Origin of the sequence: Brevundimonas sp. Root1279, from assembly GCF_001425945.1 — a bacterium.
In the GTDB taxonomy this organism is placed as follows: Bacteria; Pseudomonadota; Alphaproteobacteria; order Caulobacterales; family Caulobacteraceae; genus Brevundimonas.
In genome coordinates, this window is the sequence record NZ_LMEB01000006.1 from 55,322 (window position 1) to 165,149 (window position 109,828).

At 69.2% G+C, this 109,828-nt stretch carries 111 protein-coding genes and 1 pseudogene (2 of these 112 cut by a window edge); 53 read left to right on the forward strand and 59 right to left on the reverse strand.

Features of this window, described 5'->3' with window-relative positions:
- Together ASC65_RS08270 and ASC65_RS08275 are read left to right on the forward strand one after the other, a co-directional pair.
- Positions 1-207, forward strand: partial view of a hypothetical protein gene (locus tag ASC65_RS08270; RefSeq protein WP_056451555.1) — the end only. The gene continues 627 nt to the left of window position 1, outside the view; only the last 207 of its 834 coding nucleotides appear in the window; its start codon lies off the left edge, out of view; it ends in the stop codon at positions 205-207.
- Positions 204-1,310 carry a DUF2336 domain-containing protein gene (locus ASC65_RS08275; RefSeq protein WP_056451556.1) on the forward strand — a complete coding sequence of 369 codons (1,107 nt, stop codon included), beginning with the start codon at positions 204-206 and terminating at the stop codon, positions 1,308-1,310. Before ASC65_RS08270 ends, ASC65_RS08275 begins: the two co-directional genes overlap by 4 nt.
- A gap of 104 nt (positions 1,311-1,414) precedes the next feature.
- On the opposite strand, the gene ASC65_RS08280 is transcribed toward ASC65_RS08275, so the two are convergent.
- The 6 genes from ASC65_RS08280 to cysK form a co-directional block, all read right to left on the reverse strand.
- Positions 1,415-1,846 (reverse strand): MucR family transcriptional regulator, encoded by a 432-nt coding sequence (locus tag ASC65_RS08280; RefSeq protein WP_056451558.1) that lies wholly within the window; start codon positions 1,844-1,846, stop codon positions 1,415-1,417.
- A gap of 147 nt (positions 1,847-1,993) precedes the next feature.
- The gene (locus tag ASC65_RS08285; RefSeq protein ID WP_056451560.1) at positions 1,994-3,211 is read right to left on the reverse strand and encodes a DUF2336 domain-containing protein; all 1,218 of its coding nucleotides are present in this window, start codon (positions 3,209-3,211) and stop codon (positions 1,994-1,996) included.
- A gap of 86 nt (positions 3,212-3,297) precedes the next feature.
- A complete protein-coding gene (locus ASC65_RS08290; protein WP_056451562.1) occupies positions 3,298-3,927 on the reverse strand; it encodes a TetR/AcrR family transcriptional regulator in 630 nt (209 codons plus the stop codon).
- Complete coding sequence (locus ASC65_RS08295) at positions 3,924-4,481, reverse strand: DUF4287 domain-containing protein (protein WP_056451568.1); 558 nt, start codon at positions 4,479-4,481, stop codon at positions 3,924-3,926. Before ASC65_RS08295 ends, ASC65_RS08290 begins: the two co-directional genes overlap by 4 nt.
- Before the next feature lie 86 nt (positions 4,482-4,567).
- Complete coding sequence (locus tag ASC65_RS08300) at positions 4,568-5,440, reverse strand: DUF1349 domain-containing protein (RefSeq protein ID WP_056451570.1); 873 nt, start codon at positions 5,438-5,440, stop codon at positions 4,568-4,570.
- A 131-nt stretch (positions 5,441-5,571) separates the two neighbouring features.
- Entirely contained in the window at positions 5,572-6,552 is a 981-nt protein-coding gene (gene cysK, locus ASC65_RS08305) for a cysteine synthase A (protein ID WP_056451573.1), read from the reverse strand.
- Positions 6,553-6,798: 246 nt separating this feature from the next.
- On the opposite strand from cysK, the gene ASC65_RS08310 reads away from it, so the two are divergent.
- The 3 genes from ASC65_RS08310 to ASC65_RS08320 all read left to right on the forward strand — a co-directional run bounded on the left by ASC65_RS08310 (position 6,799) and on the right by ASC65_RS08320 (position 12,560).
- Positions 6,799-8,226 carry a basic amino acid/polyamine antiporter gene (locus ASC65_RS08310; RefSeq protein WP_056451574.1) on the forward strand — a complete coding sequence of 476 codons (1,428 nt, stop codon included), beginning with the start codon at positions 6,799-6,801 and terminating at the stop codon, positions 8,224-8,226.
- A gap of 15 nt (positions 8,227-8,241) precedes the next feature.
- Complete coding sequence (arcA, locus tag ASC65_RS08315; RefSeq protein ID WP_056451575.1) at positions 8,242-9,483, forward strand: arginine deiminase; 1,242 nt, start codon at positions 8,242-8,244, stop codon at positions 9,481-9,483.
- Positions 9,484-9,569: 86 nt separating this feature from the next.
- Complete coding sequence (locus ASC65_RS08320) at positions 9,570-12,560, forward strand: PAS domain S-box protein (RefSeq protein ID WP_235561445.1); 2,991 nt, start codon at positions 9,570-9,572, stop codon at positions 12,558-12,560.
- Between the two features lie 14 nt (positions 12,561-12,574).
- Here ASC65_RS08320 and ASC65_RS08325 read toward each other — a convergent pair whose 3' ends face one another.
- Entirely contained in the window at positions 12,575-13,057 is a 483-nt protein-coding gene (locus ASC65_RS08325; RefSeq protein ID WP_082525992.1) for an Lrp/AsnC family transcriptional regulator, read from the reverse strand.
- Positions 13,058-13,141: 84 nt separating this feature from the next.
- On the opposite strand from ASC65_RS08325, the gene ASC65_RS08330 reads away from it, so the two are divergent.
- The 5 genes from ASC65_RS08330 to ASC65_RS08350 all read left to right on the forward strand — a co-directional run bounded on the left by ASC65_RS08330 (position 13,142) and on the right by ASC65_RS08350 (position 18,302).
- A complete protein-coding gene (locus ASC65_RS08330) occupies positions 13,142-14,065 on the forward strand; it encodes an EamA family transporter (protein ID WP_056451577.1) in 924 nt (307 codons plus the stop codon).
- 67 nt (positions 14,066-14,132) lie between these two features.
- Positions 14,133-15,389 carry a DUF418 domain-containing protein gene (locus ASC65_RS08335; protein WP_056451578.1) on the forward strand — a complete coding sequence of 419 codons (1,257 nt, stop codon included), beginning with the start codon at positions 14,133-14,135 and terminating at the stop codon, positions 15,387-15,389.
- A 70-nt stretch (positions 15,390-15,459) separates the two neighbouring features.
- Positions 15,460-16,803 carry a flagellar protein export ATPase FliI gene (gene fliI, locus ASC65_RS08340; protein ID WP_056452563.1) on the forward strand — a complete coding sequence of 448 codons (1,344 nt, stop codon included), beginning with the start codon at positions 15,460-15,462 and terminating at the stop codon, positions 16,801-16,803.
- A 13-nt stretch (positions 16,804-16,816) separates the two neighbouring features.
- Complete coding sequence (locus tag ASC65_RS08345) at positions 16,817-17,227, forward strand: hypothetical protein (RefSeq protein ID WP_056451580.1); 411 nt, start codon at positions 16,817-16,819, stop codon at positions 17,225-17,227.
- A complete protein-coding gene (locus ASC65_RS08350; RefSeq protein WP_200939814.1) occupies positions 17,217-18,302 on the forward strand; it encodes an endo-1,4-beta-xylanase in 1,086 nt (361 codons plus the stop codon). Before ASC65_RS08345 ends, ASC65_RS08350 begins: the two co-directional genes overlap by 11 nt.
- On the opposite strand, the gene ASC65_RS08355 is transcribed toward ASC65_RS08350, so the two are convergent.
- Positions 18,303-19,058, reverse strand: a complete 756-nt coding sequence (locus ASC65_RS08355; RefSeq protein WP_056451582.1) for a competence/damage-inducible protein A — start codon at positions 19,056-19,058, stop codon at positions 18,303-18,305. It lies immediately after the preceding gene.
- The gene (locus tag ASC65_RS08360) at positions 19,055-19,594 is read right to left on the reverse strand and encodes a hypothetical protein (RefSeq protein WP_056451583.1); all 540 of its coding nucleotides are present in this window, start codon (positions 19,592-19,594) and stop codon (positions 19,055-19,057) included. The genes ASC65_RS08355 and ASC65_RS08360 overlap by 4 nt, the downstream gene beginning before the upstream one ends.
- Before the next feature lie 204 nt (positions 19,595-19,798).
- On the opposite strand from ASC65_RS08360, the gene sfsA reads away from it, so the two are divergent.
- Together sfsA and map are read left to right on the forward strand one after the other, a co-directional pair.
- A complete protein-coding gene (sfsA, locus tag ASC65_RS08365) occupies positions 19,799-20,515 on the forward strand; it encodes a DNA/RNA nuclease SfsA (protein WP_056451585.1) in 717 nt (238 codons plus the stop codon).
- Positions 20,516-20,535: 20 nt separating this feature from the next.
- A complete protein-coding gene (gene map, locus ASC65_RS08370) occupies positions 20,536-21,357 on the forward strand; it encodes a type I methionyl aminopeptidase (protein ID WP_056451587.1) in 822 nt (273 codons plus the stop codon).
- Between the two features lie 11 nt (positions 21,358-21,368).
- On the opposite strand, the gene ASC65_RS08375 is transcribed toward map, so the two are convergent.
- On the reverse strand, positions 21,369-21,707 hold the full coding sequence (locus tag ASC65_RS08375; protein ID WP_056451588.1) for a hypothetical protein: 339 nt from the start codon (positions 21,705-21,707) through the stop codon (positions 21,369-21,371).
- 161 nt (positions 21,708-21,868) lie between these two features.
- On the opposite strand from ASC65_RS08375, the gene radC reads away from it, so the two are divergent.
- The 4 genes from radC (at position 21,869) to ASC65_RS08395 (ending at position 24,426) form a co-directional block, all read left to right on the forward strand.
- Positions 21,869-22,594, forward strand: coding sequence for a RadC family protein (radC, locus tag ASC65_RS08380; protein WP_056451589.1), 726 nt, complete (start codon positions 21,869-21,871; stop codon positions 22,592-22,594).
- A 27-nt stretch (positions 22,595-22,621) separates the two neighbouring features.
- Positions 22,622-23,140: a GNAT family N-acetyltransferase gene (locus tag ASC65_RS08385; protein WP_056451591.1), complete on the forward strand. Its 519-nt coding sequence runs from the start codon at positions 22,622-22,624 to the stop codon at positions 23,138-23,140.
- 122 nt (positions 23,141-23,262) lie between these two features.
- Positions 23,263-23,502, forward strand: coding sequence for a BolA/IbaG family iron-sulfur metabolism protein (locus ASC65_RS08390; RefSeq protein ID WP_056451593.1), 240 nt, complete (start codon positions 23,263-23,265; stop codon positions 23,500-23,502).
- A gap of 3 nt (positions 23,503-23,505) precedes the next feature.
- Positions 23,506-24,426 (forward strand): aldo/keto reductase, encoded by a 921-nt coding sequence (locus tag ASC65_RS08395; RefSeq protein WP_056451595.1) that lies wholly within the window; start codon positions 23,506-23,508, stop codon positions 24,424-24,426.
- A gap of 66 nt (positions 24,427-24,492) precedes the next feature.
- On the opposite strand, the gene ASC65_RS08400 is transcribed toward ASC65_RS08395, so the two are convergent.
- A complete protein-coding gene (locus ASC65_RS08400) occupies positions 24,493-25,569 on the reverse strand; it encodes a flavodoxin family protein (RefSeq protein ID WP_056451597.1) in 1,077 nt (358 codons plus the stop codon).
- Positions 25,570-25,741: 172 nt separating this feature from the next.
- On the opposite strand from ASC65_RS08400, the gene grxD reads away from it, so the two are divergent.
- The 4 genes from grxD (at position 25,742) to ASC65_RS17120 (ending at position 27,820) form a co-directional block, all read left to right on the forward strand.
- Positions 25,742-26,098: a Grx4 family monothiol glutaredoxin gene (grxD, locus tag ASC65_RS08405; protein ID WP_056451599.1), complete on the forward strand. Its 357-nt coding sequence runs from the start codon at positions 25,742-25,744 to the stop codon at positions 26,096-26,098.
- Positions 26,098-26,526, forward strand: a complete 429-nt coding sequence (locus tag ASC65_RS08410) for an acyl-CoA thioesterase (RefSeq protein ID WP_056451600.1) — start codon at positions 26,098-26,100, stop codon at positions 26,524-26,526. Before grxD ends, ASC65_RS08410 begins: the two co-directional genes overlap by 1 nt.
- Positions 26,527-26,648: 122 nt before the next feature.
- Complete coding sequence (locus tag ASC65_RS08415; RefSeq protein WP_056451601.1) at positions 26,649-27,335, forward strand: hypothetical protein; 687 nt, start codon at positions 26,649-26,651, stop codon at positions 27,333-27,335.
- 341 nt (positions 27,336-27,676) lie between these two features.
- A complete protein-coding gene (locus ASC65_RS17120) occupies positions 27,677-27,820 on the forward strand; it encodes a hypothetical protein (RefSeq protein ID WP_156459598.1) in 144 nt (47 codons plus the stop codon).
- Positions 27,821-27,831: 11 nt separating this feature from the next.
- On the opposite strand, the gene ASC65_RS08420 is transcribed toward ASC65_RS17120, so the two are convergent.
- The 13 genes from ASC65_RS08420 to ASC65_RS08480 all read right to left on the reverse strand — a co-directional run bounded on the left by ASC65_RS08420 (position 27,832) and on the right by ASC65_RS08480 (position 41,001).
- Positions 27,832-28,251 carry a hypothetical protein gene (locus ASC65_RS08420; protein WP_056451602.1) on the reverse strand — a complete coding sequence of 140 codons (420 nt, stop codon included), beginning with the start codon at positions 28,249-28,251 and terminating at the stop codon, positions 27,832-27,834.
- A gap of 196 nt (positions 28,252-28,447) precedes the next feature.
- Entirely contained in the window at positions 28,448-29,065 is a 618-nt protein-coding gene (rpsD, locus tag ASC65_RS08425; RefSeq protein ID WP_056451603.1) for a 30S ribosomal protein S4, read from the reverse strand.
- A 167-nt stretch (positions 29,066-29,232) separates the two neighbouring features.
- A complete protein-coding gene (locus ASC65_RS08430; protein WP_082525943.1) occupies positions 29,233-31,605 on the reverse strand; it encodes a bifunctional diguanylate cyclase/phosphodiesterase in 2,373 nt (790 codons plus the stop codon).
- Between the two features lie 177 nt (positions 31,606-31,782).
- On the reverse strand, positions 31,783-33,363 hold the full coding sequence (locus tag ASC65_RS08435; protein ID WP_235561446.1) for a GH39 family glycosyl hydrolase: 1,581 nt from the start codon (positions 33,361-33,363) through the stop codon (positions 31,783-31,785).
- A gap of 61 nt (positions 33,364-33,424) precedes the next feature.
- Complete coding sequence (locus tag ASC65_RS08440) at positions 33,425-34,936, reverse strand: alpha-N-arabinofuranosidase (RefSeq protein ID WP_056451608.1); 1,512 nt, start codon at positions 34,934-34,936, stop codon at positions 33,425-33,427.
- Between the two features lie 62 nt (positions 34,937-34,998).
- Entirely contained in the window at positions 34,999-35,943 is a 945-nt protein-coding gene (locus ASC65_RS08445; RefSeq protein WP_056451613.1) for an MBL fold metallo-hydrolase, read from the reverse strand.
- Between the two features lie 74 nt (positions 35,944-36,017).
- Positions 36,018-36,632, reverse strand: a complete 615-nt coding sequence (locus ASC65_RS08450; protein ID WP_056451615.1) for a superoxide dismutase — start codon at positions 36,630-36,632, stop codon at positions 36,018-36,020.
- Between the two features lie 120 nt (positions 36,633-36,752).
- A complete protein-coding gene (locus ASC65_RS08455; RefSeq protein WP_056451616.1) occupies positions 36,753-36,989 on the reverse strand; it encodes a hypothetical protein in 237 nt (78 codons plus the stop codon).
- 12 nt (positions 36,990-37,001) lie between these two features.
- Positions 37,002-37,967 carry a DUF4350 domain-containing protein gene (locus ASC65_RS08460; protein WP_056451617.1) on the reverse strand — a complete coding sequence of 322 codons (966 nt, stop codon included), beginning with the start codon at positions 37,965-37,967 and terminating at the stop codon, positions 37,002-37,004.
- Between the two features lie 40 nt (positions 37,968-38,007).
- Complete coding sequence (gene fghA / locus ASC65_RS08465; protein ID WP_056451618.1) at positions 38,008-38,862, reverse strand: S-formylglutathione hydrolase; 855 nt, start codon at positions 38,860-38,862, stop codon at positions 38,008-38,010.
- Positions 38,863-39,007: 145 nt separating this feature from the next.
- Positions 39,008-39,394: a VOC family protein gene (locus ASC65_RS08470; protein ID WP_056451621.1), complete on the reverse strand. Its 387-nt coding sequence runs from the start codon at positions 39,392-39,394 to the stop codon at positions 39,008-39,010.
- Positions 39,395-39,466: 72 nt separating this feature from the next.
- Positions 39,467-39,865 carry a VOC family protein gene (locus tag ASC65_RS08475; RefSeq protein ID WP_442854124.1) on the reverse strand — a complete coding sequence of 133 codons (399 nt, stop codon included), beginning with the start codon at positions 39,863-39,865 and terminating at the stop codon, positions 39,467-39,469.
- A gap of 29 nt (positions 39,866-39,894) precedes the next feature.
- A complete protein-coding gene (locus tag ASC65_RS08480; protein WP_056451623.1) occupies positions 39,895-41,001 on the reverse strand; it encodes an S-(hydroxymethyl)glutathione dehydrogenase/class III alcohol dehydrogenase in 1,107 nt (368 codons plus the stop codon).
- Between the two features lie 91 nt (positions 41,002-41,092).
- Between ASC65_RS08480 and ASC65_RS17575 the strand changes: the two are divergent.
- A pseudogene (locus tag ASC65_RS17575) lies at positions 41,093-41,164 on the forward strand (hypothetical protein); the annotation flags it as partial.
- On the opposite strand, the gene ASC65_RS08485 reads toward ASC65_RS17575, so the two are convergent.
- Entirely contained in the window at positions 41,161-42,318 is a 1,158-nt protein-coding gene (locus ASC65_RS08485) for an alpha-hydroxy acid oxidase (protein ID WP_056451624.1), read from the reverse strand. The pseudogene ASC65_RS17575 and the gene ASC65_RS08485 overlap by 4 nt on opposite strands.
- 59 nt (positions 42,319-42,377) lie before the next feature.
- On the opposite strand from ASC65_RS08485, the gene cobB reads away from it, so the two are divergent.
- Positions 42,378-43,097 (forward strand): Sir2 family NAD+-dependent deacetylase, encoded by a 720-nt coding sequence (gene cobB, locus ASC65_RS08490; RefSeq protein ID WP_056451626.1) that lies wholly within the window; start codon positions 42,378-42,380, stop codon positions 43,095-43,097.
- 189 nt (positions 43,098-43,286) lie between these two features.
- On the opposite strand, the gene ASC65_RS08495 is transcribed toward cobB, so the two are convergent.
- Positions 43,287-44,063, reverse strand: a complete 777-nt coding sequence (locus tag ASC65_RS08495) for an RNA methyltransferase (protein ID WP_056451628.1) — start codon at positions 44,061-44,063, stop codon at positions 43,287-43,289.
- Positions 44,064-44,215: 152 nt separating this feature from the next.
- Positions 44,216-45,244: a hypothetical protein gene (locus ASC65_RS08500; RefSeq protein WP_056451631.1), complete on the reverse strand. Its 1,029-nt coding sequence runs from the start codon at positions 45,242-45,244 to the stop codon at positions 44,216-44,218.
- Positions 45,245-45,380: 136 nt separating this feature from the next.
- On the opposite strand from ASC65_RS08500, the gene ASC65_RS08505 reads away from it, so the two are divergent.
- Positions 45,381-46,427: a M28 family metallopeptidase gene (locus ASC65_RS08505; RefSeq protein WP_235561447.1), complete on the forward strand. Its 1,047-nt coding sequence runs from the start codon at positions 45,381-45,383 to the stop codon at positions 46,425-46,427.
- Here ASC65_RS08505 and ASC65_RS08510 read toward each other — a convergent pair.
- Together ASC65_RS08510 and ASC65_RS08515 are read right to left on the reverse strand one after the other, a co-directional pair.
- Positions 46,424-46,936, reverse strand: a complete 513-nt coding sequence (locus ASC65_RS08510; protein ID WP_156459599.1) for a hypothetical protein — start codon at positions 46,934-46,936, stop codon at positions 46,424-46,426. The two genes, ASC65_RS08505 and ASC65_RS08510, sit on opposite strands and share 4 nt — an antisense overlap.
- 63 nt (positions 46,937-46,999) lie before the next feature.
- Positions 47,000-47,584, reverse strand: coding sequence for a glutathione S-transferase family protein (locus tag ASC65_RS08515; protein WP_056451636.1), 585 nt, complete (start codon positions 47,582-47,584; stop codon positions 47,000-47,002).
- A gap of 219 nt (positions 47,585-47,803) precedes the next feature.
- Here ASC65_RS08515 and ASC65_RS08520 point away from each other — a divergent pair, with 219 nt between their 5' ends.
- The 4 genes from ASC65_RS08520 (at position 47,804) to ASC65_RS08535 (ending at position 51,031) form a co-directional block, all read left to right on the forward strand.
- Positions 47,804-48,403 carry a 3D domain-containing protein gene (locus tag ASC65_RS08520; protein ID WP_056451638.1) on the forward strand — a complete coding sequence of 200 codons (600 nt, stop codon included), beginning with the start codon at positions 47,804-47,806 and terminating at the stop codon, positions 48,401-48,403.
- 102 nt (positions 48,404-48,505) lie between these two features.
- Positions 48,506-48,880: a BlaI/MecI/CopY family transcriptional regulator gene (locus ASC65_RS08525; RefSeq protein WP_056451640.1), complete on the forward strand. Its 375-nt coding sequence runs from the start codon at positions 48,506-48,508 to the stop codon at positions 48,878-48,880.
- Positions 48,877-50,550 carry a M56 family metallopeptidase gene (locus ASC65_RS08530; protein ID WP_056451642.1) on the forward strand — a complete coding sequence of 558 codons (1,674 nt, stop codon included), beginning with the start codon at positions 48,877-48,879 and terminating at the stop codon, positions 50,548-50,550. The genes ASC65_RS08525 and ASC65_RS08530 overlap by 4 nt, the downstream gene beginning before the upstream one ends.
- Before the next feature lie 124 nt (positions 50,551-50,674).
- Positions 50,675-51,031 carry a UrcA family protein gene (locus ASC65_RS08535; protein ID WP_056451644.1) on the forward strand — a complete coding sequence of 119 codons (357 nt, stop codon included), beginning with the start codon at positions 50,675-50,677 and terminating at the stop codon, positions 51,029-51,031.
- On the opposite strand, the gene ASC65_RS08540 is transcribed toward ASC65_RS08535, so the two are convergent.
- The gene (locus ASC65_RS08540) at positions 51,028-51,351 is read right to left on the reverse strand and encodes an Mpo1-like protein (RefSeq protein WP_056451645.1); all 324 of its coding nucleotides are present in this window, start codon (positions 51,349-51,351) and stop codon (positions 51,028-51,030) included. The genes ASC65_RS08535 and ASC65_RS08540 overlap by 4 nt on opposite strands.
- 110 nt (positions 51,352-51,461) lie before the next feature.
- On the opposite strand from ASC65_RS08540, the gene ASC65_RS08545 reads away from it, so the two are divergent.
- Positions 51,462-51,671, forward strand: a complete 210-nt coding sequence (locus ASC65_RS08545; protein WP_056451648.1) for a hypothetical protein — start codon at positions 51,462-51,464, stop codon at positions 51,669-51,671.
- Here the strand turns inward: ASC65_RS08545 and ASC65_RS08550 are convergent.
- On the reverse strand, positions 51,668-52,198 hold the full coding sequence (locus ASC65_RS08550; protein ID WP_056451650.1) for a hypothetical protein: 531 nt from the start codon (positions 52,196-52,198) through the stop codon (positions 51,668-51,670). The genes ASC65_RS08545 and ASC65_RS08550 overlap by 4 nt on opposite strands.
- Positions 52,199-52,395: 197 nt before the next feature.
- Here ASC65_RS08550 and ASC65_RS08555 point away from each other — a divergent pair, with 197 nt between their 5' ends.
- From ASC65_RS08555 to ASC65_RS08580, 6 genes are read left to right on the forward strand one after another with little or no spacing between them, the layout of a single operon-like run.
- On the forward strand, positions 52,396-52,878 hold the full coding sequence (locus ASC65_RS08555; protein ID WP_162245664.1) for a Csu type fimbrial protein: 483 nt from the start codon (positions 52,396-52,398) through the stop codon (positions 52,876-52,878).
- 12 nt (positions 52,879-52,890) lie between these two features.
- The gene (locus tag ASC65_RS08560) at positions 52,891-53,613 is read left to right on the forward strand and encodes a fimbrial biogenesis chaperone (RefSeq protein WP_056451654.1); all 723 of its coding nucleotides are present in this window, start codon (positions 52,891-52,893) and stop codon (positions 53,611-53,613) included.
- 31 nt (positions 53,614-53,644) lie between these two features.
- Entirely contained in the window at positions 53,645-55,972 is a 2,328-nt protein-coding gene (locus tag ASC65_RS08565; protein WP_056451656.1) for a fimbria/pilus outer membrane usher protein, read from the forward strand.
- Positions 55,960-56,430, forward strand: a complete 471-nt coding sequence (locus tag ASC65_RS08570; RefSeq protein WP_056451658.1) for a spore coat protein U domain-containing protein — start codon at positions 55,960-55,962, stop codon at positions 56,428-56,430. Before ASC65_RS08565 ends, ASC65_RS08570 begins: the two co-directional genes overlap by 13 nt.
- Before the next feature lie 9 nt (positions 56,431-56,439).
- Positions 56,440-56,640 (forward strand): hypothetical protein, encoded by a 201-nt coding sequence (locus ASC65_RS08575; RefSeq protein ID WP_056451660.1) that lies wholly within the window; start codon positions 56,440-56,442, stop codon positions 56,638-56,640.
- A 53-nt stretch (positions 56,641-56,693) separates the two neighbouring features.
- The gene (locus ASC65_RS08580; protein WP_056451663.1) at positions 56,694-57,539 is read left to right on the forward strand and encodes a glycoside hydrolase family 16 protein; all 846 of its coding nucleotides are present in this window, start codon (positions 56,694-56,696) and stop codon (positions 57,537-57,539) included.
- Positions 57,540-57,612: 73 nt separating this feature from the next.
- Here ASC65_RS08580 and rpoD read toward each other — a convergent pair whose 3' ends face one another.
- Positions 57,613-59,559 (reverse strand): RNA polymerase sigma factor RpoD, encoded by a 1,947-nt coding sequence (gene rpoD, locus ASC65_RS08585; protein WP_056451665.1) that lies wholly within the window; start codon positions 59,557-59,559, stop codon positions 57,613-57,615.
- A gap of 68 nt (positions 59,560-59,627) precedes the next feature.
- Positions 59,628-61,496, reverse strand: coding sequence for a DNA primase (gene dnaG, locus ASC65_RS08590; RefSeq protein WP_056451667.1), 1,869 nt, complete (start codon positions 61,494-61,496; stop codon positions 59,628-59,630).
- Positions 61,497-61,715: 219 nt separating this feature from the next.
- On the opposite strand from dnaG, the gene ASC65_RS08595 reads away from it, so the two are divergent.
- From ASC65_RS08595 to galE, 4 genes are all read left to right on the forward strand, one after another.
- Positions 61,716-61,931, forward strand: a complete 216-nt coding sequence (locus tag ASC65_RS08595) for a hypothetical protein (RefSeq protein WP_056451669.1) — start codon at positions 61,716-61,718, stop codon at positions 61,929-61,931.
- Positions 61,932-61,995: 64 nt separating this feature from the next.
- Positions 61,996-62,460: a nuclear transport factor 2 family protein gene (locus tag ASC65_RS08600; RefSeq protein WP_082525946.1), complete on the forward strand. Its 465-nt coding sequence runs from the start codon at positions 61,996-61,998 to the stop codon at positions 62,458-62,460.
- Between the two features lie 62 nt (positions 62,461-62,522).
- Entirely contained in the window at positions 62,523-63,371 is an 849-nt protein-coding gene (locus ASC65_RS08605; RefSeq protein WP_056451671.1) for an SIMPL domain-containing protein, read from the forward strand.
- 93 nt (positions 63,372-63,464) lie between these two features.
- A complete protein-coding gene (galE, locus tag ASC65_RS08610; RefSeq protein ID WP_082525947.1) occupies positions 63,465-64,556 on the forward strand; it encodes a UDP-glucose 4-epimerase GalE in 1,092 nt (363 codons plus the stop codon).
- Here the strand turns inward: galE and ASC65_RS08615 are convergent.
- From ASC65_RS08615 to ASC65_RS08635, 5 genes are read right to left on the reverse strand one after another with little or no spacing between them, the layout of a single operon-like run.
- On the reverse strand, positions 64,474-65,379 hold the full coding sequence (locus ASC65_RS08615; protein WP_056451672.1) for a hypothetical protein: 906 nt from the start codon (positions 65,377-65,379) through the stop codon (positions 64,474-64,476). The two genes, galE and ASC65_RS08615, sit on opposite strands and share 83 nt — an antisense overlap.
- Before the next feature lie 35 nt (positions 65,380-65,414).
- Positions 65,415-66,590 carry a glutamine-hydrolyzing carbamoyl-phosphate synthase small subunit gene (gene carA / locus ASC65_RS08620; RefSeq protein WP_056451674.1) on the reverse strand — a complete coding sequence of 392 codons (1,176 nt, stop codon included), beginning with the start codon at positions 66,588-66,590 and terminating at the stop codon, positions 65,415-65,417.
- A 46-nt stretch (positions 66,591-66,636) separates the two neighbouring features.
- Entirely contained in the window at positions 66,637-67,932 is a 1,296-nt protein-coding gene (locus tag ASC65_RS08625; RefSeq protein ID WP_056451676.1) for an amino acid permease, read from the reverse strand.
- On the reverse strand, positions 67,929-68,927 hold the full coding sequence (locus ASC65_RS08630) for an aromatic ring-hydroxylating oxygenase subunit alpha (RefSeq protein WP_056451678.1): 999 nt from the start codon (positions 68,925-68,927) through the stop codon (positions 67,929-67,931). The genes ASC65_RS08625 and ASC65_RS08630 overlap by 4 nt, the downstream gene beginning before the upstream one ends.
- Before the next feature lie 40 nt (positions 68,928-68,967).
- Positions 68,968-69,774: a hypothetical protein gene (locus ASC65_RS08635; RefSeq protein ID WP_056451680.1), complete on the reverse strand. Its 807-nt coding sequence runs from the start codon at positions 69,772-69,774 to the stop codon at positions 68,968-68,970.
- A gap of 158 nt (positions 69,775-69,932) precedes the next feature.
- Here ASC65_RS08635 and ASC65_RS08640 point away from each other — a divergent pair, with 158 nt between their 5' ends.
- Positions 69,933-70,634 carry an HAD family hydrolase gene (locus ASC65_RS08640; protein ID WP_056451682.1) on the forward strand — a complete coding sequence of 234 codons (702 nt, stop codon included), beginning with the start codon at positions 69,933-69,935 and terminating at the stop codon, positions 70,632-70,634.
- Here the strand turns inward: ASC65_RS08640 and ASC65_RS08645 are convergent.
- Both ASC65_RS08645 and ASC65_RS08650 read right to left on the reverse strand, forming a co-directional pair.
- Positions 70,625-71,416: a hypothetical protein gene (locus ASC65_RS08645; RefSeq protein WP_056451684.1), complete on the reverse strand. Its 792-nt coding sequence runs from the start codon at positions 71,414-71,416 to the stop codon at positions 70,625-70,627. The genes ASC65_RS08640 and ASC65_RS08645 overlap by 10 nt on opposite strands.
- A 95-nt stretch (positions 71,417-71,511) precedes the next feature.
- Positions 71,512-74,562: a TonB-dependent receptor domain-containing protein gene (locus tag ASC65_RS08650; RefSeq protein WP_156459601.1), complete on the reverse strand. Its 3,051-nt coding sequence runs from the start codon at positions 74,560-74,562 to the stop codon at positions 71,512-71,514.
- 354 nt (positions 74,563-74,916) lie between these two features.
- On the opposite strand from ASC65_RS08650, the gene ASC65_RS08655 reads away from it, so the two are divergent.
- The 4 genes from ASC65_RS08655 (at position 74,917) to ASC65_RS08670 (ending at position 80,085) form a co-directional block, all read left to right on the forward strand.
- Complete coding sequence (locus ASC65_RS08655) at positions 74,917-75,231, forward strand: hypothetical protein (protein ID WP_235561449.1); 315 nt, start codon at positions 74,917-74,919, stop codon at positions 75,229-75,231.
- 26 nt (positions 75,232-75,257) lie between these two features.
- On the forward strand, positions 75,258-78,557 hold the full coding sequence (carB, locus tag ASC65_RS08660) for a carbamoyl-phosphate synthase large subunit (RefSeq protein WP_056451688.1): 3,300 nt from the start codon (positions 75,258-75,260) through the stop codon (positions 78,555-78,557).
- 208 nt (positions 78,558-78,765) lie between these two features.
- Positions 78,766-79,797, forward strand: a complete 1,032-nt coding sequence (locus tag ASC65_RS08665; RefSeq protein WP_056451690.1) for a hypothetical protein — start codon at positions 78,766-78,768, stop codon at positions 79,795-79,797.
- A gap of 9 nt (positions 79,798-79,806) precedes the next feature.
- Complete coding sequence (locus ASC65_RS08670) at positions 79,807-80,085, forward strand: DUF1294 domain-containing protein (protein ID WP_056451694.1); 279 nt, start codon at positions 79,807-79,809, stop codon at positions 80,083-80,085.
- On the opposite strand, the gene ASC65_RS08675 is transcribed toward ASC65_RS08670, so the two are convergent.
- From ASC65_RS08675 to selD, 8 genes are all read right to left on the reverse strand, one after another.
- Positions 80,082-81,095 (reverse strand): DUF2891 domain-containing protein, encoded by a 1,014-nt coding sequence (locus ASC65_RS08675; RefSeq protein ID WP_056451696.1) that lies wholly within the window; start codon positions 81,093-81,095, stop codon positions 80,082-80,084. The genes ASC65_RS08670 and ASC65_RS08675 overlap by 4 nt on opposite strands.
- Positions 81,096-81,097: 2 nt before the next feature.
- Positions 81,098-82,063: a DUF979 domain-containing protein gene (locus tag ASC65_RS08680; protein ID WP_056451698.1), complete on the reverse strand. Its 966-nt coding sequence runs from the start codon at positions 82,061-82,063 to the stop codon at positions 81,098-81,100.
- The gene (locus tag ASC65_RS08685; protein WP_056451700.1) at positions 82,060-82,794 is read right to left on the reverse strand and encodes a DUF969 domain-containing protein; all 735 of its coding nucleotides are present in this window, start codon (positions 82,792-82,794) and stop codon (positions 82,060-82,062) included. The genes ASC65_RS08680 and ASC65_RS08685 overlap by 4 nt, the downstream gene beginning before the upstream one ends.
- Positions 82,795-82,837: 43 nt before the next feature.
- Positions 82,838-86,467 (reverse strand): hydantoinase B/oxoprolinase family protein, encoded by a 3,630-nt coding sequence (locus ASC65_RS08690; RefSeq protein WP_056451702.1) that lies wholly within the window; start codon positions 86,465-86,467, stop codon positions 82,838-82,840.
- Between the two features lie 97 nt (positions 86,468-86,564).
- Entirely contained in the window at positions 86,565-87,623 is a 1,059-nt protein-coding gene (locus ASC65_RS08695) for an SGNH/GDSL hydrolase family protein (RefSeq protein WP_056451705.1), read from the reverse strand.
- Positions 87,624-87,625: 2 nt separating this feature from the next.
- Entirely contained in the window at positions 87,626-88,921 is a 1,296-nt protein-coding gene (locus tag ASC65_RS08700) for a dicarboxylate/amino acid:cation symporter (RefSeq protein ID WP_056451707.1), read from the reverse strand.
- 9 nt (positions 88,922-88,930) lie between these two features.
- The gene (mnmH, locus tag ASC65_RS08705) at positions 88,931-89,995 is read right to left on the reverse strand and encodes a tRNA 2-selenouridine(34) synthase MnmH (protein ID WP_056451709.1); all 1,065 of its coding nucleotides are present in this window, start codon (positions 89,993-89,995) and stop codon (positions 88,931-88,933) included.
- A complete protein-coding gene (gene selD, locus ASC65_RS08710; protein WP_056451711.1) occupies positions 89,992-91,038 on the reverse strand; it encodes a selenide, water dikinase SelD in 1,047 nt (348 codons plus the stop codon). The genes mnmH and selD overlap by 4 nt, the downstream gene beginning before the upstream one ends.
- 65 nt (positions 91,039-91,103) lie before the next feature.
- On the opposite strand from selD, the gene ASC65_RS08715 reads away from it, so the two are divergent.
- The gene (locus ASC65_RS08715; protein WP_082525949.1) at positions 91,104-92,942 is read left to right on the forward strand and encodes a family 43 glycosylhydrolase; all 1,839 of its coding nucleotides are present in this window, start codon (positions 91,104-91,106) and stop codon (positions 92,940-92,942) included.
- 146 nt (positions 92,943-93,088) lie between these two features.
- Here ASC65_RS08715 and ASC65_RS08720 read toward each other — a convergent pair whose 3' ends face one another.
- On the reverse strand, positions 93,089-93,529 hold the full coding sequence (locus ASC65_RS08720) for a GIY-YIG nuclease family protein (protein ID WP_082525950.1): 441 nt from the start codon (positions 93,527-93,529) through the stop codon (positions 93,089-93,091).
- A gap of 215 nt (positions 93,530-93,744) precedes the next feature.
- On the opposite strand from ASC65_RS08720, the gene ASC65_RS16730 reads away from it, so the two are divergent.
- The 6 genes from ASC65_RS16730 to ASC65_RS08745 all read left to right on the forward strand — a co-directional run bounded on the left by ASC65_RS16730 (position 93,745) and on the right by ASC65_RS08745 (position 97,012).
- Complete coding sequence (locus ASC65_RS16730) at positions 93,745-93,948, forward strand: cysteine protease (RefSeq protein WP_082525951.1); 204 nt, start codon at positions 93,745-93,747, stop codon at positions 93,946-93,948.
- A gap of 68 nt (positions 93,949-94,016) precedes the next feature.
- Entirely contained in the window at positions 94,017-94,682 is a 666-nt protein-coding gene (locus ASC65_RS08725) for a glutathione S-transferase (RefSeq protein WP_056451713.1), read from the forward strand.
- Between the two features lie 89 nt (positions 94,683-94,771).
- The gene (locus ASC65_RS08730) at positions 94,772-94,972 is read left to right on the forward strand and encodes a hypothetical protein (RefSeq protein ID WP_056451715.1); all 201 of its coding nucleotides are present in this window, start codon (positions 94,772-94,774) and stop codon (positions 94,970-94,972) included.
- 141 nt (positions 94,973-95,113) lie between these two features.
- A complete protein-coding gene (greA, locus tag ASC65_RS08735; RefSeq protein ID WP_056451717.1) occupies positions 95,114-95,587 on the forward strand; it encodes a transcription elongation factor GreA in 474 nt (157 codons plus the stop codon).
- 4 nt (positions 95,588-95,591) lie between these two features.
- Positions 95,592-96,029: a VOC family protein gene (locus tag ASC65_RS08740; protein ID WP_056451719.1), complete on the forward strand. Its 438-nt coding sequence runs from the start codon at positions 95,592-95,594 to the stop codon at positions 96,027-96,029.
- Complete coding sequence (locus ASC65_RS08745; RefSeq protein ID WP_056451721.1) at positions 96,026-97,012, forward strand: mitochondrial fission ELM1 family protein; 987 nt, start codon at positions 96,026-96,028, stop codon at positions 97,010-97,012. Before ASC65_RS08740 ends, ASC65_RS08745 begins: the two co-directional genes overlap by 4 nt.
- On the opposite strand, the gene ASC65_RS08750 is transcribed toward ASC65_RS08745, so the two are convergent.
- Positions 97,009-97,281 (reverse strand): hypothetical protein, encoded by a 273-nt coding sequence (locus ASC65_RS08750; RefSeq protein WP_056451723.1) that lies wholly within the window; start codon positions 97,279-97,281, stop codon positions 97,009-97,011. The two genes, ASC65_RS08745 and ASC65_RS08750, sit on opposite strands and share 4 nt — an antisense overlap.
- 70 nt (positions 97,282-97,351) lie before the next feature.
- Between ASC65_RS08750 and trxB the strand changes: the two genes are divergently transcribed.
- Complete coding sequence (gene trxB, locus ASC65_RS08755) at positions 97,352-98,365, forward strand: thioredoxin-disulfide reductase (protein WP_056451725.1); 1,014 nt, start codon at positions 97,352-97,354, stop codon at positions 98,363-98,365.
- Positions 98,366-98,432: 67 nt separating this feature from the next.
- Here trxB and ASC65_RS08760 read toward each other — a convergent pair whose 3' ends face one another.
- The 4 genes from ASC65_RS08760 to ASC65_RS08775 form a co-directional block, all read right to left on the reverse strand.
- A complete protein-coding gene (locus ASC65_RS08760) occupies positions 98,433-98,840 on the reverse strand; it encodes a response regulator (RefSeq protein ID WP_056451727.1) in 408 nt (135 codons plus the stop codon).
- A 79-nt stretch (positions 98,841-98,919) separates the two neighbouring features.
- Positions 98,920-100,515 carry a sensor histidine kinase gene (locus ASC65_RS08765; RefSeq protein WP_082525952.1) on the reverse strand — a complete coding sequence of 532 codons (1,596 nt, stop codon included), beginning with the start codon at positions 100,513-100,515 and terminating at the stop codon, positions 98,920-98,922.
- Between the two features lie 99 nt (positions 100,516-100,614).
- Entirely contained in the window at positions 100,615-101,808 is a 1,194-nt protein-coding gene (locus ASC65_RS08770) for a cell wall hydrolase (protein WP_056451729.1), read from the reverse strand.
- A gap of 84 nt (positions 101,809-101,892) precedes the next feature.
- On the reverse strand, positions 101,893-102,372 hold the full coding sequence (locus ASC65_RS08775) for a Dps family protein (RefSeq protein ID WP_056451731.1): 480 nt from the start codon (positions 102,370-102,372) through the stop codon (positions 101,893-101,895).
- 164 nt (positions 102,373-102,536) lie between these two features.
- On the opposite strand from ASC65_RS08775, the gene ASC65_RS08780 reads away from it, so the two are divergent.
- The gene (locus ASC65_RS08780; protein ID WP_235561450.1) at positions 102,537-106,229 is read left to right on the forward strand and encodes a PAS domain S-box protein; all 3,693 of its coding nucleotides are present in this window, start codon (positions 102,537-102,539) and stop codon (positions 106,227-106,229) included.
- Here ASC65_RS08780 and ASC65_RS08785 read toward each other — a convergent pair.
- Positions 106,226-106,588: a DUF6481 family protein gene (locus tag ASC65_RS08785; protein WP_056451735.1), complete on the reverse strand. Its 363-nt coding sequence runs from the start codon at positions 106,586-106,588 to the stop codon at positions 106,226-106,228. The two genes, ASC65_RS08780 and ASC65_RS08785, sit on opposite strands and share 4 nt — an antisense overlap.
- 160 nt (positions 106,589-106,748) lie before the next feature.
- Complete coding sequence (locus ASC65_RS08790) at positions 106,749-106,934, reverse strand: hypothetical protein (protein WP_056451737.1); 186 nt, start codon at positions 106,932-106,934, stop codon at positions 106,749-106,751.
- 474 nt (positions 106,935-107,408) lie between these two features.
- On the opposite strand from ASC65_RS08790, the gene ASC65_RS08795 reads away from it, so the two are divergent.
- Entirely contained in the window at positions 107,409-108,470 is a 1,062-nt protein-coding gene (locus ASC65_RS08795) for a cell wall hydrolase (RefSeq protein WP_056451739.1), read from the forward strand.
- On the opposite strand, the gene ASC65_RS08800 is transcribed toward ASC65_RS08795, so the two are convergent.
- The 3 genes from ASC65_RS08800 to nadC all read right to left on the reverse strand — a co-directional run.
- On the reverse strand, positions 108,471-108,701 hold the full coding sequence (locus ASC65_RS08800) for a hypothetical protein (protein WP_056451741.1): 231 nt from the start codon (positions 108,699-108,701) through the stop codon (positions 108,471-108,473).
- A gap of 2 nt (positions 108,702-108,703) precedes the next feature.
- Positions 108,704-108,919 (reverse strand): hypothetical protein, encoded by a 216-nt coding sequence (locus ASC65_RS08805; RefSeq protein ID WP_056452585.1) that lies wholly within the window; start codon positions 108,917-108,919, stop codon positions 108,704-108,706.
- A 67-nt stretch (positions 108,920-108,986) separates the two neighbouring features.
- Positions 108,987-109,828: the 3' portion of a carboxylating nicotinate-nucleotide diphosphorylase gene (nadC, locus tag ASC65_RS08810; protein WP_056451743.1), read on the reverse strand. 10 nt of this gene lie beyond the right edge of the window; only the last 842 of its 852 coding nucleotides appear in the window; the start codon falls outside the window, past its right edge; the stop codon is at positions 108,987-108,989.

Here is a 109,828-nt window from a genome sequence, read left to right on the forward strand (position 1 = left end):
TACTATTCGGTCCACCGTCAGAACGGCCGCCAGCCGGACGCCCTGGTCATGCCGACCCCGACCTATGTCGACGCCCTCGCCGTGACCATGACCGAGACCCCGGCCTCGCAGGACCTGGCCCAGCCTGATCAGGGCCCGACCCTGATCCGCGACGGACAGGGCCGCGTCCGCGCCGCCCCCGCCGCTTCGGACGGAGACCACCAGTGAGCGAGACGGCCACCCTCTCTCGCCTGCCTGACCTGATCTCGCTCGCCGAGGAGGGGTCGAGCGAAAAGCGCCGCGCCCTGCTGCGCGAACTGACCGACCATTTCTTCGGCTCGCCCCAGCGCACCGAGACCGAGACGGCGCTGTACGACACCGTCCTGGACCGCCTCGCCGCGGACATGGAGACCGCCGTCCGGGCTGAGCTGTCGGCCCGGTTCTCGACTGCGCCGGACGCCCCGCACACCCTGATCCGCCGGCTGGCCAACGATGAAGCCGCCGTCGCCGGCGCTGTGCTCGCCGCCTCGCCGGTGCTCACCGACGACGACCTGCTCGGCGTCGTGCGTCGCCACGGCCAGGACCATCTGCGCGCCGTCTCGGCCCGCCCGACCGTCTCGGAGGCCGTCTCGGACGTCATCGTCGAGCGCGGCGACGACGAGACCCTCGGGACCCTGCTGCGCAACGACGGCGCCCGGCTGTCGCGCAAGGCCTCGGAAGCCGCCGTCGAGCGCGCCAAGAGCAACCCGGCCCTGCACGAGGCCACGGTGTCGCGCGCGACCCTGCCGCCCGACCTGCTCAACGACATGTATTTCGTGGTCGAAGCCCGCCTGCGCACCCGCATCCTGGAACAGAACGCCCGCCTCGATCCGGGTCTGCTGGAGAGCGCCCTGGCCGCCGGCCGCGCCCGCGTGGCCACGGACGACGGGGCCCTGCCGGCCGACTATTCGGAATGCCTCGCCTACGTCGAGGAGCTGAAGGCCGCCGGTCAGCTGAGCCCGCAGATGCTGGCGCGCTTCCTGCGTTCGGGCGCCAAGGGCGGGGGCCGCACGTCCTTCCTGATCGCCCTGGCCCAACTGGCCGACATCGACTTCCACACCGCCCGGCAGATCGTCGAGCGGCGCGAGCTCGACGCCCTGGCCGTGGTCTGCAAGGCCGCGGACCTGGATCGCGCCCTGTTCCTGACCTACGCGGTGGTGCTGCTCAACGACGACGGCGACGCCATGGCCAAGGCGCACTCCTACGCCCGGATGTACGCCGACCTGTCCAAAGAAGCGGCCCTGCGCACCCTGCGCTTCTGGCGCATGCGCCGCGGCGCGGTCGCCGCCTGAGCCTGCCCGCCTGAGGCGGCCCCAGCGCCTCACAGCCTGTCCCCACAAGCAAAAACGCCCGCCTTCAAGCAGAAGGCGGGCGCTTCGACTGACCTTGCGGTCGACTATTTCTTGGCGGCGCGTCCGGCGCGGGCCGGCTTACGGCCGCCCTGGCCGAGACCCATCTGCTTGGCCAGGTCCGAACGGGCCTTGGCGTAGTTCGGGGCGACCATCGGATAGTCCTTCGGCAGACCCCACTTGGCCCGGTACTCCTCGGGGCTCATGTTGTACTTGGTGCGCAGGTGACGCTTCAGCGACTTGAACTTGCGACCGTCTTCCAGGCAGACGAGGTAGTCCGGGGTGATCGACTTGCGGACCGGAACGGCCGGTTCCTTCGGCTCCGGCTCCGGCTCGACGGCGCCCGTCGAAACCTGCGACAGCGCGGCATGGATGCTGGAAATCAGGCCCGGGACCTCGGACGCCTGGACGCTATTGTTGCCGACATAGGCAGACACGATGTCAGCGGTCATTTCCAGCAGTTGGGAGTTGTCTTCCATACCAGCAGCCTCGTCTCTAAAAAGCAGGGTTTTTGACTAAACCAGTTACGTGCGGGTGCATAGATTTGTTTGTGCAGGAAAGCAATGGCGACTGACGATTCGTGACTGCCAAGCAGATGAACGGACATTGTGCGCCGCAATGTAGTGCTAGCGACCGAAGTTCTCCGCCAAGGCCAGCATCGCCGCCCGCTCCGGCGCCGAGTAATCATCGAGCGCCTCTTCCTCGCCGTCCCGGATGGCGCGCAGCAACGCCGGCGTCAGGGCCGAGGACAACGACCAGTTCCAGTAACGCAGGACGGTCTGCGCCCGATCGACAGCCAGCATGTCATAGGTGATCTGCACCCGCTCCCAGACCGGATCGACCCCGCCGTCCTCGGTGACCTCCAGCCGCCGCATCGAGCGCCACAGGCCGGTCAGGTCGCCCTTGGACAGGCCCGCCGCCTTACACAGGATGGCCAACGGCTCGCCGCCGGCGTCACCCAGGATCTTGGCTCCGGTGACCGGCTTGAGGCCGGCCAGGTAGGAGATCTCGGTCGCCGTCTCGCGCGTCAGGCCATGATGGGCGGCGGCGGCCACCGCCTGCTCGAGGTCGGCGTAGGGGCTCTTGTCTACGGCGGCGCGGTTGCGCTGGCGGCGCTCGATGAACTGCAGCGCCTTGCGCGCCACCGGGTCCTGCCAGTTCTCTTCTGCTGCGAGCGCGAAGACGTCCTCGGCGATCTCCTGCATCACTTCTCGTGACACGGCGAAGCGCTGCAGGATCGTGCGGCGATCTTCGGGTCCGCACCACCAGAACATGACGTAGGCGCCCGACGGCCTCAGCTCCGGCCGCTTGAGCAGATGCGGGCACAGGCTGCGTTCGGTGCGGCTCAGGCCCACCACGCCCTCGACCGCGACCTGGCTCAGCCGGGCGGTGTTGTTGCGCAAAACGGCCTCGATGACCTGGCTTTCGCCGAAGCTCATCAGGGTCTCGGTCACCACCTCCGACAGGGCGCGGCGGTTGGCCATCATGAAGCGGTGCTCGGTCCCGGCGTCGCGGGCGCAGGCGGTCAGGTCGGCGTCCGACAACGAGGCGCACTGCTCGATCAGCAGACCGGCGATATCCGGCTCGTCGCGAAGCAGCATCCGCGCCAGGGCGTTGGGCAGTTCGGCCAGCGGGGCCAGGCGCGCGGCCACCCGCTTGCGGTCCTCGTGCGAGGCCAGGCGCAGCATCTCGACCAGCAGATCGCCGGTCACCGCCCGCTCGAAGGCGTTGATCCGGCTGGTCGGCAGCGACACCACGTCGGCCAGGCGCTTCAGCAGCGCATGGCGGGCGCGCAGGCCGCCTTGCGGCGCGGCGTCCCCTGACGTGTGAGCGGGATCGGACATATCGAGCCCACGGTACAATCGTCGCGGTTAACCGCCTGTGACGGTGGCAGTCGAAAGCCTCCGGGCGGCCCGGGCCGCCCCAGGGATCATCGCCGCACGCCTCTCAGGCCGGCCTGGCGCCGCGCCGCGCGGGCCAGCAGCATGTCGAAATGACCACGCAGCGCAGCTACGCCCCGGTCGAAATAGGCCACGTCGCGATGGGTCCGCGCCTGCATGACGCCGCCCTCCATCGTGGTCAGGACGAACTCGCCCAGAGCCTGCTTGTCGAGGTCGTGCGGCAGGCGGTCGCCCGCCTCGTCGAGGCAGCGGACGATGGCTTGCACCCAGCCGGTGAAGTTGACCGCCAGCAGGTCGCGCACCACCGGGTCCGCCTCGTGCAGCTCCAGCGCCAGGCTGCCGATCGGGCAGCCATAGGTGCAGTCGCTCTCAAGGATCAGCCAGCGGTACCGCGCCAGGAGGGCGAAGATGCGCTCGACCGGATCGTCGACGCCCTCCCAGGCCGGGTCGACCAGGTTCTCGTACAGGCCGTCGCGATAAGCCTCGAGCACGGCGATCAGCACGTCCTGCTTGCCCGGAAACACATGATACAGGCTGCCCGCGTTCAGCTGGGTCCGGCTCAGGATGTCGGCGATCGAGGTCGAGTTGTAGCCCTTGGCCCAGAACAGCTCAGTGGCGGCCATCACGATCCTCGTGCGGGTGTCGGCGGCGGCGCTCATGCCCGGTCCCAGGCCTGGCGGATCCAGCCCTCGACCTCGGCGTCGACCTCCTCGGCCGAGGCGATGCGGACACGGTGGCTGACCATGCCGTTCCACGAGCCGGCCGCCTCCAGCCGCCCCGACGGCTCGACGCCCTTCAGCGCCAGGCCGAGGTCGAAGCGGTCCTTGGTCGACGGCTGCCCCAGGCCGAACTGCTTGCTGCGGCGGAAGCTGACATAGCCCTTCTTGGGCGCGAACTCCGCCCCGTCGAGACCCGAAACGATGGCCGCGACCTTGTCATAGACCGGCTTCATCGCCGCCTTGGGCCCGGCGAACATGGCCTCCATCAGGGCCTCGTCCTCGCTCGATCCGGCGTCCGAGGCGAAGGTCTTGTGGGCCACCAGATTGGCGTAGCCGTGGCCCAGGCCATGCTCGACCTTCAGCCAGTCGACCAGCCACTTGTGCTTGCCCTGGCCGCTCGAGCGGGCCAGCGCGGTCCAGGCGTCGAGCGGCTTGCCGGTCTTGGCCTCGAGGTTGGCGATCATGTTCGCCAGCTCGACTTGCGGGTCCGCCATGGCTGTCTCCTCGTCGCTTCGAGCGCAATCGACGCTCTTTCAAGAACGAGAGTCAACGAGAATTTGAACGATCGCTCAACTGATCGTCAGTCACCCAGCAGGGCGAGCAGTTCAGCCTCGGGCAGGTTGGGATCGGCCAGGGGGTTGGCGCTGACCTGGCCGTACCAGTCGGGTGAGACCCGCGGCCGCGGCCGGCCGAAGCGGATCCAGTCCGCCTCCAGGATCATGTCGACGCCGGCCTCGCGATTGACCGTCCGGTTGTCGACGTCGGCCCGCTCGGGGCCCGGCGGGACGTCGTCGCTGGTCGTGTAGGCGATCAGCCCGACCTGCATCACCGGGCTGTTCTCCATCCGGTAGAAGCGGTCGCGCACCCGCCATTCGGTCTCGCCCTCGGGCCGCGCCAAGGCGACCAGCACCATGCCCACCCGCACCAGCCGCAGCTCGACCCAGCCGCCGGGGAAGGGCCGCAGCTTGAGCGAGGAATAGCTGTTGTAGGTGCCCTTGGTCTCGGTCATCGGCTGGCCGGCGACGTGTCCGACGCCGGTGGTGATGAAGTGCCAGTTCTCGGCCCGCGGCGCCCATTGCTCGGCGCTCAGCCGGTTCGGGACCCGCGCCATCAGGCCGCCCAACGACCAGGTCCCACCCGGAATGTCGCCCTCGTGGCCCCGCACCCTCACCCGCGCCCGCACGTCGAAGTCGCCCGTAACCTCGCGGAACAGGAAGGGCGCGTTCAGGTCGCGCACCCAGGCCGAATGATAGGGCTCGATGTGCAGGGCGCCCGGCGTGGTGGCGCCCACGTCGATCGCCTTGATCTTGTCCGGCCAGCCATACGCTTGGTCGAAGCGCGTCCAGCCAGTCAGTTCGCCGCCGTCGAACTCGTCCGACAGGGCGGTCAGATCGTCCTGGGCGAGAGCCGGGGCGGCGGCGAGCAGACTGAGGCAGGCGATCAGGATGCGCATGAAGGCTCCGGCGTTGGAAGAACGCCAGTCGGCCGCGCGAAGGCCGCGCTGTAAAGTTAAGCTTCGGTCAGGTCCGCCCAGCCTCGGCCCCGCCGCTGAAACGGAGCCGAAACACCACCGAAACAATCGGCCTACAGCCCCTCGAACAGCGCCGTCGACAGGTAGCGCTCGGCGAAGCTCGGGATGATGGCGACGATGGTCTTGCCGGCGTTCTCTTCCAGCGAAGCCTGACGGAAGGCGGCGACCAGGGCGGCGCCGGACGAGATGCCGACCGGGATGCCCTCGACCTTGGCGGCCTTGCGGGCCATGTCGAAGGCGTCCTCGTTGGAGACCTGCTCGACCCCGTCGATCACCGAGCGGTCGACGTTGGCCGGGATGAAGCCGGCGCCGATGCCCTGGATCTTGTGCGGGCCGGGTTCGCCGCCCGACAGCACGGGCGAAGCCGTCGGCTCGACCGCGATCATCTTCAGCGACGGCTTGCGGGCCTTCAGGACCTGGCCGACGCCGGTGATGGTGCCGCCGGTGCCGACGCCGGCGATGACGATGTCGACCGCGCCGCCCGTGTCGTTCCAGATCTCCTCGGCCGTCGTGACGCGGTGGATGGCGGGATTGGCGGGGTTGTCGAACTGCGACGGGGTCACCGCGCCGGGCGTCCGGTCGAGCAGATCCTGGGCCATCGCGATGGCGCCCTTCATGCCCTTTTCGGCCGGGGTCAGCACGAGTTCGGCGCCGAGCAAGGCCAGCATCTTGCGGCGCTCCAGCGACATGCTCTCGGGCATGACCAGGATAAGGCGATAGCCCTTGGCGGCGGCGACGAAGGCCAGGGCGATGCCGGTGTTGCCGCTGGTCGGCTCGATCAGCACCGTGTCGGGTCCGATCTTCCCGGCCTGCTCAAGAGCCTCGATCATGGCCACGCCGATGCGGTCCTTCACCGAGGCGACCGGGTTGAAGAACTCCAGCTTGGCCAGAACCGTCGCCTTGGGCTTCAGCTCGGCCGAAAGCCGCGGCAGACCGACGACGGGCGTGTCGCCGATGGTGTCGATGATCGAGGGGTACACCTTGCCGCGCCCGGCTTTGAGGTGGCGCGACGGATCATACGCGGCGTCGGACATGGGGAGATCTCCGTACGGTGAGGCTCACAAGAGATAGGGCGGCTTACCGCGATGCAAGAGCCTCCTTAGCCGAACAGCTCAGCTTCGTCGCCATTTCTGCGTGTCGCACAATGCGCCTGCGTCAACCGGGGCGGCCGCGCTATCCGGTCAAACCCTCAGACGCTCCGCAACCTCCCCGCGTGGTGGGGCCTCAGGGCGGGTGTTAGTTTCCGTCACCGCACGCGTCGGCTCGCTCCGGGGATCCCGATGAAGTCTGAGCAGAAGCTTTCGCTCTTCACCCTGACCGCCATGGTGGTCGGCTCGATGGTCGGGGCTGGCATCTTCAACCTGCCCGCCCGCTTCGGCGCGGCCACCGGTCCCTTCGGCGCCCTGATCGCCTGGAGCATAGCGGGCGGCGGCATGTACATGCTGGCCCGGGTCTTCCAGGCCCTGGCCGAGAAGAAGCCCGAGATCGACTCCGGCGTCTTCGCCTACGCCAAGGCCGGCTTTGGCGACTACGCGGGCTTTCTGTCGGCCTTCGGCTATTGGCTGGGAAGCTGCCTCGGCAACGTCTTCTACTGGGTCCTGATCGGCTCGACCCTGGGCCGCTTCTTCCCCGAACTGTTCGGCGACGGCAGCACCCTGATCGCCATCGCCGTCTCCCTGGTCGGCATCTGGTCCTTCCACTTCATGATCCTGCGCGGCGTCGAGCAGGCGGCGGTGATCAACGGCATCGTCACCATCGCCAAGATCGTGCCCCTGGTCGTGGCCCTGCTGATCATGGTCGTGGCCTTCAACTGGGATCAGTTCTCGACCAATTTCTTCGGCGGCGCCGACATGCCCGAGAAGTCGCTGATCGCCCAGGTGCGCGACACCATGCTGATCACCGTCTTTGTCTTCCTCGGGATCGAGGGGGCCAGCGTCTATTCCCGTTTCGCCAAGACGCGCGCCGACGTCGGACGGGCGACCATCCTCGGCTTCGTCGGCGTCACCGGCCTGATGGTGGCCATCACCCTGCTGCCCTACGCCGCCCTGCCCCAGTCGACCATCGCCGGCCTGACCCAGCCGTCCCTCGCCAGCGTGCTGGAAGAGATCGTCGGCCACTGGGGCGCGGTGTTCATCTCGATCGGCGTCCTGGTCTCGGTGCTCGGCGCCTATCTGGCCTGGTCGCTGATCTGCGCCGAGGTGATGTTCGCCGCCGCCAGGTCCAAGGACATGCCCAAGCTTTTCGCAGCGGAGAACGCCCGCAAGGTGCCGGCCAACGCCCTGTGGGCGACCAATATCGTCGTCTCCCTGTTCGTCATCTCGACCTACTGGTCGGCCGACGCCTTCAACTTCATGCTCGACATGACCAGCGTCACGGCCCTGCTGCCCTATCTGCTGGTCGCGGCCTACGGCGTTCTCGTCGCCCGGCGCGGCGAGGGCTACGAGACAACGCCGAACGAGCGCGGGCGCGACCAGATCTTCGCCGGACTGGCGGTGCTCTACACCCTGTTCATGTTCGTCGCCGCGGGCGTGAAATACGTCGTCCTGCTGGCCGTCCTGCTGGTCCCTGGGACCCTGCTCTACGTCTGGGCGCGGCGCGAGCAGAACGCCCGGCTGTTCACCCCTCGCGAGCTGATCATCTTCGCCGTCGCCGCCGTGGCGGCCCTGTACGGCGTCTACGGCCTGATCAGCGGCGCCATCACCCCCTAGCGTCAGGAGACGGGCATGTCCGACACCCCATTCGGCGTTCACTCGGAGGTCGGCCAACTGCGCAAGGTCATGGTCTGCGCACCCGGCCGGGCCCACCAGCGGCTGACGCCCTCGAACTGCGACGACCTGCTGTTCGACGACGTGCTGTGGGTCGAGAACGCCAAGCGCGACCACTTCGACTTCATGACCAAGATGCGCGATCGCGGCATCGAGGTCGTCGAGATGCACAACCTGCTCGCCGAGACCGTGGCCGTGCCCGAGGCCAAGGCGTGGATCCTCGACCACCAGGTCGTGCCCAACCAGATCGGCCTGGGCCTGCTCGAAGAAGTCCGCGCCTTCCTCGAAAGCCTGTCGAACCGCGAGCTGGCCGAGACCCTGATCGGCGGCCTTTCCACCTTCGAATTCCCGGAGGACATCGGCGGCCACCAGCTGGCCCTCATCAGAGACGCCGCCGGGGTCAACGAATACCTGCTGCCGCCCCTGCCCAACACGCTCTACACGCGGGACACCACCTGCTGGATCTATGGCGGCGTGACGCTCAACGCGCTGTACTGGCCGGCCCGGCACGAGGAGACGATCCTCACCACGGCCATCTACAAATTCCACCCGGACTTCGCCGGCAAGGTGAACGTCTGGTGGGGCGACCCGACCCAGGACTGGGGCCTGGCCACGATCGAGGGCGGGGACGTGATGCCGATCGGCAAGGGCAATGTGCTCATCGGCATGAGCGAGCGCACCTCGCGCCAGGCCATCAGCCAGGTCGCCGCCGCCCTGTTCGCCAAGGGCGCAGCCGAGCGGGTCATCGTCGCCGCCATGCCCAAGCTGCGCGCGGCCATGCACCTGGACACGGTCTTCACCTTTGCGGACCGGGACTGCGTCCTGCTGTATCCGGACATCGTCAACAACATCGAGGCCTTCTCCTACCGCCCGGACGGAAACGGCGGGGTCGAGCTTCACAAGGACGAGAACGGCTTCGTCGAGACGGTGCGCGACGCCCTGGGCCTGAAGAAGATGCGTGTCGTCGAGACCGGCGGGAACGACTACATGCGCGAGCGGACCCAGTGGGACTCGGGCGCCAACCTGGTCTGCGCCTCGCCCGGCGTGGTCTACGCCTATGACCGCAACACCTACACCAACACCCTGCTGCGCAAGGAAGGCATCGAGGTGATCACCATCACCGGCGCCGAACTCGGCCGCGGCCGGGGCGGCGGCCACTGCATGACCTGCCCGATCATCCGCGATCCGGTGGACTACTGATTTCTCCTTTCGGCAAAGACGGTTGAGGCTTTTTAGCCGGTGTCGCGTTGGGTAGGGTCGCGACCAAACCTTTGCCTTGGAGAAGCATGAAACCGACCGACGGCCAGACCCGCGCGACCGCGGATTCCGCCGCCTTCCCGCAAGGCTCAGGCGAGATGGCGGCGCTGATCCGGTCGTTCGACTGGAGCGGGACGCCGCTCGGCCCGATCGCGCAGTGGCCTCAGAGCCTGAAGACCGCCACCGGCCTGCTGATCGCCTCGCCCGTCCCCATCGTCATGCTGTGGGGCCCCGACGGCGTGATGATCTACAACGACGCCTACTCGGTCTTCGCCGGCAAGCGTCATCCCGAACTGCTCGGCTCCAAGGTCCTCGAAGGCTGGCCTGAGGTGGCCGAGTTCAACGCCAACGTGATGCGCGTGGGCCTGGCCGGCGGCACTCTGGCGTACAAGGACCAGGAGCTGATCCTGCATCGCTCGGGCCGGCCCGAGCAGGTCTGGATGGATCTCGACTACTGGCCCGTGCCGGGCGATGACGGACAGCCCGCGGGGGTCATCGCCACCGTGGTCGAAACCACCGACCGAGTCCGCGCCGACCGCCGCCTGTCCGGCGAGCGGGTGCGTCAGAAGGCCTTGATCCAGCTGGGCGACGCCCTGCGCGACCTCACCGACGCCCAGGAGATCGCCTACGCCTCGTCCCGCGTCCTGGCCGAGGCCTTGGGGGTCAGCCGCGCCGGCTATGGGGTCATCGACACCGAAGCCGAGACCATCACCATCGAGCGCGACTACAACGCGCCCGGCGTGCACAGCCTCGCCGGCACCCTGCAATTCCGCGACTACGGCTCGTACATCGAGGACATCAAGCGGGGCGTCACGGTCTCGATCTCCGACGTCGACGTCGACCATCGCACCCAGGCCGGCGCCGAGGCCCTGAAGGCGATCAGCGCCGCCTCACTGATCAATATGCCGCTGATGGAGCAGGGCCGCGTGGTCGCCCTGGTCTTCGCCAACCACGCCCAGCCGCGCGCCTGGAGCCAGTCCGACATCGTGCTGATGCGCGAGATCGCCGAGCGGGTCCGCGACGCCACCGAGCGAGCCGTCGCCGCCGCCGCCCTGCGCGAGAGCGAAGCCCGGTTCCGCAACATGGCGGACAACACCCCGATGATGATGTGGGTGACCGATCCCAGCGGCTACTGCACCTACCTGAACCGGACCTGGTACGATTTCACCGGTCAGACCGAGGGCGAGGCCGAGGGCTTCGGCTGGCTCGATGCGACCCATCCCGAAGACAAGGCGCGGGCCGAAGCGATCTTCACCACGGCCAATGCGGCGCGCGAACCGTTCCGGGTCGAATATCGCCTGCGCCGCGCCGACGGGGTCTATCGCTGGGCCATCGACGCGGCGAGCCCGCGGTTTAACGAAGCGGGCGAGTATCTGGGCTACGTGGGCTCGGTCGTCGACATCGACGAGCGCCGCGAGATGGAGGACGCCCTGCGCGCCCATCGTCAGGAGCTCGAACGCCTGAACGCCCAGCTCGAGGTTCTCCTCGCCGGCAGCAAGGCGGAACGCGACCGCCTCTGGACCCTCTCGGAAGACATGCTGGCGCGCGCCAACTATGGCGGCGGAATGACCGCGGTGAACCCGGCCTGGACCAAGGTGCTGGGCTGGTCCGAGCAAGAGCTGCTCAGCAACCCCTATGCGGACATCATCCACCCGGACAACGTCCCGACCGTCGTCGCCGCCCTCGAGGAGATGGGCAGGACCGGCCAGCCGACCCGGTTCGAGAACCGCATCCTGACCAAGGACGACGAGTGGAAGCCGATCGGCTGGACCGTCTCGCCCGAAGAAGACGGGACCCACTTCATCGCCATCGGCCGCGACCTGACCGAGGACAAGGCGCGCGAGAAGGAGCTGGCCGCCACACACGAAGCGCTGCGCCAGTCCCAGAAGATGGAGGCGGTCGGTCACCTGACCGGCGGCATCGCCCATGATTTCAACAACCTGCTGGCCGGCATCAGCGGCAGCCTGGAACTGCTGGAGAAGCGCGTCGGCGAAGGCCGCCTCTCCGGCGTCGACCGCTATATCGGCGCGGCCCAGGGCGCCGCGCGCCGCGCCGCCTCCCTGACGCAGCGCCTCCTGGCCTTCTCGCGCCGCCAGACCCTCGACCCCAAGCCGACCGATGTGAACCGTCTGATCGGCGGCATGGAGGACTTGATCCGCCGCAGCGTAGGCCCGAACGTCGAGGTCGAGGTGGTCGGCGCCGGCGGTCTTTGGGCGACGCAGATCGACCAATCCCAGCTCGAAAACGCCCTGCTGAACCTGTGCATCAACAGCCGGGACGCCATGGCCCCGGACGGCGGCCGGCTGACCATCGAGACAGCCAACAAATGGCTGGACGAGCGCGGGGCGCGCGACCGCGACCTGCCGACCGGGCAGTATGTCTCGCTCTGCGTGACAGACACCGGCACGGGCATGTCGCCGGATGTCCAGGCCCAGGCCTTCGACCCGTTCTTCACCACCAAGCCGCTGGGCCAGGGCACGGGCCTCGGCCTGTCGATGATCCACGGCTTCGTGCGCCAGTCCGGCGGGCAGGTGCGGATCTATTCCGAGGTCGGCAAGGGCACCACCATGTGCCTCTACCTGCCGCGCTTCACGGGCGACCTCGACGCGGTCGACCTCCCCGCTGAAGCGGTCGGCGAGGATGGCGGTCAGGGCGAGGTCGTGCTGGTCATCGATGACGAACCGACCGTCCGCATGCTGGTGGTGGAGGTGCTGGAGGACGCCGGCTACACCGTAATCGAGGCCGTCGACGGCCCGTCCGGCCTGACCGTGCTGCGCTCCGACGCGCGCATCGACCTGCTGGTCACCGACGTCGGCCTGCCGGGCGGCATGAACGGTCGCCAGGTCGCCGACGCCGCCCGCGCGGACCGGCCCGACCTCAAGGTGCTGTTCATGACCGGCTACGCCGAGAACGCCGCCGTCGGGAACGGCCTGCTTGAACCCGGCATGCAGGTGCTGACCAAGCCCTTCGTCATGGCCGCGCTGGGGGCCAAGGTCCGCGAGATGATCGAGGCTCCCTAGAGCGAAAGCCGGCTCTAGCGCGACAGCACGGCCCGGGCCGGATCGAAGCCGACCACCTCACGGATGGTGATCATGCTCTTGAAGGCCCGGACATGGGCCTCGGCGGTCAGTTCGCGCTGGCAGAAGGCCTCGTACTCGGCCATCGACCGCACTGCGACGGTCAGCAGGAAGTCGGTCTCTCCGGTCACGTCCCAGGCGCCCTGCACCTCCGGACTGCGGACCATGGCGGCCTTGAAGGCGTCGGTGTGGGCGCGCACCTGGGTGTTCATCTCGACCTGCACGTGCAGCAGGATCCGCGGCTCGACCCGGGCCGGATCGACCATGGCCACGTCGCGCACGATCACCCCCTCGGCCCGCAGCCGCCGCAACCGCCGCAGCACCGCCGATTCCGACAGGCCGACCGCCTCGGCGGCGACCCGGGCCGGCTCCAGGTTGTTGCGTCTGGCTCGCTCAAGCAGCTTGTGGTCGAAGGCGTCGAGAGCGACGAATTCCGTCATTTCTGGATAATCCATGATGATTTCAGCCGCCCTACAGCCTGAAATCGCCGGGAAGCACAAGCCGTTCCCGCCTATGCTTTCCGCATGTCGATGACCAGCGCCCGCACCGCCCTGACCTCCCCCGCCGTGGCGCCGTTCGTTCCGTACCTGGCCCTGGTGACCGGCATGATCTCGCTGGCCATCGGCACCTCCTTCGCCAAGCATCTGTTCCCGGTGGTCGGCGCCGAGGGCACGTCGGCCTTGCGGGTGGGGCTGTCGGCCCTGGTGCTGGTCGCGATCTGGCGGCCGTGGCGATTCCGGCTGAACCGGTCGGACGCCGGTCGGGTGCTGCTGTACGGCCTCGTGCTCGGCCTGATGAACCTCAGCTTCTACATGTCGCTGCGCACCATCCCGTTGGGCCTGGCCATCGCCATCGAGTTCGGCGGCCCCCTGACCCTGGCCCTGATCCACGCCCGACGGCTGATCCATTTCGTCTGGATCGGCTGCGCCGTCATCGGCCTGGGCATGCTGCTGCCGATCTGGAGCGGCGTGCAGGCCCTGGATCCGGTCGGCGTCGCCTACGCCGCGGCGGCCGGGGTCTTCTGGGCGCTGTACATCGTCTTCGGCAAGCGGCTGTCCCACATGCACGCCGGCCAGTCGGTGGCGCTCGGCATGAGCACAGCCGCCCTGGTCATCCTGCCCTTCGGCGTCGCCGCGGCCGGGCCGGCCCTACTGGCCCCGGCGGTGCTCGGCTTCGGACTGTGCGTCGCCCTCGCCTCCAGCGCCCTGCCCTATTCGCTGGAGATGATCGCCCTGCGCCGCATTCCCAAGCGCACCTTCGGCGTCCTGCTCTCGGCCGAACCGGCCATCGGCGCCGTGGCCGGGATGGTCCTGCTGCACGAACAGCTCAGCGGCCTGCAGTGGCTGGCCATCGCCTGCATCGTCACGGCCTCGGTCGGCGCCATCCTGACCACCGGCCGCGAAGGCGCCGAGACGCCCGCAGACGCGCCCCTGCCGTCCGCCAACTGATCGCTGTCCCTCCCGACTGTCCGGACTCGGCAACCTCTGATACCCATGGGCGCCGGGAGGCCTCTCCATGACCGAAGCCGCGACGCCGACCAGCCAGTCCGACCGCATCGGGGAGGTCGACATCATCCGTGGCTTCGCCCTGTTCGGCGTGCTCTGGATGAACATCTTCGGCCACGGCGGCTTCCTGGTCCCGGCCGACAAGATTCACGGCCTGCCCGGCCTCGACCGACTCGAGAGCGTGGTCGAGTTCCTCAGCAACTGGCTGATGCACGGCAAGGCCCAGGCGTTGTTCTCGCTGCTGTTCGGCTTCGGCTTCGCCATCATGATGGCGCGGATCAGCGCCCGAGGGGGCAATGGCGCGACCATCTACCTGCGTCGCCTGACCATCCTGCTGGTGCTCGGCGTGGCCCATATGCTGCTGCTGTGGATGGGCGACATTCTCAACGCCTATGCGGCCATGGGCTTCCTTCTGCTGCTGACCCGGCGCTGGCCCGGCCGGCTGCTGCTGGGCGTCGGCCTGCTCCTCGCCATGGTCGGCCCCGCGGCCTTCGCCCTGTACATGCAGTTCACCGTGCCCGCGGGCTCGCCGCCGCCGTTCGCGGTGATCCTCGACGCCGGCGCCGCCGCCCGCTGGCCCGTCGTCATGGGCCACGACTACACGGCCTATGTCGCCGCTCTGTTCCGCGGCATGTTCATCGAGTTCTACAGTCAGCCCATCGCCCTGGTGTACCTCGGCGCCATCCTCGGCCGCTTCATGGTCGGCAGCTGGATCTTCCGCCAGGGCTGGCTGCAGGACCCCGCCGCGCACGCCCGCGCCTTTCGGCTCGGCCTCTGGCTCATCCCCGTCGGACTGGTCCTGCAGGGCGTCCGGCCGGTCATGCGCTGGATGCACTATCAGCCGATGGACTGGGCCCTCTTCCTCTTCCGAGGCATCAATCCGGTTGCGGAGCTGATCCTCGCCCTGGGCTACGGATCGCTGATCGTCGTCCTGTGCCGGAGCCCCGGTGTCCGAGCCCGGCTGTCCGGGCTCGGCGCCGTCGGCCAGATGGCCCTTACCAACTACCTGATGCAGAGCCTCGTGTTCTTCTTCGTGCTCTACGGCTTCGGCCTCGGCCTGCTGCCCTGGGCCGGTCCGACGGTCAGCCTGGGCCTGTCGCTCGTCGTCTTCGCCGCGCAGATCATGTTCAGCCGCTGGTGGCTGGCCCGCTACCGCTTCGGCCCGATGGAGTGGCTGTGGCGCTGGGGGACCTATGGCGAGCGTCCGCCGTTCCGACGTCCCGCAGCGGCGCTCGAGGTGACCGCCGGCGCCTCCGCAGGCGGGTGATGCGAGGGGGCCTTCACCCATCGTTAACCACGACGCCTCATTGGTTAACGGGCTGTTCCTGGGGCTTTTCTTGCGCAATCTCGTCGCCGCCGTCGAAGCGATCGACCCGCTGGTCGTGACCGGAAAGGTCGCGGGCGTGAACGGGCTGCTCATCGAGTCCAAGGGCGGGCTGTCGCGCCTGGCCGTCGGCGCCCGCGCCGAGATCGCCCGCGGCCGCGGCCTCCATCCCCTGCCCGCCGAGGTCGTCGGCTTCCGCGACGCCAAGGCCCTGCTGATGCCCTTCGGCGCGGTCGAGGGCGTCGCTCCCGGCGCCGACATCCGCATTATCGACCAGGCCGCCAGCGTGCGCCCGACCACCGCCTGGCTGGGCCGCATTATCGACGCCTTCGGCAATCCGATCGACGGCAAAGGCCCGCTGCCGCCCGGTCCGGCCGCCTATCCCCTGCGCGCCCCGCCGCCGCCGGCTCATTCGCGCGGCCGCGTCGGCGAGCGCCTCGATCTCGGCGTCCGCGCCATGGACGTCTTCACCACCACCTGCCGCGGCCAGCGCCTCGGCATCTTCGCCGGCTCGGGCGTCGGCAAGTCGGTGCTGATGTCGATGCTGGCCCGCCAGGCCACCTGCGACGTCGTCGTCGTCGGTCTGATCGGCGAACGGGGCCGTGAAGTCCGTGAGTTCATCGAGGAGACCCTCGGCGAAGAGGGCCTGAAGCGCGCCGTCGTCGTGGTCGCCACCTCGGACGAGCCGGCCCTCAAGCGCCGTCAGTCCGCCTATATGACCATGGCCATCGCCGAGTATTTCCGCGACCAGGACCTCGAAGTCCTGTGTCTGATGGATTCGGTCACCCGCTTCGCCATGGCCCAGCGCGAGATCGGCCTGGCCGCCGGCGAGCCGCCGACGACCAAGGGGTATACGCCGACGGTCTTCACCGAGCTGCCCAAGCTGCTCGAGCGCGCCGGCCCCGGCCCGATCCGGCCCGACGGCACGACGGCGGGGCCGATCACCGCCCTGTTCACCGTGCTGGTGGACGGCGGCGACCATGACGAGCCGATCGCCGACGCCGTGCGCGGTATTCTGGACGGCCACATCGTCATGGATCGCAAGATCGCCGAGCGCGGCCGCTTCCCGGCCATTGACGTGCTCAAGTCGGTCAGCCGGACCCTGCCGGGCTGCCAGACCATACCGGAGCGCGAGCTGAACAAGCGCGCCCGCCAGTGCCTGTCGGCCTATTCGAACATGGAAGAGCTGATCAAGATCGGCGCCTATCGCAGCGGCGCCGATCCGATCGTCGACCGCGCCATCGCGCTGAACCCTGCGCTAGAGGCCTTCCTCGGTCAGGATCAGAATGACGTGACACGACTGGCCGAATCCTTTGACCGTCTGGAAACCATTCTGAATCAAGGAATGGTGCAGTGACCGGAGACGCACGATGACTGCATGGGCCCAATCGCTGATCCGTATCTCGAACTACGAGGTCGAGACGCTGCAGAAGCGCCTCGCCGAGATCACCGCCCGTAGAGCCTCCGCGGAGATGCGCATGGCCGTGCTGGACGCCGAGGTCGAGATCGAACTCGAGCGCGCCCGCACCGATACCGACGCCGCCTCCTTGATGCAGGCCTATATGACCGGCTGGCTCCTGCGGAAGAAGACCGCCGAGGACGACGTCGCCGTCATCGGCGCCGAGGAAGAGGGCGCCCGCGACGCCCTGACCAGCGCCTTCGAGGAGCTGAAGAAGTTCGAGCACGTGGCCGAGACCACCCGCCTGAGCCGCCTCATCGCCGCCGGCAAGCGCGAGACCGCCGCCTTCGACGAGCTGGGCCTGCGCCGGCGTGCCGGCTGACCTAGCCCGCCTGAGCCGGCGCACCGTCCTCGGCTCCAGCCTCGCCCTCGCCGCCTGCGACCGCTTCGCCGCGGCTGAGCCCGCGCCCGGCCCGGAGCCGGGTCCGCTCAAGTCCCTCGCCCCCTGCCCCTTCGGCACGACCGGCATGACCGGCCAGCTGGACCAGCTCTTCTGGGTCGAACAGACCCTGCGCCACGCCTCCCAGCTGACCCCCGAGTGGGAACTGAAGATGGAGCGCACGCTCGGCGCCGACTTCACCCACGACTTCAGCGCCGCCGACCGCGTCGTGGACTTCGCCCACGGGAACGGTCTGCGCGTCCACGGCCACACCCTGATCTGGTATTCGCAGGGCGCCGAGACCTTCAACGCCTCGGTCCCGCCCGCGCGCTTCAAGGCCGAGTTCGACCGCTACATCGCCGCCGCCGTCGGCCGCTACCGGGGCCGGATGGTCGGCTGGGACGTGGTCAACGAGCCGGTGTCAGAGGACGGCTCCGGCCTGCGCGACTGCCACTGGTCCGAGGCGCTGGGCGTCGAGGGCTATATGGTCCGCGCCTTCCAGCAGGCCCGTCTTGCCGACCCGGACGCGATCCTGTTCCTCAACGAGTACAATCTCGAGAACATCCCGGCCAAGGGAACGACCTTCCTCAAACTGGTCGAGCGCCTGCTCAAGCTGGGCGCCCCGATCGGCGGCATCGGGACCCAGTCGCACCTCAACATCGAGATCCCGGCCGGGAACATCACCAACTTCTTCCGCGACGCCGCCTCGCTGGGCCTGCCCATCCACGTCTCGGAACTGGACTTCTCGCTCAAGCGCGACGGCGGCCACCTGCCCGACCTGCGCTCGTCCACGGAGAAACGCGCCCAGCAGGTCGCCCGCGTCGGCGAACTGGCCGAAGCCTTCATGGCTCTGCCGGAACGCCAGCGCTACGCCTTCACCACCTGGGGCCTGCGCGACAGCGACAGCTGGCTGCTGCGCACCGAGGGCAAGAACAACCCCGACGACAGCCCCCTGCTGCTGGATGCGCAAGGCCGCGCCAATCCGGCCTACCAGGCGGTGGTCGACGCGTTTACCTGATCAGACCCTGGCCGCCGCAATCCCGGCCGCCGCCAGCCCCGCCAGCAAGGCCTCGACCGCCGCCTCCACCGCCGCCTCGTCCCGGCCGCGCAACACCAGATTGGTCCCGATCTCGCCGTCCGAGCCGTGGCCGAACGGATAGCTGCCGAAGCTGACCTCGCGCTCGGCCCTGGCCGCCGCCGTCAGCAGGTCCGCGATCGCCCCCTCGCCCACACCGCTGACCCGGATCGTCCGTGACTGCACCACTGCTCCGGTGCGCAGCCGCGGCGCCACATCCTCCAGCATGGCCGTCATGATCTTGGGCACCCCCGCCATGACGAAGACATTGCCGACATGGAAGCCGGGCGCGTCTGTCACCGGATTGGCGATCAGCGTCCCGCCCTCGGGGATCCGCGCCATCCGCCGCCGCGCCGCATTGAACTCGCCGGGGCCGTAGCGCGTCTCGAGGATGGCCAGCGCGTCCGGATGCTCCGGCAGGGCCACACCGAAGGCCTTGGCCACCGCATCCGCGGTGATGTCGTCATGCGTCGGTCCGATGCCGCCGGTGGTGAGGACATAGTCGTGGCTGCCGCGCAGGGCGTTCAGGGCCTCGACGATCTGCGCGGTCCGGTCCCCCACGACCCGGGCCTCCAGCAGGTCGATCCCCAGCGCCGTCAGGAAGCGGGCTATGGTGTTCGTGTTGGTGTCCTGCGTCCGCCCGGACAGCACCTCGTCGCCGATGACGAGAACAGCGGCGGTGGGGTTGGCCGGATTCAACGGACCTGTTCCAGGAAGCGGCGCATCTGCTCCATGGACACATTGGTCAGCTTCCAATTAAGCGGAATGACCGGAACGAGGGTTCCTGGCTTTCCGGCACGGCCGCTCGACGCGGAAATGACCGCCGGCGGTTCGCAACCCAGCCCGAACTTGACCGGCGTCAGCACAGCGGAGGGCGAGATGCGATAGACCGTGTGTCCCCACGGCACGGTTCGCGAGATGCGGTCGCCCGCGAGGACCATGGCGGGACCGCGGGTCGCCACGGCTAGCCAAGCCGTCACCGACGCCAGTCCGAACATGATGGTCGTCAGGATGACGGTGACGGCAATGTAGACGTAGCGATCGGAGAACAGTTCGACCATCTGCGTCCGGCGGCGCGTCTCAGCGCGCGCCAGCGCGGCGGCGAAGGCTTCTGGCGAGGACCAGTCGAGCCAACCGCTCACGGCGAAGAACACGCCGATGGCCGCGAAGAGCACGACCGTGCCGATAACGCGTCCTGTGGCCAGTCGGATTTCAATCGAAGGAGGGTTGGTCATCGAGCCTCCGTACGGAAGCGCGCGCCTTCCCGCTAGGACGCCGGCGCCACAACCGGCGGCGGCCCGAGGGCGAACCGCCGCCGGTCCCCTCCCGACGACGCCGGCACTAACCATGCAGACTCCGCGGCCGGTATCGGGTCTTCGCCCCATATGACGACGCGGCGGCCCCTATCGAAGCGGGCCGCCGTGCGGCTATGAGCCGGCATGATCTTCAAGACGCCCCTCGAACGCGGGACCTTGGTTCGCCGCTACAAGCGGTTTCTGGCGGACGTCATCCTCGACGACGGGACCGCGACCACCGTCCATGTGCCCAATCCCGGGGCCATGCTCGGCCTGACCGCGCCCGGCCTGCCGGTGTGGCTGAGCCGATCACCGGATCCGAAGCGCAAGCTGCCGCTGACGCTGGAGATGGTCGAACTGCCCGACGCCGGCCTGGTGGGGGTCAACACCATGAACCCCAACCGCATCGCCGAGGCGGCGATTCCGCGCGACGCCATTCCTGAGCTAACCGGCTATCCGATCCTTCGCCGCGAGGTCCGCTACGACACCGACAGCCGTATCGACATTCTGCTGCAGAGCGACCCGGACGCCCTGCTGCGCCCGTCCTGCTGGGTCGAGATCAAGAACTGCCACTTCAATCGCACCCCAGGCCTTGCCGAGTTCCCGGACTGCAACACCGTGCGCGGCGTCAAGCACCTGAAGGCGCTGGAGCGGGTGGTCGAGGCTGGCGGGCGTGCGGTGATGCTGTTCGTCATTCAGCGCATGGATTGCGACGCCTTCACCACAGCGGACGACATCGACCGCGCCTACGGCCCCGCCCTGCGCGACGCCGCCTCCCGCGGGGTTGAGGTTCTGTGCTACAGTTGCCACCTGACGACCGAAGCCATCCGCCTGGATCGCGCCCTGCCCTGGCGCCCTTAGGGCGCGCCGAAAGAAGACCGATGTACGAAACGCCTGAACTGGACGAGGACACCTTCGTCCGCACCCACATGATCCGGGTCCACGACGCCGAAGGCTTCGAGGGCATGCGTAAGGCCGGCCGCCTGGTGGCCGAGGCGCTGGACATGATCACGCCGTATGTCGTGCCGGGCGTGACAACGGGCGAGATCGACGACCGCATCCGCGAGTTCACCCTCGACCACGGCGCCCTGCCCGCCTGCCTCGGCTACAAGGGCTATGAGAAGACCGTCTGCACCTCGATCAACCACGTCGTCTGCCACGGCATTCCCGGCGACAAGGTTCTGAAGGACGGCGATATCGTCAACATCGACCACACCGTCATCGTCGAGGGTTGGCACGGCGACTCCAGCCGCATGTACCCGGTCGGCCAGATCAATCCGCGCGCCAAGAAGCTGATCGACGTCACCTATGACTCGCTCGAGGCGGGCCTGGCCATGATCAAGCCGGGCAACACCTTCGGCGACATCGGCTACGCCATCCAGCAGGTCGTCGAGGCCAACCGCATGTCGGTGGTGCGCGACTTCTGCGGCCACGGCATCGGCCGCCTGTTCCACGACAGCCCGAACGTCCTGCACTACGGCCGCCGCGGCGAGGGCGCCGTGCTCAAGCCGGGCATGTTCTTCACCGTCGAGCCGATGGTGAACCTGGGCAAGCCGCACGTGAAGGTGCTGTCCGACGGCTGGACCGCGGTCACCCGCGACAAGTCCCTGTCCTCGCAGTGCGAACACAGCTGCGGCGTCACCGAGGACGGCGTCGAACTGTTCAGCGCCAGCCCGGCCGGGATCTTCCGGCCGAAGTTCTGATCGCGACCCGGTCAGCCGCCGCGCTGGGCCTCGGCCAGCATCCGCATCACCTCCTGGCAGAAGGGCGCTGACTTCGTCGTGTCGGCCTTGCCGCGCTGGTAGGCCTGGTCGATCAGCGACTGCAACGGCGACTGCGCAGCGCCCGGCTCCGGCTCCAGCGGCGCGCGCACAGCCCGCACCTGCTCCGGGGTGAAGTGCCGCTCGCACGAGCCCAGCACGGTGTAGACCTGCGCCATGCCCTCGATCGCCGCCTGACCCCTGGCCTGCTCCTGCTCGGGCGTCAGACGCGGCGGCGCCGCCGGAGTGGCGGCCTGGATCGCCAAAGCGAGCGCGAGGGATGTGGCGATCATGGGAGCCTCGGATGAGTTGACGGTCCACGCTCGCCCATTGCGCCATTCGCGGCAAGCGCTACGGGCGGTCGCCATGGACACTTCCGGTTGAGCGACGCCGCCGAGCGGGACCTACTTCCCCTACCGTCGTTCTGCGATAGTCTGGGCCTCTGCGGGGGCGGATGCTGGAACGACCGACCAAAACGACCAGGGCTCAGCACGCCGGCCACCGCGATCGGCTGCGCGCGCGTGCGGCTGTCGGCGGCATCGCCGCCCTTCCCGACTACGAGTTGCTGGAGCTGCTGCTGTTCCGCAGCGTGCCCTACAAGGACACCAAGCCGCTGGCGAAAGACCTGCTCGCCCGCTTCGGCGGCTTCGAGGGCATCGGCGCGGCCAGCCACGAGGCCATCGAGGACACCGTCGCCGGCGCCCTGGGTTACGCCAAGGGCAAGGCCACGCGCGCCATCGCCCTGGATCTGCAGCTGATCTTCGAGGTGACGCGCCGGGCCGCCAAGGAGCCGGCCGCCAAACGCCCCGTGATCACCTCCTGGAACGCCCTGCTCGCCTATGTCCGCGTCGCCCTCCAGCACGAGCCGCGCGAGCAGTTCCGGGTCCTCTACCTCGACAACCGCAACCAGCTGATCCTCGACGAGATCCAGAACCGCGGCACCGTCGACCACGCCCCGGTCTATCCGCGCGAGGTGGTGCGCCGGGCGCTGGAGCTGTCGGCCAAGTCCATGATCATCGTCCACAACCACCCCTCCGGCGACCCGACCCCGTCGCGCGCCGACATCGAGATGACCCGGCAGGTGGTCGAGGCGGCGAAGGCGCTGGAGCTGTCGGTGCACGACCACCTGGTGGTCGGCCGCGAGGGGGTGGCGAGCTTCAAGCAGCTGGGGTTGATGTGACGCGACTTCGGTGATGCAACGGGCGTCATGACCAGCACCCTGATCACCGAACGCCTGACCCTCACGCCCGTCGAGCTCAAGGACTACGACGAGCTTAAGGCCCTGTGGGCCGATCGTGAGTTCGTCCAGCACATCTTCCCCCAGCCGCTGACCGGCGAGGACGTCTGGTACCGCCTGCTGCGCGACATCGGCCACTGGGAGGCGCTGGGCTACGGCAACTGGACCATCCGCCTGAAGGACAGCGGCGAGCATGTCGGATCGGTCGGCATCCTCGACTTCCGCCGCGAGGTCGAACCGCGCATCGACGCGCCCGAACTGGGCTGGGGCATCCGTCCGAAATTCCAGGGTCAGGGCCTGGCCTACGAAGCCCTGTCGGCCGCCCTCACCTGGGCCGACGACGCCCTCAACGCCCCGCGCACCGTCTGCATGATCAGCCCCGGCAACGAACCGTCCCTGACCCTGGCCAAGCGCGCCGGCTACGCCCCCTACGTCGAGACGACCTACAAGGGCGAGACGGTGCTCCTGCTGGAGCGGGCGGCAGCCTGATCGGGCCGGCAGGCGTTCATGATGCAAGCCTAGGACAACCTTGGCCGTTTCACGATCCGACGTAGCCTCACATTAAGGTTTACAAGCCAGACTGCGCCGCAAATTCGGAGTATGCCTGCCTCATGCCCATGCCGATCGACGAGCTCCGCGCCCATCTCGCCGAAGCCTTTCCCGACGCTGAGATCGGGATCGACGACCTTGCGGGCGATGGCGACCACTATCGGGCGCGGATCGTGTCGTCGGCCTTCTCCGGCCTGCCGCGGGTTCGCCAGCACCAGCTCGTCTATGCGGCGTTGAAGGGCAAGATGGGCGGCGAACTGCACGCCCTGGCGCTCGAGACCTCGGCCCCCAAGGAAGACTGACGCATGCGCTACCGCCCCTTCGGCCAGGCCGGACAGGCCGTCTCGGCCCTGACCCTCAGCCTCGGTCCGCGGGACATCGCCAAAGGCCCTGAGGCCGGACGCGAGCTGATCTATTCGGCGCTGGAGGCGGGCATCAACTCCTATCGGCTGGAGACCGCCGACCCGGTCCTCGCCGAGGTTCTGGGCCAGGCCCTGCAGCACGTCGAGCGCAAGCTGGTGCAGGTGTCGCTGACCCTCGGCGCCGGCGACGGCCGCCGCGGTTCGGACCGCGACTTCTCGGCCGAGGGCATGACCTCGGCCATCGACCGAGCCCTGCAGATCTCGAACCTCGGCTGGTTCGACCTGGCCCTGCTGCACGAACCGGCGGACCACGAGTTGCCGCAGTCCTCGCTGAATGCGCTCAAGGCCCTGCGCGCCACCGAGCGGGTGCGCCTGCTGGGCGTGTCCGGCGACGGCGACGTCATGGACACCTATGTCTCGACCGGCGCCTTCGACGTGCTGGCGACGCCCTTCCACGTCAATTCGCAGTGGCAGATCCGCTCGCGCCTGCGCGTCGCTCGCGAGAGCGACATGGCCATCTTCGTCTACGACTATTTCCCGGAGAGCCTGGACACGGCCAAGAAGGCCGCCAACGCGCACCAGGAGAAGAAGGGCGGCCTGTTCGGCTTCCTGTCGCCCAAGCCCAAGGCCGGGCCGCTGGACCATGCCGGCACCTTCGCCTTCCTGCACAGCACCAACAACTGGCCGGCCGAGGCCATCTGCCTCGCCTACGCCCTGACCGATCCGGCGGTGTCGAGCGTCCTGATCAACGCCTCGGACATCGAGCGCCTGAACATGCTGGCGATGGTCCCCGATCGCGACATGCCGCCCGGCCTCGCCGCCCAGATCGAGATGGCCCGCGTCGCCGGCGCCAAGGCGGCCTAGAGCGAAATCGGCATTGTTGGACGCAGGCCAACAAGGCTCAGATTTCGCTCCACCTCGATTCTGGATCTATTTCTGCCGCGGGCTCTCCAGCCCCTCATAGGTGGTGACCAGCCGACCCTCGCGGCGCGCCTTCAGGGACCGCGCCAGCTGCTCGGCGGCGATCGTCACCTCGGCCTGGATGTCGGTGTCCTTATCCAAGGCGTCGTGGCTGGTGGCGTAGGGCTCCCAGTAGCCGATGTAGCGGTCCAGTTCGGCATCCGGCCCAGCCGGCGTCAGCTTCATGAATTTCAGCCAGTCCGAGATCGAGCGGCGCACGTTCTCGGCCCCCTCGACGTCGCCGTGCACCACCACCGAGAAGATCCGCCCCTCCAGGTGACGCGGATAGTCCCAGCCCTTGAGCTCCTCTTCCTTGGCTTTCTTCGCATCCTTGCCGTGGGTGAGCGTCGGGTCGGGGTTGCCGCCGTCGGCGCAGACCATCCGGTCCATCATCAGCTTCATCGGCGAGGACACCTGGTACCAGTTGACCGGCGTGACCAGGAACACCCCGTGCGCCTCGACCCACAACGGGTAGATGTCGTTCATCCAGTCATCGACCTGACCCAGGGAATAGTTGGGGTAGCAGCTGCACGGCCAGTGGCAGAGCGGTGCGGCGGTGGAGAAACAGGCCTTGCAGGGGTGGATCGTCCGCCCGAACTCCGAGGCCAGCCGGGACAGGTCCAGCACCGTCGTCTCGACGCCCGCCGCCTGAAGCGTCTGCTCGGCGATGGTGGCCAGCCGGAAGCTCTTGGACATCTCGCCGGGGCAGGTGTGCTCCGACCGCGACGAGCCGTTGACGACCAGGGCCCGCAGCGGGCCTGCGGGGTCCTCGTGGCGCGCCTGGGCCGCCTTCAGCGCCTCGTGGGCGTTGATCCAGTCGATCGACAGGTCGTAGGCCGGGTCGGCGTAACCGGCCCCCGCCTTTCGCGTCACCGGCGACTTGCGCCCCTCCGAATAGCCGTCCCAGGCGATGCCGGCGATCCGCTCAAGCGCGGTCTTCTCGGCCTCGAAGGCCGGGTCGGCGAAGCGGCTCAGGAAGCGGGCGGTGAAGTCCTCGCGGTTCAGCTCCGGAGATGGCATGCCCTTGCGGGGTTCCGGCGTGTCCATGGCGCGTCCTCAGCCCGGCAGGGGCGTCGTCCTAACGTGAGGAAAAGCCCCGCTGTTCCGGCCCCAGACGGCCTCGACCCTGTCAGGCGAAACCCGGGCGCGGCGGTGCGCCGCCCTTGACCCTAGGCCCCCGCGCCCCTAGCTGACGCCCTTCATCGAAAGGCCCTGCCCCGTGACCGACCAAGCCGCCGCCAGCCCCGTCCACGCCTTCATCAGCGACACGATCAAGGGCCACGACGTCGTCCTGTTCATGAAGGGCACGCCGGACGCGCCCCGCTGCGGCTTCTCTTCGCTGGCGGTGCAGATCCTCGACCACGTCGGCGCGTCGTTCGTCGGCGTCGACGTGCTGCAGGATGAAGCCCTGCGTGAGGGCATCAAGACCTTCAGCGACTGGCCGACCATCCCGCAGCTCTACATCAAGGGCGAGTTCGTGGGCGGCTCGGATATCGTGCGCGAGATGTTCAACGCCGGCGAGCTGCAGGCCCTGCTGGCCGAAAAGGGCGTGGCCCTGGGCGAAGTCGACGCCTGATGGCGAGGGCCCAGCTGGAGCCCCGGTCGGACCGCGAGATTTTCGTGCATCCGCTCGAGGTCCGGCCTGAGCACATCGACGAGAACGGCCACGTCAACAATGTGGTCTATGTCGGCTGGCTGCAGGACGCCGGCACGGCCCATTGGAACGCCCGCTTCAGCCCCGAGGACCGCGCCCGCTGGTCCTGGGTCGGGGTCCGGCACGAGATCGACTATTTCCGCCCCCTGATGCCCGACGCGACCGGCGTGAAGGCCCGCACCTGGGTGGGCGAGCCGCAAGGCCCGCGCTTCAACCGCTTCGTCCGCATCGAGGACGCCGACGGCAAGCTGTGCGCCCAGGGCGTCACGGAGTGGGTGCTGGTCGATGCGACGACCATGCGGCCCCATCGCATCCCCGCGGACATGCTGCCCGCCTTCGAGGCCGGCTGAGACCCGAACCCCGCGCCACCGGGCTCGGTCTCAGGGTTTCCCCTGATCCTCGACGGCTCCGCTTGCTGCTAAGCATTCCGGCTTCGTACCGGTGAATTCCGGCGCCGCGCGGGAGGGATCGCATGGTGTCCAGCGAGACCTGGACCGCCGCAGCCGCCTGGGTCGCCGCCGGGCTGACCGCCCTCGTCGCCGGTCCGGACCTGTGGGACCGCATCCATGGGGCCAAGATCGAGGTCAGCCCGCCGCGCCAGGTGCTGCTCTATCGCGACGGCGCCGATGAGAACTCGATCATGTGGGTGGCCCTCGACACCACCATCCTCAACCGCTCGCGTTTCCCCGACACAACCGAAAGCCTGGTGCTGAGGATCAGCGGCGCCCCGCCGGGCAAGGAGGCTGTGTTTCGGGCCGAGTCGACCGTGGAGCCGATCTTCTCCACCACGGACGACGATGTCGTCGCCTGCCCGGAAATGACCCGATGTATTCGCAAGAAACAGATGACAATCGGAGAGGAACGCGCGGACGGGATTAACATTTCGGGCGGAAACGCCCTGTCGCTCTACATCAGCTTCCCCCTGTCCATGGGGAATTGCATCTCGGAGACATCGGCCTGCGAAGCCTATGCCGATTTCAATAGTGCGTCTGGGATACTTGAGCCCAACCCTGATCTTCGATTTACGGTCGAGCTTTCCATGGCCGAAGACGGCCGCAAGTACGTGACCTGCGCCCTGTCGAACGAGACGCGGCAGGCTTGGGCCTACATCATCAAGCGAACAGGAGAGAACGGATGGGCGACCGGAAACTGCATCTGATGGCCGTGGCCGCGCCGCTTACGGCCGCGCTCTGCCTGACGGCCTGCACCCAACAGGAGGCCAAGACGCCTGCGCCCGACGAGACGACCGCAGAGACGCCGCCGCCGACTGAACTCAAGCCGCCCCAGGAAACCCCGCCTACGCCCCCGGGACAGGACCGGGAGCCGCCGAAACCGACCGACGACGAGGTGCTCCCGTCGTCGCCCCCGCCGCCGCCACCCCCGCCGCCGCTGCCCACCTGTCCGGGCGACCCTCGCTGTGAAGGCAAGGTCGTTACGCGCTGAACGAAGCCCGACAGGGCATGGACCGCGGCGTCGCTTCGAAAGGAACGGAGAAACGCCATGAGCAAGTCGAAGAACGTGACGACGCTCGTCTATGCCCTGTCGATCATCGCTGTGGTCGCCAGCCTGTCGGCCTGCCGCGATCCGGCCAGGAAGAAGCTGCCCGTCTGTCCGGGCGATCCACGCTGCGAGCAGTTGTTGTAGCGAGCCTGCGCTCAGCCGCGCGGCATCTGGTAGGGATTCTCTACCGAGACCCGCGCGCCGGGCTCCAGGCCCATCTCCTGGAAGGTCCAGCGCATCTCGACGCCCTCAGGCTTCGGATCGCGGCACAGATCTTCCTTGATGCGGCGCAGGCTGATCACCGCGCCGTCGCCGCCCCGGCGGATGATCGGGGTTAGATCGGCCTTCGCGGTGCAGCCGTTCGAACTGACCCAGAAGACGGCCTCGTTCTGGGCGATGGCCGCCGCATGCACGGGCTCGATCTGGCCCGGCAGGTCGCCGGCCGAGGGTTCTTCGACCTTGGTCAGCTGGTTCAGCTGAGCCAGGACGGGTTGGGTGGTCTGTTGAACCCAAGCGCAGCCGGATGCGGTGACGGCGAACGCGAGGATCGCGCCGAGCTTGGCGAACCGTCTCATCTCCTGCCTCCCGCAGCCGGATTCTGAACTATGGCCAGATTGCGCCTGTTCCCGTGACATTGAAAGCCCACCGTTCGGCTTAGTCCCCCGTCCGAAGACGGATCATCCCCAGCATTCGCCGCAAATAGAAAGGCCCCGGATTGCTCCGGGGCCTTTCCAGATACTCTACCGCTTTGAAAAGCGGGGCGAAACCGGCTTACGACGAGTAGTATTCGACGACCAGGTTCGGCTCCATCTTCACCGGGAACGGCACGTCGGCCAGTTCCGGCACGCGGACGTAGCGGACCGTGAAGCCGCGGTCGCCCAGCTCGAGGTAGTCCGGCACGTCACGTTCCGACGACTGCTGGGCTTCGAGCACCAGCGCCATGGCGCGCGACTTTTCCTTGACCTCGATGACCTGGCCCGGCTTCACGCGGTACGAACCGATGTCGACCTTCTTGCCGTCGACGGTCACGTGGCCGTGGCTGACGAACTGGCGAGCGGCCCAGACGGTCGGGACGAATTTGGCGCGGTAGACGATGGCGTCCAGGCGCGATTCCAGCAGGCCGATCAGGTTCTCCGAGCTGTTGCCCTTGCGACGGGTCGCTTCGGCGTAGGTCGCGGCGAACTGCTTCTCGGTGATGTTGCCGTAGTAGCCCTTCAGCTTCTGCTTGGCCTTCAGCTGCAGGCCGAAGTCCGAGACTTTCGACTTGCGGCGCTGACCGTGCTGGCCGGGGCCGTACGAGCGCTTGTTAACCGGGGACTTCGAGCGGCCCCACAGGTTTTCACCCATGGCGCGGTCGATCTTGTACTTGGCGCTGTGGCGCTTGGACATAAGTCACTCTCTATGCTGATGCGGCCCGGCATCCCCGTTAGTGGGAATGCGATCTCAACGGCGGTCCACGCATCGTCCGTCATAGGACGCGCCCCGAGCCGAGGCCTGGGACGTGAAGGCGGCGCTTATGCCCATGGAGCGGGCACGAGTCAACGCCGGCGGCGCTGTCAGGCCGCCTCGCTCTCCAGCATCCCGGCCGGAATGATCAGAACGTCGGCCCCGGCCGCCGCCTGGGTGTCGCGACCCGGCCGACCCAGCAGATAGCCCTGGGCCTCGTTGCAGCCCTGCTCGCGCAGGAAGGCCAGTTGGCCGCTGGTCTCCACGCCCTCGGCCAGGACCGGGATGTCCAGGCTCTCGCCCAGGGCCAGCACGGCGCGGATGATGGCGCGCGACTGCGGGCTGGCGTCGACCTCGGACATGAACGACCGGTCCAGCTTGATCTTGTCGAACGGGAAGGCGCGCAGGGTCGACAGCGACGAATAGCCGGTGCCGAAGTCGTCCATGGCGATCGACACGCCCAGGCCCTTCAGTTGACGCAGCACATGGGTGGTGCGGGTCAGGTCCGAGATCATCGCCGTCTCGGTGATCTCCAGCTCCAGCCGGCTCGGCGACAGTCCGCTCTCCAGCAGCACCTGATGCACGAGGCGCGGCAGGTCGGTGTGCGACAGCTGCACCGGCGACAGGTTGACCGCGATCTTGTGCGGCTCCTTCCAGGCGGCCGCCTCGGCGCAGGCGCGGCGCAGCACCCATTCGCCGATCTGCAGGATCAGGCCGGTTTCCTCGGCGATCGGAATGAAATCGGCCGGCGAGATGAATTTCCCGTCCGCCTGCGGCCAGCGCAGAAGGGCCTCGAAGCCGGTCACCTTGCCGGTCTCCAGCGAGGCCTGCACCTGGTAGTGCAGCTCGAACCGCTCGTGATCCAGCGCCTCGCGCAGGCCCTGGGTGATGCGGCGACGCTCGCGCACCGCCTCGTCCATCGCCCCTTCGTAGAAACAGATGTCGTCGGTCAGCGAGGCCTTGGCCCGGTACATGGCCAGGTCGGCGTCATTGATCAGCACCGAGGGCTCGGTCGCGTCGTCCGGCCAGACGGCGATGCCGATGCTGGCCCCGCACTGCAGCTCGGCGTGCTCGGCCTGCATCGGCGTCAGGGCTGCGGCGCGCAGGCGCTCGGCCGCCTCGAAGGCCTCGATGCGGTCGTCGATCGGCACGATGGCGACGAACTCGTCGCCGCCCAGTCGGGCCACGAACTCGCCCTCGCGCACGGCCTCCTTCATCTGGCCCGCGACGTGGACCAGCACCTGGTCGCCCACGGCGTGGCCGTAGATGTCGTTGATCTCCTTGAACCGGTCCAGGTCCATGGCCAGCAGGGCGAAGCGGCGGCCCGGCTCGGACACCGCCGCCTGACGCTCCAGCTTTTCCAGGAACGAGGCGCGGTTGGGCAGACCGGTCAGGCTGTCGTTGCGGGCCAGGTGGGCGATGCGCCTTTCCTGGGCCAGGCGGGCGCGCAGATCGCGCACGGCGAAGATTCGGGCGTCGCCGGCCACGCCGTCATCGCGCCGCTCGCGGCGCACGGCCACCTCGACCGGGATCACCGTGCCGTCGGCGGCCTTCAGCTCGCTCTGGACCAGGGCGCCGCCGAGCATGTCTTCGGCCTGGTCGACCCAGTCCGACACCCGGCGTCCCACGACGGCGGAAGCCGGAGCTCCGCACAGTTCGGCGAAGGCCGCATTGACGATCAGGACGCCCTCGTCGCCCTCGACCAGCATGCCGTCGACGCTGCCCTCGATCAGCAGGCTCAGGCGCTTCTGGGCGATCTTGCGGGTCTGGTCCTCCAGCGCCTGACTGGCCAGGGCGACGCTGAGGATCAGGAAGGCCACCGAGGCCACCGCCGCCGCCAGCAGGCCGCGGGCGGTCTCGCCCGTCGCGGCGCCGTCCAGCGGCGCCAGGGGCACGACGTCCAGCGCGCCCATGCCGGTGAAGTGCAGGGCGACGATGGTCAGCACCATGGAGCCCGGAACCATGGCCCAGCGCCGGCCCTTCAGGCCACGCCGCGCCAGGTCGAAGGTCAGGGCCCCGCCCGCGGCCGCGGCCAGCACCGAGGCGGCGACATAGGCCGCGTGCCAGCTGATCAGGGCGTCAGCCGTGAAGGCCGCCATGCCGGTGTAGTGCATGGCCGCGGTGGTCAGGCCGAACACGACGCCGCCCGCGACGGCCGCTGCGCGCGTGCGCCGCGTCCCGATTATCAGGGCCGCGCCGACTCCGACCACGGCCACGGCGAGCGAGACCCCGGTCAGGACCGGCGCATAGGTCGTCTCGGCGCCCGGCTGATAGGCCAACATGGCCACGAAGTGGGTGCACCAGATGGTCGCCCCGCCCGAGATGGCGCCCAGGAAGGTCCAGGTCATGCGCGCACCGACGGCGCTGCCGCGCAGCTTCTCGAACAGTCGCAGCGTCACCCACGACCCCAGCACGCAGATCAGCGCAGCCAGGCCGGTGAGGAAGTAGTCGTGCTGGTCGATGAGGCAGGAAAGAATACGCATCGCGGCCTTCGGGGGAGGAAACGGCAGCCTCCTCCCTACACAAAGACCTTGATCTCTCGCCTAACGCTTAGGCTTAACCAGCGTTAACGGAGGACCGGGCTCAGACGCGTCAAGTAAAGCCTCCCCCGCCCCGAGGTGAGACGCGAACATCGTTCAAGGAACCTTCCAGACGCAAGCTCAGGGAGCAGCGTTCTCTATTTCGACAAGCACCACGTCATGCACCCGCATCGGCAAGGTCAGCCGCCCGCGACCGTCAGCGCCGACCGTGATCCGGTGCGTTTCGGGCAGATCCCGGGTCAGACTCTGCAGTTGCGCCAGCTGGGCGGCGTCCAGCGTGCCCGGCGAGCCCATCTCAAGCCAGGCGGTGTAGGCGTCGTTGGCCCTGAAGCCGACCCGCCGCACCGAGACCGCATGCTCGCCCGCCGGCAGCCCGGACAGCGTGATCTCCAGCGGCCCGGCGGCCGGGGCCTCGCGCACCTGGCGGAAGAAGGGCCGGTTGCTTACCGGCTGCTCCGGCAGCTCCCAGCGCCAGGCCAGCACCTGCAGCTTGTCGCCGTCGAGCGCCGCGATGCTCTGGTCGTCGCCGGTGGACAGCTCGCGGTCGCCCAGGCTGTTCAGGTATTTGTAGGCGAACCAGGTCGGCTTCCTCACGCCCTGCGGCGTCATCAGGCCGAAGCCGCCCTCGAACGGCTTGGTCTGCGGCCCCGGCTCCTCGAACAGGTCGCTGAAGGTCCAGTAGCTCATCCCCTGAACCAGACCCTCGCTCTGGCGCAGCTTGGTCAGGATGTAGGAGGCGCCGAGGTAGTCGTCGTGGACCGGGTCGCGCGGGTTGTAGCTGCTGCTCCACTCGGTGAAGAACAGCGGCAGGTCGGGTCGCGTAGAGGCGCCGATCTGCTCACGCACCCTCCGGACGTCGCCGATGATCGAGTCAGGGCTGCGCGACAGCTTGATGTCGCTCTCGCCTTTCTCGTCCAGGAAGCCGCCGTCGACGCCGTAGGTGTGGGTGGTGATGAAGTCGACTGGCAGGTCATTGGCGTCGGCGTAGGCCAGGAACGCCGGCACCCAATCCGCCCCAGCGGTCGATGGCCCGCCGACGCGCAGCGCCGGGTCGATCGCCTTGATGGTCCGGACCGTGCGTCCGTAATATTCGAAATATGCGGCCTGGTCGGCGCCCTCCCAGAAGCCGGCCAGGTTGGGCTCGTTCCAGAACTCGAAATACCAGGTCCGCACCTCCTCGGCGCCGTAGCGGTCGATCAGGTGGCGCACGAAGGCGTCGATCAGGCCTTCCCACTTCTCCGGCTGCGGGTGGGAGGTGTTGCCCTTCCAGTAGAAGATGGTTTGGTCCGAGGTCTTCATCGCATCGGGCGTGAAGCCCAGCTCGATGAAGGGCTTGATGTTCATGCCCAGCAGGCGGTCGTAGAGCCGGTCGATCCTGCTGAAATCGTAGACCGGCCGCCCGTCGACCTCGCGGTAGACGCCCATCTCGTCATGGAAGATGTCGTGGAAGCGGATGTAGCGGAAGCCGAGCTCGTCCTGGACCGTCTCCAGCTGGGCCAGGCTGTCTTCTCGGCTCAGGGTGCCCGGATAGTCCGAACCGACGGACAGTTCGGCCATCCGGTCGCGCGGCGTGGTCGGGCCGGCCAGATCCAGGGCGATGACCCGGCTCTCAGACGGGGAGGCCTGCGCCGTCGCCAGGCCAGGCGTCGCCAGCAACAGCGCCGCCGCCATCCCGCCGATCCACTTAAACGCTCCGCCCATGCCGCATCCCCCTTGGTACAGGCGGAATTTGGTAGCGCTAACATTCGCGCCCGGCAAGCCGCTAGCGGACCTCCAGGACCACCAGCGCCTTGGCCGGCAGGGTGGCGATCAGCACCCCGTCCTCGATCCTCGCGCCCTGGAAAGCGGCGGGGGCGATGGCGTTCGGCGCCTCGAAGGTATTGTGCGCATCCATCCGGCCCGAGGTCAGGACCTGCCCGCTGACCTGGCGTCCGTGTCCGCCGTCCAACCGCAGGCGGATTTCCGCCGGCGCCGACGGATCGAGATTCACCAGCGCGACGTGAACCACGCCGTCGTCGCCGCGCGCGGCGCTGACGTCCACCCGCGAGCCTCCGCCCTCTTCCAACGTCACCGGCAGTACGGCCGCCTGCCGGAACGGCTTGTAGAGCATGAAGGCATGATAGGTCGGTGTCAGCGTCATGCGCGGCCCGTCGGTCAGGATGAGGGCCTGCAGCACATTGACCATCTGCGCCACATTGCTCATCCGCACCCGGTCAGCGTGGCGATGGAAGATGTTGAAATGGACGGCCGCGAGCAGGGCGTCCCGCAGCGAGTTCTGTTGCTTCAGATGGCCCGCCACCGTTCCCGGCGTCGGATCGTACCAAGCGCCCCACTCATCGACCGCCAACCCGACCCGCGCGGTCGGGTCGTACTCATCCATGATCGCGTCGTGCCGCTGGATCATCTCCTCGATGCGGTAGGCCTGCCGGAAAGTCGCGTCCCATTCCGTTTCATCGAAGCCGACAGATGCGCCCTTCCGCGCCCAGTCGCCCGTCGGCAGGGTATAGTAGTGCAGCGACAGGGCATCGAAGTTGTCGCGCCCGTCGCGCATCAGCGTCCGGGTCCAGTCGTAGTCCTCGGCGTTTGGTCCCGCCGCCACCGCGGTCGTGCCCGCCGGCATGACGAAGCCGACGTACTGGCGCATCAGGTCATTGTAATAGCTCGCCCGCATTCGGCCGCCGCAGCCCCAGGGCTCGTTACCCAGGCCGAGGTAGTCGATCTTCCACGGTCGCTCGCGTCCGTTGGCCCGACGCTCCTGCGCCAGGGTCGAGCGCGTGTCTGAGGTGATGTACTCCACCCACTGCGCCGCCTCGGCGGGCGTGCCCGACCCCATGTTGATGCTGAGATAGGTCTTCGCCCCGATCAGTTCGGCGAAGTCGAAGAATTCATGGGTGCCGAAGGCGTTGTCCTCTTCACTGTTGCCCCACCAGCGGTTCAGCGTCACTGGCCGGCCGCCCCTCGGGCCGATCCCGTCGCGCCAGTGATAGGTGTCGGCGTAGCAGCCGCCCGGCCAGCGCACGACCGGAACCTCCAGGGCCTTCAGCGCGGCGACCACGTCATTGCGGAAGCCCCGGGTGTTGGGGATGGCCGAGCCCTCGCCGACCCAGACGCCGCCAGTGATTCCGCTGCCCAGCTGCTCCATGAACTGGCCGTACACATCGGGATTCACCCGCGCGCCCGGCTGATCCAGTCGCACACTGCCGCGCACCTCGGCCATGGCCGGCGAGGCGGCCAGGAGCGCCGCTGCGACAAGTCCCGAAATCAACGTCCGCATCACCGCCCCGCGCTTCCCTGTTAGCGCTATCAGAACAGAAGCGCGGACGGCGGTGAAGATGCTTACGGCGCGACCGCCTCCGGAACCCAGACGAAGCCATCGTCGCGGCGCTGGATCCGGCCGAGGCCCGGGAAGGGGAAATGCACCCCGTAGACGCGCAGATTGTCCGAGGCGGCGCGGTTCAGCAGCCGCTGGCGGGTGACCTTGGCCTCGGTGTTGTCGGCATCCCAGGCGTTGGTCCAGTCGGGGCGTTGCACCGACAGGATCGCGCTGTGCATGGCGTCGCCGAAGTAGAGCAGCCGCTCCGTGCCCGAGACGATCTCATAGCCGGTATGGCCAGGGGTATGGCCGTCCAGCGAGACGGCGGTGATCGACGGGGTCACCTTCGAGCCCGGCGCGAACGGCCGCACCCGGGGCGTCATGGTCCGGATCTTCTCCTCGAACGCGTCGTCGTCGTGCATGGCCGCCCACTCAGGGATGCTGATGCGGATGGCGGCGTTCGGGAAGGCGAGCGTCCCGTCCTTGGCGAACAGGCCCCCGACGTGGTCGCCATGGCCGTGCGAGATCAGGATGTCCGTGACCTGGTCCGGCGTAACGCCCGCCGTGGCCAGCGAGGCCAGCAGACGTCCGTCGGTGCCCATCTCACCGGCGGCGCCGGTGTCGATCAGCACGATCCGGTCGCCGTCGCGGACCAGCAGCGGCTGGATCGACAGGTGGATCGCCTTGTCCGCCACGCCGTTGGCGGTCAGCAGCTGCTCAGCCTCGGCGGTGTTCGCCCACGGGCTCATCTGCGCATTGGTGGCCGGCAGGGCCATGCCGCCGTCGCGCAGGGCGGTCAGTTGCAGCTGCCCCACCTGGAAGGCCTGGACGTCCGTATTGGCGGCGACCGCCGGGGCCGGGGCCGCCGGTTCCGGAGCCTTAGCGGGCGGCTCGGCCGGTTCGGAACAGGCCGCCAGAATCACGGACAGCATCAGGCCGGCGGCGGCGAGGCGGGGGTGAAGGGTCATCGGACGCTCCCTGGAATATGGTCAAGCTAACCTGGGGCGCCGGGCGCCCCGACGCCACCCCCGCCCGGCCGGGATCAGGCCGTGGCGGCCGCGAACAGGGCGTTGGCCTTGTTCCAGTTCACCACCGTCCAGAAGGCCTTGAGGTAGTCGGCGCGGCGATTTTGGTACTTCAGGTAGTAGGCGTGCTCCCAGACGTCAGCCGCCAGGACCACGGCGCCCTTCTCGTCGGCGACGTCCATCAGGGGATTGTCCTGGTTGGGCGTCGAGGTGACCTTCAGCTTGCCGTCCTGGACGATCAGCCAGGCCCAGCCCGACCCGAACTGGCCGGCGCCGGCGGCGTTGAAGTCTTCCTTGAACTTGTCCAGGCCGCCGAGGTCGCGGTCGATGGCCGCGGCCAGTTCCGCCGAGGGCTGACCGGCCTGATCGGCGGGGGCCAGCAGCTCCCAGAACAGGCTGTGGTTCCAGTGCCCGCCGCCGTTGTTGCGCACCGCCTTGGGGGCCTTGGAGATGGTCTTGAACAGCTCCTCCAGCGACTTGCCCTGCAGGCTCGGGTCGGCGTCGACGGCCTTGTTCAGATTGTCGACGTAGGTCTGGTGATGCTTGTCGTGGTGGAAGGTCATCGTCTCCTTGTCGATGGCCGGCTCCAAAGCGTCATAGGCATAGGGCAGCGGAGGCAGGGTGAAGGCCATGGGGAGGGCTCCTTCGACAGGGGTTTGCAACGGCGCCTTATCTAGGCGCCCGCTTGCCGAACCCAAGCCGGATGGGGCCGATTTCGTTCCCGGTCCGCCCCGTGCGGGGCGGGCTCGCCTCTAGTCGCGCTTCGGGGCCACGTGTGACTTGATGCAGTCGCGCACGGCCCGGCGCAGGTCCCCGGTGGCGGACGGCTCGTCGATGCCCTCGGCCTCGAACACGGCGCGCACGGCGGCGTCCAGGCCGCGCTCCAGCGCCGCCTTCACCTTGGTCTCGGCCTTGGGATGCAGGCAGATGCCGACCTGGGTGCACAGGTCGGCGAAGAGGGCGTCGAAATCGGGGGAGGCGTCGGTCATGGTGCCCCTGTACTACGGCAGGACCCCGCTCAGCCAGTGAACGATGTTGAGGCCGAACTGCGCATTGCCCGGCGCGACGTTCATGCCGAAGCGGCGATCGGGCCGGCCATCCTCGGGCGGGAAGCGGATCAGCTGGGCCGACAGCATGCCCGCCTCGCCCAGCACCACCACCCGGCCCTCGCCGTAGTCGAAGGCCAGCCCCTGCGCCGGCAGGGCGGGCTTGGACAGCTCGGCCAGGACGGCGTCCACCGCCTCGCCGGCCTCCAGCCGCTGGGCCACCGCGCCGAGCGTCGGCCCGTCCGGGGTCTCCCGCGCGCCGATGGTGATCGGCAGCAGCACGGCCGCCGCCGGCGGCCCCTCCAGCGACTGGCCGGTGAAGGCGGTCACCTCGGAGACCCGCTCGCCCGCGTCCCGGCCGGCGATGATCGGGTGCGTCCCGAAGGCCTCGGCCGGATAGGTCAGGGTGCTGGTCGGCCGGCCGTCGACGGCGAGGGCGAAGGCGTAGCCCGTGCCCATCTTCACCCCGAACCGCGCCGCCAGCGGTTCGGCGGCGGCTCCAAATGGCGCATGGTCGGCGATCAGCAACAGCTTGCCGCCGCCGCGCACCCAGGCCTCCAGCGCCGCGATCTCGGCTTCATCGAACACCGGCCCGGTCGCCTCCTGCGACGGAAGGCCGGCGTTGGCGACGACAAGAACGTCCACGCCTTCCAGCCCGCCGGCCGCGAAGGCCTTGGTCCCGGCCCGCACGCGGTAACCGTCAGCGCGCAGCAGGGCGGCGAAGGGCGCGTACTGCCCCTCCATGCGGTGGAAATTGCGGTGCGCCTCATCGATCGAGACCACCGGCCCGGCTTCGGCCGCATAGACCGGTCGCGTCACCGTCGGGCGGAAGTCCGGATCGACCATCTGCTGCTGGGCCAGGGCCGGCGCAGCGACGGCTGCGGCCACCCCGATTGCGAGCGCCAGGATCGAATGTTTCATGCCGGTCTCCCTCTCCCGGGGAGACGCTAGCACGGCTTGTTCAAGCCTTCAGCCGCCGCGCGTGGAAGGCCACATGGTCGGCGATGAAGCTGGCCATGAAGAAGTAGGAGTGGTCGTACCCGGGCTGCATGCGCAGGGTCAGCCCCTGCCCCGCCGCCTCGGCCGCAGCCTCCAGCAACTCGGGCTTCAGCTGGTCCGCCAGGAAGGGATCGGCGTCGCCCTGGTCCACCAGGATGTCGTCGTAGCAGCCGGCCCCGACGCCGGTCTCGAGCAGGCGGGCGGCGTCGTGGGCCTCCCACGCCGCCCGGTCATCGCCGAGGTAGGCGGTGAAGGCCTTCTCGCCCCAGGGGCAGCGCGTCGGCGAACTGATCGGGGCGAAGGCCGAGACCGAGCGGAACAGGTGCGGATGGCGCAGCGCCAGGGTCAGAGCCCCATGCCCGCCCATGGAATGGCCCGAGATCGAGCGTGCGCCTGTGGTCGGGAATTCCTTGTCGATCAGCCCGATCAGCTCGCCGACCACATAGCTCTCCATGCGGAAGTGTGGCGTCCACGGCGCCTGGGTCGCGTCGACATAGAAGCCCGCGCCCTGACCGAGGTCATAGGCCGGGTCGTCGGCGACGGGCTTACCTTGCAGGTCGGGCCCGCGCGGCGAGGTGTCGGGCGCGACGATGATCAGCCCGTGCTCGGCCGCGGCGGCGTAGGCCCCCGCCTTGGTGGTGAAATTGTCCTCGGTGCAGGTCAGGCCCGATAGCCAGATCAGCACCGGGAACGGTCCCTCCCCGCCGGGAACGAAGACCGACAGCGTCATCGGCGTGCCGGTGGTCGCGCTGTCGTGGCGCAGGTAGCGCAGGGTTCCGCCGTGGACCTGATGCTGTTTGGTGATCTGCATAAACATTCCGCTCATCCCCGCGAAAGCGGGGACCCAGTTCTGTCCAGCGTGACGCCGGCGCTTCAGGAGTTCGTTCGCGGCAACCTAGACCGACCGATCACCCAAAGCACTGGGTCCCCGCTTTCGCGGGGATGAGCGGGAGAGAACAATCTCAGTTCGCCGGGCGGTGCAGGGCGCAGATCTTGTTGCCGGAGGGGTCGCGGAGATAGGCGAGCACCAGCTTGCCGAACGGGCCTTGGCGCTCGCCGGGCGGGTCCTCGATCGCGCGGCCGCCTGCGGCCACGCCGGCGTCGTGGAAGGCCTGGACGGCTTCGGCGTCGCGCGCGCCGAAGCCGATGGTGCCGCCGTTGGCGCAGCTGGCCGGCGCGCCGTCGATCGGGTTTCCGATGGCGAAGGCCCCGCGGTCCGTGCGCCACCAGTAGCGGCCCTTCGGATCTGGGCCGCTCGCGGGCGCGATGCCCAGCGCCCCCAGCGCCGCGTCATAGAATTTGCGCGACGCCTCGACGTCGTCCGCGCCGACGGTGATGTGGGTGAACATGGGCGGCCTCCCTGCCGTTGAGTCTCAAGTCAGTTTCTTTAGCGAACGCTCACGCCGGTGCAAGCCCCGCGCTCAGGTCACGGTCACGCCGGTCCCTGGATGCCTGCGATAGTGGGCCAACCGGGAGTCCAGCGTGCCGACGTGCAACTCCAGCCGATGGCCGTCCGGGTCGAGGAAGTACAGCGAGGCGCCCTCGCTGCGATCAGCCTTCCAAATCGCGGCCGCCGCGCGCACGCGGGCCGCCAAGGCCTCGAAGGCGCCGGCCTCCACGCTGAACGCGGCGTGGGTGTAGTCCGGATGGGGCTCGCGCCGGGCGGCCTCGTCCAGCGACAAGCACAGCCACAGGCTCCCCGCCTCCAGATAGGCCCCGGTCGCCCAGATCGCCTTGAGTTCGCACCCCAGCAGGTCGCGATAGAAGCCGACCGAACGATCGAGGTCGCTGACGGCGAACGTCAGGTGGTTGAGGCCGATGACCTTCGCCGCCGTCACCCCAGGCGCCCCTAGAACACCACCACGCTGCGGATGCTCTTGCCCTCATGCATTAGGTCGAAGGCCTCGTTGATGCGTTCCAGCGGCAGGGTGTGAGTGATCATCGGGTCGATCTCGATCTTCCCGTCCATGTACCAGTCGACGATCTTCGGCGTGTCGGTGCGGCCGCGCGCCCCGCCGAAGGCCGAGCCGCGCCAGACGCGTCCGGTGACCAGTTGGAACGGCCGGGTGGCGATCTCCTTGCCGGCCTCGGCCACCCCGATGATGATGCTCTCGCCCCAGCCGCGGTGGCAGGCTTCCAGCGCCTGGCGCATGACCACCGTGTTGCCGGTGCAGTCGAAGGTGTAGTCGGCGCCGCCGCCGGTCAGCTCGACCAGGTGGGCGACCACGTCCGAGACGTCTTTCGGATTGACGAAATGGGTCATGCCGAAGCGGCGGCCCCATTCCTCCTTGTCGCCGTTGATGTCGACGCCGACGATCATGTCGGCCCCGACCATCTTCAGTCCCTGGATGACGTTCAGGCCGATGCCGCCCAGGCCGAAGACGACGCAGTTGGCGCCCGGCTCGACCTTGGCCGTGTTGACCACGGCGCCGACGCCCGTGGTCACGCCGCAGCCGACGTAGCAGGCCTTGTCGAAGGGGGCGTCCTTGCGGATCTTGGCCAGGGCGATCTCGGGCAGGACGGTGAAGTTCGAGAAGGTCGAGCAGCCCATGTAGTGGGCGATGGCCTGGCCCTTATAGGAGAAGCGCGAGCTGCCGTCGGGCATCAGCCCCTTGCCCTGCGTCGCCCGGATGGCGGTGCACAGGTTGGTCTTGCGGCTCAGGCAGCTTTTACATTGCCGGCACTCGGGGGTGTACAGCGGGATGACGTGGTCGCCGACCTCGACCGAGGTCACGCCCGGCCCCACCTCGACAACCACGCCCGCGCCCTCGTGGCCGAGGATCGACGGGAAGATGCCTTCCGAGTCCAGACCGTCCAGGGTGTAGGCGTCGGTGTGGCAGATGCCCGTGGCCTTGATCTCGACCAGCACCTCTCCGGCCCGCGGCCCCTCCAGATCGACCTCGACGATCTCCAGCGGACGTTTGGCCTCGAAGGCGACGGCGGCGCGGGTTTTCATGGGAGGGCTCCAAACATCGTTCCCTCTCCCCTTGCGGGAGAGGGTGGCGGACCGGCGCAGCCGGGACGACGGGTGAGGGGTCGCACCAGAGGCGACACCTTTCAACCCCTCATCCGACCCGCTGCGCGGGCCACCTTCTCCCGCAAGGGGAGAAGGGCGTTAGCGGGCCAACACCCTCACATGCCGCCGCTCCAGCCCCTTCACGTCATTCACCCCCATCAGCGCCATCGTCAGCTCGAACTCCTTACGCAACAGCGTGAGGGCCCGGTCGGCGCCCGCCTCACCGCCCGCCGCCAGGCCGTAGAGATAGGGCCGCCCGATCGAGCAGCCGTCCGCGCCCAGCGCCAGCGCCTTGACCACGTCGGAGCCGCGCCGCACGCCGCCGTCGCAGATGATCTCCGGTCCGTCGCCCAGGGCGTCGCGGACGGGGGCGATCTGGTCGACGGGCGCCGGCGCGCTGTCCAACTGGCGCCCGCCGTGGTTGGAGAGCATGACGCCGCTCGCCCCGCTGGCGACGGCGCGGCGCGCGTCCTCGGGCGTCATCACGCCCTTGATCGACAGGGGCCCGCCCCATTCGGCGGCCAGCCACTCCACGTCCTTCCACGTCACCGACCGGTCGAACTGCGACCCGATATAGTCGAACAGGCTCATCGACTGGCCGGCCAGGGCGTCGACGCGGTGGCTGACATTGGCGAGGTCGAACTTCCTCCCGGTCAGCGCCGGCAGGGACCATTCGGGATGCACGGCGAAACTCAGCAGGCTCGACAAGGTCAGGCGCGGCGGCAGGGACAGGCCGTTGCGGTGGTCGCGCTCTCGGTTGCCCGCGACGGGCGTGTCGACCGTCAGGGCCAGGCCGTGCACTCCAGCGGCCTTGCAGCGCTGGATGAACTCGGTGGTGAGTCCGCGGTCCTTGAAGACGTAGATCTGGAAGACGCGCGGCCCGGCGAAGTCGCGGGCCCAGTCCTCGATCCGCGTCGTGCCCATGGTCGACAGGGCGTACGGCAGGCCGTGCCGCGCCGCCGCCCGGGCCACGGCCGTCTCCGCGCCGGGGTGGAACATCCGGGTCAGCCCCGTGGGCGCCAGCATCAGCGGCCAGGCCGCCGGCTGGCCGAACAGCCGCGTCTCCGTGCGGATGGCGGAGACGTCGACCAGGGTGTCCGGCAGAATCTCGTAGCGAGCGAAGGCGCCTGAGTTGTTGGCCAGGGCGATCTCGTCGTCCGCGCCGCCGTCGATGTAGTCGAAGATCGGCCGCGGCAGCCGACGCCCGGCCATCCGCCTCAGGTCGGCGATGTTGAGGGCGCGGTCGAGACGGGGCATGGGCGATCCTGATGTGGCGGCGGCCTTGCCTTTCCGTCGGAAGGCAGGACGATCCAAACATGACCTATAACAGCCTCGTCATCCTCACCGGCGCCGGCATCTCCGCGGAGTCCGGCGTGCCAACCTTTCGTGCCGATGACGGCCTATGGATGGGCCATCGGATCGAGGACGTGGCCACCCCCGAGGCCTATGCCCGCGACCCGGCGCTGGTGCAGGACTTCTACAACAAGCGCCGCCGCCAGCTGGGCGAGGTGCAGCCGAACGCGGCGCACCGCGCCCTGGCTGAACTGGCCGCCCGCTGGAAGGGCGACTTCCTGCTGGTCACCCAGAACGTCGACGACCTGCACGACCGCGCCCATGCCGAGACGCCGCCCGCGACGGGCTTCAGCCTGATCCACATGCACGGCGAACTGCTCAAGGCGCGGTGCACCGCCAGCGGCCGGGTGTGCGACTGGGTCGAGGATCTCGACGTGCGGCACGACAGCCCCTTCCACCCCGACGGCTGGCTGCGCCCGCACATCGTCTGGTTCGGGGAGATGCCGCTGGCCATGCACGTCATCGACGCGGCTCTGGAGCGCTGCGACCTGTTCGTCTCGATCGGCACCTCGGGCGCCGTCTATCCGGCGGCGGGGCTGGTGCAGCAGGCGCGCCGGGCGGGGGCCCGGACGGTGGAGATCAATCTCGAGCCGTCGCAGGGGGCGCGGCAGTTCGACGAGGGGCTGTATGGGCCGGCGACGGAGCGGGTGCCGGAGTTTGTCGAGCGGCTGCTCCAGCGCTGACCCTCTCCCGCTGGGAGAGGGCTTGAGCGCCCGAGAGCGCAGCGATCCGCCGCGCGAAAGGGTGAGGGTCGGGTGGCCGGTCGGCGTAAGCCGCGTCGCTGACGGGAACGGCGGCTCAACCGAGGGGACAAGTCGACCCTCATCCGGCCCTTCGGGCCACCTTCTCCCATCGGGAGAAGGACGAGGCCGCTAGCCCTCGCCGCCCTTCTTCGCCGCCGCCAGCTTGGCCAGCACCCGGCCGCGACCCTTCGCCAGCGCGTGGATCACCCCCCGGAAGGTCGCCACCTCCTGCTCGGAGAATTGGGCGCGGCCCAGCATGACGCGCAGGTTCTGGCTCATCGACGGCTTCTTCTCGGGCGGGTGGAAGAAACCGCCGCCGTCGAGCTCCTTCTCGAGGTGCTCGTACATGCCGACCAACAGTTCGTTCGAGGCCGGCGGGTCCTGCTCGCGGAAGCGCGGCGGCGGGGCGTCGAGGATCAGGGTGCGCCACTCATAGGCGTTGATCGCCACCGCCTGCGCCAGGTTCAGCGAATGGTGCTTCGGGTCGATCGGGATCGTCGTGATGCCCTGGGTCAGGGCAATGTCGGTGGTCTCGAGCCCGGCGCGCTCGCCGCCGAACAGAAGGCCGACGCCCAGGCCCGAGGCGCGGTCGTCATAGAGGATGCGGGCCGACTCGCGCGGGGTGCGCACGGGCATGCGGGTCTCGCGCGGGCGGGCGGTGGTCGAGAAGACGGTGTTCAGATCGGCGACCGCCTCGGCCACGCTGGCGAACACCTTCACCTCGTCCAGCACCCAGTCGGCGCCTGAGGCCGTGGCCCAGGCGCGGTCCTGGGGCCAGCCGTCGCGCGGGCTGACGAGGCGCAGCTCCGACAGGCCGAAATTGGCCATGACCCGCGCCACCGCGCCGATGTTGTCGGCCAGTTGGGGCTTGTCCAAGATTACGACTGGAGGGGATAGTTCACTCAATTCCGCTCATCCCGGCGAAAGCCGGGACCCAGTTCTGTCCAGCTTGACGCCTGCATTTCAGGACTATCGATAGGTCGGCAGTCCAAGAACCGCTCACCCAAAGCACTGGGTCCCGGCTTTCGCCGGGATGAGCGGAAAAGAAAAGGATTAACTCAGTCCTCGCCGTACATGGCCAGCCACGGGTCGGCCGCGCCCGACTCGACCTCGGCGACCTTGACCGCCGGCCAGCCGATCGAGGCGTCGGCCGAGGCGCGCCAGGCCAGGATGTAGAGGTCGCGCAACTCGCTGGCTCCGGCGGCCAGGCGGGCGTTGGTGAAGGCGGCCCCGCGCGGGTCGGCATCCTTAAAGGCGCCGGCCTTCTCAAGCACATAGAAGGGGCGGACCTCGGCCAGGGTGGTCTTCAGATAGGCGGGCACGCGGGCCTTCAGGTCGAAGCCGGTCAGGTTCGGCGCGCTCATGGCCGCCTCGATGGCGTCCAGGCGGGCGACGCGGGCGGTGAAGTCGCCCTCGAAGGCGCCGTGGGTCTGGCGCGAGGTGGTGAAGCCGTCCGGATTGGCCACGTCCCGCGACCAGCCGTTGTAGTGGATCGTCGTATGGTGCGGCTGGGCGCCGTCGCCGACGTAGTGGCCCAGCACGCCCATGTCGCGCAGGATCAGGGCCTCGCGGCGCTGGCGGTCGGTGCGGTACCAGGCGCGCTTGCCCGGATCGAGCTCGCGGGCCTCGGCGGCGTTCAGCACGCGCCAGGTCGCGAAGTCGCGCACCAACTGCTGCCAGCCGTCCATGATGGCGTAGGGCAGATAGCCGGCGTCGTTGACGTCCAGGCCGACGCCGACCAGGGCGGCGTCATACTCGGACTTCAGGTTCGGCAGAGCGTCGATCGACAGACCCTGGGCGTTGATCACCCGGCCACTGTCGTCCAGGTCGATGAAGTGGGCGGTGTCGCGCTCACGGTCGTGCGGTTGGCCGCCGCCCTTCCAGCGGTCCGGCTCGCGGGCCAGTTCGCCGATGTCGGCCACCGCGCCCGGGGTGCGCAGGAAGCCCGGCATCTCTTCCGGCAGGCCGCGGGTGGCGGCGACGCAGATCAGGCGGTGGCCGGTGTTGCCCCAGGCCTGGACAGCGGCGGGAACGGCGACGGCGGCGAGCGCACAGACGGCGGCGGCGGCGAGGGCGAAACGCTTCATGGGCAGCAGGTCCGGACTGAGGTTGGCCCGGGGGTTAAATCGACGCCGCGACGCCGTCCAGCGGCTTCTTGGCGCCGCAGCTTGACCGGAAGGGCGCGAGCCCCCTAACGCTGGCTGTCCTTGTCGGAGATCCATCGTGTTCAAGCCGTCCCTGCTGCTGGCCGCCAGCCTGCTCGTTCTCGCCCCGGTCGCCCAGGCCCAGACGATGTCCCAGCCCGCCCCCCAAGTCGCGGCGGCCCCCGTCGCGCCCCTAGTGGTCGAGCAAGCCCGGGTCGAGGCGCACCAAGCCTTCCTGGCCGGCGACGCCCTGCGCGGTCGCGGCAGCGCCACTCCGGACGAAGCCGTCGCCGCCGCCTATGTCGCCGCCCGCTTCCAGGAGTACGGCCTGACCCCGGCGCCCGGCATGACCGGCTTCCTGCAGACCGCGGGCGTGGTCCAGCGCCCGCCCAGCCAGCCGGGCCGCCGCCCGCGCTATGACGTGGTCGCCCCGGAAGGCGCCGAACGCATCACCACCAACGCCATCGGCTGGCTGCAGGGCAGCGACCCGTCGGCCGGCGTGATCATGATCAGCGCCCACCTCGATCATCTCGGCGTCCGCGACGGCGTCATCATGCACGGCGCCAATGACGACGCCTCGGGCGTGACCGCCGTACTCGAGCTGGCCCGCACCCTGGCGGGCGGCGAGCAGCCGAAGCGCAGCATCCTGTTCGTAGCCTATGGCTCGGAGGAACTGGGCCTGCTCGGGTCGCTGTGGTTCGCCAGGAACCCGCCGGTGCCGATCTCCAGCATCGTGGCCAACCTCGAGATCGAGATGATCGGCGACCAGGACCCGAACATGCCGGCCGGCATCATGATGATGACCGGCTTCGAGCGCTCCAACTTCGGCCCGTCGCTGAAGGAGCGCGGCGCCCTGATCGCCCCGGACATCTATCCGGATGAGCATTTCTTCGAGCGGTCGGACAACTACCAGCTGGCCCTGCAGGGCGTGGTCGCGCACACCATCTCGGGCTGGGCCACCATCCCGAGCTATCACTCCGCTGACGACACGAACGAGAACATCGACTTCCCCTTCATGACCCAGGCGATCCAGTCGCTGGTCGAGCCGATCCGCTGGCTGGCCACGAGCGACTTCAAGCCCGACTGGGTCGAGGGCGGGAAGCCGGAGCCGCGCCAACCGCGCTAGGGCGCGAAGGTCACCCGCTGATCCAGATCGACGACGGATAAGGCCCCGTCGTCCGATCCCGCCGCATCACAGGCAAAGGCCGAGAAGCGGAGCGTGGCCTTGGCGGCCCGTCTCTGGAGGTCGAACTTGTTCTCCAGGACGACCCTCAGCTCACGCCGTTGCCCGGCCGGGACCACATAGCTGGGGTGCGCCACCAGCCCCTTCATGCTCTCTGCGGGATCGGGGCTGAGGAAGGGGTTGGGGTCATAGGGCTCTGACGTCGTCACGACTTCTTCGGCGCCATCATAGGTGAAGACGAGCGCGCCGTTGGCGGAGTCGCCGCCGTAGACTCCGGGGACGCAGAGCGCCCTGTCGTCTCGATTCTCGACCGAGATATCCAGGACTACGAAGCGGCAGCGCTCACCGCACTGTTCCGCCTGGACCGACGTCAGGCTCGCGACATAGCCGGGCGGAACCGGGTTGGGCTCGACCGCCTCGGCGGGGCGCTGGCAAGCGGCGAGCAGCATCAAGAGCATGCAGACCGAGTAGATTCTCAATCGCTCCATTTCGCCCCCTCGCGTCCAACCCCGACCCTAGGCGATCCCGAAGGCGTCCTCCACCCGGCCGATCCAGCGCACGATGGCCGGATAGTCCATGAGGTCAAAATCCGCCTCGTGGGCGACGCGGGTGTAGGCGACCAGGGCCAGGTCGGCGAGGGTTGGCCCGTCGCCGACCAGCCAGTCCGAGGCCTCAAGCGCCTGCTCCATGCGGGCCAGGGCGGCGCGGCCCTTGTCCATCAGCTTCGGCTCGATCTCGTCCGCCCGCTTGCCCGCCAGCAGCCGCTGGAACCGCACCACGGCGATCGCCGGCTCATGGCTGTACTGCTCCCAGAACAGCCACTCGTACATGCGCGCCCGCAGGTAGGGATCGGCGGGGATGAACTCTGTTCCCTCGGCCAGGAAGCCGATGATGGCGTTCGACTGCGAAAGCGTCCGCCCATCGTCAAGTACAACCGCCGGGACCTGCCCGGCCGGGTTGGTGGCGAGGAAAACTGTGGAGCGAGTGTCACCGGAAAGGACGTCGGTTTCGACCCAGCGATAATCACGGCCGAGTCTGTCGAGCATCCACTTGACCTTCAAACAGTTCCCGGAACGAATATCTCCGTAGACAGTAAGCATCACGCCTCAGCAAAGAGTTTCTGATCTGCGAATACAGCCTAGCGCGTTGCCTGTGATTGACCAAACATGATTCGGTTTAACCACCACAAGGCGCACTTATCCACCGCATGACCGGACAGGTGGTCGCACTCGGACAATCAGGACTGGTTTTCGCCACATTTTCCGACGACAAACCCGTCGCCGGACGCGTCAGGGGCCGGTGCTTTCATGAGTTTGCGTATGTTCGGCACAACCGCTGCCCTCGCCCTTCTCTGGGCGATCGCCTTCCCCGCTGCAGGGGATCCGGTGTCCTACGAAGCCGCGGTCGCTGCCGACCCGGTCGTCGCAGAATCAACGGCTCCTGCTATCGAAGGTTCCAGCAGCGACGGCGTCGAACTTACCGACCAGCAGGAAGCGCACATGCAGGGCGAAGCCCAGTGGAGCGCCCGCGCCAACCTCTACCATGCAGGCGGCGGCGGCGCGACGGGCAACGACTCGCTCGGCTGTCGTCCGATCGCCATGCGCACCGTGGCCACTGACCCCCGCGTCATCCCGCGCCGCACCCGTCTGTTCATCAAGGAAACGGTCGGCATGCGCATGGCCGACGGCTCGATCCACGACGGCTACTGGTACGCCTCGGACACCGGCGGCGCGATCAAGGGCCAGAAGATCGACCTGTTCACCGGCAACGGCCGCGGCTCGATGCAGCCCGCCATGCGCTTCAACCAGCAGCGCCTGACCATCGTCGACGCCGGCCGCTTCGACGGCTGCCCGCCGTCGTGGGACAGCACCCCGCCGCTGATGGCCCGCTCGTCCGACAACGTCGGCGCCTCGAACTAAACCCTCCGTTCGGACGACCTCGGTTTCCTAACGCCGATTTCATGTGACTCCCTGCTACACCTGTAACATGCTACAAATGTAGCAACGCAGGAGGAGTCCGGCATGATCGAGTCCCTGCCCCGCCGCGAGCGGGAGGTGTTCGAGGTCGTCTGCGGGCTGGAGAACGCCACCGCCAGCGCCGTCCGCGCCGGCCTGACCGACCCGCCCAGCGATTCCGCCGTCCGCACCCTGCTGGGCCGCCTCGTCGCCAAGGGCCTGATCGTCCACCGCACGGTGGACCAGGCCTATGTCTATTCGCCCGCCCCTGTCGCCGCCGCCGCCGCCGAGACCGCCCTGCAAAGGGTCGTCCGCACCTTCTTCGACGGCTCGCCGGCGAGCGCCGCCACCGCGCTGTTGGGCATGGGCGAGCCGCTAAAGACGGACGAGCTCGACGCCCTCCAGCGCCTGATCGATCAGGCCCGGGAGCGGGGGCAATGAGCGCCGCCGTTCTGATCGCCGTGGTCTGCAAGACTGGCCTCGTCGCCGCCCTGGCCCTCAGCGGCGCCGCCCTGCTGCGCGCCCGCCCTGCCCGCGAGCGCGTCGTCCTGCTGCGCCTCGGCCTGGTCCTCGTCGCCGCTCTGCCGCTGATCTCGCAGCAGATCCCGTCCCTTCGCATCGAGGCCCCCGCGGCGCTCAGCCGTCCCGCCGCCGCGCCCGCGGCCCAGCCTGCGCCGGTGCTTGCCCCGCCGGCGGTCGAGGCTCCGGCTGACGCCGCCGCCCTCGCCCCGTCACCCCCGCCTGCCTCTCAGGCGATCGCGCCCGCGCCTGGCCTTCTATCTCCGTGGGTTCTTCTGGCCGCCGTCTACGCCGCCGGAGCGGGCCTGCTCCTGCTGCGCCTGGCGATCGGCGTCGCGGTCCTGATCCGCCGCACCCGCGAGGCGAGCCCGGTCGAGGACGCCCGCTGGCTCGCCGCCCTGGAGCGCGCCGCGGGAAGCGGTCCGCGCCCGCAGCTCAAGGTCTCGTCGCGCCCGCTCGCCCCGCTCAGCTGGGGCCTGCGCCCCGGCGTCATCCTGATCGGGCCGGACGCCGTGGCCCAGCCGGAGCGCGCCGACGCCGTCCTGACCCACGAGCTGGCCCATATCCGCCACGGCGACTGGCCCTTCCTGATGCTCTCGCGCCTGCTCGTCGCCGTCTTCTGGCTCAATCCGTTGGTCTGGCTGCTGGAGCGCGAACTGACACGGCAGTCCGAGCACGCCGCCGACGCCTGGGCCGTGCGCCGCGTTCCCCGCCTGGACTATGCCGGAGCCCTCGTCGCCCTGGCCCGCAGCGGCCGGACCCAGGGGCTCCCAGGCGCAGTGCATAGCGCGGCCTTGGGCATGGCTGACAGCGAACTGGCCAAGCGGGTCAAGACCGTGCTCGACGCCCGCGCCTTCGGCGGCCGCCCCTGGCCCACCGCCGCAGCCGCGATCGCCTGCGTCGGCTTCGCCGGACCTTTAGCCGCGCTCGAGCTGGCCCCCGCCGCCGCAGGCGAACCGCCGCGGCCGCAGCCGCGGCCCGCCGCTGCCGCCGCCCCGTCCGCTGCACGTGACTTCGCGCCGGGGAATGTGCAGCCTTCTGCAGTCGCCGCGCCGGTCCCGATCGCGGCGCCGGCGCCCTCGGGTTCGATCGTCCCGGGCGTCGCCAACCTCGAGAACGCCGCCGCCGCCCTCGTCGCCTCCGCGGATCGGCTTCGCGCCCAGGCCATGAATCCGAACCTGCGCCCCGACGAACGCGCCCGGCTCCAGCACGAGGCCGCCGCGGTCGAGGCGCGCGCCTCGCACATGCGCATGCAGGCCGGCTCCATCGCCGCGCGCCATGCCGTCCAGGCCCAGTCTCAGGCCCAGGCAGAGGCCCAAGTCGCGATGCGGGGCCAGCTCGACGTCACTGTCGACGTGCGCCTGGATCCGATGGCCGGGGCCTTCATCGGCGCCGCCGACATGCGCAACGCTGCGGACCAGATGCGCGCCGACGCCGCGGGCATGGACGCCCACGCCGACAACCTTGCCAGGGGCGATCGGCTCGGCGAGGGCGGCGAAGCCCAGGTCGAGGCCCTGCACGGGCAAGCCGAGGGCCTGCGCGAACAGGCCGACGAACTCGACCGACAAGCCGACGCCGTTGGGCCGCCCTAGGGCGCCCCGCCCTCCGCCCACCTGATCGCCTCCCGCTGAGCCTACCCCCGCCGCCGTCCTGAACGGCGTCACGCCCCCGGCTTGCCTCGCGCTGGCCTCATCCCCCCAGAGACTGGAGACTCCGATGCGTTCCCTCGCCATCGTGTGCGGGCTGCTGCTCGCCGCCTGCCCGACCGCCTTCGTCCCCGCCGCCGCCCTGGCCGCCCCTCATCGCAACGATCCCGCGCCCCAGGCCCGCTTCCACTACGGCGATCTGGACCTGCGCGACGCTGACGACCAGCAGGTCCTCGTCGCCCGCGTCCAGCAGGCCGCCCAGGCCTACTGCCGCGAGCACGCCGCCGTGATCACGCCGTCGAACCGCCTCGGCGATCCGCGCTACTGTCCGTCGGTGATCCGGGCCCAGCTGATGTGGGCCATGCCGGGCGAGGTGCGCCGGGCCTATGACGACGGCTGGCGTCGCAGGCCGGTCGCCCGGAGCTAGAATTTCCGTTTGCCGGCCACCGTCTCGAAGAACATCCGCCAGTCGCCCATCAGGCTCCACAGCGGGTATTTGAAGGTGGCCGGCCGGTTCTTTTCGAAGAAGAAATGCCCGACCCAGGCGAACCCGTAGCCGACCACCGGCACGGCCAGCAGCCACCACGGGTTCAGCGTGGCGACGGCCACCGCCAGGATGACCACCACCAGGCCCGTACCGACCACATGAATCCGCCGGCACGTCCGGTTGGAGTGCTCGTGAATATAATACGGATAGAACTGGCCGAACGACTGGTAGCGTTCGTCGGGCGCGGGTTGGCTGCTCATGACCGAAGGGTGCGCCCGCGATCTCGACCCGGTCAAGCCGTTCACCCTGTTCGTCAGCGATCGGTCAAGCCTGTCGGCGCCAGACTGGTCGTCCCTCCGGGAGAGACCGCATGCAGGCCTTCGCCATCGCCGCCGCCGGCATCGCCGACGCCGCCAGCCGCTTCGCCGCCAGCGCGGAACGCACCGCCCGCGCGCCGCTGGACGATCTGGCTGGCGAGACCGTCGAGCGCATGGGCGCCGAGGTGGCGCTGAAGGCTAATGTCGCCGTCCTCAAGACCGCCGACGAGATGACCGGGACCTTGCTGGATATCCTGGCCTAGCCTTCAACAGCGGGCTCCGGTCCGAGCAGGCGGCGGATCATCGGCCAGATGTTGGCCAGGGCTGAGACGAACCCGACCAGGCTCGACACCCACTGGAAGGCCATCCAGACCCAGCCGAACAGGTCGCCGTCGCCGATCGCCTCGCTGATCGGGAACAGCACCTGGGCGATGCCGATCTGGAAGGCGGCGTAGGCCTCGGAATATTCGATCGAGCGATCGGCGAAGAAGGCGATCAACACCGCAGCCGAGACCGGCGCCCACAACAGCGGCAGCAGCAGCACCAGGGCCAGCAGCAGCACCAGCAGCTTGGTCCCCAGAGTCTCGCTGGACAGGAAGCTGGCGATCAGCCCGCCGCCGAGGGCCAGGGCGACCGCCGCCAGGCCGACCGGCAGCACAAGGTCCGCCGTGTTCATCAGATCGGCGAAGAACAGCCCCGCCAGGATCGCCGCGCCGCTGACCAGGAAGCCCGCGACCCACACGGCCGCATACTGCCCGAGGCGACGCTTCACATGGGCCAGGCTGATCATCACGACTCTCCCGGAATGGTTAAGGCGGAGGATGCCGCGTCACAGAACGAGAGTCTATGAGCCTCTCAGGCTCCGCCCTCGCGGTGCGCCCGCCCTGACTGGGGCCGGAGGCTGCCGAGGTCTCCGGGTTAGACCTGATGATGCGGTCAGGACGCGGAGCGTATCGTGGCCCATCGACCACGTCCGAGGAGGTGGACATGCGTATCCCAATGGCCCTCGCCGCGGCCGCCGCCCTGGCTGCTAGCCTGGCCCCGAGCCTGGCCGCCGCCCAGACCAAGACCGCTCAGTTCGCCGTTCGCGCCTCGGTCGTCGCCGACTGCCAGATCACCGCCCAGGACCTCAATTTCGGCACCTACAGCTCGGCCTCCCCGGCCACCGCCTCGACGCCGCTGAACCTGCGCTGCACCCCGGGGTCCGCCGCGACCGTCAGCCTCGACGGCGGCTCGTCGGGCAACCCGCAAGCGCGCCACATGACCGGGCCGGCCAACCTGAACTACCAGCTGTACCGCGACGCGGCCCTGCAGGATCCGATCAACACCTCCGGCGCCGCCTTCCAGCTGCAGAGCTCAGAAAATACCGGCCAGACCGTGGTCTTCACCGTGCACGGCCAGATCCCCTCCGGCCAGAATGTCCCCGCCGGCAACTTCGTCGACACCATCCGCGTGACCGTCCAGTACTGACCGGAGCCCCCGATGCCGAGACTGAGAGCCCTCGCCGGACTGGCCCTCGCGGCCTTCCTCGTCGCCACCGCTCCCGCTGCTCCCGCCATCGCAGGCTCGCTTGAGATCGGACCGATCCGACTGCAGATGATCGGGCCGGAGCGGACCGCCACCCTGACCATCCGCAACGTCGATTCCGCCCCGGTTACGGTCCAGATCCGCACCGTCGACTGGACCCAGCCCAATGGCGAGGACGTCTACACCCCTTCGGCGCTCATGCTGGTCAGCCCGCCCCTGGTCACCCTGGCGCCCGGCGAGTCCCAGGTGGTTCGGGTGGTCATCGAAAACCTGCCCGAGGCCCCCACCGAACGAGCCTTCCGCCTGATCCTCGACGAGCTGCCGCCCGAGCCGAACGCCAATGCGACGGGGGTCCAGACCGCGATCCGGGCCCTGGTGCCGGTCTTCGTCACCCCCTCGACCGCGGCCCGCCCCAACCTCAGCTGGAGCGCGATACGGTCCGGCGACCAGCTGGTGGTCACCGCCGCCAACCGGGGCGACTCCCGGGACCGGCTGATCAATCTCTCCGTCGCCGCCGACGGCCAGGCCCTCAACCCCTACGCCCTGGACGGCTATGTCCTGGCCGGGGGCAGCCGCTCCTGGACCCTACCGGCGGGCTCGGCCCAGGCCGGCGCGATCACGATCAGCGCGGAGGGCGAGTACGGGACGGTGGAAGCCAATGTCCCGGTCACGCCGTGACCGGCGCGGTCGTCCCCTCCTCCTCCCGGTCATGGCGGTCCTGAGCCTGGCGCCGCTTCTGGCCGCCGCCGCCCCACAGGACCCGGCCGCCACTCCACCCGCCACCCCGCCCGCCAGAATGAGCGAAACGACCCTGCTCCTCGACGTCCGCGTCAACGGCTGGTCGATCGGCCTGGTCGGCCGCTTCTACGAGGCCGGCGACGCCCTCTTCCTGCCCGCCGACCAGTTCGAGGGCCTCGGCTTCCGGGTCGACGAGGCGAGCGTAATCATCGTCAGCGGTGAGCGCCGGGTCTCGCTGGCCAGCGTCCCGGGCCTCGAATGGCGCATCGACCACCCCGGTCAGACGATCGACATCACCGTCCCGTTCGAGCGGCTCACGCCCAACCAGCTTCGGGTCGCGCCGCCCCGGCCGCGGATTGCGAGCCAGGCCGACTGGGGCGCCCTCTTCACCTATGACGCCTTCGGCGAGTGGTCGCGGCGACCTGACGAGGTCGACTTCTCGCGCTCCCTGTCGGTCAACCTGGACGCCCGCATCTTCTCCCCGTGGTTCACGGCCTCGACGAGCGGCTACTATTCCCGGGCCGAGGGCGAGCCGGACGAGTTCATCCGGCTGGAGTCGCGGGTCGACATCGACTCGACCGAGGGCGTCTGGCGGCTCCGGCTGGGCGACTCCTTCACCGGCGGGCCGGTGTGGCTGCGCCCGTTCCGCTTCGGCGGCGTTCAATGGATGCGGGACTTCAGCCTTCGGCCGGACATCGTCACCACCCCTGTCCCCAGCCTGGACGGGGGGATCGGCCTGCCCTCGACCATCGACCTCTTCGTCAACGGGGTTCGGCGCTACTCCAATGCGGTGGCCCCCGGCTCGGTCCGGGTCACCGACCTGCCCATTGTCAGCGGCGTGAACGCGGTCAGCCTGATCGTCACGGACCAGGCCGGACGCCGCACCCAGGTGTTCCTGCCGCTCTATTCGTCGCCGCTGGTGCTCGCCGACGGCATGTCCCTGTTCAATTTTGAAGCCGGGGTCGCCCGCCAGAACTACTCCTTGGCCAGCGCCGACTATGAGGGCGACTTCGCCTCGGGCGCCGTCAGCTACGGCGTCAGCGACCAGCTGACCGTCACCGGCCACGCCGGCGTGGCGAAGGACTTCGGATCCCTTGGCCTGGGGGCCACCTTTCCGATCGCCGACCTGCTGCTGTTCGACGGCGCCGTGCTGTACAGCGACGGGCCGGAGGGCGGCGGCTGGGGCTACTACATCGCCGCCGAGCGGATCTCGCAGCGCTTCAGCTTCTCGGCTCAGTACACGGAAAGCCACGGCTACCGGGACCTCGCGGACCTGTTCGGCTACCTCAGCTTCCAGCGCAAGGCGATCGCCTCGGTCGGCGTCAACCTGGGCCCGGCGGGCCAGGTCAATGTCGCCTACGCCTTGCAGCGCGACTTCGACGGCGAGCAGAGCAGCGTCATCTCGGGCTCATGGGGCGTCGACCTGTTCCGCAGCCATGCCCACCTGTCGGTGACGGGCTACGGCGACTTCGAGGACGACAGCTGGGGCGCGGCGGTGTCGATCTCCTTCCCGCTCGGCTCCCACGTCGACGCCTTCGCCCAGCGCGGCGTCGAGAGCGGCGGCGAGCGTTCCAGCTTCGCCCAGTTGCGTGGCGACGCCTACAACCAGCGCCTGTCCTGGGAGCTCAACGCCTCGGAGGACGCCGAGGTCGAACGGGTCGACGCCCGCGCCGACTGGGACGGCCGTTTCGCGGACATGCACCTGGCGGCCACCGACAGCAACGGCGCGATCGCCTACCAGGCCGGCCTGGCCCAGACCTTCGTGCTGATGGACGGCCAGTTCTATACGTCCGGCCGCGTCGATGACGCCTTCACGGTGGTCGAGGTGGAGAATTCGCCCGGCGTCCGGGTGAACCTGGAGAACAGGCTGGTCGGGCGCACCAACCGGCGTGGACGACTGTTCATTCCCGATCTGCAGTCCTACACGCCCAACGCCCTGTCGATCGATCCGCTGGACCTGCCGCCGGACGCCAGCATCGGCGACCCGGCGACCCTGGTCTCGCCGCGCGAGGGCGCCGGCTTGGTCACCCGCTTCCCGGTGACCCACGCCCGCTCGGCCGTCGTCACCCTGCGGATGCCGGACGGCAGCGCCCCGCCGGTCGGGGCCCAGGTGCGCATCGCCGGCGTCGACGAGCCCGCGATCAGCGGCTTCGGCGGCGAGATCTATGTGCGCGGGATCAGCGATGGCGAGAACCGCCTGGACCTGCGCTGGCGCGACGGTGGCTGCACCGCCCGCTTCACCGCCGCCGTCGTCGGCGGCAGCCTGCCCCGGCTGGGACCCTTCACATGCGAACCCTGATCGCCGCCCCGCTGTGCGTCGCCCTCGCCGTCGCGCCCCGGCTCGCCCTGGCGCAAACGACGCCCGAGGTCAGCTGCGCCATCCGCACCACCGGTCTGAATTTCGGCGTCTACAGCGCCCTCGAACCGGCGCCCGCCACCACCGTCGGTCGCATCGACGTCGTCTGCATCCCCCCGGCCGTGACAGCAACGATGAAGGTCAGCCTGTCCACGGGCCGATCGGGCCAGTTGCAGGACCGCACGATGACGTTTCGCGACGCGCCGCTGCACTACAACCTGTATGCCGACCCGGCCCATCAGCGGATCCTGGGCGACGGCTCCAGCGGCAGCGTCGCGCCGTTCCAGTCGACCCGTCTTATCGGTCGGTCAAGTTTCCGGGTTTACGGGATCATCTGGCCCCGACAGGCCGTTCCGGCGGGAGAGTATTCCGACGCCGTGCGCATCGAAGTCGAGTTCTGAGGACGCGTCATGATCCTGGTCCCCCTGGTCCTGCTGGCCACGGCCGCCCCGCCGTCGCCCCAGACCGCGTCCACCGCCTTCGCCGTCCGGGCGCACGTGGCCCAGACCTGCCATCTGTCCAATCTCGGCGCCCGCTGCTGGGGCGCGCAGGACCGCCCGGCCGAGCGCCGCATCGTCCGCAGCGGCCTGACCACCGTCTTTGAGTTCTAGGGGCGTCACCAAGCGTGAACTGACGAACGGCGCAGCTCGGCTATCGTCGTTCCATGCGCACCCTGATCGCCCTCGCCGTCCCGCTTCTGATCAGTCTCGCCGCCGCGAGTCCGGCCATCGCCCAGCAGGCCCCGGCGCTCGCGCCTGAGGGCTATCGACTGGTCTGGTCGGATGAGTTCGACAGACCCGGCCTGCCGGACCCGGCGAAGTGGAGCTACGACACCCAGGCCAATCGCAGCGGCTGGTACAACAACGAGCTCCAGTACTATTCCGCCGCCCGCCTGGAGAACGCCCGCGTCGAGGACGGCCGGTTGATCCTCACCGCGCGCCGCGAGCGGCTGGCCGACATGGCCGACTTCGGCGGACAGGACTACAGCTCCGCCCGCCTGATCGGCCGCGACGGCGGCCAGGGCTGGACCTACGGCCTGATCGAGGCGCGGCTGAAGCTGCCCTGCTCGCGCGGCAGCTGGCCGGCCTTCTGGATGCTGCCGGACAACGCCGCCGCCTGGCCGCTGGGCGGCGAGATCGACATCATGGAGCACGTCGGCCACGACCCCGGCGTGGTCCACGGCACGGTCCACACCGGCAAGTACAACCATGTGCAGGGCACCCAGAGCGGCGGTGAGGGGCGGACGCCGCGCGCCTGCGAGCAGTTCCACACCTATCAGGCGCTGTGGACGCCCGAGGCGGTGATCTTCGCCATCGACGACCGGCCGTATCATCGCTTCGACAACGACGGCACGGGCGAGATGGCGGCCTGGCCGTTCGATCACCCGTTCCACATCCTGCTCAACGTCGCCGTCGGCGGAGACTGGGGCGGCGCCCAGGGCGTCGACGACGCGGCCCTGCCGCAGTCGATGGAAGTGGACTGGGTGCGGGTCTGGCAGGCGGCCGACTAGCCGCAAAAGAAAAGGCCCGGCGTTTCCGCCGGGCCATTCCGTATCAGCTGTCCAGGCTCCGTGGCCCGAAGGCTTACGAGTCCAGGAAGGACCGCAGCTTCCGCGACCGCGACGGGTGCTTCAGCTTGCGCAGGGCCTTGGCCTCGATCTGGCGGATCCGTTCGCGGGTGACCGAGAACTGCTGGCCGACCTCTTCTAGGGTGTGGTCGGTGTTCATGCCGATGCCGAAGCGCATGCGCAGGACGCGCTCCTCGCGCGGCGTCAGGGACGCCAGCACGCGAGTGGTCGTCTCGCGCAGGTTCGACTGGATGGCGGCGTCGATCGGCAGGACGGCGTTCTTGTCCTCGATGAAGTCGCCCAGGTGGCTGTCTTCCTCGTCGCCGATCGGGGTCTCGAGCGAGATCGGCTCCTTGGCGATCTTCAGGACCTTGCGCACCTTCTCCAGCGGCATGGCCAGCTTTTCGGCCAGCTCTTCCGGGGTCGGCTCGCGGCCGATCTCGTGCAGCATCTGGCGGCTGGTGCGGACGATCTTGTTGATCGTCTCGATCATGTGCACCGGAATGCGGATGGTGCGCGCCTGGTCGGCGATCGAGCGGGTGATCGCCTGACGGATCCACCACGTCGCATAGGTCGAGAACTTGTAGCCGCGGCGGTACTCGAACTTGTCGACCGCCTTCATCAGGCCGATGTTGCCCTCCTGGATCAGGTCCAGGAACTGCAGGCCGCGGTTGGTGTATTTCTTGGCGATGGAGATCACGAGGCGCAGGTTGGCCTCGACCATTTCCTTCTTGGCCTGACGGGCCTCGCGCTCGCCCTTCTGGACGGTCTGGACGATGCGGCGATAGTCGTCGATCGGCAGGCCGGCCTCGGTGGCCACGGCGGCGACGTCGCCGCGGATCTGGGCGATCTGCGAAGCTTCGTTGTCGCTGAACTTGGTCCAGCGCACGCCCATTTCCTTGACGTTGGCCGCCCAGTTCGGATCCAGCTCCTTGCCGAAGTAGGACTTCAGGAACTCCGGACGCGAGATGCCATAGCTGTCGGCCAGGCGCAGCAGCCGGCCTTCCAGACCCATCAGACGCTTGTTGATGGCGTACAGCTGCTCAACCAGCGCCTCGATGCGGTTGTTGTTCAGCTTCATGGTCTTCAGACGGCCCGAGATGGTCGTCGTCAGGGTGTCGTAGGCCTTCTGGTCCTTGGCGGTCAGGATCTCGCCCTTGAGGCGGGCCTCGACCAGCTTGTCCTGCAGCTTGCGGAAGGCGCCGAAGTCGGCCGCGATCGCGTCCAGCACTTCCATGACGCCGTCGCGCAGTTCGGCTTCCAGAGCCGAGATCGACATGCCGCCGCCGTCGTCGAAATCCTCGTCGTCGTCCTCTTCGCCCTCGCCCTTCGGCTCGGCGCCCTCGGCGGGCTCGGCCGGCTCAGCGCCCGCGGGCGGCTGGTTGTGCGGCAGGGACGACGGGTTCAGCACGCCGTAGGTGGCGTCAAGGTCGATGACCTCGCGCAGCAGGATGCGGTTGTTGGCCAGCTCGTCGCGCCACACCATGATGGCCTCGAAAGTCAGCGCGCTTTCGCACAGACCCGAGATCATGGCGTCGCGGCCGGCCTCGATGCGCTTGGCGATGGCGATTTCGCCCTCGCGGCTCAGCAGCTCGACCGAGCCCATCTCGCGCAGATACATGCGCACCGGGTCATCGGTGCGGTCATAAGCGGCCTTGGCCGGGGTCTCGGCGACAGACGTGTCGGCGCGCTCGGCGACTTCGCCGCCTTCGCCTTCCTTCTGCTCGGCGTCTTCCTCAGCCTCGACGACGTTGACGCCCATCTCGGACAGCATCGCCAGGGTGTCCTCGATCGCGTCGGGGGTCACCTCTTCCGACGGCAGGACCTTGTTCAGTTCCTCCATCGTGACGTAGCCGCGGGCTTTCGCCTGCTTGATGAACTTCTTTACGCCGGCGTCGGTAAGGTCGAGCAGCGGGCCGTCGCTCTGGACTTCGGCTTCCTGCGTCTCGGTCTGGGCGCTCATTCAGTCTCTTCTCCACGGGGCGGCTGATCAGGCCGTCCGCCGTTACAACGTTTGGCGGGGACGTTTGTTTACGAGCCCGCGCTATCTTCCCAAATCTCTCCGGTTTTGATCGCACGACGCAGCAGGTCTCGCTCGGCTTTGAGCCGGCGAAACGCCTCGTCCTGCCCCGGCACGCCACGTGCCGAAGTCAGGGCGTCCTCCAGCGCCGCCACGCGAGTGAGCGCGTCGAACGCCTGCGACCATCGGATCCGCGCCTCGCCGAGGGGCTTGTCTGCGGCCAGGAAGGGCGCGCCGGACTTTGCCGCCGCCTTCTCGACCTCGTGCATCAAGACGCCATGACCCGATTGCGCCAGATGGCGACGGAGCGCAGCAGAGTCAAGGTCCTGCGCCGAGAAGCGGAGCCGAACCATCTCCTGCGCCAGCCCGTCCAGCGACGCATCGCCAAAGCCATGGGCTGCGATCGCCTCCAGATGGTCATCCATCCGCTCGGGATCGTCGATCGCGCCGTGGGCCAGCGCAGCCGCCACCGGCTCGATCGAACGGGCCAGCGACTGCATCGCCTGCGCCCCTTCGGCGGTCTGTCCCAGCACCGGCGGTGGGCCGAATCGACGGCCGCCCGAATAACCGCCCTGCTGTGACCCGGACTGGGGCGCCCGGCGCTGCGGGAACAGGGCGTCGAAGCGTTCAAACAGCTCGCGCCGGTACTGCTCGGCCAGATCCTTGTCCTGGATCGCCGCCGCCGCCTGACGCAGTCGTCCCTTGAAGCCGGCCTTGCGCTCGGGGGTGTCGAGCGGCTCGACCTCGCCCTCCTTCTGGAACAGCACCTCGGCGAAGGGCCGGGTCGCGGCCATGGCCTGGCGCAGCGCCGGGGCGCCCTTGTCCCTGAGAATGTCGTCGGGGTCCTGGCCGCCCTCCAGCAGGGCGAAGCGGAACGAGCGCCCGGCCTTCAGCTGCGGCAGGGCCCGGTCGATGGCGCGGAAGGCCGCCCGCCGCCCCGCTGCGTCGCCGTCGAAGCAAAGCACCGGCTCGGACGACACCCGCCACAGCCGCTCCATCTGCTCTTCAGTCAGGGCGGTGCCCATCGGCGCCACGGCCGGGATGCCCGCCCGCTGGCAGGCGATCACATCCATGTAGCCCTCGACCACGACGATGCCCTGCTCACCCTTCGATTCCGCCCCGAGGATGCGGCGGGCCTCGGGCAGGCCGTACAGGGTCGCCCCCTTGTGGAAGAGCGGGCTCTCCGGGCCGTTCAGGTATTTGGCGCGGTCGTCCGGGTTCATGGCCCGGCCCCCGAAGCTGACGATGCGGCCGCGGGCGTCGAGGATCGGGAACATCAGCCGGTCGCGGAATCGGTCATAGGGCTGTCCGCCGCTCTCGGGCGAGATCAGCAGGCCGGCCTCGACCAGTTCGCCCGGTTTGGCCCCACGCTGAATCAACGCCGCCTTCAGCCCCTCGCGGTCGTTCGGCGCATAGCCCAGGCCGAAGCGCTCCCATTGGTCCTCGGGCAGGCCACGCTTCTCCAGATATTCCCGGGCCGCCTTGCCCGGCGAGCGGCGCAGATTGGCGGCGAACCATTTCTGGGCGAGGTCCATCCAGTCCGACAGGCCCTGCTTCTTGGCCTCGCGCTCGGCGGCGTGCGGGTCCTCGGCCGGCAGGGCCATGCCCGCCTCCCCGGCCAGCCGCTGCACCGCCTCGACGAAGCTCAGGCGCTCGGTCTCCTGCAGGAAGGAGATGACGTCGCCGTGCTTGCCGGACGAGAAGTCGTGGAAGAAACCCTTGTCATCGTTGACGAAGAAGGACGGCGACTTCTCCTTCGAGAAGGGCGACAGGCCGACATATTCGCGGCCCTGGCGCTTGAGCTTCACCGTCCGCCCGATGATGTCGGACGGGCGAAGGCGGGCCTTCAGTTCTTCCAGGAAGCGATCGTCGAAGCGCACGGCGGTCTTATAGCGCGGCTTTCGGCGAAGCGGGGCATTTACCTTTGGTTAACCACCTTGGCCGGAACGCGGCGAGGCTTGCCCGAATATACGCAAAGTTTTGTACGACACCGGATCTGTCCACAACCCCTGTGGACAATCCTCCGTTGAGCAGAAGCTTGCGGGTTCCCGCGAAGCTGGTTGAAGACCTCGCTTCACGATCAGAGTGCCGAGTTCCCCATGTCCGTCGACTTCGACGTGCCGGATGCGCCCGTCTCCCCCCGGGCGCTTCACGCCCGCCTTCTCCAGAACGCCGCCCAGCGCCGCATGCGCGGCCAGGAGCGCCGTCGCAGCAACCGCCGCGACGACGCCGACTACTGGCTGGCCGCCGCCCCGATGGCGATCCGCAAGGCCTCGGCCCTGCGCGGCGCGAGCAGCTTCACCGCCCTGCCGTAGGGCGCCGCTTCACCCGCCCGCCCGGGCGTGGTTCAGTGCCGATCCCAAGCAGCCGGAGATCGCCATGAAGTCCCTGCTCGCCGCCGCCCTCGCCGCAGCCCTGCTGGCGAGCCCGGCTCTCGCCCAGGACGCCTGGACCGCCCACAAGCCCGAGGTCGCCGCCGTCGACGCCGGGGTCCGCGCGCCGCTGGAGGCCTATCTGCGCGGGCACGCAACGGGTTCGCAGGACGCGTTCCGCGAGGCCTTCCATCCGCAGGCGCGCGTCTGGGGCATGCGCAACGGCGCGCTCGTGCAGATGACCGCCGAGGAATATATCGGCCGCGCCCCCGGAACGCCCGCCCCTGACGAGGCGCAGCGCCGCCGCTGGATCGACTCGATCGAAGTCGTCGGCGACACGGCCGTGGCCAAGATCACCCTCGACTATCCGGGGGTCCGCTTCACGGACTACATGACGCTTGCGCGGATCGATGGCCGTTGGCTCATCGTCCACAAGCAGTTCCAGGCCGAACCCAAGCCTGTTGCGACCTAGCGTAGCCTTTTCACCGTCCAGCGCCTGTGGTTGTCTGCCCCCGCATCTTTGGGGGAAGCACCATGTACCGTCTCGTCGTCGCCGCGGCCGCCGCCGCGCTCTTCGCCACGCCCGCCGCGGCCCAGGACATCGCCGGCCCGATCGCCGCCAGCCTTGACCAGTTCGGCCAGGGCGTGGCCGAGTCCATGGCCGGCGGCCAGGGCCTGTTCGTCACCGCCCAGGGCAAGGCGCGGATGCCCGACGCGGCCGGCGGCATGATGACCGTCACCGTCGAGGGCAAGGGCAAGACCGCGGTGGAGGCCGTGGCTGACCGCAACGCCCAACTGGAGCGCATCCGCTCGGTGGCGAACAATTTCTCGGTCGCCATCGAGGTCGGCGAGACCAAATACGCCATCGCCGAACAGCCCTCGTGGATGGACGACGCCGAAACGGCCTGGACCACCGACTCCGCCGCCGCCGCAGAAGCCGCGGCCGATGCGATCGAAGAAGCAGCCGTCGCCGTCGAACTGGTCCCCGCCATGGGTGCGCCGGCCGAGACGACCCGCACCGTCACCGCCTCGGTGCAGGTCAAGCTGAGCCGCCCGAACGAGACCCGCCTGCCCGCCTTCGTCGACGCCCTGGCCGACGCGGGCGTCGCCAATCTGAGCGACAGCCTGAACGGCCTCGACTTCGGTCCGATGGGCCCGTTCATCTCCCTGCTCGGCCTCGACGCCGGCCGCGATCCCGGCGAGGCGGTCTGGAACGCCGCCACCGCCGACGCCGTGTCCCGCGCCCGCGCCCAGGCCATGGCCATCGCCGACGCCTCGGGCCGCCAGCTCGGGCCCGTGCGCCACGTCAGCGTCCTGCTGCGCTCGCATGACGGCGAGCACGCCCTGGTCAGCGTCGCGGTCCGCTTTGGCTTCGCCGACTGAGCCAGCGACGGATCGTCTCGCTCCTCCGCCTGCCTTTCTCTGGTCGCGTCCGCGTGCGAAGGCCCGCGCCATGCATCGCACCCAAAGGTTCAGATGACCCGTAAGGCCATCCTCGTCACCGGCGGCGCCGGCTACATCGGCAGTCACGCCTGCAAGGCGCTGTCGCAGGCCGGTTACCTGCCCGTGACGCTCGACGACCTGTCGACCGGCAACGAAGGCGTCGTGCACTGGGGGCCGCTGGTCCGCGGCGACATCCATGAGGTCGAGCGCGTTCGCGCCACCCTGGTCGAGCACGACGTCGCGGCGGTGATGCATTTCGCCGCCTCGTCCATCGTGGGCGAGTCCGCGACCAATCCGCTGCAGTATTTCCACAACAATGTCGGCGGCACCCTGGCCCTGCTGGAAGGCATGCGTCAGGCCGGCTGTGACGACCTGGTCTTCTCCAGCACCTGCGCCGTGTACGGCGACGCCCCCGGGGGGCGGCCGATGGCCGAGGACACGCCGCGCAACCCGGTCAACACCTACGGCCGCGCCAAGCTGATGTGCGAAGAGGTGATCGCCGAGGTCGCCTCGAAGCAGTCGCTGAACCCGATCATGCTGCGGTACTTCAACGCCTGCGGCGCCGACCCCGACGGTGAGATCGGCGAGTTCAGACAGACCGAGACCCACCTGATCCCTCGCGCCATGATGGCCATCCAGGGCCACATCGACGACTTCCAGGTCTTCGGCGAGGATTTCGACACGCCCGACGGCACGGCGATCCGAGACTACATCCATGTCGCCGACCTGGCCCGGGCGCACGTCCAGGCGCTCGAGCGCCTGCTCGGCGGAGCGCCCGGACCTCAGGCCTTCAACCTCGGCACGGGCGAAGGCTATTCGGTGCGCGAGGTCTTGCAGGCCATTTCCGAGGTGTCAGGCCACAGCCTGCCCGCGCCCGCCGGCGCGCGGCGTCCCGGAGATCCGGCGCGGCTGGTCGCGGATCCGCGGAGCGCCCGCGAGGTCCTGGGCTTCACGCCCGAACTCTCTGACCTTCGTAGCATCGTTTCGAGCGCCTGGAACTGGCACCGCCACGCCCATCCGCGGGGCGCCCCGGCGACCTGTGTCAGCGCAGTTCCGGCAACCGACGTCCCGTCGACGCCGAGAGTTTCGCCAGCAGCCGATCCAGTCCTTGAGGTCCTGTCCTGACGCGATCCGGCGTCGCGCTGGCCCAGCGCTCGCGAACGGCCTGAACCAGGTTCTCATGCCGGTCGTACTGGTGCACCACCGGGCTGAAGCCGCCGTCCGGATTGACGATCAAACCATCCACCGCCCGCACGCCCTCAAGGCTGAGCCCCACCGTGGCGACACGCTTGTAGTTGTCCTGGATGTCGGCCGGGATCAGGTCGTAACCGATCGCCGCGGCCAGCGAAGCCTGGTCGATGCCGAAGCCGCCGCCGATCGCGGACTTCGGGATGGCGCCCAGCATCAGGATCAGCCGGCAGACCCGCGCGACCTCGTCAGCCGGTCCAAAGATGGTCCCGGCGCAGATGCAGCGATTGTCCTTCAGCTTGTCGGCCAGGTCGGCGCCGACGCCCGCCCGCAGGTGCTTCATCTGGAAGCCGTGGTCGGCGAGCACATGCCGCTCGTACTCGACAAACACTTCGAGACCCCTGGCCCGCGGCTCGAACGGCGTGGCCTGGAAGATCACGTCCCGGACGTCGGTCAGCAGGACGTCGCGGACAGCCGGCCGATCCTCCAGCACCCGCGCATAGTCGGCGAAGCGCGCCACCACCGGCTGCGGCGTCCACGCGTCGGACGGGGCCGGGCGCAGCGCCTCGATGTCATGTTCGGCCAGGAAGGCGGCGACCGCCGGGTCGTCGCCGACGAACAGCGCCGCCGGGCCTGAATAGACCGCGCGCAGCGAGCGCACGAAAGCCTCGATCAGGTCGACGCCGTAGCCGGTCGCATAGCCCAGCACGAGGTCCTGCGCTGCGGCGTCAACCTTGGACGAAGCCGCGACGGGCCGCATGACCCGCCCCAGCCAGTTCAGGTACGTCGAGCGGGCTATGGCCGGTTCCCCGCGCCGTTCATCGAGTCAGCGAACCGCTGGAACAGATACAGGCTGTCCGTCGGCCCGGGCGAAGCTTCCGGGTGGTGCTGGACGCTGAACACCGGCTTGTCCTTCAGGGCGATGCCGCAGTTGGTGCCGTCGAACAGGCTGACGTGGGTCTCGACCACGGCGTCCGGCAGGCTGTCGCGATCGACGGTGAAGCCGTGGTTCATCGACACGATCTCGACCTTGCCGGTCGTCAGATCCTTCACCGGGTGGTTCGCCCCGTGGTGCCCCTGGTCCATCTTGACCGTCTTGGCGCCGAGGGCGAGGGCCAGCATCTGGTGGCCCAGGCAGATGCCGAACAGCGGCTTGCCGCTCTCGACCAGCTTCTGGATCTCGGGCACCGCATAGACGCCGGTCGCGGCCGGGTCGCCCGGACCGTTCGACAGCACGACACCGTCCGGATTGCGGGCCAGGACCTCCTCGGCCGTAGTCGTCGCCGGAACGACGGTGATCTTGGCGCCGGTGGAGGCCAGGGCGCGCAGGATGTTGCGCTTCACGCCATAGTCGATGACCACCACGGTCTTGTCGGTCGCATCGACGCGCGGGTGGCCTTCCGGCCAGTCCCACAGGCCCTCGTCCCAGTCGAACGACTGCAGGGTCGAGGCGGGCTTGGCCAGGTCCAGGCCGACCAGGCCGGTCCAGGCCTTGGCCTCGGCGACCAGGGCGTCGAGGTCGAAATTGCCGTCCGGGTCATGGGCGATCACCGCGTGCGGCGCGCCGCCGTCGCGGATACGGGCGGTCAGGGCGCGGGTGTCGATCCCGGCCAGGCCGACCACGCCGCGGCGCTGCATCCAGCCGTCGAAGTCGCTTTCCGAGCGGTAGTTGGCCGGGTCGGTCGGCACGTCGCGGAAGATCGCGCCGCGCGCCGAGGCAGCCTCGCCGCCGGAGATCCCTTCCACGTCCTCGACGTTCACGCCGACGTTGCCGACGTGCGGGAAGGTGAAGGCCAGGATCTGGCTCATGTAGGACGGGTCGGTCAGGATCTCCTGGTAACCGGTCATGGCGGTGTTGAAGACCACCTCGCCCAGAGCCGAGCCGACGGCTCCGCAGCCCACGCCCTGGAAGATGGTGCCGTCCGCCAGAGCGAGAACGCCGGTGACGCCGGGAAGTAGCTTGTCGGTCATGGCAGGCTCCGTAGCACCGAATACAGGCGGGCAAACGGCGGCGTGGTTAGGCGTCGGCGGCGGTGGGGTCAACGGCGCGACGGGACTTTCTCAGGAAAGCGAACCAGATCACCGAGGTGAAGACGAAGAACCCCGCCGTCGGCAGCACATAGCCTGGGGCCGCCGCAGCGACCGCCGCGGCCGAAAAGACCATGCCCACGATGGCGATGACCCGGGCCCGACTCCACCGCGCCAGACGGAACAGAGAGGCCGAGCAGACCGCATAGACCGTCAGCGTCAGCACCGATGTGACCCCGATCAGGATGCCGAACTGGGCGCCCAGGGTCGGCTGACCCGAGATCACCGCCGCCACCGACATGATGGCCGCGCCCAGCAGGGGATTGGCGATCGGGGTCTTCTCGCCCGCGCTGAAGCCCGACGGCAGATAGCCGCTGCGCGACGCGGCGCGGGCCGTTTCCCCGCCCATCATCACCCAGCCGCTGAGGGTGCCCAGCGTCTTCACCACGGCGCAGATGGCCACGACGCCGGCGATCGAGGCGCCGAAGACCTTGGCCGCCAGATCGGCGTAGGGGCTCGACGAATGGGCCAGGTCAGCGGCCGGGATGACTCCGAACACGGCGCAACTGGCGGCCACATAGACGACAGTGGCCAGGACCACCCCGGCGATCGAGGCCCGGCCGACGTCTCGCGACGGATCCTTGACCCTGGCTGACAGCACCGCGGCGCTCTCGACCCCCAGGAAGGCCCAGAAGATGATGGCCAGGGACGCGGGCACGGTCTCGGTCAGCGGGCGGTTGTCGGGGCTCCACGAGGCCTCGAAGACGTTGGGATCAAAGGCGGCGACGCCCGCAATCACCGCGATGACGATGGGGATCAGGCCGATGACCAGGGCCAGGGCTGCGAACCGCGACGCCGTCCGGGCCCCGAGGATGTAGGCCCCGGTGGCCAGCCAGATCAGGCCAAGGTTGCAGAAGGTCGCCGGCACCGGCTCGCTCAGGACCGGGAAGAAGAAGGCGAGATAGCCGGTCGCGGCCACCGCCACGGCCACGTTGCCGATCAGGCAGGCGCTCCAGAAGGCCAGGGCCGTCTGGAAGCCGAAGAACCGCCCGAGCCCGCGCTCGGCGAAGCCGGAAAGGCCGTCGGCGTCCGGCTGAAGTCGGCCCAGGGCGGCGAACACCAGCGCCAGGGTCACGGCCCCGAATCCGGCGACCATCCAGCCGATGACGCTGGAGCTGCCGAACGGCGCCAGGGTGGCGGGCAGCAGATAGAGGCCGGAGCCGATCATATTGCCGGCGACCACCAGGGCGGCGAGGCCCCAGCCGAGCTTCTGCTTCTCGTTCATGCATGGATCTCCGCGATGCGCGACTGGAACCAGCCAACGGCCATTTCGTGCCGCGGACTCAGGACGCCGTGGTCATAGGCCCCGGCCGAGAGATTCGCCTGCACCGCCTCGCAGATGCGGGCGTCCTCGGCGGTCAGGCGGTCGGAGGCGTCCAGCGCCTCGCCCAGCGCGCCCTCCCCGCCATCGTTGAGGAACAGGTAGTCGAGACGTGTCCGCCCCGGCCCGACCGGCGTCATACGCTCGATCATGGCCCCGTCGCGATAGACGTTGATCCCGAGGTTGGGCCACAGCCAGCCCCAGACCCCGGCCTGGGGCCCGTCGTTGACCCCGACCGCCTCCTGGACGACCAGTTGCCCCTCGACGCGGACGCGGTATTCGGCCGAACCCAGCTCGTCCGACAGCACCGGATGGACGGCCCCGATGTGGTAGCCCTCGAGGTAGTTCTCGGCATAGACCTTCCAGTCGCAGGCGAGGTCATGCGAGCGGCGCAGCGCCGGGGCCGCGATCGACAGTCCCCGCTCGCTGAGCAGCGCCTCCAGCGGGGCCACGAGCTGTTCGAGCGGCGGCCCGTCGGAGTCGAGGCAGGCGAAGGCCAGCCCCCGCCAGATCTCCAGGCGGACCGGCAGCAGGCCGAAGTCGCGCGGATCGAACCCCTCGGCCGCCCCGAATCCCGTCGCCGCCCGCAGGCGGCCGTCCAGGGCGTAGCGCCAGCCGTGGTAGGCGCAGGTGAGCTCGCCTTCGCAATGGCCCCGTGGGCCCTCGACAAGCGGCCCGGCGCGGTGGCGGCAGACGTTGTGGAAGGCCCGCAGCGCGCCGTCCTTGCCGCGCACGGCGAACAGCCGATGGCCGGCGATGTCGGCGGCGATCCAGTCGCCGGGCGCGGCCGCCTCAGCCTCATGGCCCAGAAACAGCCAGGCGCGGCCGAACACGTCCGAGCGCTCGCGCGCCCAGGCGTCGGGACTGCCGTAGAGGCGGGCGGGAAGCGTAGCCTGCATGCGCCGGATCAAGGGCCTGTGCGACCCTGACGTCAACTGGTCAGACGGTGACGGCCTGCATATCGGCGAAGACGGCGTGGGTGGCCCCGGCGGTCTCGGCGGCCAGGCCGCGATCGGGGCGCAGGTTCAGCAGCAGCACCTGCGGGCAGGCCAGGCGGGCCGCGCCGATCAACTGCGCCGCCGACTGCCAGCCGCGGGCGGTCTCGTGCTCAACCCCGGCGAAGTCGATGGCCAGGCACTGGGGCCTCAGTTGGGCCATGCGCCGGGCGGCGCCGAGGTCGGGCGCGATGTGCAGCATCATGCCCAGGCCGCCGCTCTCGAACGACGGCATAGCGGCTTGCAAGGCCTCCTCCGGCGCGTGGTCGACGTTGCCGACGACCTCGACCAACAGAGCGCCGCCCTCGGTCTGGCCGCGCAGATCCTGGCACAGCAGGGCGAAATGGCCGGCGCTGGGCGCGACCGTGCGCCAGAAGGCCGGGATCACGCCGCTTTCATTGGGCGCGAGCCGCAGCAGCTCCAGGCCGCTCTTCAGCGTCTGCAGGTCGATGCGCTTGAAGTCGGCCGCCTCAAGGGCGTGGCGGATCAGGCCGGGCGCGCCGCCGGCGACGCCATTGCGCAGCGAGCGGCGGATGCGTCGCGCCACCGCCGTCGAGCGGGCGAGATCGAACACCGGCTGGGCCGACAGACTGACCGCCATCTCACGGCCGGCGCGGGTCACCATGGTGAAGGACGTGCGGCCGAACGGCTCGGCGTAGGAACGGCGCTCGGTGATCGGCGGCAGCGGACGGCCGGTCCCGATGTCCAGAACCATGGCTGCGGCGCCGGCGCTCTCCGGGCTGTTCGTCATGACCGTTACTCCTCGGCCGCCTCAACAAGCCCCCGTCGCGCCATCAAAGCCCCGAGTTCAAAAGATATCCCTGACGGACATGGTAAGGGCTTGGTTGACGGCGCCCGGCGGACGCGGTCAGGAGGGCGACGCCCCCAGGAATCGCCCCCGGACCGATCATGCCCATCACCACGGTCGGCCTCGATGCCGACGACACCCTCTGGCACAACGAGACGGTCTTCCGCCTGACCCAGGCTCGTTTCCTGGAGCTGCTGGCCGACCACGACGGCGACCTGGTCCATGCCCGGCTGGCCGAGGTCGAGCGCCGCAACCTTCGGCTCTACGGCTACGGCGTGAAGGGCTTCACCCTGTCGATGATCGAGACGGCGATGGAGCTGTGCGAAGGCGAGCCGCCGGCCGGGGCGATCCGCGAAATTCTGGCCGCCGGGCGCGAGATGCTGGCCCATCCGGTTGAGACGCTGCCCGGCGTCGACGAGGCTCTGGCGCGGTTGTCGGAGCGCTACCGTCTGGTGCTGATCACCAAGGGCGACCTGCTGGACCAGGAGCGCAAGCTCGCCGCTTCGGGTCTCGGCGACCTTTTCGCGGCGGTCGAGATCGTCTCGGAGAAGGACCAGCGCACCTATGAACGCGTCTTCGCCCGCCACGGCACCGGCGCCGAGGAGGCCGTGATGGCCGGCAATTCGATGAAGTCGGACGTCCTGCCGGCCCTGGCGGCCGGCGCCTTCGCCGTGCACATCCCCTACGCCATCACCTGGGCCCACGAACTGGCCGACGCGCCTGAGAACCATCCGCGCTACTGCGCCCTGGACCGGATCGACGACCTGCCCGACTGGATCGCCGAAGCCTCCGCTCAGGCGTAGCCGAGCAGGGCTCTCAGCCCCGGCGCGTGATAATCCACCAGCCGCCGCTGCGTCTCCGGAAGCTGATCGGGGAAGACGATGCCCTCGGGCAGTTTGAGGTTCTCGCGCGCGGTCCGGCTCTGCTTCCTGTCGGCGCCGACGGCCACGCGCTCGCGCCAGTCGTCGGGCCGGTCGATCCCCGCGGCGGCGAGCAGCCCCGCGAACAGGGCGTCGCTCTCCGGCGCCTCGAGGTCCTTCACCGCCCTTGCCAGATCCTCGTAGCGGACGAGGTGCGCCCCCGTGCCCAGCCAGGCGGCGGCGTTGTGGGTGTAGATGTCGATCAGCGCCGGCGACTTCTGGTGGATGCCGAAGATCATCATGTTCATCAGCGCCTCGGCCGAGAACAGGCCGGACTTCAGGTGCTGGATGTTCTCCTGGTCGAACTCGTCGGAAACGAAGAACCTCGCCCGGGCCAGGACCCAGTCATAGGGATCGCGCACCAGCAGCAGATGCCGGGCGAAGCGGATGTTGGCCAGCGACTGGTCGCTGAACAGCAGGTGGCCGCTGGACAGCATCGGCGCGTGCGGATTGAAGGCCGCCAGGTGCAGATGCATGTTCGGCACCTGCACGAAGTCCTGATCGTAATGCTGCGACGCCGGCACGAACATGCGCAGGATGTTGCGCAGCAGGTGGGTGCCCCCTTTCGGGATGCTGTTGGCCAGCACGGGTTGCTTCAGCGGCGCCGGCGCGAAGCGGGCGACCTCCTTGTCGAGGGTGTCCCTCAGACCCCTGATGATGGCCATGCAGTTTCCCGAGCGAGACGAGGTGACGCCGCCTGACTTTCACACGCCGGCGGAAAACGGCAAGGGCGGCGGCTCACGCCGCCGCCCCGCATCCGTCAGAACGACTTGCTGACCCTCAGGAAGGCCCGCCGTCCGTAGTAGGCCTCGGTGTACTGCGACGAGAACACCGAGTTGCCGACCGTGCCTGTCGCTACGGCCGAGGCCGCCGGCGGCAGTTCGTCGAACACGTTCGCAAAGCCGCCCATCAACGTCCATCCGTCCGTCTCGTAAGACAGGGAGACGCTGTGGAAGCCGGTGAACTCGGCATAGGCCTTCACCTCCGTCGTGCGGCCGTCGATGACCTGGAACGGCGAGCCGTTGGCGAGGATGTACTCCTGGGTGTCGTCCTGCGGCCCGATCCAGTCGAAGCCCCAGAAGGCGGTCCAGGGGCCGCGAGCGACGGTGAGGTTGATGTTGCCCACCAACTCCGGACTGCCGATGTCGCCGAGGAAGTCGGTCGGCGCCTCGATGAACAGAGCCTGGTTGTTCTCCAGCGTCCAGGTCGTCTGGGTGTCGAGGGTCAGGGTGCCCCAGTCGAAGTCGTGGAACCACCGGGCGGTGAAATCGAGACCCCGGTTGTTCTGCTCGGCGATGTTGATGAACTGGTCTCGGACTTCGGTCACCCCCAGCGATGGATCCCGCGTGAACTGGTTGCACAGCGGGTCGGTCGGGAAATTGTCGGAGGTGTAGCAGCCGTTGACCACATTCGGCGCGCCCAGGGCCGTGACCTCGTCCTCGATCTTGATCTCGAAGTAGTCGAGCGCAAGGCTGAGGTTGCTGTCAGGGGGTGTCAGGACGACGCCGATGACGGTGGCCACCGAGGTTTCGGGTTCGAGCAAGCCGAGCCCGCCGCCGGTGGTGATCTCCGCCGACGACACCCCGCCCGCGAAGTCGGGCGCGACGCCGCCGCCGGGTCCGGCCGCGCTGGTGCAGTTGTTGAACAGCTCCTGGCTGATCTCGCCGTCCGCCAGCCGATCGCCGACGTTGATGCAGGGATCGATGGCGCGCTGGCCCAGGAAGCTGGTCTGGTCGGCGAGGTAGAGCTCGAACAGGGCCGGAGCCCGGAACGAGGTGCCGTGGGTCGCTCGGATGCGAATGGCGTCGCTCATGGCCCAGTTCAGGCCGACCTTGTAGGTCCCCGCGTCGCCCGAGGAGTCCGTATCCGTGTATCGGCCGGACAGAGACAGATCGAGGCTCTTCACATAGGGCTGGTCAACGATCAGCGGGATGGCGAACTCCGCATAGATCTCCTTGGTGTCTTCCTTGCCTGCGGTGATGCCCGCACCCGTCAGGCCCCAGCTGTTGTCAGCAAGGGTGACGTCCCCTGGGGTGTCGACGATCTCATCCCGCCGGACATGGAAGCCCACGGCCAGGCCAAGGGGCCCCGCCGGCAGCTCCCAGAGGTTCCCGGCGATCGATCCTTCGAAATACGTCTGCTCGTAGATCGTCGTGCCGGTTTCCACATCGAACAGGAACGCCCGCTCTTCAGGCGTCAGATCGCCAGCCAGGAAGCCCGGACGGGTGAAGTCGACGTCGATACAGGGACGGCCGCTGATCGGCAGGTTGGTGCCGACGCAGGACTCGGTCTTGAAGCTGGTCGAATTGACGGCGTCATCGAGGATGACATCGCTGGTGTATTCGCCGTCCGACCGGCTGTACTGGCCGTAGACGTCCCAGTGCCAGCCTTCCATGAAGCCGCCGCTGATGTCGCCGCGAACGCCCAGCACCAGTCGGGTGTAGTCGACCTTCTGGGACGCGTCGAAGTGATCGGTCACCGGCGTCGGGCTGAGGATGTTCAGGCCCGAGAAGCCGTTCAGCGGATCGCCCCCGAAGCCCGGAGCGCCAAAATAGAGATCCAGGAAGTCGGAGGTGTAGACGTAGTTCCAGAACTGCCGGTAGCTGTCGGTGCGGCTTTCGCGACGGTTCAGCAGCAGTTCGGCATAGGCCTCGACGCCGCCGCCCAACTCATACGCCCCTTCCAGGAAGACCGTGTAGCGTTCGGTCTCCGGAATGATGGTGTTCTCGGGCTGGAAGGTCGGATGGCTCGCGTTGACCACCGCCCGGGACGCCGGGTCGTAGTTGACCAGATAGAAGCCTGGCGGCGCCTGCGGGTACAGGGCGTCGATGGCCGGATTGGCGGGCCGCGGCGGGATGAACTGACCGAGGTTGCCGTCGTAGTCGAACTGGAACCGTCCGGGGCGCGTCAGCAGGCCGCCGGTCACCGGGTTGATGCCGTAGGAGAAGACCTGGCCCCAGACGACGTCGTTGCACTGCGGCTGCCCCGTGCGCGGGTCGATACGATCGGCCCGGGTCCGGGTGCCGGGCTCGAACACGTACTGGTTCGAGCAGGTCAGGTAGTCGCGATCGCCGGCCCTGAGCTGTTCCTGCAGATACCAGTCCGCCGAGATGTTGAAGTAGCCGCGGTCGAAGGTTTTCCCCCACGCGCCGGAGATATTGTACTGCTCGCCGCCCGACTCGAAGGGCAGGCTGGCGAAGGCGCTCATCTCGCCGCCGTCGCGGCTGCGCTCGGTGATCAGGTTGACGACGCCGGCGATGGCGTCCGAGCCGTAGATGGACGAGGCGCCGTCCTTCAGCACGTCGATGCGGTTGATCGCCGACTGCGGGATGACGTTCAGGTCGAAGGCCGAGACGCCGCCGCGCGTGCCCGCCGGACCGGCGCGACGGCCGTTCAGCAGCACCAGGGTGCGATTGGCGCCGAGCCCTCGCAGGGAGATGGTCGACGCCCCCGGACCGCCGTCGGTGACGAAGGCGCTGGAGATGGTCGAGTTCACCTGCGGCGACCCGGCAGCGATGGTCGAACTCTGAAGCAGTTGCGCGGTGTCGCTGAGCCCGCGCTGTTGGCCACGCTCGGTGGTCAGCACTTGGATCGGCGACGAACTGGTGAACTCGTTTTGCGGGATGCGCGACCCGGTGACGATCACGTCGCCGACATCCTCGGCGTCGTCGTCGTCGGGTTCCTGCTGGGGTTGGGCCTGACTTTGGGGAGGGGGCGGGTCCTGCGCGAAGACCGGCGTGGCGAATAAAATGGCGGCGATCACGCCGCCGGTAAGTGCTGAGGACTCTGAGAGACGGGTACGGAAAGACATGACGACCTTTCTCGTTGGCTTTTTGGCTCGCCGGGCAGAGGTCGGGTCGCTGGAATGCCGCTTCGACGCCCCTTGGACGCAATTCCGCCCTTCAACCGACACAGTGAGACTTGGGAAAAAGGCGAGACTTTGTTCAAGCTTAACCATATCAGATGAAAGATCTGTAATAGATTACTACGGCTAAGCTTAATCCCAGATCTGTATCGCGATGGAACAGTTCTGACTGCGGCGCGGATTTCGCCTTGCCCCGCGGGGTCCCCGTCTTTAGACGGGCCGCTTAACCGACAACCCGAACCGGACCGCGCTGGCGCCCTGCCTGCGCCGGGTCCGCGCGCGCGAGGAGACCCAGCCGCCGTGTCCCATGCCGATGTGTCTCACGAAGAGCGTGACGCCATGGTGCGGGCGGCCCTGGCGGCGCAGGGTGATTCGGGCGTCACGCCGCGGCACACCCTGTTCTATTTCTACGGCGCGGGGGACCACGACGACCTCAACGAGGTCGCGCGGCGGGCCGGGTTCGTCACCCGGGGCCAGGACGATTCGACCGTCCTGGAGACGACGATGGCGGTGGACGAGGGCTCGTTCGCCCCGGTCTCCGCCATGATGCAAGCCTGGGCCGCGGCCTTCCAGCTGGACTACGACGGCTGGGAATGCGCGGTCGTCACGAACTGATTTCAAGAAGAAGAGCCTAGAGGCCCATGCCCAAGCGCACAGACATCCAGTCCATCCTGATCATCGGCGCGGGTCCGATCGTGATCGGACAGGCGTGCGAGTTCGACTATTCGGGCGTCCAGGCGTGCAAGGCGCTGAAGGCCGAGGGCTACAGGGTCATCCTGGTCAACTCCAATCCGGCCACGATCATGACCGATCCGGAGGTGGCCGACGCCACCTACATCGAGCCGATCACGCCGGAATTCGTCGAGCGCATCATCGCCAAGGAGAAGCCGGATGCCCTGCTGCCGACCATGGGCGGTCAGACGGCGCTGAACACGGCCCTGGCGCTGGACGCCTCGGGCGCGCTGAAGAAGCACGGCGTCGAGATGATCGGGGCCAAGGCCGACGTCATCGACAAGGCGGAGGACCGCCAGAAATTCCGCGACGCCATGGACAAGCTGGGCCTCGAGAGCCCGCGCTCGCGCGCCATCCACACCGTCGAGGAGGGCGACGACGCCCTCGCCTTCGTGGGCCTGCCGGCGATCATCCGCCCCAGCTTCACCCTGGCCGGCACCGGCGGCGGCATCGCCTATAATGTCGAGGAATTCAAAGAGATCGTCGAACGCGGCCTCGACCTTTCGCCGACCACCGAAGTCCTCATCGAGGAGTCGGTGCTGGGCTGGAAGGAGTATGAGATGGAGGTCGTCCGCGACAAGGCGGACAACTGCATCATCATCTGCTCGATCGAGAACATCGACCCGATGGGCGTGCACACCGGCGACTCCATCACCGTCGCCCCGGCCCTGACCCTGACCGACAAAGAGTACCAGCGCATGCGCACGGGCTCGATCAACGTCCTGCGCGAGATCGGCGTCGAGACCGGCGGCTCGAACGTGCAATGGGCGATCAACCCGGCCGACGGCCGCATGGTCGTCATCGAGATGAACCCCCGCGTGTCGCGCTCCTCGGCCCTGGCGTCGAAGGCCACCGGCTTCCCGATCGCCAAGGTCGCCGCCCGCCTGGCCGTCGGCTACACGCTGGACGAACTGACCAACGACATCACCCAGGTGACCCCGGCCTCGTTCGAGCCGTCGATCGACTATGTCGTCACCAAGATCCCGCGCTTCGCCTTCGAGAAATACCCCGGCGCCGAGGCGACCCTGTCGACCTCGATGAAGTCGGTCGGCGAGGTCATGGCCATCGGCCGCACCTTCCAGGAGTCGATGCAGAAGGCCCTGCGCGGTCTCGAGACCGGCCTGACCGGTTTCAACGAGATCGAGATCGAGGGCGTGGCGGACGTCGAGGACGACGCCTCGGCCCGCGCCGCCGTCATCCGCGCCCTGGGCCAGCCGACGCCGGACCGCATCCGCGTCATCGCCCAGGCCTTCCGCCACGGCCTGTCGGTCGAAGAGGTCAACGCGGCCTGCTCCTACGAGCCCTGGTTCCTGCGCCAGATCGCCGACATCGTCCGCACCGAGGGCCATGTGGTGGTCCAGGGCCTGCCGACGACGCCGACCGACTTCCGCAAGCTGAAAGCCAAGGGCTTCTCCGACGCCCGCCTGGCCCAGCTGACCGGCAAGACCGAGGCCGAGGTCCGCAAGGCCCGCCGCGGCCTGAACGTGCGCCCGGTGTTCAAGCGCATCGACACGTGCGCGGCCGAGTTCGCCAGCGCCACCGCCTATATGTATTCGACCTATGAGACCGGGGCCCTGGGCCAGGTTCCGCAGTGCGAAGCCCAGCCCTCGGATCGCAAGAAGGCGATCATCCTGGGCGGCGGGCCGAACCGGATCGGGCAAGGCATCGAGTTCGATTACTGCTGCTGCCACGCGGCCTTCGCCTTCGACGACATCGGCGTCGAGAGCATCATGGTCAACTGCAACCCCGAGACGGTCTCGACCGACTACGACACCTCGGACCGGCTGTATTTCGAGCCGCTGACGGCCGAGGACGTGCTGGAGCTGATCGAGGTGGAGCGCTCCAAGGGCGAGCTGATCGGCGTGGTCGTCCAGTTCGGCGGCCAGACCCCGCTGAAGCTGGCCCACGCCCTGCAGGAGGACGGCGTGCCGATCCTCGGCACCAGCGTCGACTCCATCGACCTGGCCGAGGACCGCGAGCGCTTCCAGGTCATGCTGCACGACATCGGCCTGATGCAGCCGCCCAACGGCCTGGCCCGCTCGGCCGAGGAAGCCGCCCGCAAGGCCGAGGAGGTCGGCTATCCGGTCGTCCTGCGCCCGTCCTACGTGCTGGGCGGCCGCGGCATGATGATCGTCCATGACCGTGAGCAGCTGGACCGCTACGTCGGCGAGGCGATGCGCGTCTCGGGCGACGATCCGGTGCTGATCGACCACTATCTGAACCGCGCCACCGAGGTGGACGTCGACGCCCTGTGCGACGACGAGACGGTGTTCGTGGCGGGCGTGCTGGAGCACATCGAAGAGGCCGGCGTGCACTCGGGCGACAGCGCCTGCTCCATGCCCCCCTACTCCCTCTCGGCCGCCACCATCGCCGAGCTGAAGCGCCAGACCGAGGCCATGGCCCGGGCCCTGAAGGTCCGCGGCCTGATGAACGTCCAGTTCGCCATCGAGGAGCCGCACTCGGCCGAGCCGCGCATCTTCGTGCTGGAAGTGAACCCGCGCGCCTCGCGCACGGCTCCCTTCGTGGCCAAGACCATCGGCCAGCCGATCGCCGCCATCGCCGCCAAGGTCATGGCCGGCGTGCCGCTGAAATCCTTCGGCCTTGCCGACAAGCCCTATGACCACATCGCGGTGAAGGAGGCGGTCTTCCCGTTCGCCCGTTTCGCCGGCGTGGACACCATCCTGGGCCCGGAAATGCGCTCGACCGGCGAGGTCATGGGCCTGGACTGGAAGCGTGAGGGCGAGACCGACATGGCTCCCGCCTTCGCCCGCGCCTTCGCCAAGAGCCAGATCGGCGGCGGCACCACCCTGCCGACCAGCGGCTGCGCCTTCATCTCGGTCAAGGACTCGGACAAGCCGTTCGTGATCGAGACGGCGAACACCCTGCTGGCCCAGGGCTTCAGCCTGATCGCCACGGGCGGGACGCACGAGTACCTGACCGGCCAGGGCGTGCCCGTCGGCCACGTGAAGAAGGTGCTGGAAGGCCGTCCGCACATCGTCGACGCGATGAAGAACGGCGAGGTCCAGTTGGTCATCAACACCACCGAGGGCAAGCAGTCGCTGCAGGACAGCTTCTCGCTGCGCCGCACGGCCCTGATGATGAAGATCCCCTACTACACCACCTCCTCCGCCGCACTCGCCGCCGCCCAGGCCATCGCCGCCGTCCGCGCCGGCGATCTGGATGTCCGCCCGATCCAGAGCTACGCGTAAGCGGACCGCGCCCCGAGGTGGTGAAGTCGAGCTTGTCATCCCCGACGAGCGAAGCGAAATCGGGCGACGAGGCCTGGCATCTGACGAACTCCCGGACGGCCCGAAAGGGCCGAGCCGGGAATCCGCTACCGGCTGACGGCGGTCCGCTCTGGTGAAGGGGTGTGGGGCCAGTTCGGCTCAAAGCGAAAAACGCGCTAAGCTGAGCCTTATGCGCATGCTGCTCACATTCCTCCTAACCATCGGACTGAGCGGGCCGACCGCCGCCCAAACCTGGTCCGATCCGGACCTGGGTCGAGCCGTGGTCGAGGCGGCGGCGGACGCCGAGCATCTGTGGCTCCGCGGCATGGACGGCGTCCTCGTCCGGATCGACCGGCGAACGGGCGAGCGGACGCTCCTTGGACGAGGCTTCGTCGATATGCTGCCGGACGGCGACCGGCTCTGGGCGCTACGGGGTCCCGACGAGTACGGCGCGGTCATCATCGAGGACCTGCGGGATCCGTCGCGCTCGGCGACCCTCGCTTCCTCGGACGATCAGATCGGAATGTTCACCAGCGGCGGCGCTTGGCCCGGCCTGGTGACGAGCCGACAGCTCATTCTTCACGACGCAGGCGACTGGCGCGAAGTCCCGCTCGCCGGCGAATTGTCGCCGGGCGTCCACGTGGCGGCCGACGCTGAGGGACGCGTCTACGTTGGCTATGCTCGCGGGGAGTGGGGAGGCGGCCTGCGCCGGATCGACCCCATTACGGGATCGGTAGCCTTCGTCACGGAAGCTAGCAACGAACTCTGCGGGGGACGACTCAACCCGGACTGCGACCCGGTCGTCGGCGTGTTTCCCGACCCATCCCGCACGGACTGCATTATCGTTGGGACAAGCTTGGCCCATCTGAGCCTGAAAGAGGGTGAGATCGTGCGAGTCTGCGGAGACCGGATTACGTCGGTGTTCGCCCATACCGTGCAGTCAGACCCGGGCTGGCCTCTCCCCGGACAGACCTGGCCCTTCGACGGGCTGGTCCAGACAGCCGACGGCTGGGTCGCGGTCTCGCAGAAGCAGTACGCACGCTCTCGGTCCGGCACGATCGAGATGCACCCCACGCCAGCGTTAAGGGATTGGCACGGGTTACGTATCAGCGACGAACAGGACGGGATTCTGTTCGTCATGTCGGCGTGTTGCTGGGGCTCCGCCGACGTCCCGACTGACCATCGGTTGCTTACCGTGCCGGTGATGCGAACCTCGCGCTAGCCGCCGCCCATGTTCCCTACGTTGAACCTCCTGCTGGCCGCCTGGGCGGCGGCCAGCGCCGTCGCCTTCGGCCTGTTCGCCTTCGACAAGGCGCGGGCGCGCGGCGGTGGGCGACGCCTCCCGGAGCGGACCCTGCTTCTCGCGGCGCTGCTGGGCGGACCCGGCGCCTGGCTGGGCCAGCAGTTGCTACGCCACAAGACGCGGAAACAGCCGTTCGCGACATGGCTGGGACTGGCCGTGATCGTGAACCTGGCCGCCGCAGCCGCAGGGGTTTGGCTGCTGCGCTAGTCGGGCTGCAGCAGGGCCAGCAGGGCGAAGCTGGCGAGCCAGTGCTCGCCCATATAGTCGCCGGTGACATGCGGAAGCGCGACGTCGAGGTGCCGCTGGGCCGCGGCGGCGGCGGCGGCCTTCAGCGGCTCCGAGGCCGGCAGGCTCGCGGCGATGGCGCGCCAGCACCAGCCGCGGCTCAGGTTCAGGCCATCCAGGTGCGCGATCTTGCCGTCGGTGCGGTCGCTGACCCGGGCGGGCGAGAGAAGGGTCGCCGGCTCGCCCCCGGCCAGCCGCGGCAAAAAAGCATCGAACCAGGTGCGGTAGGCGTCGGGGGCCAGGACCCGACGCATCAGCTCGGCCTCCATCAGGGCGGGGGACAGGAACTCGTCCTGCGACGGCTCCCAGGCCTGGCAGTCGCGGTCGCCCCCGTGCCAGCGCCGGGCGGCGTCGCGACAGGCGGCGGCGAGGTCGGCGTCGTGGGCGTCGGCGTAGTCGAGCGTCAGCCGCAGGGCGAAGGCGGTGTTGTAGTGGGTCCCCACGCGGACCGGGTAGTCCGCCAGGGGCAGGAAGGCCTTGAACCGGTCGGCGAAGACCTGGGCCAGGGGCCGCAGGGTTTCGAACCAGCGACGCCCCTCCTCCGTCTCGTGCCGCCCCAGCTCCGCGGCCAGCATGAGCAGCCACGCCCAGCCGTAGGGCCGCTCGAAGCCGCGCGCCTCGGGCCGGGCCAGATAGGCGGCCTCGCCGGCGACCGCGTCCGGGGTGAACAGCGTATCGGCCAGCTCGCGGATGCGCGCGGCCTCGGCCATGTCCGGGTGCAGCCGGTAGAGGGTGAACAGGGTCCACCAGCCGTGCACGCAGGAATGCCAGTCGAAGCTGCCGAAGAAGATCGGGTGCATGTCGCGCGGCGTGCGGGCGTCCTCCGGCCCCGTCAGCACATGCATGATGTGGTTCGGATACTCGCGCGTCACATGGCCGAGGGCGGTGGCGGCGAAGCGGGCTGCGAGGGCGGCGTCGACAGGCTGGGTCATGGTCAGAACCGGAAGGCGAGGAAGTACATCAGCAGCATGTTGGCCACGAGCATGACGGCGGCGGTGGGCAGCTGGGCGCGAATGACGCCGTTCAGGGGCGCGTTGCGATCCGGCAGCTCCAGCAGGTTGGCGGGCACGACGTTGAAGTTGGCGGCCATGGGCGTCATCAGCGTCCCGCAGAAGCCGGCCAGCATGCCGATGGCGCAGACGATGGCCGGATCGCCGCCGAACTGGTGGACAACGATGGGCAGGCCGATGGCCGCGGTCATGACCGGGAAGGCGGCGAAGGCGTTGCCCATGACGATGGTGAACAGGGCCATGCCGGCGCAGTAGGCGAAGACGGCGAGGAAGGCCGAGGTCATGGGAATGACCGTCGCGATCAGGTCGCCGACCACCTGGCCCACGTCCGCGGCGAGAAACACGGCGCCGAGCGAGGCCAGCATCTGGGGCAGGAGGGCGGCCCAGCCGATGGAGTCCATCAGACGGCGCCCCTCCTGCACCGGGGCCATGGCCGGCGGCCGGAACCAGACCAGGGCGGCGACCAGGGCGATGACGCAGCCGAGCCCCAGCGAGATCAGGGTGGTTTGCACCGGCGAGATCAGCCAGGCGCCGGCGGGCGTGTGCTTGGCCAGAAGGGTGCCGCCGACCGCGACCAGGGGCACGATCAGAGCCGGGATGAACAGGGCGTTGCGCCAGCGGGCGGCGCCGGCCTGGCGTTCGTCGGCGCTGGTGGTGGCGGGCTTCCCGACGCCCAGCTTGCCGATGGCGCCGATCACGACCAGGGCGATGACCAACAGTCCGTTGCCCAGATCGCCCAGCCACGAGCCGAACAGCAGCGAACCGGCGATCAGGCCCCAGAACAGCGCGCTGCGGAACCGGGTCGGGTTCAGCGGATCGCGCAGGCTGAGGATCGAGAAGGCCGCGAACATCAGGCCGGTGACGATGTAGGCGTGCTCGAGGGTGATCATCGGCCGCCCTCCCCGTCCGCCGCCGCATCGGGCACGGCCATGTCCCGCTTCACCTGCCGGTCGAACATCAGCAGTCGCGCGCCGTGAACCACCAGGGCGACAAGGGCCGTGGGGATGGCCCACAGGGAGACATGCAGGGCCTCGACGCGCACGCCGGCCTGTTCGAGGAAGCCGACGATCAGCACGATCGATCCGATGGCGATGAAGATGTCCTCGCCGAAGAACAGGCCGACGTTGTCGGTGCCGGCCGCCATGCTGCGGATGCGGAAGCGGGCCTTGTCGGTCAGCGGGCCGTGCTCCGTCTCGGCCGCGCCCTCGGCCATCGGCGCGATCAGGGGCCGGACCATCTGCGGATGACCGCCCAGCGACGTCAGGCCCAGGGCCGCCGTGCCCTGGCGCACGACGAGATAGATCAGCATCAGCCGGCCGGCGGTCACGTTCCGGACCTGGGTGACCAGATCGCGCGCGCGCTCCTGCAGCCCGGCCCGCTCGAGCAGGCCGATCACCGGCAGGACCAGCCAGGTGATGTGGAAATAGCGGTTGTCGTTGAAGGCCTTGCCGAAGCGGCTGACGGTGTCGACGGCGGCTGTCAGCAGGGCGCCGGCGTCCACGCCCGGCCCGACCGCGGCCATGACCCCGGTCGTGATCGCCGCGATGAGTATGACCACCAGCGGGTTGATCCGGGCGACGAAGCCCACGACCACGACCGCGATCCCCAGTAGCACCAGCATGGAACCCTCCCCTTCCGTGCGACAGTCGCCCAGCGCGGGCGGATCAGGAAGCGTCTTTCGCGCCGAAGCCGCCGCCGCCCGGCGTTTCGATGACGAAGACGTCGCCCGGCGCCATGGCGACCTCGGCGGTGGAGCCGAGCGGCTCGACCGCGCCGCCTGCCCGCTCGACCCGATTGACGCCGACGGCGCCGGGCTCGCCGCCCTGCGCGCCGAAGGGCGGGACACGGCGATGGTTGGACAGAATGGCCGCCGTCATCGGCTCGAGGAAGCGGACCCGCCGCACCGCGCCGTCGCCCCCGGTCCAGCGCCCCTCCCCGCCCGAGCCGCGCCGGATGGAGAAGGCCTCCAGCAACACCGGGAAGCGGGTTTCCAGGACCTCGGGGTCGGTCAGGCGGCTGTTGGTCATATGGGTCTGGACCGCGCTGGTCCCGTCGAAGCCGGGGCCCGCGCCTGAGCCGCCGGCAATGGTCTCGTAATACTGGCGGGCGTCGTCGCCGAAGGTGAAATTGTTCATCGTCCCCTGGCTGGCCGCCAGCACGCCCAGGGCGCCGTAGAGCGTATCCACGACGGCCTGGCTGGTCTCGACGTTGCCGGCGACCACGGCGGCGGGATAGCGAGGGTTCAGCATCGAACCCTCGGGCACGATCAGCCGGATCGGCTTCAGGCAGCCTTCGTTCAGCGGAATGGCGTCGTCGACCAGGGTGCGGAAGACGTAGAGGGTCGCGGCGCGGGTGATGGACAAGGGCGCATTGAAATTGGTCGGCCGCTGGTCGCTCGTGCCGGTGAAGTCGACCACGGCCGTGCGATTGGCGGCGTCGACGTCGATCTGGACCCGGATGACCGCGCCGTCGTCCATCTCGTAGGCGAAGGCGCCGGGTTTCAGCACGGCGATGGCGCGGCGGACGGCCTCTTCGGCGTTGTCCTGGATGTGGCCCATGTAGGCCGAAACGACCGGGCGGCCGAACTCGGCGGTCATGCGGATCAGCTCGTCGGCGCCCCGCTGGCAGGAGGCGATCTGGGCCTTCAGGTCGGCCAGGTTCTGATCGACGTTGCGCGAGGGATGCAAGCCCGAGGCGAACAGGGCGCGGGTCTCGGCGTCGCGCAGCCGGCCGGCGTCGACCAGCAGGAAGTCGTCGATCAGCACTCCCTCGTCCTCGACGGTGCGCGAGGAGGCGGGCATCGAGCCCGGCGTCGTTCCGCCCACGTCGGCATGGTGCCCCCGCGCCGCGACGAAGAAGGCCGGCGCATCGTCCGCCTCCAGGAACACCGGCATGATGACGGTGATGTCGGGCAGGTGGGTGCCGCCGTTGTAGGGGGCGTTCAGCATGTAGACGTCGCCGCGCCGCATGCCGCGTCCGTCAGCTGCGTCGCCGCGCGAAGCGATGACCGTGCGGATGCTCTCGCCCATCGATCCCAGGTGGACCGGGATATGGGGCGCGTTGGCGATCAGGGCGCCGGTGGCGTCGAAGATGGCGCAGGAGAAGTCGAGCCGCTCCTTGATGTTCACCGAATAGGCGGTGGCGCGCAGGGCTTCGCCCATCTGTTCGGCGCAGGCCATGAAGCGGCTGTTGAACACCTCCAGCATGATCGGATCGACCGTCGTGCCGATGGCGGCGCGGGACGGAAGCGGGACCACGCGCTCGAGCAGCAGATTGGCCTGGCCGTCGACGATCGCCCGCCAGCCGGGCTCGACCACCGTGGTGCCGGTCGCTTCCAGCAGGATGGCCGGTCCGTCGATGGCGAAGCCGGGCGCGAGGTCCTCGCGGCGATGAACGGGCGTGGGTCGATCCGCGCCGGCCATGCGCACGCTGAGCTGGGCGACGGCCTGCGGCGGGCCGGCGACGCCGTGGACCTGAGGCGCAGAGGGGGCCTGGTCCGAATGGCCGACAGCCTCCACCTCCAGGGTCTCGACCACCAGCGCCTTGTCCTCGGCGAAGAAGCCGAAGCGGCGACGGTGCAGGTCCTCGAAGGCCTCGGCCATGTCCCGGGCGGGACCAAAGGGGACGATCAGGGGCGTGTCGGAGCCGGCGAATTTGATCTCGGCGCGGGCGATCGTGGTGACGGCGTCAGGCGCGAAGCCCTGGGTCTCCAGATCGGCGCGGGCGGCTCTGGCCAGGTCGGCGATGCGGTCGCTCAGCGCCGGGTCCCGCGCCCCGTCGAGCGGGGCGGCCTCGGTCGCCTGGCGGATGGCGCGCACCTCGGCCAGGCCCATGCCGTAGGCCGACAGGACGCCGGCGAACGGGTGCAGCAGAACGCGGGTCATGCCGAGGGCGTCCGCGACCAGGCAGGCGTGCTGCCCGCCGGCGCCGCCGAAACAGTTCAGCACATAGCGGGTGACGTCATAGCCGCGCTGGATGGAGATGGCGCGCATCGCCTCGGCCATGTTCTGGACGGCGATGGTGATGAAGCCCTCAGCGAGCTCGCCGGGCGACACGGCGCGGCCGGTGGCGGCCTCGACCTCGGCCGCCAGGGCGTCAAACCGCGTCCGCACCGCCTCGGCGTCCAGCGGCTGGTCCGCGTTCGGGCCGAAGACGGCGGGGAAGAAGTCAGGGCTCAGCTTGCCGACCATGACGTTGCAGTCGGTCACCGTCAGCGGGCCGCCGCGCCGGTAGGCCGCCGGCCCCGGGACCGCGCCGGCCGATTCCGGCCCGACCCGCAGCCGTCCGCCGTCGAAACGGCAGATCGAGCCTCCGCCGGCTGCGACGGTGTGGATGCTGAGCATCGGCGCGCGCAGCCGCACCCCGGCGACCACGGCGTCCGAGGTCCGCTCATAGTCTCCGGCGAAGTGGGACAGGTCGGTCGAGGTGCCGCCCATGTCGAAGCCGATGGCGCGGTCGAAGCCGGCGGCCTTGGCGGTCTCGGCCATGGCCACCACGCCGCCGGCCGGCCCGGACAGGATGGCGTCCTTGCCCCGGAAGGCGTCAGCCGCCGTGAGCCCGCCGGACGACTGCATGAACTGCAGCGGCGTCGCCGGGCCCAGATCGGCCCCGACGCGCTCCACATAGGCGCGCAGGATCGGCGACAGATAGGCGTCGGCCACCGTGGTGTCGCCGCGCCCGACCAGCTTGATCAGCGCCCCGACCTCATGGCTGACGGAGACCTGGTCGAAGCCGATCTCGCGCGCGATCTCGGCCAGGCGCCGCTCGTGATCGGTGAACCGCCAGCCGTGCACCAGGACGATGGCCAGGGCGCGGAACCCCGCCGCATGCGCCGCGGCCAGGTCGGCGCGCGCCTGGTCCTCGTCCAGCGCCCGGTCGATGGCGCCGTCCGCCCGGACCCGTTCGTCGATCTCGACCACCCGGTCGTAGAGCTGATCGTTGAGGACGATGTGGCGCACGAACAGTTCGGGGCGGGCCTGCCAGCCGATGCGCAGGGCGTCGCCGAAGCCTGCGGTGATCGCAAGCACGGTCGGCTCGCCCTTGCGCTCCAACAGGGCGTTGGTCGCCACGGTCGTGCCCATCCGCAGGTCCTTGACCAGGCCCGCGGCCAGCGGTCCCGGCGGGGCGTCCAGGATGCGCCGGATGCCCTCCACGGCGGCGTCGGCGTACTGCTCCGGATTGGCCGACAGCAGCTTGCGCGTCTGGAGCGAACCGTCCGGAGCACGGGCGACCACGTCCGTGAAGGTGCCGCCCCGGTCGATCCAGAACCGCCAGCCCGCAATCGCCTCGCTCATGAAGATGGTCTCCGGGATCTCAGGGGCGACGCTAGCAGACCCATGGGGTCGACGCGTCGAGGATATAGCGCCCCAGGTCGACCGGCGACGGGGCGAGTTACCAGCTTAGGTCCAGTTCCCCGATCGCCGCCTCGACCACCGCCGCCAGCTTCGCCTCGTCCGCCAGGGACGGGTGCCCGTCGCAGGCCATCAGATCGAGGCCGTCGTAGGGGGCGCTGACGGCACGGCCCGGCGTTTCCGCATTCAACGCGGCGGCGACGCCCTCCACGTCAGCCGCGAAGGTCGGACCGCCCATCAGAACGAAGCGGGCCCGCGGGTGGCGGGCGTGCAGCGCGTGGACGAAGGCTCGGTAGCGGTCGCGGTAGGCGGCGCGCAGGGCGGCCTCGTCGGACCAGGCCTCGCCGGGCTTGAGCGGGGTCGAGAAGTCGTTGGTCCCGAGGTTGATCACGATGACCTGGGGGCTCCAGCCGGCGTCGGCGTCTTCGAGGGGGGCGGGAGCGCTTGGGATCAGGCGCGGGTAGATGGTCGGCAGGCTGAGGTTCGGCGCGTTGCCGGCGTAGTTGCGGACCACGCCGAAGCCGGACCAGGCGTTGATGCGGTAGTCGGCGTCGAGGCGGCGCGCGACGACCGGGCCGAAGGCCGCTTGGGTGTCGGTCAGGTCGTGGATCTGTTCGGCGGTGCAATCGCGGCCGGGGGCCGTGTTGCCGTAGCCGACGGTGAAGCTGTCGCCGATGAACTCGATGCGGCGGGCGCGGGGCCGGGGCGGCAGGGCGGCGGTGTCGCCGACGGCGCGGAAACCGAGGAAGCGGCCGGCGCCGGCCTGGTTCTCGGTCAGCTTCTCGAGGCGGACGACATGTTCGCCCGGCGACAGGTCTGCCAGGGTCAGGGCGACGCGGCCGGGCTCGCGCAGGACGGCCTTCTCCTCGCCGTCGATGAGCACGCGTAGATGGTCACGCGGGGCGTCGAGGCTGACGGTGACGCCGGTCCCCTCAAACCGGCCCTCGAAATAGACCCCCGGCCAGCCGAAGCTGAGCGAGCCGTCGGGCGCGGCGGCGACGCGGCCGCCGATGTGCAGCGGTAGGGCTTCCTGGGCGAGCGCCGGGCCTGCGAGTGCGACAACGGCGGCGGCGGCGAGGACGAGGCCCGGACGGCGCATGCTCAGATGCCCGAGGCCGCTTCCGGATCGAGATCGGCGTCGCGGCCCTCGACGATGCGAGCGGCGGCGAGGTCGGCAGTGACGTTGCCGACGGTGCGGAAGATGTCGGGCACCACCTCGACCGCCAGCAGCAGGGGCAGGACCTCGAGCGGCAGGCCCATGGCCAGGGCGATGGGGGCGATGGAGGCGAAGAAGCTGACCTGGCCCGGCAGGCCGACGGTGCCGACGCTGATGGCCAAGGCCGCCACGCCGCCGGCGAACAGGACGCCGGGCGTCAGGGGAATGCCGTACAGGTGGGCCACGAAGATGCAGACGGCCAGGTTGGCGACGGTCGAGGTGATGCGGAACACGGCCACGGCCAGCGGCAGGACCAGGCCGGCGGTGGCGGCCGAGACGCCGAGCCGGTCGCGGGCCCGCTCGACCATCACCGGCAGGCAGGCCAGCGAAGACTGGGTCGAGAAGGCCACCACCTGCGCGGGGGCGGCGGCGCGGGCGAAGCGGCCGAGGCTGACCCGACCGAAGACCACGGCCACCACATAGGTCAGCAGGATGAGGCCGATCAGCACCAGACTGACCAGGGCGATGTAGTGGCCCAGCACGCCGGCGGCGCCGAGGCCGGCGCGCAGGCCGACGCCCAGCGACAGGGCGAAGACGCCGAGCGGGGCGGCGCGCAGCACCCAGTGGACGATGACGATCATCGTCTCGGACACGGCCTCGAAGAAGACGGTCAGGGGCTGGCGCAGGCGGGCGTCGAGGCGGGTGGTGGCGAAGCCGAAGACGATGGCGAAGACGACGATGCCGAGGATGGCGTCCTCGGCGGCGGCGCGGACAGGATTGGCCGGGGCGAGGCTGGTCAGGAAGGCGGGCAGGCCCCCGCCGCCCAGGTTCTCGCGCACCACGGCGTCGCCCGCCGCGCCGGCCATGAGCAGGCGGCCGCCCTCGGGGTCGATGGGCCACAGGGCGTGCAGACCCTGGGAGGCGAAGATGCCGTAGACGGTGGCCCCGACCAGCAGCAGGGCGAAGACGATCACCGCCTTGAGCGCCAGCCGGCCGGTGGCGGCCGCGTCGGCGATGGAGGCGATGCCGGTGACCAGCAGGCTGAAGACCAGCGGGATGATGGTCATGCGCAGGGCGTTGAGCCACAGCTGGCCCAGCCCTTCGATCAGGGCGACCGAGCCCGTCCCGCCGGGGATGCCCCAGGCCTGGGCGGCGGCGCCGGCGGCGAGGCCCGCCAACAGGGCGGCGAGCACCTGCAGGCTCAGGGACGACATGACGGCGGCGGTGCGGGAGCGGCTCATGCGGCGACGCTAGATGGGCTCGCGGCTCCGGTCGAGAGCCGAGATGACGTCGGTCGCCACGGCGTCGAGGGCGGCCGGGGACAGTTCGGAGAGACGGATACGGTCGAGCAGCGTCCGCTCGCGGGTCGCGCCCTGACGGCGGTAGGCGGGGTCGTAGTGCTCGACCATCAGGGCGCGGGCCAAGGCCTCGATCTCGCCGGCGGCGGCCAGGGCGCGCCACTCGGCGACCGTGCTCTTGGCGTGGTGACGCGGCAGGCGGGTCAGGGCGGCGTCGATGGCCTCGGGATCGGCTGCGATGGAGGCGTAGGCGTCGAGGGTGAAGGCCAGACGGGCCTCGACCGGGACGTCCAGCTCGATGACCGGCGCCACGCTCATGGCGGCCCAGAGCGAGGGCGGGACGACGCGGGCCCCGATGCGGCTGCTCTCGGCCTCCACCACCACCGGGCGGGCGGGGTCGAGGCGTGACAGGGCGTCGTGGAGCCGGCTCTCGAAGGCCTTCTGCGACGGCTGGCCGTCGGGCATGGCCCCGAACAGGGAGCCCCGGTGGGCGGCGAGGGCTTCAAGGTCGAGGATCTGGACGCCCTTGGCGACGAGGGCCTGCAACAGGGCGGTCTTCCCCGATCCTGTGGGGCCGTCGATCAGGACGAGGCGATGGGCCAGGGGCGCGTCGTGCAGGGCGTGGGCGACCTGACGGCGCCAGGTCTGGTAGCCGCCCTCGAGCAGGGTCACCGGCCAGCCGACTTGGTCCATGACGGTGACCATGGCCCCCGAGCGCTGGCCGCCGCGCCAGCAGTAGACCAGTGGCTTGAAGCCCCCGCCCCGCTCGGCCAGCGCGGCCTCCAGATGGGCGGCGATGTTGCGGGCGACGAGGGCGGCGCCGCGGCGGCGGGCGAGGAATTTGGAGCCCTGGACGTATTCGGTCCCGACCGAGGCGCGCTCGGCGTCGTCGAGCACCGGCAGGTTGAGGGCGCCCGGCAGATGGTCGAGGGCGAACTCGGACGGGCTGCGGACGTCGATCAGGGCGTCGAAGCCGTCGCGGGCCGCCGGACTGAGATCGGCGGTGCGGCGGATCATGCGGCGACGCGGACCCGGGCCGGGCCCTCGACGACCCGGCCGACGACAGCGGCGCGGTCGAAGCCCTCGGCCTGCGCCAGGGCCAGCAGGGCCTCGGCCTGGTCGGCGGCGACGGCGATCAGCAGGCCGCCGGAGGTCTGGGGGTCGGTGAGCAGGTCGCGGGCGGCCTGGGAGAGGTCCGCGGGCAGGTCGACGCTCTCGCCGTAGCTGGCCCAGTTGCGGCCCGAGGCGCCGGTGCGGACGCCGGCTTCGAGCAGGGCGGCGACGCCGTCCAGCAGCGGCGGCCGGGCGGTCAGCTCGACGGTCAGGCCCGAGCCGCGCGCCATCTCCAGCGCATGACCGAGCAGGCCGAAGCCGGTGACGTCGGTGACGGCGTGCATGCCGGCGCGGCCCGCCAGCTTGGCGCCGAGGGTGTTGAGCTTGGTCGTCGAGCCGATCAGGGCGGCGTAGCCGGCGGCGTCCAGGCGCTCCTGCTTGAAGGCGGCGCTGAGCACGCCGACGCCGAGCGCCTTGGTCAGGATCAGCACGTCGCCGGCGCGGGCGCCCCGGTTGGTCAGCACCTGGTCCGGATGGACCAGGCCCAGCGCCACCAGGCCGTAGATCGGCTCGACGCTGTCGATGGAATGGCCGCCGGCCACCGGGATGCCCGCCGCGGCGCAGACGTCGGCCCCGCCCTGCAGGATCTTGCCGATGGTCTCCGTGGAGAGGGTGGCCACCGGCATGCCGACCAGGGCCAGGGCGAGGATCGGCGTCCCGCCCATGGCGTAGATGTCGGACAGGGCGTTGGTCGCGGCGATGCGGCCGAAGTCGAACGGGTCGTCGACCACCGGCATGAAGAAGTCGGTCGTGGCCACCAGGGCCTGCTGGTCGTTGAGGCGCCAGACGGCGGCGTCGTCGCTGGTCTCGGTCCCGACCATCAGATTGGCGAACGGCGCGGCCTGGGGCATGCCCTTGAGGATGTCCTGCAGCACCGCCGGGGCCAGCTTGCAGCCGCAGCCGCCGCCATGGGCGAGCGAGGTCAGGCGGGGTGTCACGTCGGTCATCCCATCGGCTTAGGTCGAAACCGCTCGTGAACTCAACAGGGGGTTCGGCGTGTTACCCCTCGGCCATGCGCCAGACCCTGCTGCTCGCCGCCGCCGCCGCCGCCGCCCTCGCCCACTCGGCCGCCGCCCAGGAGGCCCGGACCTGGGCCAATCCGGTGGACGTGGATTACAAATACAATTTCGAGCAGACCCACCGGGGGATCAGCTACCGCACCGGGGCCGACCCGGTGATCGTGCTGCACCGGGACCGCTACTTCCTGTTCCAGACCCTGGCCGACGGCTACTGGACCAGCGAGAACCTGATCGACTGGACCTATGTCCATCCGAACAAATGGCCGTTCGAGAGCAATGTCGCCCCGGCGGCGGTGTCGGACGGCGAGAAGCTGTACCTCATGCAGTCGGCCTTCGAGCCGCGGCCGCTGCTGGTCTCGGAGCATCCCGAGACCGGCCAGTGGGAGTGGCACACCCGCATCCTGCCGCCTGTGCCCGGCGCGGTCAGCCGCAACGAGGAGGGCAGTTTCGGCGAAGGCGGCCTGCCCGAGGGCAAGCTGCCGCCGGGGCCCTGGGATCCGGGCCTGTTCATCGACGATGACGGCCGCTGGTACCTCTACTGGGGCTCGTCGAACATCTATCCGCTCTATGCGGCGGAGCTGGATTCGGCGCCCCCGATGCGGTTCGTGAGCGATCCAATCAAGCTGCACGTCCTGCATCCGGACCAGCACGGCTGGGAGCGGTTCGGCCAGGACCACTCGGGGACCCTGCCCGACGGCACGGCCATCAAGCCCTATATGGAGGGCGCCTGGATGACGAAGCATGGCGGGCGCTACTACCTGCAGTACGGGGCGCCCGGGACGGAGTTCAACGCCTACGCCAACGGCGTCTACGTCGCCGACCAGCCGCTGGGACCGTTCGAATACGCGCCGTACAATCCGATCAGCTACAAGCCAGGCGGCTTCGTCGAGGGGGCCGGGCACGGCTCGACCTTCCAGGACCGGCACGGCAACTGGTGGAACACCGGCACCCCGTGGATTGGCCACAACTGGACCTTCGAGCGGCGCATCGCGATGTTCCCGGGCGGCTTCACGGCCGACGGTCAGATGCATTTCTCCAGCCGCTTCGGCGACTATCCGCAGCGCATGCCTGTCGGGAAGGTCGACGATCCGGACAGCCTGTTCACCGGCTGGTTCCCCCTCTCCTACCGCGCCCCGGCCGAGGCCTCCTCGACCACCGGCGAGTTCACCGCCGATCGGGCCACCGACGAGAACCCGCGCACCTTCTGGGTCGCGGGAGCCAACCGCCCCGGCGAGACCCTGACGCTGGACCTCGGCGGGCTGAAGACGGTGCATGCGGTGCAGGTGAACTACGCCGACTACCAGTCCGGAATCTTCGCCGAGAGCCCCGACATCCGCACCCGGTTCCGCATCCTGTGGTCCCGCGATGGCGCCGACTGGCAGGTTTTCGCCGACCTGTCGGGCTCCGAGCGCGACCGCCCGAACGCCTATGTCGAGGGCGAGCGGCCGGTGGAGGCCCGCTTCATACGCTACGAGCATGGCGAGGTGGCCGGGGCCAACCTGGCCATCTCGGACTTCCGGGTGTTCGGGACGGCGGAGGGCGCGGCTCCGGCGACCCCGGCCGCCGAGGTCTCTCGCGCCGGGGACCAGCGCAACGCCCTGGTCCGCATCCACCCGGTCGAGGGCGCGCTCGGCTACAACATCCGCTGGGGCACGGCCCCGGACCGGCTGTTCCTGACCTACCAGGTCTACGCCGACGACCTGGCGGCTCAGGGCGACCGGCAGGAGGTGCGGGCGCTCAATGTCGGGGTCGACTACTGGTTCGCGGTCGAGGCCTTCTCGGCCAGCGGGGTGTCGGAGCTGGGCGAGGTGACGGCGGTTCCGGCGGATTGACCTTTCCACGTCGCCCTCGGGCTTGTCCCGAGGGCCCATGCGCGCGGTGACCGCTCAAGGACCTGCAATCAACCACCGAGTTCTTGGGCCCTCGGGACAAGCCCGAGGGTGACGGAGGAGGGAGCGAAATGGGAGCGAAACGCCGCTCACTCCCCTTCCGGATTCCATCCTTTCGGCAGCGCGCGTCGCTTCGGCGGGTCCGGCGCTCTTGGTCTCCAGTCGCGCCAGTCGTTGTGATCGCCCTGCCAAGCCACCCCAGGGTCGATGAGTCCCGGATAGAGGTCCGCCCAGTCCGGGTTCGCGCGTTCAATGAGGTTGATCTTCCAATCGCGCAGATAGCGCTTCAGCCGCTTCTCGTGCCGGATAGCCTCGGTCATCAATTCATGGGGCTGGAACCAGACCAGGCGCTTGAGCCCGTAGGTTTTCGTGTGGCCGTCGACGCGTCCCTCGCGATGGTCTTGCACCCGAAGGATGAGATTGCCCGACACCCCGATATAGATCGCGCCGTGCCGGCGGTTTGCCATCATGTAGGCGGCGATGACGCCGTCGCGTGAGACCATCGCGTCCTCCCGGCACAGGGAGAACATTCAGCGAACATTGATTTTTGTCCAGCCTCTTTGTTCACCCGTCATCCTCGCCCTTGTGGCGAGGATCCAAGAACTGGGTGGCGGTCGTGGGCCCTGGGGCCGCCACCGAGTTCTTGGGCCCTCGGGACAAGCCCGAGGGTGACGGAGGAGGGGGCGCTGTCGATTGAACAGCCCCACCTACAGCGCGTTGTGCCTCACAGTTGAGGAGTTCGCCCATGCCCGTCCCCCGTTTCGGAACCATCCTCGGAGGCATGCTGCTGTCGCCCGCGGGGCGGCGGTTCGCCGGTAGGCATGCGGGCAAGCTGGCCCTGGCGACGCTGGCGTTCCAGCTTTGGGAGTCCCGTCGAGGCGGCAGGCCGACCGGGCCGAAACCGGCCGAGGCGCATCCGCGCAAGCGCTGGAGCGGGCGGCGGCGCTGATCGGTCCCCTCTGGACTGACCCGACGTCAAAGGCTCACAACAGCAGGGCTTCACGCAGGGGGCCCGCCATGATCACCGTCCACCATCTGAACGACTCACGCTCGCAGCGCGTGCTGTGGCTGCTCGAGGAGCTTGGCCTGCCCTATGAGGTGAAGCGCTATCAGCGCGACGCCAAGACCATGCTCGCCCCGCCGGAGCTGAAGGCGGTGCATCCGCTGGGCAAGTCGCCGGTGGTCGAGGAGGATGCGATCAAGGTCGCCGAGACCGGGGCCATCGTCGAATATCTGCTGGAGGCGCATCCGGGTTCGGGCCTGAAGCCCGCCCCCAACACCCCGGCCGGCCGCCGGTACACCTACTGGCTGCACTACGCCGAGGGCTCGGCGATGACTCCCCTGCTGCTGAAGCTGGTCTTCACCCAGATCCCCAAGCGCGCGCCGCTGCTGGCCAAGCCCGTCGCCAGCGGCATCGCCAAGAAGATCAACGCCCAGATGATCGATCCTCAGCTGGCCACCCACACGGCCTATTGGGAGGCCGAACTGGGCAAGTCCGCCTGGTTCGCCGGCGACGCGTTCTCGGCCGCCGACATCATGATGAGCTTCCCCGTCGAAGCCCTGGGCGCCCGCGTCGGTTTCGGCGGCGACAAGCCTCGGCTGAAGGCCTTCCTCGAGCGGATCCATGCCCGGCCGGCGTATCAGCGGGCCCTGGAGCGCGGCGGCCCGTACAGCTACGCCTGAACGTCGGCGGATTAGTCACAGCGCGGCCACCTTAGGGTGAAACCCTCAGTCGGACCGCAACCCCGCGGTTTCCTGACCGTTAACCGACCATGCGTCTGAAAACCGTGCAAGTGATCGCCGCCCTGGCGGCCGCCGTCTGTTTCATCCTGGCCTTCATCGCCGCCGGGATCCTGATCCTGTCGACCCTGTTCATGGCCGCAGGCCTGGCCGCCGTCGCCTGGCTGGCGTGGAGCCTGATGCGCCAGGTCCGCGACCGCGGGCGCAACCGGACGGCGACGCCTACGACCTGAGCCATCACCCATCATGGGTAGCCGAAGCCCTTGAACCTTGTGGAACGGCGCCCTACCCTCTTGGGCCGGTCGCGTGCGCCCAGCGACCTATGTGCCGAGTAAGTCTGTCCAGTCGGGCGATAGCTAAGAAATTCACGACATATGGAAAAAGTGCCGATGACGGCCGAGGGCTACCGTGTCCTCGACGATCAGTTGAAGCAATTGAAGTCGGTCGAAAGGCCGAGCGTCATCGCGGCCATTTCTGAGGCCCGCGAGCACGGCGACCTGTCCGAGAACGCCGAGTATCACGCGGCGAAGGAACGGCAGGGCTGGATTGAAGGGTCCATCGCCGACATCGAGGACAAGCTGTCGCGCGCCCAGGTGATCGACGTATCCAAGCTGTCCGGCACCCAGGTGAAGTTCGGCGCCACGGTCACCGTGGTCGACGAGGACACCGAGGAAGAGGGCCGCTACCAGATCGTCGGCGAGCACGAAGCCGACGTGAAGGCGGGCAAGATCTCCGTCTCGTCGCCCATCGCCCGCTCGCTGATCTCCAAGGAAGTCGGCGATGTGGTCGAGGTGAACACCCCCGGCGGGGTGAAGGCCTACGAGATCGTCAAGGTCGAGTGGAAATAGACTGATGACTGCACCGACCGGAACACGCCCGCCTCTGGTGTCGCATGTTTCGGTCGGCGTCACCGACGTGCACCGCGCCGGCGTCTTCTACGACGCCGTGATGGCGACGCTCGGCGCGCGCCGCGTGATGGAGCACGGCGTCGGGATCGGCTACGGCCGCACCTTCCCCGAGTTCTGGGCCGCCCAGCCGCAGGACCACAAGCGCGCCACGGCCGGCAACGGGACGCACGTCTGCTTCAATGCGCCGGATGAAAAGTCGGTCGCCGACTTCCACGCCGCCGGCCTCGCCGCGGGCGGCTTCGACGACGGCGCGCCGGGCCGCAGGCCGCAGTACGCACCGGGTTATTACGCCGCCTTCCTGCGCGACCCGGACGGCAACAAGGTCGAGGCCATGTGCTGGATCGCCCCGCCCGACCCCGACACGCCGCCCAGCGAGACGTGACACCCCCTCCCCTGAAGATCTGGGTCGTCTCGGACGGCCGCGCGGGCATCGAGAACCAGGCCCTCGGCCTCGCCGAGGCGGTGCAACGGCTGAGCCCGGCCGAGATCGCCATCAAGCGCATCCGCTGGAAGCCCGCCTTCGACAAGCTGCCGTCGGCCCTCAAGGCCCCGTGGATGCTGGAACCCGCTTCGGACGCCGTCGAGCCCCCTGCCGGCGAGGCCTGGCCCGACCTGTGGATCGCCACCGGACGGGCGACCCTGCCGCTGTCGGTGAGGGCCAAGGCCCGTTCCGGCGGCAAGACCTTCGTGGTCCAGACCCAGGACCCGCGCTGGCGGACGGGCGACTTCGACCTGGTGGTGGCCCCGAGCCACGACGGGGTCAGCGGGCCCAATGTCGTATCGATCACCGGCTCGCCGCATCGGGTGACGCCTACGCGGCTGGCGGAGGGCGCCGCCGGCTTCTCAGAGACGCTGGACGCCCTGCCCCGGCCGCGCGTGGCCGTGCTGGTCGGCGGGAAGTCGCGGGCTCACGACCTGCCCGAGGCCCAGGCGGCCGTCCTGGCGGATGACATCGCGCGCGCCGTCGAGGCGGCCGGCGGTTCGCTGATGCTGACCTTCTCGCGGCGCACCCCCGAGGCAGCCAAGGCGGCGATGACGGAGCGACTGAAGGGCCTCGCCGGCCTGATCTGGGACGGGACCGGGGCCAATCCCTATTTCGCCTTCCTGCACTACGCCGACCAGGTGCTGGTCACCGAGGACAGCGCCAACATGGCCGCCGAGGCCGCCTCGACCGGCAAGCCTGTGCAGATCCTGCCGATGGTCCCGCTGAAGTCGGCCGACAAGTTCACGCGCCTGCACGCGGACCTGCGCCAGCGGGGCGCGGCGCGGGCCTTCGACGGGTCCTTCGCAGAGACCGGCTACGCGCCGCTGGCCGAGACGGACCGGGCGGCCCGCGAAGTGCTGAGGCGGATGGGCCGGGCCTAGTCGCCGCCGCCGCCGCCGTCCGAGCCGCCGTCAGACCCGCTGTGGGTATGGGTCGCTCCGCTGTCGCCGTCGCCGCCGCCGCTGTCGCCGTCCCTGTGCCGCTTGGCGTTGGCCGCGCCCATCATCGCTACGCCGAGGCCCGAGCCGATGGCCACGCCCAGGCTGATGCCCAGCGCCAGATTGTCCATCGCCGTGCCGAGGGCCACGCCGATGGCCGTCCCCGCCCCGATCCCGATCGGCAGGAAGGCCGCACCGTTGGTCTGCTTCATCCCCGACTCCTTGCGTCACAGGCTCAACCTAGCATCGCGGAATCTGGAATCAGCCCCTAAATAGGGCCCCATGAGCACCACTCTCCGCACCGTCCGCGTCGCCATCATCGGTTCCGGCCCCGCCGGCTGGACCGCCGCCATCTACGCCGCGCGCGCGCTGCTGAGCCCGGTGGTCATCGCCGGCCTGCAGCCGGGCGGCCAGCTGACCATCACCACCGACGTGGAGAACTATCCCGGCTTCGCCGACGTCATCCAGGGCCCCTGGCTGATGGAGCAGATGCAGAAGCAGGCCGAGCACGTCGGGACCGAGGTGATCCACGACATCGTGGTCAAGGCCGACCTGTCGCAGCGGCCGTTCCGCCTGACGCTGGACAGCGGCGGCGAGATGCTGGCCGAAACGGTGATCATCTCGACCGGCGCCCAGGCCAAGTGGCTGGGGCTGGAGAGCGAGCAGAAATACCAGGGCTTCGGCGTTTCGGCCTGCGCCACCTGCGACGGCTTCTTCTATCGCGGCAAGGACGTGATCGTGGTCGGCGGGGGCAATACCGCCGTCGAGGAGGCGCTGTTCCTGACCAATTTCGCCTCGAAGGTCACCGTCGTGCACCGCCGCGACGAGTTCCGCGCCGAGCGCATCCTGCAGGATCGCCTGTTCTCGAACCCCAAGGTCGAGGTGGTCTGGGACAACGCCATCGACGAGATCCTGGGCGAGACCAACAGCTTCGGCGGCGTCAACGTCACCGGCGCGCGGATCAAGAACGTCAAGACAGGCGAGACCCGAGACATCACCGCCGACGGCGTCTTCATCGCCATCGGCCACGCGCCGTCATCGGAACTGTTCGCCGGGCAGCTGGAGACCAAGGCGGGCGGCTATCTGGTGGTCAAGCCGGGCACGGCCGCCACGGCGATCGAGGGCGTCTGGGCCGCCGGCGACGTGACCGACGACATCTACCGCCAAGCCGTCACCGCCGCAGGCATGGGCTGTATGGCGGCGCTGGAGGCGGTGCGCTTCCTGGCCGAGCAGGACCACAAGGCCGAGGGCCACCCGATCACGCACAAGGAAGCCGAGAAGATCGGCGTCTGGTAGGCGAGCGAACAGGACTACGGCCTAGGACACGCCCTGTCCGCCTTGTTCGAATCCCCGGCGCCTTGGTTTAGCCGAACAGTTGCAGCCCCGGCGGGGCGTACTGGACCGGCTCGCCTTGGCGGCGGCGCAGGGCGTAGTCGACCGCCGATTGCACGGAACGCTCGTCAGTCGGCTTGGACAGCACGCCGATGGTGCCGGCGACGCCGCTGCGCACCATGCCCGGGTTGGCGGTCATGAACAGCACAGTGACACCCAGGTCCTGACCGAGCTCGCGTCCGAGGGCCACGCCGGTCGGGCCGTCTGACAGGTGGATGTCGACAAGCGCCAGATCGACTTCCGTCTCCCGCACGATGTTTCGGGCGGTGGCCGCGTCCCCCGCAGAGCCGACCACCTCGTGACCGAGATCCTCCAGGACGAAACGGAGTTCCATCGCAACAAGGGCTTCGTCTTCGATGATCAGGATGCGGGCGGTCATTAGGCGCAATCAGGCAGGGTTCTCGGTTCCGTGGACGGGCGGAACGCGGTGAGTGTCATGGGGTTTCAGGTCCGGTCGATCATGCGACGTTTTGCGCCGCTCGACGTCTCGACAGGGCGGTGGAGGGGAGATCCGCTATGACCTGCAAACCCTCCCTGAGCCATTTGCGTTCCAGTCGTCCGCCCAATTGGTTCTCGACCGAAAGCGTAGCCAGGGACGAGCCGAAGCCAGAATGGGTGGGTTGCTCATGGATTTCCGGCCCGCCGGTTTCCGTCCAGGTGAGCACAAAGCGATCGTCGAGACGGCGGGTGTCGAGCGTGACCCGGCCGCCCTCTGCGGAGAGAGAGCCGTATTTGGCGGCGTTGGTGGCCAGTTCGTGGAACAGCAGGGCCACCGAGGTGGCGGCCTGGTCGTCGAAGGTGGCGTCGTCGCCACTGAGGATCACGCGCGGCTCGCCGGAACTGCAGCCGTAGGGCTTGAACAGGTCCTCAAGGAAGGCGTGCAGGGTCATGGTCCCGACGGTCGGGCGCGACGTCTCGGTGTGCGGGCGAACGAATTCGTGGGCGCGGGCCAGGGCGTTGATGCGGGTGCGGACCGCGGCGGCGAAGGTCTTGGCCTCGGGATACTGGCGCGCCGACAGGGCGATCAAGGCCGAGACGACGGCGAAGATGTTCTTGATCCGGTGGCTCAGCTCCTGGCTGAGCAGCTCCTTGGCCTGGTCCGACCGCTTCAGGTCGTCGATGTCGGTGCAGGTGCCGAACCAGCGTGTGATCTGGCCCGCCTCGTTGCGGATCGGCGTGGCCCGTCCCAGCGTCCAGCGATAGACGCCGTCGTGGCGGCGCAGGCGGTACTCGATCTCATACGGGTCGCCGGTCGTCAGCGAGTGCCGCCACAGGCTCCAGGCGCGATCCTGGTCCTCCGGGTGGAACATGTTGTTCCAGCCCTCGCCGTCGGTCGAACCATCGGGCACGCCGGTGAACTCGTACCAGCGGGCGTTATAATAGTCGTGGAAGCCGTCCGGCAGGGTCGACCAGACCATCTGCGGCATGGAGTCGGCGATGGCGCGGAATTTGGCCTCGCTCTCGGCCAGCTGGAGCGTGATCGAAGCGAGCTCGACGTCGCGCTGGTCGCGGCGCACGTCGTGATCGGCGCGCTCTCCGCTGGCGTCCGAGCTGCGGCGAACGAGGCGGCGCAGCTCCATCTGGGTCATGACCTGGCGGGCGAGGACCGTCAGGGCCTCGATCTGTAGGTCGTTCAGCCCGTCCGGGTGGGCCTCGCTGTCGATCACCGACAGGGCCCCGAGCGGATGGCCCTCGGGCGAGACCAAGGGGGCGGCGGCGTAGAAGCGGATATGGGGATCGCCGGTGACCAACGGATTGTCGGCGAAGCGCGGATCGAGGGTCGCGTCCGGAATGACCATCACGCCCTCGCCGCGCATGGCGTGATCACAGAAGGACACTTCGCGCGACGTGGAACAGGCGTCGATGCCGACACGGGCCTTGAACCACTGCTCGGTCTCGTCGACGAGGCTGACCAGAGCCACCGGCGTGCCGCACAGTCTCGCCGCGAGCGCGACCACCTCGTCCAGCTCTCGCTCAGGCGCGGTGTGCAGGATGCCATATTCACGCAGGGCCGCGAGCCGGATGCGTTCTGCGTGGTCGTAGTGCTGGTTCATTGCGTCGGCGCGGACCGGTCCTGTTGGGCGCCCTGCGCCTTCCCCCGGCGTCACAATGCGGATATCGCCCGGACGTTGCAATAATTCGCCGTTATCGGATCAGGTTGCCGGACGCCCGACTTCCTCGACTTCCATGGGCGTCACCCCGGCCGGGGCAGGCTCGGCCGGGGCGGCTTCCGCCGGCTTGGCCGGGGTTTCGTACGCCGCCAGGCGTTGGTTGATCTCGGCGATCTGCTCGCGCGTGGGCTGCATACGGCCGCCCAGGGAGACGACGCCGACGACGCGGGTCTGGCCATCGATCTCGACGGTGCGGACCGCCGTCTGCCCTTCGGCCGCGGCCTCGGCGAGGATGGCCTCGGCCTCTTCCGGGGTGACCAGCGGAATGCGCGGCTTGGAGAAGCGCGCCTCGTCGATGCGAGGCTCGCGGCCGGAGTAGGGCTGCCGGAAGGCGGCGGTTTCGCCGTAGATCCCCTTCCAGCGGTAGAAGATGTGGGCCCCGATCTGGTCGAGCTTGCTCAGCGTCGGCGCCCACCAGGGGTGGACGTAGTCGGCGTGGTAGTGGGTGGCGGTGCCGACGCGGACCGACACGTAACCGGCCAGCGCACGCTCGGCGACCAGGGCGGCGCGGCGCCAGTACCAGTCGACCGCACCCTGGCTGAGCGCGCCGTCGCAGGTGAAGCTGAACTGGCAGCCGGTGATGCGCTCGGCGCCCTGATAGACCACGCCGCAGACCGAGCTTGGATAGTTGGGATCGCGCACGCGGTTCAGGACGACCTGGGCCACCGCTTCCTGGCCCTCGGTCGGCTCGAGCGCAGCCTCGTAATAGATGGCCTGGGTCAGGCAGCGGACGGCGCGGCGGCGATCCTCCGCCGTGGCCGGCTTGAACACGAACGGCTTGGCCGGACGCAGCAGGGCGTGGGCGGCCGGCATGGCGGCGTTGAGCTTCTGGGCCTCGAGGCCGGAGGCGCCCAGGTCGAGCGACGGCTTGCCGCCCAGCGACAGGCTCTCCCAGCCGGGCGTCAGGCCGTACAGGGCGGCGTCGCGCAGGGCCGGGTCGTGGCGGATGGCGAGGGCGAGTTGCGACGGGTCCATACGGGCGGCGATGGCCTGCAGGCCCTTGTCGCTGAGGTCGCCCTTGGTGATCTGGCGCACGGACTCGGCGCGGCGATCGATGTCCGGACGGACGCTGGAGCTGGCGGCCATGGCCACGCCGATGGCGGCCAGCGCAGCGGGCGCGGCGGCTGCGAACCGGCGCGTCTTCTTACGCAGCGCTGTCCAGTCGACCTTGGCCATCCGTACTCCGGTTGCGACGCCCGGGCCTCCTAGCGGCAAACCCGGGCGACTTTCAGGCGCAGGCGAGCGCCGTTCGGTCAAGCATCAACGCCCGCCGAGCGTGGAACGCAACATCCAGGCGAACTTCTCATGCGCGGCGAGACGCTGGGTCAGCAGGTCCGCCGAGGCCTCGTCGCCGGCCTTGTCGGCCGCCTCGAAGGCGGTGCGGGCCGTGGCGATCAGGGTCTCGTGGTCCTTCAGCAGCTCCTTGAGCATCGGAATGGCCTCCTTCTCAGGATCGCCGTCCTTGATCGAGGTCAGGTTGCCGAAGCCGGAGAAGCTCTGCGGGGCGAGGACGCCCAGGGCGCGGATGCGCTCGGCGATCTCGTCCAGCGCGGTCCAGATGTCGCGGTACTGCTGTTCCAGCAAGTTGTGGAAGCTGAAGAACTCCGGCCCGCGGACGTTCCAGTGATAGCCGTGGGTCTTGAGATAGACCGCGAAACTGTCGGCGAGAACCTTGGTCAGCTCCTGCGCCACATCAGTGCGCTCGGCCTTGCTCAGGCCCGTGTCGACGGTCGCAGTCATGGATATCTCCTCTAAGGCTCAGCTGGCCTGATCTGCAGGTAGGTCGCCGACCCGTCCCCGCCAAGGCCCGAATTCGCCACGGCGCCCCAAGCTTGAAGGAACGTGTTGTGGGACAATACGTTGCAGCCAATTCGCGCCGGGGGGCGCCGGGGGGATTTCAGCGCGTGGTGAAGACGACTCGGACGATGGAACCGGATGGGGTGCTCGGCGCCATCGCCGGTCTGCGCCCCATGTCCTGGTGGCGGAGCGCCTTGGTCGGGCTGGGCTGCGCCGTCGCCGTCCTGACGCTGCGGGCCGCTGCGTCGGGGCTCTACGGCGAGATCACCGGCTTCATGATCCTGCTGCCCGGGGTCATCGTCGCCGCCCTGGCCGCGGGCCGGATCGGCGGCGTCGTCGCCACGGCTGCGGCCCTGCTCGGCGGCTGGATGGTCACCGGGACAGACGCGGTCGGCGCCGGCATCGACACGCCCCTGGGTCGGGTGGCGACCGTCAACTTCATCATCGTCGGCCTGTTCTGCACCTTCGTCGCGGCCTCGCTGCGCAAGACGCTCGCCGATCTGAATCACTCCCTCGCCGAGCTGTCACGCGCCGGCGCCGGCGTGCGGGCGGCCGAGGAGACGCTTCAGGAGCGCGAGTCCCTGCTGCAGGCGATGTTCGACCAGGCCTCGGCCGGCATCGCGCGGGTCGGGCTGGACGGGCGGATCGTCAGCAGCAACGCCCGCCTGGCGGAAATCCTCGGCCTGCCGCTCGACAAGCTGACGGGCCTCCGGACGGTCGACGTCACCCATCCGGACGATGTCGAGCAGACCCATCAGGCGCTGCGGACGAGCCCGTCCGGCTCCGGCGGCGGACAGCTGGAGAAGCGCTATGTGCGGCCCGACGGCTCTATCGTCTGGGCCCTGACCAGCCTGCGCCCGCTGACGGCGCCGTCGGGCGAGGTGGTGGGCCACATCGCCGTCATCGTCGACATCAGCGCCGCCAAGGCCGCCGAGGCGGCCCTGCGCGAGAGCGAGGCGCGCTTCCGCCTCATGGCCGACACCGCCCCCTCCCCGGTCTGGATGACCAACGCCGACGCTGAGGTCGAATTCGTCAATGAGGCCCTGATCGACTTCTACGGCCGTCCGCTGGAGGAAATCCTCGGCGACGTATGGCGCCAGAGCATCCATCCGGACGAGCAGGCCATGGTCCGCGCCGTCATGGAGTCGGCCCGACCCGACCGGCGGCCCTACGGCTTCGAGGCCCGCTTCAGCCGCGCCGACGGCGCGTGGCGCTGGATGCGGGTGGCGGTCAATCCGCGGTTCAACGCCGACGGCGTCTTCCTGGGCTATGTCGGCATGTCCTTCGACATCACCGAAACGCGGCGCGCCATCGACGCCCTTGCGACCCAGGAGCGGCGTCAATCGTTCCTCCTGAGCCTGACCGACCGGCTACGCGACCTGAGCACGGCCGACGACATCATGATCGAGGTCGAGCGGTCCCTGGGGTCCGAACTGGCGGCCGGCCGGGTGGGCTATGGCGAGGTCGACCAGGAACGCGGCCTGGTGTCGATGAGCCGCGACTGGACCGCCGGGGTGATCAGCGCCCAGGGCCGGTTCAGCCTGCGCGATCTTGGAGCGGACCTGATCGCGGACCTGGCCGAGGGCCGACTGATCCAGATCCCCGACGTCGAACAGGACCCGCGCACCCGTGACGCCCTGGACGTGTTCCAGCGGCTGGGGACCCGCGCCCTGATGCGGGCCCCGGTGATCAGATCGGGACAGCTGCGCGCCTTCCTGTACGCCCACAATCCGATGGTGCGGACCTGGACCGACGCGGAAATGGAGCTGCTGCAGGAGGTCGCGAGCCGCACCTGGACCGAGATCGAGCGGGCCCGAGCCGAGGGCGCGGTGCGCGAGAGCGAGGAGCGCTTCCGAGCCATCGCCGACACGGCGCCAGTGCTGATCTGGGTAACCGGCCAGGACCGGGTGCGCGAGTTCGTCAACCAAGCCTATGTAGCCTTCAATGGCGGAACCTACGAAGAGGCGCGCCTGGCCGATTGGCGGGCGATCATCCACGCCGACGATCACGAGCGGATCATCCGGGAATCCCTGGCCGGCGAAGCGACGGGCGAACCCTTCTCGATGGAGGCCCGCTACCTGCGCCACGACGGATCCTATCGCTGGCTCAAATCCTTCTCGCGTCCGCGGCTGGGCGGCGACGGCGAGGTGCTGGGCTTCGTCGGCGTGGCCTTCGACGTCACCGACATTCGCGAGAGCCAGGCGCGGCTCGAGGAATCCGAGACCCGCTTCCGCACCGTGGCCGACAGCGCGCCGGTGCAGATCTGGATGACCGACGAGGCCGGCGACCTGGCCTTCGCCAACCGGCAGTACAAGGCCTTCTTCAACCTGGCCGACGAGGGGATGGGGGGCAGCGCCCGCGCCACGGTCGCGCGCCATAGGTTGGAGACATTCCACGAAGCCTTCGTCGCCGCCGTCGCCCGGCGCGACCGCTACGAGGGGGTGATGGAGCTGGACCACCCGATCCTCGGGCCGCGCTGGCTGCGCTGCGAGGGCATCCCGCGTTTCGACGGGGCCGGGCGCTTCCAGGGCTATGTCGGGGCCAATATCGACGTCACCGAAGCCAAGCGGGCCGAGGACGGACTGAAGCAGATCAACGAACTGCTCGAGGAACGGGTCGGCGACGCCCTGGCGGAGAAGGCCAAGGCCGAGGCCGACCTGATGCACGCCCAGCGCATGGAGGCGGTCGGCCGCCTGACCGGCGGGGTGGCGCACGACTTCAACAACCTGCTGACCGTGGTCATCGGCGCGCTCGACATGATGCTGAAGTCGCCGGACAACGCCGCACGCCAGAAGAAGCTGGGCGAGGCGGCCCTGTCGGCGGCGCGGCGCGGCGAGCGGCTGACGCATCAGTTGCTGGCCTTCTCGCGCCGGCAGGCGCTGCGGCCCGAGAGCACCGACGTCAACGCCCTGATCCGCGAGAGCGAGCCCCTGCTCCGCCGCGCCCTGGGCGAGGCCATCGAGTTCGAGCTGAAGCTGCGCCGCGGCGGGGCGCGGGTCAGCGTCGACCCAGCCCAGTTCGAGGCCGCCCTGCTGAACCTGGTGGTCAACGCCCGCGACGCCTTGGGCGACCACGGGCGGGTGTCGGTGCAGACGCGGGTCTGCTCGGTCGCCGCGGGGGAGGTTCCGGAGCTGCCGCCCGGCCAGTATGTGCGGATCAGCGTCACCGACGACGGCTCGGGCATGAGCCCGGAGGTGATCGCGCGGGTGTTCGAGCCCTTCTACACCACCAAGCCGGTCGGCAAGGGCACCGGCCTGGGCCTGAGCCAGGTCTATGGCTTCGCGCGTCAGAGCGGCGGCGGCGTGCAGGCGCGCTCGAAGCCGGGCGCGGGCACGGAGATCCGGGTCTTCCTGCCGCCGCTTCTCACCCACGAGCTGCCGGAGGCGGCGGCCTCGAGCGCCGCGCCACGTCCGATGGCGGCCGGACGTCGCCTGCTGCTGGTCGAGGACGACCCGAGCGTGGCGGCGGTGGCGCGCGAGCTGCTGGAAGGTCTGGGGCTGGAGGTGCGATCGGCGGACAGCGGGCCGCACGCCCTGGAGATCCTGCGGGCGGAGCGGTTCGACCTGATGCTGACGGACGTGGTCATGCCCGGCGGCATGACGGGCATCGAGTTGGCGCACGAATGCGCGCGCCTATGGCCAGACATGCGCATCGCCCTGACCTCGGGCTATGCCGGCGAGGACGTGGACGCAGCCCTTGCGGACGCGCCGTGGCCCTTCGTGCGCAAGCCCTATTCGGGCGAGCAGCTGGCGGAGGTCTTGGGCGATCTCCCCGCCGGGGAGACCGCCGAAAGCGATTAGCGCTGGCGAGCCTTGCGGGCGGCGTAGCGCGCGTCGCGTGCAGCCTTCTGCTCTTCCTTGGTCAGCGCCTTGCGCTCCTTGCGGGCGGCGCGCTTGGCGGCCTCGACCTCGTCCTGGGCGGCCTGTTCGGCGGCCATGCGGGCGGCTTCCTTGTCGGCCTTTTCGCGGCGCTGCTCGGCCTTGGCCAGCTCGTGCTGCTGACGCAGGGCTTCCTTTTCCGCGGCGCGCTTCTCGGCGAGCTTTTCAAACTCGGGGTCGGGGGCCGCCGCCTTGGGCTTGAACTTCGCGAGCAGGGCCTTCTTGGCCTCCTGCTGGGCGGACAGGCGATCGTTGAAGCCGGTTTGTTTCAGATCTCTCATGCGAGGAGTCGTCGATATCCTTGTTGTTTATCGGATGCGCAGAAGGCGCGGGCGAGGAGAGCTCAGCCAGCGCCGGGTCGGCTAACCCCATATGGGGACGAAAAGCAAGATTTGCAGGGCGGAGAACCGTCTCCGCCCTGCATGTAGGTCCCGAAGTGTGTCAGTTCGGCTTCTGGGCCTGTCCCACAGCGGCGCCGGCCGCGCCGCCCACCGCAGCGCCAACCGGCCCGCCGACGACGGCCCCGGCGACGGCCCCGGTGGCGGCCTTCTGTTCGATGGTGGTCCCGCAGGCGGCCAAGCTGACGGCTGCGGCGGTGATCGCGAGTACGAGGACGGTGCGTTTCATGTTTCTTCTCCCTGGCGAGGTCCAGCCCTAACGTAGCTATACCCGCCCCGGTTCCGAGCCGTGCGTCAAGTTGCTGCGCCGCCATGTCGAAACGCGAACACAATAGATTTGGCCACGATCAATCATCGGATACGGCCAAGGCTCTCGGAGCCAATCTTCCGATGGTGGTTGAATACGGTATTGGGCAAATGACCTATCGCATAATGCAGCCACGCTTTCATTCTATAGTTCGCGTTACTAACACTCCCTGACAGAATGTTGCGGGTTAATGAAACCTTGCGAATCGACCACATTGCCGCCATAAACGACTGGCTTAAGGCCGCGTCCTGACTACCGGTGTCGAACATCGGTCGTCGGACACCGCGACGGGTTGGCGATCTTCTTGCATCGCCCCGTAGCGAGACTACCCGGGGGCGGCGCTGCGCCCTGCTGAACAGGTTCGAGCCTTTGTCGATTCCCTCGCGTGCGCGTGCGATGTCTCCTGCCGACCTGAGGGCCAAGATCCGGCCCGGGACGGCGGCGGCGGCGTTTGGCGCGCTGGTGGGACTGGCGATCGGCGGGGCTTACCTGGGCGGGACGGCGGCGAAGGCCACGACTGTGCGGGCCCAGGCCGAGCGCATCGACGGCGCGACAGCGGCAGGATTCACTGAGGAAGCGCTGGCGGCGGCGGCAGGCGGGCTCGACGAGAGTGCCCTGGCCATCGCCCGGCGCCATGACCCCTATACCGTCGCCGGCGGCGCCCAGCGCGACCGTCAGGCCGAACTGATGACCGCCCGCTTGGAGCAGCTGCGCGTGCAACAGGCGCAGAGCGGCCTGCGTCGCGTCAGCCTGACCGACGGCGCGGCCCGCCCGTTCCACCTCGGCGGCGCCCTCGACGCCTCGCGCGATCTCGATTGCCTGACCCAGGCCGCCTATTACGAAGCCCGCGGCGAAGGTCGCGACGGCATGCGGGCGGTGACCCAGGTGGTGCTGAACCGCGTCCGCCACCCGGCCTTCCCCAAGACCGTCTGCGGCGTCGTCTTCCAGGGAGCGGGCCGCAAGACCGGTTGCCAGTTCAGCTTCACCTGTGACGGCTCGATGCGCGGCCCGGTCAATCGCGCCGCGTGGAACCGTGCGCGCGACGTCGCCTCCGCGGCTCTGTCGGGCAGCGTCTTCAGCGGCGTGGGCAACGCCACGCACTTCCACACCACCGGCGTTTCGCCGCAATGGCGCAGTTCGCTGATCCGCGTCAGCCAGGTCGGCGACCACCTGTTCTATCGCTTCGGCGGGCGTTCAGGCTCCGGCGCGGCCTTCAGCTACGCCGCCCGTCCGTCGACCGACGCCGACGGCCCGCGCGTGATCCAGGCCAGCCTGGATCCAACGGCCACGGTCCGTGAGGCCGGAGCCATCGCCTACAATCTGCTTGTGGCCCAGGAACGCGGCGAGACACCCGCGCCGACCGAGGCCGCTCCGGCGGTCGTGGTCAGCGCGCCGGCGCCGACGGAGCCGTCCGCGCCGACGGCCCAGCCGACCACCGGGGCCGCGCCGACCGCCTGATCAGGCGTCCCGGTGGCCTTTCGACGAACGATAGCGGTCGTCGTGGCTATGTTTCAGATCGCGTTCGCCGCCGCCGCCCGAAACCTTGCTGTTGCGCGGATTGGTCGGGCCGCCGTCGCGGGGATCCTCGAACGCCGGCGGCTCCTGCTTGGCGTTCTGATGGCTTGAGCCAGGACCACCCCAGCGCTTCTCGTCGACGGGTTCGGGGGTATGGGGGTTGTTGTCGGCCATGATCAGCGGTCCTGCACCTTCCACTGGGTGGTCAGGTTCTGGCGCAGGTTGCCGAACCGGCCCTGTGTGTCGAGGTTGACGTCGGCGTCGCCGGGCTGCCCCGATTGAGCGCCGGTGGCGAGGTCGCGACGATCGGCGGCCATGGCCTGGTCGAGACTGCGGGCGCCCTTGTCGCCGAAGCTGCGCTGTTCCTTGGGAATGCGGGGGGCATGGGTCATCTGGGTCTCCTTCTGGGTGAGGAAAACCACTGGACAGGGTCGACGTTCCGTAGCGCCGTTCGCCGGCTCAGGCCGGCAGGGCGTCCAGGCCGATGTCCAACTGCGGCGCCGAATGCGTCAGCGCGCCGACGGAGATGACGTCCACGCCCGTCTCGGCGATGGCCCGGACCGTCTCCAGACTGACCCCGCCCGAGGCCTCGAGCGTGACCCGGCCGGCGGTGCGGGCGACGGCCTCACGCAAGTCGGCCAGGGGGAAATTGTCGAGCATGATGACGTCCGGGCGCTCGGCCAGGGCCTCGTCCAGCTGATCCAGGCCGTCGACCTCGACCTCGACCTTCATCAGGTGGCCGACGGCGGCGCGGGCGCGGCGGACAGCCTCCCCCACCCCGCCGCAAACGGCGACGTGATTGTCCTTGATCAGGATGGCGTCATCCAGACCGAAGCGATGGTTCGCCCCGCCGCCGCAGTGGACGGCGTGCTTCTCCAGCGCGCGCAGGCCCGGGGTGGTCTTGCGGGTGTCGGCGATGCGCGCCTGGGTCCCGGCGACGGCGTCGACGTAGGCTCGGGTCAGGGTGGCGACGCCGCACAGCCGGCCAAGCAGGTTCAGCGCCGTGCGCTCGGCGGCCAGGAACGCCCGCGCGTCGGCCTCGGCCTCGGCCAGAACGGCGCCGGCCTCGAAGGCGTCGCCGTCCTTCAGCTTGAGGTCGACCGTCGCGCCCGGGTCCAGGGCCAGCAGGCTGAGGCGGACACAGGCGATGCCGGCCAGCACGCCCGGCTTGCGGGCGACGAAGGCGGCGCGCATGCGGGCGCCCACGGGAATGCAGGCCTGGGCGGTGACGTCGCCGGCGCGGCCGAGGTCTTCGGCCAGCGAGAGGCGGACGACCGGCTCGACGAGCAGGTCGGGAAGCT

Bases quoted from the DNA above. Each gene is read 5' to 3' on its own strand.
- greA (WP_056451717.1), top strand. From the start codon at position 95,114: ATGGAAAAAGTGCCGATGACGGCCGAGGGCTACCGTGTCCTCGACGAT.
- carA (WP_056451674.1), bottom strand. From the start codon at position 66,590: ATGACCGACAAGCTACTTCCCGGCGTCACCGGCGTTCTCGCTCTGGCG.
- ASC65_RS08530 (WP_056451642.1), top strand. From the start codon at position 48,877: ATGAGCGCCGCCGTTCTGATCGCCGTGGTCTGCAAGACTGGCCTCGTC.
- ASC65_RS08300 (WP_056451570.1), bottom strand. From the start codon at position 5,440: ATGCGCATCCTGATCGCCTGCCTCAGTCTGCTCGCCGCCGCCCCGGCT.
- ASC65_RS08790 (WP_056451737.1), bottom strand. From the start codon at position 106,934: ATGAAACGCACCGTCCTCGTACTCGCGATCACCGCCGCAGCCGTCAGC.
- ASC65_RS08330 (WP_056451577.1), top strand. From the start codon at position 13,142: ATGTCGATGACCAGCGCCCGCACCGCCCTGACCTCCCCCGCCGTGGCG.
- ASC65_RS08290 (WP_056451562.1), bottom strand. From the start codon at position 3,927: ATGAGCGCCGCCGCCGACACCCGCACGAGGATCGTGATGGCCGCCACT.
- ASC65_RS08770 (WP_056451729.1), bottom strand. From the start codon at position 101,808: ATGGCCAAGGTCGACTGGACAGCGCTGCGTAAGAAGACGCGCCGGTTC.
- sfsA (WP_056451585.1), top strand. From the start codon at position 19,799: ATGATCTTCAAGACGCCCCTCGAACGCGGGACCTTGGTTCGCCGCTAC.
- ASC65_RS08445 (WP_056451613.1), bottom strand. From the start codon at position 35,943: ATGACCCTTCACCCCCGCCTCGCCGCCGCCGGCCTGATGCTGTCCGTG.
- ASC65_RS08485 (WP_056451624.1), bottom strand. From the start codon at position 42,318: ATGCCCCGTCTCGACCGCGCCCTCAACATCGCCGACCTGAGGCGGATG.
- ASC65_RS08775 (WP_056451731.1), bottom strand. From the start codon at position 102,372: ATGACTGCGACCGTCGACACGGGCCTGAGCAAGGCCGAGCGCACTGAT.
- ASC65_RS08415 (WP_056451601.1), top strand. From the start codon at position 26,649: ATGGTGTCCAGCGAGACCTGGACCGCCGCAGCCGCCTGGGTCGCCGCC.
- ASC65_RS08580 (WP_056451663.1), top strand. From the start codon at position 56,694: ATGCGCACCCTGATCGCCCTCGCCGTCCCGCTTCTGATCAGTCTCGCC.
- ASC65_RS08450 (WP_056451615.1), bottom strand. From the start codon at position 36,632: ATGGCCTTCACCCTGCCTCCGCTGCCCTATGCCTATGACGCTTTGGAG.
- ASC65_RS08760 (WP_056451727.1), bottom strand. From the start codon at position 98,840: ATGACCGCCCGCATCCTGATCATCGAAGACGAAGCCCTTGTTGCGATG.
- ASC65_RS08460 (WP_056451617.1), bottom strand. From the start codon at position 37,967: ATGAAACATTCGATCCTGGCGCTCGCAATCGGGGTGGCCGCAGCCGTC.
- ASC65_RS08555 (WP_162245664.1), top strand. From the start codon at position 52,396: ATGCGTATCCCAATGGCCCTCGCCGCGGCCGCCGCCCTGGCTGCTAGC.
- ASC65_RS08540 (WP_056451645.1), bottom strand. From the start codon at position 51,351: ATGAGCAGCCAACCCGCGCCCGACGAACGCTACCAGTCGTTCGGCCAG.
- radC (WP_056451589.1), top strand. From the start codon at position 21,869: ATGCTGGAACGACCGACCAAAACGACCAGGGCTCAGCACGCCGGCCAC.
- ASC65_RS08455 (WP_056451616.1), bottom strand. From the start codon at position 36,989: ATGACCGACGCCTCCCCCGATTTCGACGCCCTCTTCGCCGACCTGTGC.
- map (WP_056451587.1), top strand. From the start codon at position 20,536: ATGTACGAAACGCCTGAACTGGACGAGGACACCTTCGTCCGCACCCAC.
- trxB (WP_056451725.1), top strand. From the start codon at position 97,352: ATGAGCACCACTCTCCGCACCGTCCGCGTCGCCATCATCGGTTCCGGC.
- ASC65_RS08410 (WP_056451600.1), top strand. From the start codon at position 26,098: ATGGCGAGGGCCCAGCTGGAGCCCCGGTCGGACCGCGAGATTTTCGTG.
- ASC65_RS08750 (WP_056451723.1), bottom strand. From the start codon at position 97,281: ATGAAGCAGACCAACGGTGCGGCCTTCCTGCCGATCGGGATCGGGGCG.
- arcA (WP_056451575.1), top strand. From the start codon at position 8,242: ATGTCCGACACCCCATTCGGCGTTCACTCGGAGGTCGGCCAACTGCGC.
- ASC65_RS08625 (WP_056451676.1), bottom strand. From the start codon at position 67,932: ATGAACGAGAAGCAGAAGCTCGGCTGGGGCCTCGCCGCCCTGGTGGTC.
- ASC65_RS08675 (WP_056451696.1), bottom strand. From the start codon at position 81,095: ATGACCCAGCCTGTCGACGCCGCCCTCGCAGCCCGCTTCGCCGCCACC.
- ASC65_RS08685 (WP_056451700.1), bottom strand. From the start codon at position 82,794: ATGCTGGTGCTACTGGGGATCGCGGTCGTGGTCGTGGGCTTCGTCGCC.
- ASC65_RS08715 (WP_082525949.1), top strand. From the start codon at position 91,104: ATGCGCCAGACCCTGCTGCTCGCCGCCGCCGCCGCCGCCGCCCTCGCC.
- ASC65_RS08640 (WP_056451682.1), top strand. From the start codon at position 69,933: ATGCCCATCACCACGGTCGGCCTCGATGCCGACGACACCCTCTGGCAC.
- ASC65_RS08395 (WP_056451595.1), top strand. From the start codon at position 23,506: ATGCGCTACCGCCCCTTCGGCCAGGCCGGACAGGCCGTCTCGGCCCTG.
- ASC65_RS08805 (WP_056452585.1), bottom strand. From the start codon at position 108,919: ATGACCCATGCCCCCCGCATTCCCAAGGAACAGCGCAGCTTCGGCGAC.
- ASC65_RS08650 (WP_156459601.1), bottom strand. From the start codon at position 74,562: ATGTCTTTCCGTACCCGTCTCTCAGAGTCCTCAGCACTTACCGGCGGC.
- cobB (WP_056451626.1), top strand. From the start codon at position 42,378: ATGACCTATAACAGCCTCGTCATCCTCACCGGCGCCGGCATCTCCGCG.
- ASC65_RS08500 (WP_056451631.1), bottom strand. From the start codon at position 45,244: ATGAAGCGTTTCGCCCTCGCCGCCGCCGCCGTCTGTGCGCTCGCCGCC.
- ASC65_RS08670 (WP_056451694.1), top strand. From the start codon at position 79,807: ATGTTCCCTACGTTGAACCTCCTGCTGGCCGCCTGGGCGGCGGCCAGC.
- ASC65_RS08515 (WP_056451636.1), bottom strand. From the start codon at position 47,584: ATGCTTACTGTCTACGGAGATATTCGTTCCGGGAACTGTTTGAAGGTC.
- ASC65_RS08725 (WP_056451713.1), top strand. From the start codon at position 94,017: ATGATCACCGTCCACCATCTGAACGACTCACGCTCGCAGCGCGTGCTG.
- rpsD (WP_056451603.1), bottom strand. From the start codon at position 29,065: ATGTCCAAGCGCCACAGCGCCAAGTACAAGATCGACCGCGCCATGGGT.
- mnmH (WP_056451709.1), bottom strand. From the start codon at position 89,995: ATGATCCGCCGCACCGCCGATCTCAGTCCGGCGGCCCGCGACGGCTTC.
- ASC65_RS16730 (WP_082525951.1), top strand. From the start codon at position 93,745: ATGCCCGTCCCCCGTTTCGGAACCATCCTCGGAGGCATGCTGCTGTCG.
- ASC65_RS08800 (WP_056451741.1), bottom strand. From the start codon at position 108,701: ATGGCCGACAACAACCCCCATACCCCCGAACCCGTCGACGAGAAGCGC.
- ASC65_RS08595 (WP_056451669.1), top strand. From the start codon at position 61,716: ATGTCCGTCGACTTCGACGTGCCGGATGCGCCCGTCTCCCCCCGGGCG.
- ASC65_RS08550 (WP_056451650.1), bottom strand. From the start codon at position 52,198: ATGATCAGCCTGGCCCATGTGAAGCGTCGCCTCGGGCAGTATGCGGCC.
- ASC65_RS08520 (WP_056451638.1), top strand. From the start codon at position 47,804: ATGTTCGGCACAACCGCTGCCCTCGCCCTTCTCTGGGCGATCGCCTTC.
- ASC65_RS08295 (WP_056451568.1), bottom strand. From the start codon at position 4,481: ATGGCGGACCCGCAAGTCGAGCTGGCGAACATGATCGCCAACCTCGAG.
- ASC65_RS08390 (WP_056451593.1), top strand. From the start codon at position 23,263: ATGCCCATGCCGATCGACGAGCTCCGCGCCCATCTCGCCGAAGCCTTT.
- ASC65_RS08320 (WP_235561445.1), top strand. From the start codon at position 9,570: ATGAAACCGACCGACGGCCAGACCCGCGCGACCGCGGATTCCGCCGCC.
- ASC65_RS08525 (WP_056451640.1), top strand. From the start codon at position 48,506: ATGATCGAGTCCCTGCCCCGCCGCGAGCGGGAGGTGTTCGAGGTCGTC.
- ASC65_RS08765 (WP_082525952.1), bottom strand. From the start codon at position 100,515: ATGAACCAGCACTACGACCACGCAGAACGCATCCGGCTCGCGGCCCTG.
- ASC65_RS08690 (WP_056451702.1), bottom strand. From the start codon at position 86,467: ATGAGCGAGGCGATTGCGGGCTGGCGGTTCTGGATCGACCGGGGCGGC.
- ASC65_RS08600 (WP_082525946.1), top strand. From the start codon at position 61,996: ATGAAGTCCCTGCTCGCCGCCGCCCTCGCCGCAGCCCTGCTGGCGAGC.
- ASC65_RS08575 (WP_056451660.1), top strand. From the start codon at position 56,440: ATGATCCTGGTCCCCCTGGTCCTGCTGGCCACGGCCGCCCCGCCGTCG.
- ASC65_RS08740 (WP_056451719.1), top strand. From the start codon at position 95,592: ATGACTGCACCGACCGGAACACGCCCGCCTCTGGTGTCGCATGTTTCG.
- ASC65_RS08545 (WP_056451648.1), top strand. From the start codon at position 51,462: ATGCAGGCCTTCGCCATCGCCGCCGCCGGCATCGCCGACGCCGCCAGC.
- ASC65_RS08785 (WP_056451735.1), bottom strand. From the start codon at position 106,588: ATGAGAGATCTGAAACAAACCGGCTTCAACGATCGCCTGTCCGCCCAG.
- fghA (WP_056451618.1), bottom strand. From the start codon at position 38,862: ATGTTTATGCAGATCACCAAACAGCATCAGGTCCACGGCGGAACCCTG.
- ASC65_RS08285 (WP_056451560.1), bottom strand. From the start codon at position 3,211: ATGTCCGATCCCGCTCACACGTCAGGGGACGCCGCGCCGCAAGGCGGC.
- ASC65_RS08570 (WP_056451658.1), top strand. From the start codon at position 55,960: ATGCGAACCCTGATCGCCGCCCCGCTGTGCGTCGCCCTCGCCGTCGCG.
- ASC65_RS08665 (WP_056451690.1), top strand. From the start codon at position 78,766: ATGCGCATGCTGCTCACATTCCTCCTAACCATCGGACTGAGCGGGCCG.
- rpoD (WP_056451665.1), bottom strand. From the start codon at position 59,559: ATGAGCGCCCAGACCGAGACGCAGGAAGCCGAAGTCCAGAGCGACGGC.
- ASC65_RS08280 (WP_056451558.1), bottom strand. From the start codon at position 1,846: ATGGAAGACAACTCCCAACTGCTGGAAATGACCGCTGACATCGTGTCT.
- ASC65_RS08605 (WP_056451671.1), top strand. From the start codon at position 62,523: ATGTACCGTCTCGTCGTCGCCGCGGCCGCCGCCGCGCTCTTCGCCACG.
- selD (WP_056451711.1), bottom strand. From the start codon at position 91,038: ATGACCGACGTGACACCCCGCCTGACCTCGCTCGCCCATGGCGGCGGC.
- galE (WP_082525947.1), top strand. From the start codon at position 63,465: ATGACCCGTAAGGCCATCCTCGTCACCGGCGGCGCCGGCTACATCGGC.
- ASC65_RS08645 (WP_056451684.1), bottom strand. From the start codon at position 71,416: ATGGCCATCATCAGGGGTCTGAGGGACACCCTCGACAAGGAGGTCGCC.
- ASC65_RS08325 (WP_082525992.1), bottom strand. From the start codon at position 13,057: ATGACGGAATTCGTCGCTCTCGACGCCTTCGACCACAAGCTGCTTGAG.
- ASC65_RS08615 (WP_056451672.1), bottom strand. From the start codon at position 65,379: ATGCGGCCCGTCGCGGCTTCGTCCAAGGTTGACGCCGCAGCGCAGGAC.
- ASC65_RS08470 (WP_056451621.1), bottom strand. From the start codon at position 39,394: ATGTTCACCCACATCACCGTCGGCGCGGACGACGTCGAGGCGTCGCGC.
- ASC65_RS08440 (WP_056451608.1), bottom strand. From the start codon at position 34,936: ATGCGGACGTTGATTTCGGGACTTGTCGCAGCGGCGCTCCTGGCCGCC.
- ASC65_RS08480 (WP_056451623.1), bottom strand. From the start codon at position 41,001: ATGAAAACCCGCGCCGCCGTCGCCTTCGAGGCCAAACGTCCGCTGGAG.
- ASC65_RS08565 (WP_056451656.1), top strand. From the start codon at position 53,645: ATGGCGGTCCTGAGCCTGGCGCCGCTTCTGGCCGCCGCCGCCCCACAG.
- ASC65_RS08795 (WP_056451739.1), top strand. From the start codon at position 107,409: ATGTCTCCTGCCGACCTGAGGGCCAAGATCCGGCCCGGGACGGCGGCG.
- ASC65_RS08360 (WP_056451583.1), bottom strand. From the start codon at position 19,594: ATGACCAACCCTCCTTCGATTGAAATCCGACTGGCCACAGGACGCGTT.
- ASC65_RS08700 (WP_056451707.1), bottom strand. From the start codon at position 88,921: ATGAGCCGCTCCCGCACCGCCGCCGTCATGTCGTCCCTGAGCCTGCAG.
- ASC65_RS08385 (WP_056451591.1), top strand. From the start codon at position 22,622: ATGACCAGCACCCTGATCACCGAACGCCTGACCCTCACGCCCGTCGAG.
- ASC65_RS08435 (WP_235561446.1), bottom strand. From the start codon at position 33,363: ATGGGCGGAGCGTTTAAGTGGATCGGCGGGATGGCGGCGGCGCTGTTG.
- ASC65_RS08420 (WP_056451602.1), bottom strand. From the start codon at position 28,251: ATGAGACGGTTCGCCAAGCTCGGCGCGATCCTCGCGTTCGCCGTCACC.
- ASC65_RS08335 (WP_056451578.1), top strand. From the start codon at position 14,133: ATGACCGAAGCCGCGACGCCGACCAGCCAGTCCGACCGCATCGGGGAG.
- ASC65_RS08630 (WP_056451678.1), bottom strand. From the start codon at position 68,927: ATGCAGGCTACGCTTCCCGCCCGCCTCTACGGCAGTCCCGACGCCTGG.
- ASC65_RS08345 (WP_056451580.1), top strand. From the start codon at position 16,817: ATGACTGCATGGGCCCAATCGCTGATCCGTATCTCGAACTACGAGGTC.
- ASC65_RS08560 (WP_056451654.1), top strand. From the start codon at position 52,891: ATGCCGAGACTGAGAGCCCTCGCCGGACTGGCCCTCGCGGCCTTCCTC.
- ASC65_RS08730 (WP_056451715.1), top strand. From the start codon at position 94,772: ATGCGTCTGAAAACCGTGCAAGTGATCGCCGCCCTGGCGGCCGCCGTC.
- ASC65_RS08635 (WP_056451680.1), bottom strand. From the start codon at position 69,774: ATGACGAACAGCCCGGAGAGCGCCGGCGCCGCAGCCATGGTTCTGGAC.
- ASC65_RS08400 (WP_056451597.1), bottom strand. From the start codon at position 25,569: ATGGACACGCCGGAACCCCGCAAGGGCATGCCATCTCCGGAGCTGAAC.
- carB (WP_056451688.1), top strand. From the start codon at position 75,258: ATGCCCAAGCGCACAGACATCCAGTCCATCCTGATCATCGGCGCGGGT.
- ASC65_RS08375 (WP_056451588.1), bottom strand. From the start codon at position 21,707: ATGATCGCCACATCCCTCGCGCTCGCTTTGGCGATCCAGGCCGCCACT.
- ASC65_RS08720 (WP_082525950.1), bottom strand. From the start codon at position 93,529: ATGTTCTCCCTGTGCCGGGAGGACGCGATGGTCTCACGCGACGGCGTC.
- ASC65_RS08680 (WP_056451698.1), bottom strand. From the start codon at position 82,063: ATGATCACCCTCGAGCACGCCTACATCGTCACCGGCCTGATGTTCGCG.
- ASC65_RS08310 (WP_056451574.1), top strand. From the start codon at position 6,799: ATGAAGTCTGAGCAGAAGCTTTCGCTCTTCACCCTGACCGCCATGGTG.
- cysK (WP_056451573.1), bottom strand. From the start codon at position 6,552: ATGTCCGACGCCGCGTATGATCCGTCGCGCCACCTCAAAGCCGGGCGC.
- ASC65_RS17120 (WP_156459598.1), top strand. From the start codon at position 27,677: ATGAGCAAGTCGAAGAACGTGACGACGCTCGTCTATGCCCTGTCGATC.
- ASC65_RS08535 (WP_056451644.1), top strand. From the start codon at position 50,675: ATGCGTTCCCTCGCCATCGTGTGCGGGCTGCTGCTCGCCGCCTGCCCG.
- ASC65_RS08695 (WP_056451705.1), bottom strand. From the start codon at position 87,623: ATGCGCCGTCCGGGCCTCGTCCTCGCCGCCGCCGCCGTTGTCGCACTC.
- ASC65_RS08430 (WP_082525943.1), bottom strand. From the start codon at position 31,605: ATGCGTATTCTTTCCTGCCTCATCGACCAGCACGACTACTTCCTCACC.